This window comes from Xanthomonas sp. NCPPB 3200, from assembly GCF_056393585.1.
Window position 1 is genome coordinate 230,687 of record NZ_CM150785.1, and the last position, 113,961, is coordinate 344,647.

The following is a 113,961-nucleotide window of genomic DNA, read 5'->3' on the forward strand; positions in this document are numbered from 1 at the left end:
CCGATGACTGGGCCACCTGCGGCAGCGAACGTTGCTATTTCATCCCCGACATCCGCAACTGGGATGGCGATATTTCCGAAGTGACCTATGCGCGCAACGGCCGTCGCAACGAAGCGCGCACCACGCAGCGTGGTGTTTACGCCTCCACCCGGTTGCGTCTGGCCGACCCGCTGTCGCTGATCGCCGGTGCACGCCTGAGCTCCTGGGAAACCCGTACCCAGGCCTTCAATGCCAGCGGCGCCTACACCGGCACCAGCGGCCGGTACGAGGTGAGCGACGAAGTCACCCCTTATGTGGGACTGGTCTACGACATCGTGCCGGATGTGTCGCTCTACGCCAGCTATACCGAGATCTTCAACCCGCAGAATTACCGCGACAAGGACAACAACCTGCTCGCCCCGGTGGAAGGTTCCAACCTGGAAGCCGGCATCAAGGCGCAGTTGTTCGACGGCCGTGCGATGGCCACCGCCGCCGTGTTCGAGGCCAAGCAGGACAACTTCGCCGTGCGCGACATGACCCAGCCGGAATCCTCGCTGCCGGACGGCAATTCGGCCTACATCGGTATCAACGGCACCAAGAGCCGGGGCTGGGAAATGGATTTCAACGGCGAACTCCTGCCCGGCTGGACCGTCAATGCCGGCTTTACCCACGTCAAGGTGACGCGCCCGCCCACCGATGCGATCTACGCCAACCTGCCCGAGGATTACCTGCAGCTGTCCACGCAGCTGCGCCTGCCCGGCGCCTGGGAGCGCCTGAGCATCGGCGGCGGCGTCAGCTGGCAGAGCGCGGTGCGCGGCTTCAATATCCAGCGCCCCACCGGCGACGGCACCGGCGCCACCACGCCGGTGACCGTGGTGCAGAACCCGTATGCACTGGTGCATTTCAACGCCAACTACCGCATCAGCGAGCAATGGACCGCCACGCTGGCGGTACGCAACGCCTTCGACAAGACCTACTGGGCCAACCTGGATTACCAGAACTACGGCGAGCCGCGGTTTGTCAGCGTGTCGTTGCGTTGGCGCTATTGAGGCGTTGCCGATGAAGCGGATGCGTTACCGGTAAGGCATCGCGGCCAGGGCCGCTCCTACAGGAGCGGTGTTGGCCGCGCCGACATAGCCGATACACCCGCCCCTGGTAGGAGCGGACCCGGCCGCGACCCGATCCCGCCTCAGCGCACCTGAAAAAAATGCCCCGCCGTCGTAGGAGCGGCCCAGGCCGCGCCCCCCTCCGCGACACATCTCAGCGCAGCCGAAAAGAACGCCGCCCAGGCCGCGACCTTGTCCGGCACACCCTCGGTGCATCAACACAAGGCATCAACTACGCAGTCGCCCTACGCATCGGCTCTAACAGCGCGCGTCTTGAAACGGGCGCCCCACGCCTGCTCAGCTCCGCATGACCTCGCGCGGCACCCGCATCAGCTGCGCGCCGCCTCGCACCGCCTCCACCTCACGGCGCCACGCAGGCCTCGTCCTTGCCGCGCAATTTCTGCCAGCGCGAGCGCTCTTGCAGGCAGCGCCGATACGCTTCCGCCTTGGCGGCGGCAGCCTGCTCGGCGGCGGTGCGGGTGGCACTGCTGCGCTGCGCCTGCAACTGCGCGATCTTGGCGCGGATCTGCGGCATCGCCGCCATCGCGGCACGCTCGCCTTCCAGGATGGCCGCGCCACGCTGGTTGAAATCGGCCGAGCCGATGTCGTTGACCTTGGGGCGGATCACCACATCGGCACGCTTGAGTTCCGCCTCGCCCAGGCGCTGGCCCATGATCGAGATCGACTGGTTGACGGTGCCGAGCAGATCGCCGGGATTCTTGCCGCTGGCCTTGCTGGAGATATCCACTGCCACCACGAATTCCGCACCGAGCTGGCGCGCCGCATCCACCGGCACCGGGCTGACCACGCCGCCGTCCACATAGTGGTATTGGCCGATGGTCACCGGCTCGAACACGCCGGGAATGCTGCTGGATGCGCGCACCGCCTGGCCGGCATTGCCGCGCACGAACACGGTGCGTTCGCCGTCTTCCAGCCGCGTGGCGACCGCCGCGAACGGCTTGCGCAACTTGTCGATCGGCTTGCCGCCGAGCTGTTCGTTGACGTAGTCCTGCAGCTTCTGGCCCTGCACCAGGCCGCCGGAGAAGATCCGCACATCGCGGATGCTGGTCTGGTCGAGCGCGACGGCTTTTTCCTGCATCTGGAACGCATCCATGCCGCTGGCATACAGCGCCCCGACCACGCTGCCGGCGCTGGTGCCCGACACCACGACCGGCGCAAAGCCGTTGGCCTCGAGCATCTTGATCACGCCGATATGCGCAAAGCCCTTGGCCGCGCCGCCACCGAGCGCCACGCCGATCTTCACCGGTTTGACCGCGCCGGCAGACGGTGCCTGCACCACCGGCGCCGGTGCTGCCGGGCGCGGCTCGCCACCGCAGGCCGAGAGCAGACCGAGCATGGACAACAGGGCAAGCGAGCGTGGGCGGCGGAGCGCAGTCATGGCGAAAACGTCGATGGGAAAGGCGAGGGAGAATACACGCGTGCCGTCACGGTGGCGCTGATGGTTGGCGTGCGTGGAGATTGTTCAGAACGGCATCGTTTGCAGGCGTTGCACTGCCTTGTCCCGGCAAGAAGGGCGAGCCGTTCATTCGGGCGATGACCGCAGCCACCTGCACGGGCCGGGGGCGCGGAGCGGGGGGGTGAGGGTAAGGAGCGAGGCCACATGGGATCGCAGCAGGCTTCGCCGGTCCCCTCATCCGGCGCGACGCGCCACCGTCTCCCGGCAGGAGAAGGGTGCCCGCACACCTGCCTGCCGCGTCACCCCATCAAAATCGGTTGTCGCCATCCAGCAACCTTCCCAGGCCGCCCAGCACCGAGCCCTCGCCGCGTTGCTGTCCACCGGCCTGCGGGGCGGCCTGCAGCATGCGGCCGGCCATGCGCGAGAACGGCAGCGATTGCAGCCACACTTTGCCGGGGCCGGTGAGGGTGGCCAGGAAGACGCCTTCGCCGCCGAAGAACATGCTCTTCAGCCCGGCGACGCGGCGCACGTCCATGTCCACGCCGGCGTGGTAGGCGACCACGCAGCCGGTGTCCACATCGATGCGTTCGCCGGGGCCGAGTTCGCGTTCCACCACGGTGCCGCCGGCATGCACGAAGACCCAGCCGTCGCCTTCGAGCTTCTGCATGATGAAGCCCTCGCCGCCGAACAGGCCGGTGAGGATCTTGCGTTGAAACGCGATCCCCAGCGACACACCGCGCGCGCCGGCCAGGAAGCTGTCCTTCTGGCAGATCAGTTGCCCGCCATGCTCGGACAGGCGCAGCGCCAGCACCGTGCCCGGATAGGGCGCGGCGAATGCGACCCTGGCCTTGCCGCTGCCGGCATGGGTGAACACGGTGGTGAACATGCTCTCGCCGGTGACCACGCGTTTGCCGGCCGACAGCAGCTTGCCCATCAGCCCGCCGCCGCCGCTCTGGCCGGCATGCGAGCCGTCGCCGAACACGGTGTCCATCTGCACCGCGGCGTCTTTGTACATCAGCGCGCCGGCCTCGGCGATGGCGCTTTCGCCCGGGTCCAGCTCGACCTCGACGAACTGCATGTCGTTGCCGACGATGCGGTAGTCGATCTCGTCGGCGCGCCCGGCCGCGCCGGTCAGCGGCGGCGGCAGGCCGCTGCCGCCCTGCAGCTCGGCCAGCTGGCGGGCCGGCGTCCAGCCATCGAGTCCGTCGCGCCAGGCCAGCGCGTCGGGCTGGCGCTGGGCATGCGCGCGGGCGCTGGCATCGTCGAGCGGGCCAATGCGATCGGCCTGTCCGGGAACATGGAAATACCACTGGGCCATCGGGACGACTCCTGTCTATGCGTGCGCCGAGTCTAAGCGCAGCCGCGGTGACGGCGTCCCGTGTCCAAGGTCATGCCCGGAAGGTGCGGTTGGGCGCGGTTGTGGGCTGTAAGGAGCGCGTGGCTGCCGGCTGTCGTCGCGCAGCTTGCGCAAGACTCCGGGCTGCGTGCGCGGTCGGGCGGATGGCGCTTAATCGCCCACCGTCGCCCAATAGCGCTCGCCGTCGCGCTGCACCCGCACCGGGCCACCGAACACGTCCGACAGGCTGGCGTCGGTGAGCAGCGCATCGCGCGGACCATCGGCCACGACGGTGCCGGCACGCAGCAGGATCACCCGCGCGATCTCCGGCACGATTTCCTCGATGTGATGGGTCACCAGGATCAGCGTGATGCCTTGCCGGGCCAGGTGACGCATTGTGTCGAGCAGGTGCTGTCGCGCCACCAGGTCCAGGCCGGTGGACGGCTCATCCAGTAGCAGCGCCTGCGGGCGGTTGACCAGTGCGCGCGCGATCAGCACGCGGCGGGTCTCGCCGGCCGACAGTTCGGCAAATTGCCGGTCCAGCAACGGCAGCGCACGCGCCAGGGCCAAGGCCTCCCGTGCCCGCGCGCGCATGTCGTCGCTGATCTCGCGATGCGGTGGCACCACATAGCTGGCGAAGAAACCGGACAGCACCGCGCTTTCCACATCCAGCCCCGGCATGTCGGCCAGGTTGACGCTGAGGTCGCCGGTGACGATACCCAGCTGCGAGCGCAGGCGATCCACCTGCCAGCGCACCTGCCCGAGCACTTTCACCGCGGCCTGGCCGTCGGCGCGCACCAGCGGATACAGCTCGCGGGTGATCAGTTTGATGAAGGAGGATTTGCCGCAGCCATTGGGGCCGAGGATGGCGGTGTGCTGCCCCAGCGCGATGCGCAGGCTGAGCGCATGCAGTACGCGTACCTGGCCGCGCATCACGCTGGCCTGGTCGAGCTCGATCAACGGGATGGCGTTGGCAACAGCAGCAGGATCGGTGGACATTTCGGCAGTAACCGTCATACGGGAGACATCAGGCGCAGTGGGGAAGGGGAGCGTGTGAACCGCTTTAGAAATGTAGGGCGCACCCTACGCATCCGGAGGGTGAAGTTTGCCGCCATCGCCCCCATCATGTCTGCATCGACCCAACCCGATGGCGCCGCTGTGGAAATGCCGATGTTGTCCGACCCGATCATCGACCTTCTGACTTCCGGCGTGGCCGGGCTGGGCGTATGGGGCATGCTGGCGGTGCTGCTGGTGTTCACCCAGCTCACCATCTTCGCGGTGACCTTGTACCTGCATCGCAGCCAGGCCCATCGCGGTGTGGACTTCCATCCGGTGGTGGCGCACTTCTTCCGCTTCTGGACCTGGCTGACCACCTCGATGATCACCCGCGAATGGGTGGCAATCCATCGCAAGCATCACGCCAAGGTCGAGACCGAGGAAGACCCGCACAGCCCGCAGACCAAGGGCATCAGCCAGGTGTTCTGGCGTGGCGTGGAGCTGTACCGCGAAGCGCGTGCGCAGCGTGCCGACATCGAGCAATACGGCAAGGGCGCGCCCACCGACTGGATCGAGCGGCATCTGTACACCCCGCATGCCAATGCCGGCCCGATCGCGTTGCTGGTGATCAACGCGGTGCTGTTCGGTTTGCCCGGCATCGCGCTGTGGGCGATCCAGATGGCGTGGATTCCGTTCTGGGCCGCCGGCGTGGTCAACGGCCTGGGCCACTGGTGGGGCTATCGCAATTTCGAGTCGGCCGACACCTCCACCAACCTGACGCCGTGGGCGCTGTGGATCGGTGGCGAAGAACTGCACAACAACCACCATGCGTTCCCGAGCTCGGCGCGGTTTTCGATGCGGCGCTGGGAGCTGGATATCGGCTGGGTCGCCATCCGCGGGCTGCAGGCGATCGGCCTGGCCAAGGTGCTGCGGGTGGCACCGTCGCTGGACATCCGCCCCAACATCGCCGTGCCCGATGCCGACACGCTCAAGGCACTGCTCTCGCATCGCTTCCAGGCGATGACCGATTACCAGCGCAATGTGTTCACCCCGGCGCTACGCGAAGAGGCCGCGGCCACCGGCGCCAAGTTGCGGCAGCTGTTGCCGCGGCGGCTGCGCAAGGGCCTGGTCGATGACGGGCGGTGGCTCAAGCCCGATGCGCGCGCGCAACTGCAGCACTGGGTGGCCGAGCGCCCGCGCATGCGCACGCTGGTCGAGTACCGCGCACGCCTGACTGCGGTGCTGGAGGCGCGCAGCCACGATGCATCCGAACGGCTCAAGCACCTGCAGCAGTGGTGTCACGAGGCCGAAGCCAGCGGCAATGCCGCCTTGCAGGCCTATGCGGCGCGGCTCAAGGGTTATGCGCTGAGTGGGTCGTAATCGGCGGGGCACGCGTGCTGCTGTGCGTGTGCGTGGATCGTATGGCTTGATCGCGCGCGGCCTGCTGCTGGCGGGTGTTGTGTGCGCTCCGGCTTTTCTTGCGCAAGCGCAGGCCCAGGTGCAGGACAGCCAGCAGTATCTGCAACGCATGGATACCGATGGCGATGGCCGGGTCAGCCGCGACGAATATCTGGCCTGGATGAGCTATGCCTTCGAGCAGCGCGACCTGGACCATGACGGCGTGCTGCAGGGCGATGAGCTGCCTGGCCGGCGCGGCAAGCCGATCACCCGTGCCGCGCATCGTGCCACGCTGATCGAGCGCTTCGCGCGGCAGGATGCCGACGGCGACGGCTACCTGAGCGCGCGCGAGTTGCTGGCGCCGCCGCGCTGATGCCTACCTTCGCGCGCGTCTGACGCTGCGTTCGGCAAGCTCGAGCGCATGTTCACTCTCGACCAGGTCAGCCGGCGCTACGGCCAGGCCATTGCCCTCGACTCCGTCTCCCTGCAGTTCGCCAGCGGCGTCACCACCGCCTTGATCGGCCCCAGCGGCGCAGGCAAGTCCACCGTGCTGCGGATGCTGGTCGGGCTGGAGTGGCCGGACAGCGGCACGGTCGCCTTCGATGGTGCGCCGCTGCAACGCGCCGGCCTGCAGGCGCAGCGCCAGCGCATCGGCTATGTGATTCAAGAGGGCGGGCTGTTCCCGCATCTGGATGCACGCAGCAACGTGGTGTTGCTGGCGCAGACGCTGGGCTGGACGCGGCAGCGTATCGACCAACGCCTGCAGACCCTGTGCGCGCTCTGCCAGCTGCCGCCGGAGTTGCTGGCACGTTATCCGGCCGAACTGTCTGGCGGTCAACGCCAGCGCGTGGGCTTGATCCGTGCGCTGATGCTGGATCCACCGGCCCTGCTGCTGGACGAGCCACTGGGCGCGCTCGACCCGATCGTGCGTTACGACCTGCAGGCGCAGATGCGCGCGCTGTTCGCCCAGCTCGGCAAGACCGTGGTGCTGGTGACCCACGACGTAGCCGAAGCCGCCTACCTGGCCGATACCCTGGTGCTGATGCGGGCCGGCCAGGTGGTGCAGCAGGGCAGTGCGCGCAGCCTGCTGGAACAGCCGGCCGATCCGTTCGTGCAGCGCTTTCTCACTGCGCAGCGCAGCATTGGCGACGCCGCATGATCGCGCGCGTGCTGCTGGCCGTTGCCCTGCTGATCGCAAGCGTCGGTGCGCAGGCTGCGCAGGTGACGATCGGCTCGAAGAACTTCACCGAGGCCGTGCTGTTGGGCGAGATCGCCACCGCCGCCGGGCAGCGCGACGGCGTGGACGTGCAACACCGCGCGCAGCTCGGTGGCACGCGCATCCTGTGGCGCGCGCTGGAGACCGGGCAGATCGATGCGTACGCCGAATACACCGGCACGCTGGCGCAGGAACTGCTGCAGCTGCCCAAGGCCAGCCAGGCCGAACTGCGCGCCGCACTGGATGCGCGCGGGCTGGCGATGACCGACTCGCTCGGCTTCCAGAACACCTATGCCTTCGGCATGCGCGTCGAGCGCGCGCAGGCGCTTGGCATCGCATCGATGTCGGATCTGGCACGGCATCCATCGCTCAAGATCGGGCTGAGCAACGAATTCATGCAGCGCGCCGATGGCTGGCCGGGCGTGCGCGCCGCCTATTCGTTGCCGCAGACCGCGACCGGGCTGGACCACGATCTGGCCTATCGCGCGCTGCAGAGCGGGGCGATCGAGGTCACCGATCTGTACAGCACCGATGCGGAAATTCCGTATTACCGGCTGCAGGCGCTGCGCGACGACCGCCATTACTTTCCCGATTACCAGGCGGTGTTCCTGTATCGCAAGGACCTGGCGCAGCGCTCACCGGCGATGCTCAAGGCATTGCAGGGGCTGCAGGGGCGCATCGACGAGGCGACCATGCAGCGGCTCAACGCACAGGTGAAGCTGGAGCGTCAGTCCGAGGCGGCGGTGGCTGCGCAGTGGCTGGGCGTTACGCCGGCATCGGCAGCCGACTCGCGGGTGGCGCGTCTGCTGCGGCATACGCGCGAGCATCTGGCCCTGGTCGGCATCTCGTTGGGCTTTGCCTTGCTGATCGCGTTGCCGCTGGGCGTGCTGGCGGCCCGGCGGCCGCGGCTCGGGCAGGTGGTGCTGTCGTTGACCGGCGTGCTGCAGACCTTGCCGTCGCTGGCAGTGTTCGTCTTCATGATTCCCTTGTTCGGCATCGGCGCCAAACCGGCGATTGCCGCGTTGTTTCTCTACAGCCTGCTGCCGATCGTGCGCAATACGCATGCCGGGCTGACCTCGATCCCGCGCGAGTTGCGCCAGACCGCCGAGGCGATCGGACTGCCGGCATGGACGCGCCTGTGGCGGGTGGAACTGCCGCTGGCGCGTCGCACCATCGTGGCCGGCATCCAGACCGCGGCGGTGATCAACGTGGGCACCGCCACGCTGGGCGCCTTGATCGGCGCAGGCGGCTACGGTCAACCGATCCTCACCGGCATCCGCCTGGACGACATCGACTTGATCCTGGAAGGCGCGATTCCTGCGGCGGTGCTCGCGCTGATCGTGCAGGCGCTGTTCGAAGGCCTGGAGCGCTGGGTCACCCCGCGTGGGCTGCGCATCCGCCAGCGCGGCTGAGCCAGTAGAAGCGGACCCGGCCGCGACCGGGCTTAGCCGGTAACGCCACGTCGCGGCCTGGTCCGCTCCTACGGTTACGCGGCTGGCAGCGCTGCGATCAGGGCTGAGAGCGCATCCTCGGTGACAGTGAGGTGCGGTGCGATACGTAGACGTCCGTGTCGGCGTGTGCAGATCGCCCTGCGCGCGCCGAACGCCGTCGCCACCGCATCCAGCTGATTGGCTGGCGGCTGCAACGCGGTCAGATGCGCCGCGTGGGCGGGCGTGCACCAGCTGCGCAGGCCGCGTGCCTGCAGCGCCGCGTCCCAGCGCGCGGTAAGCGCGCCCAGCGCCTGCGCGATGCGTGCCGGTTGCCAGGCAGCGACCTGCTGCAAGGCCACCGTCGCCATCGCAATCCGCAATGGATCGGCAACGCCGCCGGCATCGAACCGGCGCGCACCGCTGCGATAGGACGGCGCCTGGGCCACCGGAAATTCCCAGCTGCTGCCGGCATCGCGGCCGATCCAGTGTTCTTCGATCGGCACGCCGTGCGCCCGCCATTGCGGGGCCACCCACAGCCAGGCCAGCCCCATCGGCCCCAGCAGCCATTTGTGGCCGACGCTGACCACGAAGTCCGGCCGCCAGCGCGGCAGGTCGGTCGGCAGCACGCCCAGGCTCTGGCTCAGATCCAGCACCAGCGCTGCGCCGCGTGCGTGCACCGCGGCGCTGATGCGGTCCAGATCGAGCTGTCGTCCATCCAGCCAGTACGCATGCGGCAACGTCACGATGCGCAAGGCCGGTGTCTGGGCGATGGCCTGCAGCACCGCCGCGGTCAAGGCATCGCCACCGGCCGTGGACACCGCCACGATGTGCGCGCCCACCTCGGCACAGCGGCGTTGCCAGATCAGCAGGTTCGAGGGGAACTGGCCTTCCAGCAGCAGCACCGCCTCGCCGCGTTGCAGTGGCAGGTTGCGTGCGGCAGTCGCCAGGCCGTGCGCGGCCGAGGGCAGCATTGCCACGCCGTCGGCATCGTCGTCGAACAGGCCTGCAGCGAGCGTGCGCAAACGCTCGATGTCCTGCAGCCAGGCATCGAACGGCAGCTGCCACGGGGTGGCCAGCGCATCCACCGCCTGATGCGCGACCGCTTGCACCGCGCGCAGCAGCGGGCCGCGCGAGGCGGCATCCAGATAGGTGATGTCGGCAGGTAACGCAAATGCCTGCTGGCGGCGTTCCCATTCGACGGGCGCGGGGAGCAGGCTGGACAGAGAAAAAGAAGACATGGCGACAGCTTACCGCTGGCTGCCACGCTGCCGACACGGCGCGTTCACAGGCGCTCCTCAAGCATATGGCGATGTCTGCACTCTCATCTCTGCTGGGCCACCACCAGCAACAGCAGCTGACGCTGCTGGAACGCTACGCGCAGACCCGCGCGCTGAGCGATCGCCTCGCCGCACCCCTGAGCGCTGAAGACGCGATGGTGCAGAGCATGCCCGACGCCAGCCCCAGCAAATGGCATCTGGCGCACACCACCTGGTTTTTCGAACGCTTCGTGCTGCAGGCCGATCCGGCCTACCGTGTGTTCGACCCGGCCTGGGATTTCCTGTTCAACAGCTACTACCAGAGCGTGGGCCCGATGCACGCGCGCGCGCGTCGCGGGGTGTTGTCGCGGCCATCGTTGCAGCAGGTGCGCGACTACCGGGCCGCAGTCGATGCGCAGATGCAGCAGCGCCTGCGTGACGGGGTGTTGGACGCGCAGGCTTGCACCATCGTGCAGCTCGGCATCCAGCACGAGCAGCAGCACCAGGAATTGCTGTTGACCGATATCAAGCACGCGCTGTGGAGCAACCCGCTGCAGCCGGCGTACCGCGATGCGCCGGCACCGCCTGCGGCCGTCGCCAGCACGCTGCGCTGGCAGGCACGCGACGAACAGATCGTGGAGATCGGCGCAGCGGCATGGCCGCAGGCCGACGCCTTCGCCTACGACAACGAGTCGCCGCGCCACCGCGTGCTGGTCGGTGCGCATGCGTTGGCGCATCGGGTGGTCAGCAACGCCGAGTTCCAGCAGTTCATCGACGCCGGTGGCTACCGCAGTGCCGGTGCCTGGCTCAGCGATGGCTGGGCGATGGTGCAGGCGCAAGGCTGGCAGCACCCGCTGTATTGGGACGCGGACGGACGCGAATTCACCCTGGATGGCTGGCGCCCGCGCGACGCGCATGCGCCGGTATGCCATCTGAGCCTGTTCGAAGCCGATGCGTTCGCGCGCTGGGCCGGCGCACGCCTGCCCACCGAAGCCGAGTGGGAACAGGCCGCCACCGGTGTGCCGGTGCAGGGCAATTTCGTCGATAGCGACGCCTTGCATCCGCGCGGCGCCGACGCGGTGGATACCGGCCTGCAGCAGTTGTTCGGCGATGTCTGGGAATGGACCGGCAGCGCCTACCTGCCGCATCCCGGCTTTGCGCCGTGGCCCGGGTCGCTGGGCGAATACAACGGCAAATTCATGAATGCGCAATGGGTGCTGCGCGGTGGCAGCTGTGCCACGCCGGCTAGCCACGTCCGCGCCAGTTACCGCAACTTTTTTCCCTCCGATGCGCGTTGGCAGTTTGCCGGCGTGCGCCTTGCCAAGGATCTGCCTTGAACGCTGCCGCCCATGCCATGCAACGCGCGCACGCCGCGCTGACCGACCTGCGCCCGCAACCGGACGACATCACCGCCGACGCGCTGGCCGGGCTGTCGCAAACGCCCAAGACGCTGCCGTCGAAGTATTTCTACGATGCGCACGGCTCGCAGTTGTTCGAGGCGATCACCCGGCAGCCGGAGTACTACCTCACCGGCACCGAACTGGCCTTGCTGGAGGCCAGTATGGCCTCGATCGCGCAGGCGATCGGCGCTGGCGTGCACGTGGTCGAATACGGCAGCGGCAGCGGGCGCAAGACCGAATTGCTGCTGCAGGGCCTGCGCGATGTGGTGGCCTACACGCCGCTGGAAATCTCGCGCACCGCCTTGCTTGAGAGCACCGCGCGGCTGGCGCAGCAGTTCCCGCAGATCCAGATGCTGCCGGTATGCACCGACTTCACCAAGCCGCTGCAGCTGCCGCAGGCGCAGCGCCCGGCGCGCCGGCATCTGGTGTTCTTCCCCGGTTCGACGTTGGGCAATTTCACCGATGATGCCGCCGTCGAGTTGCTCGATGCGATGCGCCAGACCATGGGCAGCGACGGGTGCGCCCTGATCGGCATCGATCTGGACAAGGATGCCGGACTGATCGAGGCCGCCTACAACGATGCGGCCGGCGTCACTGCCGAGTTCACCCTGAATCTGCTGGCGCGGCTCAACCGCGAGATCGGTAGCGACTTCGATCTGGACGGCTTCCGCCACCACGCGGTGTATGCGCGCGAGCGCGGCCGCATCGAGACCTTCCTGATCAGCCAGCGCGCCCAGCGCGTGCAGGTGGGCGGCAAGGCATTCGAATTTGCCGAAGGCGAGGCGATGCAGGTCGAATACAGCTACAAGTACACCGACGCGCGCTTTGCCGAACTTGCCGCCGCTGCGGGGCTGAAGGTCACCCACGGCTGGAACGATGCCAAGGACTGGTTCGGCCTGCGCGTGTTGCGCCCGCTCTGAGTTCTGGCCTCTGGCGTGCAACGGATCGACGATGCGCAGATCGTCGCGACCATCCGCGCGCTGCTGGCGCGCCGGCGGCCGGAGCAATCGATTTGCCCGTCCGAGGTCGCGCGCGCACTCAGCGGCGACGAAGCGCGCTGGCGCGCGCTGATGCCGCAGATCCGCAGCGTTGCCGCAGATCTGGCCGGCAGCGACGTGGTGCAGATCACCCAACGTGGCGACGTGGTCGATGTGCGAGCTGTACGTGGGCCGGTCCGCCTGAGGCGCGGCCGGCATTTCGAATGACGGGTGGGGCGCTGCATGCGCAACACCGCTCGCGTGCGCGGCGGTGACACCTTGCCGAATCGATGACGGCGCCGGCAGCCCATCGCCCCAGCCGGCACTGACCGCCGTCTTGCGGCAAACGTGATCAGTCGACGCAGCAGCGGCCGTTGCGCGGCGTCTGTGCCACGACCCACCAGCCTGTCACTGCCGCACTACCGGCAACACTTCATTGGGTCGGCGCGCAACGCGTTGATCCTGCAACGCCGATCCGCATACCTACGCCGCCTGCACCACATGCAAGGCCTTGGGATTGCGCCACTGCACCAGCAGCGCCGCTTCGCGTGCCTTGGCTTCTTCCAGATGCGCGTGCTTGATATGCCCGTAGCCGCGGATATGTTCGGGAATACTGGCGATCTGCGCGGCGAGGCCGACGTTGTCGGCATCCAGCCGTTGCAGCAGCGTGTCCACTGTTGTCACGTAGTCGGCAATCAGCTGACGTTCGCCGCGCCGTTCGGCGCTGTAGCCGAACACATCCAGCTTGCCGCCACGCAGGAACTTCAGCCGCGCCAGCAGCTTGAAGGCAGTGAACATCCACGGCCCGTATTCGCGCTTGATCGCGTGGCCGTGCGCATCCTTCCTGGCCAGCAGCGGTGGTGCCAGATGGAAGTGCAAGGTGTAGTCGCCGTCGAACTGCTGCTGCAGCCGGCGCTGGAAGTCGCCACGCGTATACAGCCGCGCCACCTCGTATTCGTCCTTGTAGGCCATCAGCTTGAAGAAATAACGCGCCACTGCCTCGCTCAACGCGCTGCTGCCGGGCGCCTGTTGCGCTTCGCGCGTGCGCACGCGCTCGACTAGGCTGCGATAGCGCTGCGCGTAGGCGGCATCCTGGTAGTCGGTCAGAAACGCCGCGCGCCGCGCGATGGCTTCGTCCAGCGACTGCGCCAGCTGCTCGTCGTCGAGCGGATGCGTGGGCGCATCGACATCGCCATGCAGCGTGTTGCCTTCGCCTTGCGCCAGCGCGTGCGGTGCGGTCTGTCCGCCAAGATCGTGTTCTTCCCAGCTGCCCGGTGCGCGCGCTGGCGGCGTATCGCCCTGTGCATGCGCATGCTCGCCACCCTTGCGCAGTCCTGCGGCCTGCTGCACCGCCGGCAGGTCGATCGCGGCCAGGCGCCCCCACGCAAACGCCTGCTGGTTCATCGCCACCGCCGCGCCATTGAGCTCGATGGCGCGCATCAGCGCCGCATGCGACAACGGCACCAGCCCGTGTTGCCAGGCATAGCCGAGCACGAACAGGTTGCTGGCGATCGCATCGCCCAGCAGCGCGGTGGCCAGTTGCGTGGCATCCAGCAACAGCGGCTCCTGGCCGCCCAATGCGGTGCGCACGCCGGCAATGATCTCGGCGGCGGGGAACTGCAGATCCGGCTGGCTGGTGAAGTTGCCCGGCATCGCTTCGTAGGTGTTGAGCACCACCTGGGTGCGGCCGTCGCGCACCTTGGACAAGGCCCAGTAATCGTTGACCACCACCATGTCGCAGCCCAGCACCAGATCCGCTTCGCCGGCCGCGATGCGCACCGCGTGGATATCGGCCGGCCGGCGCGCGATGCGGATATGCGTGGTCACCGCGCCACCCTTCTGCGCCAGGCCGGTCTGGTCCAGCACCGTGGCGCCCTTGCCTTCCAGGTGCCCGGCCATGCCGAGCAATGCGCCGATGGTCACCACGCCGGTACCGCCGACGCCGGTGATGAGGATGTTCCAGGGCTGTTGCAGCGTAGTGCGTTGCGGCGGCGCGGGCAGGTTGCCCAGCAGGGCGCTGGCATCGCGCTGTTTGCCCTTGCGCGGCGCACCGCCGTGCACGGTGACAAAGCTCGGGCAAAACCCCGACACGCAGGAATAATCCTTGTTGCAATTGGATTGGTCGATCTGCCGCTTGCGGCCGAATTCGGTCTCCTTGGGCAGCACCGACACGCAGAAACTCTTTTCGCCGCAATCGCCGCAGCCTTCGCACACCAGCGAATTGATCATGACGCGCTTGGGCGGGTCGACCAGCTTGCCGCGCTTGCGGCGGCGGCGCTTTTCGGTGGCGCAGGTCTGGTCGTAGATCAGGATCGACACGCCCTTGACCGTGCGCAACTGCTGCTGCACCGCATCCAGTTCGCTGCGATCGTGGAACGTCACCTCGCTGGGGAAGCGCTCGCGCCGGCGCGTCCATTTGCCAATGTCGTCGCTGACCACCGCGATGGTGTGGATGCCTTCGGCGCGCAGCTGCTGCGCGATGTCCGGCACGGTGAGCGTGCCGTCCACCGGCTGGCCGCCGGTCATCGCCACCGCATCGTTGTAGAGGATCTTGTAGGTGATGTTGACGCCGCTGGCGACCGACTGCCGGATCGCCAGCGAGCCGCTGTGGAAATAGGTGCCGTCGCCCAGGTTCTGGAACACGTGCGGCGTTTCGGTGAACGGCGCCTGCCCCGACCAGGTCACGCCTTCGCCGCCCATATGGGTGAAGGTGTCGGTGGAGCGGTTCATCCAGGTCACCATGTAATGGCAACCGATGCCGCCCAGCGCACGCGAGCCTTCCGGCACCGCGGTGGAGGTGTTGTGCGGGCAGCCGGAGCAGTAATGCGGCACGCGCGGGAACAGCGCGCGCGGCAAGGCCATTTCGGCCTCCTTGCTGTCCATCCAGCGCAGCCGCTGTTCGATCGACTCGGTCATCGCGCTGGACGGCAGTGCAAAGCGCTGGATGCGCTTGCCGATCACCGCCGCGATCGTGGCCGGAGTCAATTCACCGGTGGACGGCAGGATCCATTCGCCCTGCTCGTCGTACTTGCCGACGATGCTGGGCCGCGCACCGGCGCTGGCCGGCCAGTTGTAGAACAGCTCCTTCATCTGGCGCTCGATGAAGGCCTTTTTCTCTTCCACCACCACGATGTCGTCGAGCCCGCGCGCGAACGCGCTGATGCCCACCGGCTCCAGCGGCCAGGTCATGCCGACCTTGTACACGCGGATGCCGATCTGCGCGCAAGCCTGCGCATCCAGGCCCAGGTATTCCAGCGCCTGCAGCACGTCCAGATAGCTCTTGCCGGTGGTGACGATGCCCAGCCGCGCATGTGGCGAATCCAGCACCACCTTGTCGATCTGGTTGGCGCGTGCGAAGGCCTGTGCGGCGGCGATCGCATAGCGGTGCAGGCGCATTTCCTGGTCCACCGGCGGATCCGGCCAGCGGATGCTCAGGCCGCCCGGCGGCAGCGCAAAGTCCTCCGGCAGCACGATGCTGCGGGCGAACGGATCCACATCCACCGAGGCAGACGACTCCACCGTCTCGGCAATGGTCTTGAAGCCGACCCAGCGCCCGGTATAGCGGCTCATCGCCCAGCCGAGCAGGCCCATGTCCAGGATGTCCTGCACCCCGGCCGGGTTGAGGATCGGCATCATCGCGCTGACGAATTCCTCTTCCGAGCCGTGCGGCAGGGTGGAGCTGCGGCAGGCATGGTCGTCGGCGGCCAGTGCCAGCACGCCGCCATACGGCGAGGTGCCGGCGGCGTTGCCGTGCTTGAACACATCGCCGCTGCGGTCCACGCCCGGGCCCTTGCCGTACCACATGCCGTAGACGCCCTGCACCTTGGCACCGGGGAACAGTTTGGTCTGTTGGGTACCCCAGACCATGGTGGCGGCCAGGTCTTCGTTGAGGCCGGGGGTGAAGGTCACCCTGGCCGCGTCCAGATGCTTGCGCGCACGCCACAGCTCCAGGTCGAAACCGCCCAGCGGGCTGCCGCGATAGCCGCTGATGAAGCCGGCAGTCGCAAGGCCGGCGGCGTCATCGCGCAGGCGCTGCATCAACGGCAGCCGCACCAGCGCCTGCACGCCGGACAGGTAGATGCGCCCGTCGGCACGCGTGTACTTGTGCTCCAGCGTGTAATCCGCATCCACCTGGCCGAGCTCCGGCGTGTTGGCAGAGTCGGGAGAAGAGAGTGCAGCAGTACTGGTCATGGCGTGCCCGGAAAGGGTGGCTGGGACCCGGTGCGTGTCATCTGAAACCAATGACTCGCCCGACGGATTCCAAAACGGCGGTGCAAAGTGTAACAGTCGCCCTTCACGCGCCCGTTGCATGCGGATGCACAGCCGTCGCGCTGCGGTTACGATGGGGACGGGAAGGGTCGTTTGCTGTCAGGGGATAAAGCCAGTGAAAAGGAAATACGCATGGGCCGCGATGTTGGCCTTGCTCGGGGGCGTGTGGTCGATGGCGCAGGCGCAGAACCTGCCCAAGCCCAAGGAGTTCTATTTCGACGAAGATCGCGGCACCACCAAGGCCGTGGTCGCGGTACAGGGGCAGGGCGATGCGGTGGTCGACCGCCTGGCGGCGATGGTGCAGCGTGACGCCCGCGCGGCCGAGCCGCGCGCGCAACTGGCCTCGCTGGCCTATGCCGGGGGACGCACGCAGTTGGGCGACGAGCTCTACCAGGGTGCCCTGGGGCTGGTCTCCAACGGCAGCCAGCAATACCGTGCCATCACCTGGAACTACGGCTGGGATCTGTTGCGCGCCGACCAGCCCGACAAGGCCTTGCAGCAATGGGCCGGCCTGGCCAACGGCCGCCCGGCCGCGCCGGCCTGGTTGCCGACGACTGCGGCGCTGGCGCTATGGCGCAGCGGGCGTAAGCAGGAAGCGGTCGAGTGGTATGCCGCCGCAGTGCGCACCTGGCCGGATCGCTGGAGCAGCACCGCCAGCTACGCCACCTTGCTGCCGGATTGGCGCGAGGCCGAACGCGCCAGCCTGGCCGAGGTCTTTGCGGCATGGCAGGCGAACCCGCCGGCGTTTCCGTAACTCGGCGGCGGGCGCGCTGCAGAAAGTCCCGTAGCGCGCTGCTGTACATCACGTCGCACGGCGTTTTTGCGGCCGGCACCAGCAGGGCAACGCAGCCACCGCTCCAAGTCATTGCTTTGGGTGTCGTGCTTGGAAGGATTGGTCAGCGCTGATGGACCAGTTGCAGAGCGGATGATCTGCAGCTTGGTTGCAGGGCCCTCGCCCGCCCACCATCGCGGGACACGCCGCGAGTACGTCCCTGTAGGCTCTTACGCGGCATCCATGCCGCGTAAGGTCCCGCGACGGTGAGCGGGCAAGGACTGGTCGAGATGGTCGGTCTTTTGAGGCAGTCGTCCGTGCGATAGCTCAATCGTAGAGCGGTTGATCTGCGGTTTGGCTGCAGGGCCCTTGCCCGCCCACCCTCGCAGGACACGCCGCAAGTACGTCCATGTAGGCTCTTACGCGGCATCCATGCCGCGTAAGGTCCCGCGACGGTGAGCGGGCAAGGACCCGTCGAGATGGTCGGTGTGCACGGTCAAGAGCGGTGCGCGATGTGCATCGTTGGAGAATGATGGGCCGGCTCAATGGCTCAATGGCTCAATGGTCGATGCATCGAGCAAGCAGTTTTTCATTCGGCCACCGACCAACTTCCTAGTGCGGTGAGGGCGCCGAGCCCTCGACTGACTAGCTTTGGCAACATCCCGGAAGCGGCAAGCCTCGACATGCCTGTCGCCAGGCGTTGAGCGACCGATCTGCGCCACGCGTAGGCGTGCTCGCCGATTTAGCCCGTCGTCGATCCAGCCCGTCACTGATCCAGGCACGACACGCTCACTATGCGATGCTGATTGCTGCTTTCCCACGGACCTGACCACACCATGGCGGTGGATGCATTTGCGTTGATTCTGGCGATGTTGGGGCTCGGCCTGCTGTTCGCGCGCTTGCGGGTGCTGCCGGACAACAGCGCCGATGTACTCAATCGCATCGTGTTGTACATCTGCCTGCCAGCCTCGGTGCTGACCTATGTGCCGCGGTTGCACCTGGATGCCTCGCTGGGTGGGGTGATCGCCACCCCGTGGCTGCTGACCGCAATCATCGTGCCGCTGCTGTGGGGCTGCAGCCGCCTGTTCCGGTTCAAGCGCGAGGAATACGCCGCGCTGCTGATGTGCGTGGTGTTCACCAACTCCAGCTTCATCGGCTTTCCGATGGTGCGCGCGTTGATCGGCGATCACGCCCTGCCGTATGCGGTGGTCTACGACCAGTTCGGCACCTTTGTGCTGTTATCGACGTTCGGGCTGTATGTGCTGGCCCGCTTCAGCGGCGACACTCCGCCGACCGCGAAGCTGATCCTGTTGCGCGTGCTGCGCTTCCCGCCGCTATGGGCATTGCTGTTTGCATTGACCGTGATGCCGGAACAGCCGCCGACCTGGATTGGCGCGGGCTTGAAGAGCCTGGCCGACGCGATGCTGCCGCTGGTGATGCTGGCGGTGGGCTTTTCGCTGCAGTTGCGCCTGCCTGCGGACGAACTCAAACCCTTGGCCGTGGGCTTGGCCTTCAAGTTGGCAGTGATGCCGATCCTGGCGTTGCCGCTGTCGTTGGCGCTCGGCCTGCATGGCGCGATGCTGCAGACCAACGTGCTCGAATCGGCCATGCCCACCATGATCACCGCCGCCGCGCTGGCCATCACGCATCGGCTGGCGCCGCGCCTGGCCGCAGCGATGGTCGGCTACAGCATCCTGCTGTCGCTGCTGACCCTGCCTGCATGGGCCTGGCTGTTGGCGCGCCTGGTGGCTTGATAGGGCCTGGTCCGTATGAAATGCTGGCCCGCAACACTGCGCGCCCATATGGACAGGAGCAACACATGCACGGATATCGCTTGATCACCACGGCGCTGCTATGGCTTGGCAGCGTCTGCGCGGCACATTCGGCAATGGCGGCAGCGCCTGCGAGCACAGCGGCTGCGGCCAACGATCCGCTGGTGGATCAATGGGCACGCCAGGTCGGCCAGACCATGCAGGCACGCCTGCGCAGCATGGCGTCCAGCGGCGAGCCCAGGCAGCTGTATCTGGCCGGTCTGTTGTGGGTCGATGCCGAGGACGACGCGGCGTCGGCCGCAGACGGAGGCTATGCCCCCATCCAGCGCGTCTGGCTGCAGCGTGCCCTGGACGCGCGGCCGCGCGACCCGTTGGTGGCGCGCATGGAATCCGCCGGTTGCGCACCTGCGTTGCGCTGTGACCCAGGCGCTGCGCTGGCGTTCCTGGAGCAGGCCGATGCCGGCAACGCCAGTGTGCATCTGCGTGCCTATACGGCTGCGCAGCGCCGCGGCGACCAGGCGGCTGCCGAGCGCGCCTGGCAGGCGGCCGTGCAGTCCGATCATTTCGACAGCGGTGCGCTGGCATTCGGCAAGGCCCTGCATGCCAGCTACGACAGCGTGCAATGGCCATCGCTGGCCTCGGTCAGCCTGCGCGCGCAACTCGACGCGCAAGGCATGCCTTCCACGGGCGCGGACATGGCGGCGATGTTCGTGATGGGTGCCTGGTCTGCACATGCACTTCCCGCGCTGGGCGATCTGATGCGGCGCTGCAGCCCCGCCGGTGTCACGGCCGCGTTACGCGACGAGTGCATGGCCGTGCTGAACAACGTGGCCAATGACGAGTCCACCTTGGCCACCGCCATGATCGGCAGCAGAGGCATGGCGGCACTGAGCAGCGGCGCCGATGCCACGCGCTGGCAGGCGCGGGTGCGGGAACTGCAGTGGCTACAGCAGCAGGAGCAGCTCCGCGCGTCCACCGTCGATGGCATGTCCGACAAGCTGGAGGCCATCCTGACGCAGGGCGAAGTGCCGGCGTTGCGTGCACGGTTACAGCGTCAAGGCCTTGCAGTGCAGCCGCCAGCGGGTTGGCAGCCGGGCGCACCGGGCCGCCAGGCCCGCTAATCCGCTTGGCCGGCGCATGTCACGGCGGCCATCCGCCAGCGGACGATGCTGCAGTGCGAGAGCGATCGCCGGTGGACGTTTAACGCCTTTCGACTACTTCCTCACTTCGTCGCGGTGTACGCTGCCGGCTTGCTCCCGGAAGCGAGGCGTGCATGAAGACAGTCCTGGTGGCCGGCTCCAAAGGCGGCGTCGGCAAGACCACGATCGCCACCAATCTGGCCGCCCATGCGGCCTTGCAGGGCCAGCGCACCGTGCTGGCGGACGCCGATCCGCAAGGCTCGTCCACGCGCTGGGCGCAGCGTCGCGCCAGCCTGGAAAGTGCGGTATTGCCCATCGACGTCACCCGCCGGCGCAACTGGCAGGCCGCGGTGCCCGACGGCACCGACCAACTGGTCATCGATGCCCCAGCCGGTGCGATGGCCGATGACCTGAGCGGCTTCCTCGACCACGTCGATGCCATCGTGGTGCCGGTATTGTCCTCGGCGCTGGATATCGAAGCGGTGGTCGGATTCCTCAACACGCTGGCCAAGGTGCCGCGCGTGCATCAGCGCAAATTGCCGGTGGGCCTGGTGCTCAACCGCGCCCGTCCCTGGACCCAGACCTCGCAGCAAGCTGCCGAGATGATCGGCGCCTGGCCCTATCCCCTGGTAACCCAGCTGCGCGACACCCAGGCCTATGTGGTGATGGCCGGGTTGGGGCGCAGCCTGTTCGATTACCGCTCGGCGCAGGTGCGCGACCATCAACAGGACTGGGAGCCGCTGTTCAAGTGGCTCAAGAAGTCCTAGACCGGAGTGTTTTCATGCGCGAACTGATACTGCTGCGACACGCCCACGCCGAGCCGGCCGATACCGGCCAGGCCGATCTGGATCGCCCGCTGTCTCCGCACGGCATCGCCGAGGCCGAATCTGCCGGCCGCTGGCTGCGCGAGCAGCGCCTGGTGCCCGACCGCGTGCTGTGCTCGCCGGCGCGACGTGCGCGCGAGACGCTGGAAGCGGTGCTGGAACTCACCGGCTACATCGAACAACGCCTGGACGAGCGGATCTACGACGCCACGCCGGGCACCCTGGCCAGCCTGGTGGACGAACACCGCGATGCCGAGCGCCTGCTGCTGGTCGGCCACAACCCGGGCCTGGAACGGCTGGCCGCCTTGATGCACAGCGGCCAGACCGGCGACTACCGCGGCATGCCGACCGCCGCGATCGCCCTGCTGGCACTGCCGCTGGATGCGGCCATCGAACCGGGCATCGCCCGCCTGACCGCCTTCTGGTGGCCTTGATCCGTGTCATCGTCGCTGCGCTGGTTTGCCTGGCTCGCGCTCTGGGTCGCTCTTCCCTGCATGGCGCAGCAGAAGCTGCATTCCATCGATCCGGTGCAATCGCGCTTCGGGTTCGAGATCAGGACGCGCTTCGGCATGAAGATCGAGGGGTTCTTCCCGCGTTTTCGGGGTGAATTGGCGGAATTGCCTGACGGGCGCCAGCAGGTGCGTTTCCGTCTGGACGCCACGCAGGTGGAAATTCCCGGCAAGGACCGCTACACGGCGTGGATGCGCGGCGAGGATTTTTTCGACGTCGCGCAGTATCCGGTGGTGGAATTCGAGTCGTTTCCCTATACCGCGGAGGTGGTGAAGAAGGGCGGCGACATCACCGGCAACCTGACCATTCGCGGAATCACCCACATCGAGACCCTGCATGTGGTGCCGGCTGAATGCGCGCGGCCGGGCTATGATTGCGATGTAATCAGTCGAGGTACGGTCCTGCGTGGACGTTACGGAATGAATGCGTGGCAGATGGCCCTGGGCGACAGGGTGACGTTCATTCTGCGTGGGCGGTTGCAGGAGGCGCGGCGCCCGTGAGGTTCCTGTTGAGGGTGCTTGTGCTGGCAACGCTGTTGCTCGGCACCGGATGCGCCGGCCTGTCGCAAATCGAACGCAACCGTGCCGCCGGGGTGGCGGCCGCTGCCCGCAGCACCGTGGTCAGCTGCACGCAGGCCAATCGTTGCGCCCAGCTCTCGCCATTGCGCGCGCTGGGTGGCGAGGCGATCACCGCCTCCACGCCGGCCGCGCCGCGGCATTACGCCACCATCGTCGATCACGGCGAAGAATCGCTGGTGGCCCGGCTCAACCTGATCCGCAGCGCTACCCGCAGCATCGACCTGCAGACCTACATCTTCGACAAGGACGACAGCGCGCGGATGGTGCTGGATGCGTTGACCGATGCGGCGCAACGCGGGGTCAAGGTGCGCATCCTGATCGATCAGCTTTCGGCGATCGCCGATCTGCAGATTCTCGGTGCGCTGGCCAGCACTCACGAAAACCTGCAGCTGCGCATCTACAACCCGACCTTCGGCAAGGTCAAGCTCAATTACTTCGACTATGCCGGCAGCGTGGTGTGCTGTTTCCGTCGCTTCAACCAGCGCATGCACAACAAGCTGCTGGTGGTGGACGACGTGCTCGGCGTGGTCGGCGGCCGCAATTACCAGGACGACTATTACGACTGGGACAGCGAGTACAACTTCCGCGACCGCGACGTGATCCTGGCCGGGCCGGAAGTACGCGCGATGGCCGCCAATTTCGATGCGTTCTGGCGCGCGCGCCGCAGCGTGCCGGCCGAGCGTCTGAACGATGTCGGGCGCCTGCTGCTGGAGCAGGGCGCGCCCAAGATGCCGCCGGCCACGTTCCGCCGCCCCGATCGGGTGGAGCGGGTCGATCAGGAGGCGCGCGATCCGCAGTTCGTGCGCGATGCATTCGTGACCCCGGCCATGCCGGTGCAGCGCGTGCTGTATGTGGCCGACCTGCCGCAGAAGCACCGCAAGGAGCACGCCGCCAAGGCGGTGTCCACCGCGCCCGAGCTGGACGGCCTGATTGCCGGCGCGCAGCAGGAAGTGCTGCTGCAGACGCCATATCTGGTGCTGTCCGACGAGGCGCAGGCGATCTTCCGCGCATTGCGCCAGCGCCCGCAGCCGCCGCGGATCGTGGTGTCGACCAATAGCCTGGCCGCCACCGACAACCCGATCGTGTATGCGCTGTCGTACAAGTTCAAACGCCGCAACATGCGCGAGCTGGGCTTCAACGTCTACGAATTCAAGCCGTTCCCGCTGAACGCGCCGGTGGAGTACGCCAACCTGGTGCCCGATCCGCTCAACCCTGCGGCGGCCGAGCCGGCTGAAGACGATGGTCGGGTCAACCGCGTGATCGGCGGCAGTGCGGCCGGCAATGCCATGCGTGGCAGTGGTGGCGGTGGTGGTGGCGGTGGTACGGCCGGCACTGCGATCCGCGGCAGCGGGGGTGGCGCAGGCCGTGCGCCCGGCGGCAGCGAGGTCGATCGGCGCGTGCTGCGCACCGAGACACGGCCCTCGTTCCTTGGCACGCGCGCGGTCAACAAGCCGCTGCCGGTGACCCGTGCCGGTGCGCGCATGGGCCTGCATGCCAAGTCGTTGGTGGTGGACCGCCGCATCGGCGTGATCGGCACGCACAACTTCGATCCGCGCAGCGAGAACTACAACACCGAAGCGGCGGTGGTGATCGACGATGCGCGCTTTGCGCAGGCGCTTGCGGCCAGCATCGAGCGCGACATGGCGCCGGAAAATGCCTGGACCGTGGCCCCGCGCGAAAAGCCGCCGGTGCTGAGCGGATTGAACTACAGCGTGGGCAAGGTGTCCGAAGCCTTGCCGGTGCTGGATTTCTGGCCCTGGCGCTACGCCACCAATTACGAGTTCCAGCCGGGGCCGGGTTGCCCGTTCCCGCTCAAGCGCCAGGACCCGCAGTTCCGGCAGTGCTATGTGGCGGTAGGCGATTTCCCCGAGGTCAACGTTGGCCCGAAATGGCTGCTGGTGCGGATGCTGACCGCCTTCGGTGCAGGATTGGTGCCGATCCTCTGATCGCAGCGGTGCCGGCCCGGGGCCGGCATCGAGATGGCGCGTGGCAAGCGGTGCATCGTGGAGTGACGCACCGCTGCAATGGCGCGGTGCGCTGCGGTAGGTAAATGGGCGGCGCGCCACACACCGCCATCCGCCGAAGTCACCATCGCGGCCTGGCTCGTAGCGCCAGCCAAAGGCAGTTGCATCAGATCCCAGCGCCGCAGATGCTGTCCCGATTCCCGATTCCCGATTCCCGATTCCCGATTCCCGATTCCCGATTCCCCCAATCCCCAATCCCCAATCCCCAATCCCCAATCCCCAGCCTATGACCTTCCGCGAACCCGTCGACCTGGCCGCCCTCAACGCCTCCAGCCGTGACACCTTGATCGAACATCTGGGCATCGTGTTCACCGCCGCCGGCGACGACTGGTTGAGCGCCACCATGCCGGTGGATGCGCGCACCAAGCAGCCATACGGCCTGCTGCACGGCGGTGCGTCGGTGGTGCTGGCCGAAACCCTGGGCAGCAGCGCCGGCAACCTGTGCGTGGACATGACCGCGCAGATCTGCGTCGGGCTGGAGATCAATGCCAATCACCTGCGCGCCGCCACCGATGGCCTGGTCACCGGCACCGCGCGTGCGGTGCATGTGGGGCGCAGCACCCAGGTCTGGGACATCAGCATCGAAAATCCAGCCGGCAAGCGCGTCTGCGTCTCGCGGCTGACCCTGGCCGTGGTCCCGCGCAGCAATGGCTGAGCACGCCGTGCAAGTGCATGGGTGGAACAGCGCCACCCGCGGCGGGCACTGCGCGCAGGCCACGCTGCTGTCACAATAGTTGCGCTTCCTTCCCCTGGTACCGGTCCGGTTCCGTCAATGAGCGAGTCATCCCTGGACGCCACGCGCGACGCTGGCAGCGTGCTGCGTTGGTTCCGGTACCTGTATCGGGTGCCGTTGTTGCTGGTGCATCTGAGCATCTGCCTGCCGATCACCATGCTGTGCGTGGTGGCGCCGCCGCTGGCGCGCATCCGCACCGGGCGCGACGACACCCTGGACGAGCTGATGATCCGTTGGTGGCAGGGCAACCTGATGCGCATCTTCGGCTTCCGCCTGCGGCGCTTCGGCACCCCGCTGCCGGGCGCGACCCTGTTCGTGGCCAACCACGTCAGCTGGGTCGACATCTCGATGCTGCACAGCCAGCGCGTGATGGGCTTTGTGGCCAAGCGCGAGATCGCCGGCTGGCCGCTGGTCGGCTGGCTGGCGACCAAGGGCCAGACCATCTTCCATCAGCGCGGCAATACCGAATCGCTGGGCGGGGTGCTGCAGGAAATGCTGCTGCGCCTGCGCAGCGGCAAGCCGGTGGGCGTGTTCCCCGAAGGCCGCACCCGTGGCGGTACCGAAGTCGGCCCGTTCCACGCACGCATCTTCCAGGCCGCGGTCGAGGCCGGTGTGCCGGTGCAGCCGGTGGCGCTGCGTTACGGCGAGCGCGGCAATGCGCAGGCGGTGGTGGCGTTCGGCGAGCGCGAGAGTTTCTTCGCCAATATCGTGCGTCTGCTCGGTGAGCCGTCGCGACTGGCCGAGGTGCATTTTCTCGAGCCGATCCGCGCGCTGGATATCGAAGGACGGCGCCGCCTGGCCGATACCTCGCGGCAACGCATCATTGCGGCAATGGAGTCCTGAGCCGACGATGCAAGCGCTCATTACCCCTGCGGCTGGCACCCCCTTGTCTGGCCCGATGAGCGCATGAACGCCTCCGACTATCTGCCGCCGCGCTGGCTGCGCAATCCGCATGTGCAATCGGTGCTGGGCAGCAGTGCCTTGCGCCGGCTCCGCAGCCGCCAGTTGCTGGCCGCCAGCGGCGCGGTCACCAGCGAACACATTCTCGACGGCGGCGACGGCGTGCGCCTGCAGGGCTGGATGAGCATCCCGCCCGGCGATGCCCCAGTGCGCGGCACGGTGCTGCTGCTGCACGGCTGGGAAGGCAGCGCTGACTCCAATTACATGCGGCTGACCGCCGCGCGCCTGCTCGGCCTGGGCTATCAGGTGTTCCGGCTGAATTTCCGCGACCACGGCGGCACGCACCACCTCAACGTGGACCTGTTCCACTCCGATCGTATCGAGGAAGTGGTCAATGCGGCGGGCGATCTGTGGCGGCGGTTTCCCGCGCCGCAGCTGCTGGCGGCGGGCTATTCGCTGGGCGGCAATTTCGCATTGCGGCTGGCGCTGCGGGCACCGGCGGCCGGGCTGCCGCTGGCGCGCGTGGCGGCGGTGTGCCCGTTGCTGGATCCGGCGGCGACGATGCTGCAGCTGGAGAAGGGCCCGCAGTTCTACGATTGGTATTTCCGCCGCAAGTGGCGCGAGTCGTTGCTGCGCAAGCGCAAGCTGTTCCCCGATCAGCACGGCTACGACGACGCCACGCTGGCGCTGGACATGCGCGGGCTGATGGCCTGGCTGGCCGAGCAGCACACCGGGCATGGCTCGCTGGAAGCGTACTTCGACAGTTATTCGATCGCCGGCGAGCGCCTGGCCGGCCTGCAGGTGCCGGTGGACATCCTGATGGCCGAAGACGACCCGGTCATTCCGTTCGAGGATTTCGCCGCCTGGCAGCTGCCGGCGCATGCGCAGCTGGAAATCGCGCGCTGGGGCGGCCACTGCGGCTTTCTGGAAAATGCCCGCGGCGATGGTTTCGCCGAACGCTGGGTGGCCGAGCGGCTGGCGGCGCAGGCGTAGGTCGGCGGCACCCCGCGCATCGTTACAATAGGCGTTTGTCCTGGACACGCCCTCCGCCATGCAAGACGCCATTCTTCAAGCCCTGCGCCGCAATGCGGCCGACGATGCGGTGGCGCTGGCCCGCGAGTGGGTCCTCAGCGCGCCCGAAAACGCCGCCACGCATCGCTGGCTGGGCCTGGCCCTGCAGCAGCAGGGTCAACCGGCGCTGGCGCTGGCCAGCATCGAAACCGCGCTGACGCTGACGCCGGAAGATGCCGACCTGCATCTGCTGCGCGCCGGCCTGCTGTTGGCGATGCGCGAGCTGTCGGCGGCGGACGACGCGTTGTCGCGCACCACCGCGCTCGACCCCAACCAGTTCAACGCCTACGTGATGCAGGCGCATCTGGCGGTGGCGCGCGGCGACCTGGACGAGGCGCAGCGGCTGAGCCGCACCGCCGCGCGTCTGGCGCCCGAGCACCCGCAGCTGCTGGCTGTCGATGGCGTGGTGGAACTGCGCCGCGGCCAGGGCGAGCGCGCGCTGTCGCTGCTGACCCGCGCCGCCGAGCAACTGCCCGACGACCCGCGGGTGATGTTCGCGCTGGGCTTTGCGTATCTGCAGAAGGAGCATTTCGCGTTTGCCGAGCGCGCCTTCGAGCGCGTGGTCGAGCTCAATCCACCGGGTACGGCGCTGCGCGCCTTCATCGCCCAGTTGGCCCAGCGCCAGGGCCGCCTGGACGATGCGCTGGCCGCGATGCAGGGTGTGTTCGCCCAGCCCGGCGGCGATCTCCCGGCCATGCGCCGGCTCGCCGGCGAGATGGAGTTGCAGGCCGGCCGCCCCGACCAGGCCGCCGCGCACCTGCGCCTGGCGCTGGCCCACTGGCCGGCCGACCGCCGCACCTTGCATGCCTTGCTGACCGCCTGGGAGCGGCTGGGCGCGGTGGACGATGCGCGCGACACCCTGGACGCGGCGCTGGCCACCTCGGCCAATGCGCACGACCTGTGGCTGGCGCGGCTGGCGGTGGAGCCGGTCGGCGGGCCGCAGGCGCAGGCGGTGATCGAGCGCTGGCTGCTGGCCATGCCCGAGCATCTGCCGGCACTGGAAGCGCTGATGCGCGTGCACGACATGCAGGGCCATGCCGAACAGGCGGAAATGGTGGCGCGCCAGATCGTGGCGGTGGAGCCGGGCCGCCTCAGCGGCGAGCAGCGCATCGTCGAGGCGCTGCTGGAGCGCGACCCGCCGGCGGCGATCGCCTGCGTGCAATCGCTGATCGACTCGCTGCCCGAGCCACAGCAGACCGTGCTGCGGCCGTGGCTGGGCAATGTGCAGGACCGCGCCGGCCAGCCCGAGGCGGCCGTGGCGACCTGGATGCAGTTCCAGCGCGAACAGGCCCAGCACCGCCTGCCGTTGCCGCCGCTGGCCGCCAAGCAGCCGATGCAATGGCCGGAGCTGGGGACCATTCCCGAGAGCGTGACGGCACGGCCGCTGTTCGTGTGGGGCACGCCCGGCTCGCATGTCGAACGCCTGGTCGCGGTGATGGGGGCGGCCACCCCGCTGGTGCGCGACGACCGTTATGGCAGCACGCCGCCGTCCGATGCGCTGCAGAGCTACCGCACTGTCGAGCAGCTGGCGTCCGGCGAGCTGGCACCGATGGCGCTGGTGGAGGGCTGGAAGGCGCAGCTGCCGCGGCGCGGTATCGACGACGGCAACGTCATCGACTGGCTGCTGTGGTGGGACAACACCCTGCTGACCGCGCTGCGCCCGCACCTGCCCGAAGGCCGGCTGGCGATCGCGCTGCGCGACCCGCGCGACATGCTGCTGGACTGGCTGTCGGCCGGCGCGCCGGCACCGCTGGCCGTGCAATCGCCACAGCAGGCCGCCGACTGGCTGTTGACGGCGCTGGAACAGCTCGCCGTGCTGCACGAGCGCGATCTGTATCCGCACCGGATCATCCGCCTGGACGGCATCGAGAGCGACCCGCAAGGCATTTCCACCGCGCTGGAACAGGCGTTCGGCCTGCGCTTTCCGTTGATCGAACCGCGCGGCCCGGCCCGCTTGGCCGCGGGTCGCTGGCGCAACTACCGCAATGTACTGGGCGCGCAATTCGATCTGCTCACGCTGATCGCGGTGCGCTTCGGTTACCCGCAGGACTGAGCACCGCTCAGCACGGCCGCGCTCACTGTCGGTGGGCGCGGCCGGCGCCTGGGGCGGCATGCCATCGGCAGCGCAGCCCGCACCACCCCGTAGGAGCGGCCCCGGCCGCGAAGAGGCGTTACCGATGACGCGGCCACCGACGATGCAGCGTCACCGGTATGTCCCGTCGCGGCCAGGTCCGCTCCTACAATCGGTGCAGATTGGTCAGCAACCGAATGTGGCGCTCACTGCCCAGTTGGCGCGGCCGGCGGTTGACGCGGCATGCACCACCAACCGCCGCATTCGGCTGCGCAGCTCGCAACGCCCTGTAGGAGCGGCCTTGGCCGCGATGAGGCGTTACCGACGATGCGTCGCCGACGATGATGAGGCGTTACCGATAAAGCCCCATCGCGGCCAGGGCCGCTCCTACGGTCAATGCACATTTGTCAGCGCCAGCACTGACTGAATACTGCGCTCCCTGCCATGGCGCACGTGGACGGCGCGGGACGTGGCACGCGCACATCGCAGCGGCCACGCTGCCGACGCACGATCACCCGGCCGCGGTGTGCGCTGGCGTGCTGAACCGGCCGCGATAAACCCGGTCGGGCGCACCAGAGGGTTCCATGGCGATGGCTTCCTCTGCGGCGCGGACCCAGGCACCCTGGTCGGCCTCATTGCCTCGGAGACTCCTGCATGCGCCTGACCAGCAACAGCATCGAAAACGGCAAGCCCATCGCGGTGGAATTTGCCGCCGGAACGCCCGAGGGCTTTGCGCCCAACCGCAACCCGCATCTGGCCTGGAGCGAAGTGCCTGGCGGCACACGCTCGTTCGCGCTGCTGTGCCTGGACCCGGATGTGCCGACCGTGCCGGAAACCGTGGGCCGCGACGATGTGCAGATTCCGGTCGATCAGCCACGCACCGATTTTGTGCATTGGGCGATGGCCGATATCCCCGCCGACGTGCATGAGATCGCCGCAGGCAGCTGCAGCGACGGTTTCGTGCCCAAGGGCAAGCAGCAGCCGGCCGGCCCGGCCGGTGCGCGCCAGGGCCTGAACTCGTATACCGAATGGTTTGCCGGCAATGCCGACATGGCCGGCAATTATCTGGGCTACGACGGTCCGTACCCGCCGTTCAACGACCTGCGTGTGCACCGCTATTTCTTCCGCGTGTTTGCGCTGGACGTGGCGCAGCTCAGCCTGCCCGAGACCTTCACCGCGGCCGATGTGCTGGCGGCGATCCAGGGCCACGTGCTGGCCGAGGCGGCGTTGCACGGCACCTACACGCTGAATCCAGCGCTGCGCTGACGGCAACGAACGGTCCTGCGCCACCGGTCAGGTCGGCGTGGGGCCGGTTGCGGCCCATGGTGACCTGGTGCGTGCGGCGTCAATCGCCGATCGCCGCCACACCGGGTCAACCGTTGGCTTCGATCATCTGCTCGAGCACGTATACCGGCGCGCCGTCCGTGCCTACGGCGGCCGGGTAGCGGGTGACCCGCAGCAGGGTGCGGATGCCGGCTTCGTGCTCGAAGCCTTCGATCTTGCCCTCGAAGACTTGCCAGGTCTGGGTGACAGGCTGCCCTGCCGCATCCTGCTCGCGCAGTTGCAGGCATTGGCGCGCCGGGTCGGACCCGCATGCCACGGTGTCGGCCGCCACTTCGATCAGCAGCGTCTGGCCGGGGCCACCGTAGCGGGTGTCGGCCGTGGCGACACCGCCGAACACCAGCCGGGTGCCGTCGCTGCGGGTCAGGGTCAGCTGCGGCGAGGTCTGCAGAGTGTTCAGCGCCACCGCGAAGCGGCCGGACAGCAACTCGCTGGCGGCGCGTTCCTGGGCCATCCGCTGCGGTTGCGCGCACAGGCGTTTACTCGACACCACCCGGCCGATCTGCAAATGCGCCTGCGCCACGCTGTAGTCGGCGCCCAATGCGTTGCAGGTCTGGCTGACCTGGATGCGGTGATCGCTGAAATCCAGCTGCAAGGGCGGTGTGCCAGCGACGAACAGGCTACCCAAGGCGGTGCCGTGCGCATCGCTGGCCTGCTGCAGCTGCCAATGTTGCGCCCGCAACGCGGCCTGCAGTGGCGCGTTGTCGGCGGCGATTGGGCTGGTCGCGGCCGGCTCGGCGGCAGCGGCATCGGCGCTGGATCCGGGCGCTTGCGGCGGCGTGCTCGACCCGCAGGCCGTCACGCCCGCTGCCAGCAGTGCAGGGGCAAACAACACGGCACGCATGCGGCGGCTCCCGGTGATCGATATGTCAGTGATACCGCCACCGCGCGGTTAGGGCAATGACGCAAGTCACTGCCCGGCCATGTGCCTCGCATGCCGCGCCGGCTCAGTCGGCACGACACGCGACCGCGTGGCCGTCTCAGGCCAGCGCCGGCAGCCACAGCAGCAGGGCGGCGCCCAGCAGGATGCGGTAGACCGCAAACACGGTGAAGCGGTGCTTCTTGATGTAGCCCAGCAACCACTTCACCACCACAAAGCCGGTGATGGTCGCCGCCACGAAGGCCACCGCCACATCGGCCCAGTTCTCGCTGCCGAAGCCACCTTCCTTGTACATCTCCAGCAGGGCATACCCGCTGGCCGCGAACATGGTCGGGATGCCCACCATGAACACGAAATCCGCCGCCGCCGAGCGCTTGCTCAGGCCCAGCAGCATGGCCAGGAAGATCGCCGAGGCCGAGCGCGAGGTGCCGGGGAACACACCGGCCACCACCTGCGCCAGACCGACCGCGATGGCCACTTTCCAGGTCACCACATCGCGCTCGGGCAATTTGCCGGCAAAGTGCTCGGCCACCAGCATCCACAGCCCGCCGATCAGCAACGCCCAGGCCACCGGCTGCACGGTTTCCGGCAGCTGCCAGCCGGCCTTGCGCACGATCAGCCCGACCACTGCGGTAACCAGGAAGGCCACGCCGATCTTGAGCACGTAGTCGCGGTTGTCGCGCTGGCCCAGGCCGGTGGCCAGGGTCCACAGCTTCTGCCGCAGCGCCAGGCAGATCGCCAGGATCGCGCCAGCCTGGATGACGATATTGAAGAAGTCAGAACGGCGTCCGAGCCATTGTTCGGCGATCAGCAGGTGGCCGGTGCTGGAGATCGGCAGGAATTCGGTGAGGCCTTCGAGAATGCCCAACAGCAGGGCGGAAATCAGATCGGACATCGGACTGGAGAGGGGATGGGGGAGGCGTCAGGATAGTGCATTGCGGCATGCACCATATCGGTGCACCATGCGATTGCTTAGCACCTAAAAGGTGCTATCTAGACGTGAGCGGCCTCAAGCGATGCAAGCAAAATCAAGGACTTGTGAAGATCCGGCGCTTGGCATGGTCCCTGCTGTAGTTCCGCTCACGAGCCACTTAACTCCTGCAGAGGTTTCTTCCGATGTCCGTGGAAAATGTTGAAAAGCTGATCAAGGACAACAAGGTCGAGTTTGTCGACCTGCGCTTCGTCGATATGCGTGGTGTACAGCAGCACATCACCTTCCCGGCCAACATCATCGAGCCGGCGCTGTTCGAAGAAGGCAAGATGTTCGACGGCAGCTCGATCGCGGGTTGGAAGGGCATCAACGAGTCGGACATGGTCCTGCTCCCGGACGCCGGCACTGCGTACCTGGATCCGTTCTTCGCCGATCCGACCATCGTGCTGACCTGCGACATCCTCGATCCGGCCACCATGCAGAGCTATGAGCGCGACCCGCGCGGCATCGCCAAGCGTGCCGAGGCCTACCTGAAGTCCTCCGGCACCGCCGACCAGGCGTTCTTCGGCCCGGAGCCGGAATTCTTCATCTTCGATTCGGTGCGCTTTGCCAACGACATGGGCCACACCTTCTTCCAGGTCGGCTCGGAAGAGGCTGCCTGGAACACCGGCGCCAAGTACGACGGCGGCAACAGCGGCTACCGTCCGGGCGTGAAGGGCGGCTACTTCCCGGTCCCGCCGACCGACACGCTGCACGACCTGCGCGCGGAAATGATCAAGACGCTGGAACAGGTCGGCATCGAGACCGAGGTGCACCACCACGAAGTGGCCACCGCCGGCCAGTGCGAGATCGGCACCAAGTTCAGCTCGCTGGTGCAGAAGGCCGACGAACTGCTGACGATGAAGTACATCATCAAGAACGTCGCCTACCGCAACGGCAAGACCGCGACCTTCATGCCCAAGCCCATCGTGGGCGACAACGGCTCGGGCATGCACGTGCACCAGTCGCTGACCAAGGGCGGCGTCAACCTGTTCTCCGGCGACGGCTACGGCGGCCTGTCGCAGATGGCGCTGTGGTACATCGGCGGCATCTTCAAGCACGCACGTGCGATCAACGCCTTCTCCAACTCCGGCACCAACAGCTACAAGCGTCTGGTCCCGGGCTTCGAGGCGCCGGTGATGCTGGCCTATTCGGCCCGCAACCGCTCGGCCTCGTGCCGCATTCCGTGGGTCACCAACCCGAAGGCGCGCCGCATCGAAATGCGCTTCCCCGATCCGTTGCAGTCCGGCTACCTGACCTTCACCGCGCTGATGATGGCCGGCCTGGACGGCATCAAGAACCAGATCGACCCGGGCGCGCCGAGCGACAAGGACCTGTACGACCTGCCGCCGGAAGAAGAGAAGCTGATCCCGCAGGTCTGCTCCAGCCTGGATCAGGCGCTGGAAGCGCTGGACAAGGACCGTGAGTTCCTCAAGGCCGGCGGCGTGATGAGCGACGACTTCATCGACGGTTACATCGCGCTGAAGATGCAGGAAGTCACCAAGTTCCGTGCTGCGACCCACCCGTTGGAGTACCAGCTGTACTACGGCAACTGAGTTCCACCGCGGTGATGGCGGAGGCCCCCCCTCCCACCTCCGCCATCGCCGCACATGTTTCATCGCTCCACGGCACCGGCCGGGGAGCGAAGGGGTATTGAGAGAGCACACAGTTCGCGACGCGCGGGCCTGACCTCTCCCACGGGGCGGATGCATCTGCATCGGCCGAGGTCTGCGTAATCGCGAACGCGCGGATGCCGGGGTTGGCATCCAGGTGAATGACACCGCCGGGCGGCGCAATGCCGGCCGGTCTTTTCCACCATTCGGGGTATGCGCATGAAATTGATCACCGCCATCATCCGGCCGTTCAAGCTCGACGAGGTCCGCGAGGCCCTGTCCGCAGCAGGCGTGTCGGGCATCACCGTGACCGAGGTCAAGGGTTTCGGGCGCCAGAAAGGCCACACCGAGCTGTACCGCGGCGCCGAGTACGTCGTCGATTTCCTGCCCAAGATCAAGATCGAGACGGTGGTGACCGACGACCGGCTGGACGCAGTGGTCGAGGCGATCCAGAACGCCGCCGGCACCGGCAAGATCGGCGATGGCAAGATCTTCGTGACCGCGATCGAGCAAGTCGTGCGCATCCGCACCGGCGAGATCGGCGCCGATGCGCTCTGAGTCCCCCACCCCCGGAGTTCTTATGAAGACAGCCCTTTTTGCCGGGTGGAAAGCCCGGTTCTACAGTGTCTGCATGCTGATGCTGTTCAGCGCGCTGGTGGTGGGCGGCATGGGCAGCGCGCACGCGCAGTCCACTCCGCAGGTCACCCCGCTGCCGACCGAACCGGTCACCACCGAACCGCTGCCGTCGGCGCAGCCGCCCGCCGCACCGGTGGCCGCCGCCGAAGCCGCGCCGGTGGTGGAGAAGGGCGATGTCGCCTGGATGCTGACCTCCACGCTGCTGGTGCTGCTGATGGTGGTGCCGGGCCTGGCGTTGTTCTACGGCGGCATGGTGCGCGCCAAGAACGTGCTGTCGGTGCTGATCCAGGTCGCGGTGGTGTTCTCGCTGCTGACCATCCTGTGGGTGGTGTACGGCTACAGCCTGGCGTTTTCCGGCGAAGGCCCGTGGATCGGCAATCTGGACAAGGCGCTGCTCAAGGGCGTGACCATCGAGACGCTGGCAGCCACCTTCACCAAGGGCGTGAGCCTGCCGGAATACGTGTTCGTGGCGTTCCAGGCGACCTTTGCCGGCATCACCGGCGCGCTGATCGTCGGCGCCTTTGCCGAACGCGCCAAGTTCGCCGCGGTGCTGCTGTTCTCGGTGATCTGGTTCACCTTCGGCTACCTGCCGCTGGCGCACATGGTCTGGGCCACCGGCGGATACCTGTTCGGCCTGGGCGCGCTGGATTTTGCCGGCGGCACCGTGGTGCACATCAACGCCGGTATCGCCGGCCTGGTCGGCGCCTACTTCGTCGGCAAGCGCGCCGGCCTGGGCCGCGAGGCGATCAAGCCGCACAACGTGACCCTGACCTTCGTCGGTGCCTCGCTGCTGTGGGTGGGCTGGTTCGGCTTCAACGCCGGCTCCAACCTGGAAGCCAATGCCGGTGCGGCGCTGGCCTTCCTCAACACCTTGCTGGCCACCGCGGCCGCCATCCTGGGCTGGTCGCTGACCGAGAAGATCATCAAGGGCAAGTCGTCGGCGCTGGGCGTGGCTTCGGGCATGGTCGCCGGCCTGGTCGGCATCACCCCGGCCTGCGGCACGGTGGGTCCGTTCGGTGCGATCGTCATCGGCCTGGCCGCCGGCGTGCTGTGTGTGTGGGGCGTCACCGGCCTGAAGCGTCTGCTGGGCGCCGACGACAGCCTGGACGTGTTCGGCGTGCATGGCCTGGGCGGCATCATCGGCGCCATCCTGACCGGCGTGTTCTCGGCGGCCTCGCTGGGCGGCCAGAAGGGCGGCGATTACGACATCGTGCATCAGGTCGGCATCCAGGCGCTGGGCGTGGGCATCACCCTGGTGTGGATCGGCGTGGTGTCGGTGGTGGGCTTCCTGGTCGCCAAGCTGGTGTTCGGCCTGCGCGTCACCGAAGAAGCCGAGCGCGAGGGCCTGGATATCACCTCGCACGGCGAAGCGGCATACGAGTCCTGAGCATGCACACCCGCGGCCACGCTGCCGCGGGTGGCGCAACGACCCGGCCGGGACAGCCGTGCCGGGTCCGTTTTCCCCGTTGCCCCACTGGGCGCGGACCAACTGCCGAGGTGCCTGCATGACCAGCCCCACGCCTGTGACTGTCGGCGCGGATGTCCGCTGGATCGGTGCGACCTGCTGCCGTCCGGCCCCGATGCCTTGCCTGCATGCTTCGTTTTGCGCGCCATATGCGCAGGCCGATCGTGCTTGCACTAAATTGGTGCAATGCTGATGTCGTCCATTCTCCCGTCGCTGGACAGCCTGGGCACACCGGTGGCCTGGGCCGACCGCGAGGGCCGCGTGCTGGGCGTCAATCCGGCCTTCGCGCGCTGGCTCGGGGTCAGTGCGCGGCGTCTGGTCGATCAACCGCTGGCCGCGCTGGAAGTGCAGGGCGATGCGCTGGCCCGTTTCCTGCTCAACGACGAGCGCGACGTGCTGCGCCTGCATCGGCTGGCATTGGGCCTGCCCAATGACGCGCCGCGCTTTGCCGAAGGCTGGCTGTCGCGGCTGGACGACGGCGGCTGGCTGCTGGAAACCCATCCGGTCGACGAATTCCCCGCGCTGGATCCCACCCATGCGCTGCCCAATGCCCTGAGCGCCGCGCTCAAGGGGCTGGCGCACGAACTGCGCAATCCGCTGGCCGGGCTCAAGGGCGCGGCGCAGTTGCTGGCGCGGCGCTCGGCCGGGCGCGACGAGGACGAGCGCGAGCTGATCGAGCTGATCGGCACCGAGATCGAACGCCTCAATACCTTGCTCGAACGCCTGCTCTCGCCCACGCCGGCGCGCCCGCACGACCGCCTCAACATCCACGTCGTGCTCGAGCGCGTGCTGCGCCTGGCCGAGGCCGAGGGCGGCTGGTCGGTGCAGGTGCAGCGCGATTACGACCCCAGCATTCCCGACATCCTCGGCGATGGCGACCGCCTGACCCAGGCGGTGTGGAATCTGGTGCGCAATGCGTTCCAGGCCGGCGCCACGCGGGTGACCCTGCGCACCCGCGTCGAGCACGGCCAGCGCATCCGCGACCGCGTGCATGCGATGTCGCTGCGGCTGGAGATCATCGACGACGGCGGCGGCGTGCCGGAGGAACTGGCCGAGCACCTGTTCCTGCCGCTGGTCAGCGGCCGCGCCGAGGGCAGCGGCCTGGGCCTGGCGCTGGCCCAGCAGGTCTCGCGCGAACACCACGGCACGCTGACCTACCGCTCGCGGCCGGGACATACCGTTTTCACCCTGCTGTTGCCCGAGCTGGCCGGCGATCACGACAAGGAGCATCTGCATGGCTGAGGCCGCCGCCGCATCCCACCACATCTGGGTGGTCGACGACGACCGTTCGGTCCGCTTCGTGCTGTCCACCGCCTTGCGCGATGCCGGCTACGCCGTGGATGGCTTCGAGAGCGCCGCCGCCGCACTGCAGGCACTGGCCATGCGGCCCACCCCGGATCTGCTGTTCACCGACGTGCGCATGCCCGGCGAAGACGGCCTGAGCCTGCTCGACAAGCTCAAGTCCAGGCACCCGCAACTGCCGGTGATCGTGATGTCGGCCTACACCGACGTGGCCAGTACCGCCGGCGCCTTCCGCGGCGGCGCGCACGAGTTCCTGTCCAAGCCCTTCGATCTGGACGATGCGGTGGCCTTGGCCGCACGCGCGCTGCCGGATGCCGATGCCGGTGTCGAGGAGATCATCGGAACACCGTTGGCAGAAGGCTCGGCCTCGCTGATCGGCGACACCCCGGCGATGCAGGCGCTGTTCCGCGCGATCGGCCGGCTGGCGCAGGCACCGCTGTCGGTGCTGATCAACGGCGAGACCGGCACCGGCAAGGAACTGGTGGCGCGCGCGCTGCATAACGAATCGCCGCGCGCGCGCAAGCCCTTCGTCGCGCTCAACACCGCAGCCATCCCGGCGGAACTGCTGGAAAGCGAGTTGTTCGGCCACGAAACCGGCGCCTTCACCGGCGCCACCAAACGCCACATCGGCCGCTTCGAACAGGCCGACGGCGGCACGCTGTTCCTGGACGAAATCGGCGACATGCCGCTGCCGCTGCAGACCCGTTTGCTGCGCGTGCTGGCCGAGAACGAATTCTTCCGTGTCGGCGGGCGCGAGTTGATCCGCGTCGATGTGCGCGTGATCGCCGCCACCCACCAGGACCTGGAGGCGCTGGTCGAACAAGGCCGCTTCCGTGCCGACCTGTTGCATCGCCTGGACGTGGTGCGCCTGCAATTGCCGCCGCTGCGCGAGCGCCGCGGCGACATCGCGCAGCTGGCCGAGAATTTCCTGGCCATGGCCGGGCGCAAGCTCGACATGCTGCCCAAGCGGCTGTCCTCGGCCGCGCTGGAACAACTCCGCCAATACGATTGGCCCGGCAACGTGCGCGAGCTGGAAAACGTCTGCTGGCGCCTGGCCGCCCTGGCCACTGCCGACATCATCGACGTGGTGGACGTGGAATCGGCACTGGCGCGCGGCGGCCGCCGCCAGCGTGCCGGCCGCGGCGACGGGCAATGGGACGAGATGCTCTCCAGCTGGGCTGCGCAACGCCTGAGCGAAGGCGCCCAGGGCCTGCATGCCGAAGCCCGCGAACGCCTGGACAAGACCCTGCTCGAAGCCGCCCTGCAACTCACCCAGGGCCGCCGTGCCGAAGCCGCCGCCCGATTGGGTCTGGGCCGCAACACCGTCACCCGCAAACTCGGCCCAGGCCGCAAACGCCGCTGATCTGGCGCTAAAGCCCCTCTCCCATGGGAGAGGGGGTGAGGGTCGCTGTGCCGATGGAAGCGCTACTGCACGCGCATCTATCCCAACGATGCCTCGATCGAGCTGAGGCTGCCCGACATTGCCTGCGGCAAGCGTTGCTGAGTGGAACGCCGCCGCATCCTTGCGCTCGCTGACGCCATCGCAGTTCTAACGTGCCGACGCCATCGTCCAAGCAGCTCACGACACGTGTACTCGGCGCCCCGCACACCATCCCAACAACCCGCATCCCATCGACCCGCACCTCCAACAGCCCGACCATCCACACCAACCCCGTAAACTCCTGTGCTGCCAGCGGCGCATTTCATGACATGTGAACATGCGCCCGCATAGGTTTTCAGCCTGATCAGGAGAACAGCTCGATGCGTTACCGGTCGTCCACGATCGTTGCCCTCACCGCGCTGGCGCTTGCCGCCTGCAGCAGCACGCCACCGCCTCCGCCACCACCGCCCCCGGCGGCGCGCGTGGTGCCCGTGCGTCCGGTCCAGCAGGCCGAAGCGGCGCTGGCATCGGCGTCGGGCAGCCTGGTCAGCGGTCGGGTGGTGCTGGTCCCTGCGCTGCAAGGCATCCGTATCACCGGCACGGTCGGTGGCCTGCGCCCGGGCGGCGTGGCCGGCTTCCATGTGCACGAACGCGGCGATTGCAGCGCCGCCGACGCCAGCAGTGCCGGTGCGCATTTCAATCCGAGTGGCATGGCGCACGGACGTGCCGGCAACACTCCCCACCACGCCGGCGACATGGACAACCTGCGTGCCGATGCCGAAGGTGTCGCGCATCTGGACATGATCGTTGCCGGCATCACCCTGGGCGATGCCGCGCCCACCGACGTGGTCGGCAAGTCGCTGGTGGTGCATGCCGACGCCGACGACTATCGCAGCCAACCCAGCGGCAATGCCGGCGCACGTCTGGCCTGCGGCGTCATCCGCGTCACCCAGTGGCGCACACCCCCCTCGCAGCCCTGAGTCGGGGCACCCCTGGCTGCAGCTGCGGCCTTTCCACAGGAGTTTTCTCATGCGTATTCTTCCAACGACGTTGTTCCTGGCCACCGCGCTGGTGCTGACCGCGTGCAAGCGCGACGAACCCGCACCGGCCGATCCTGCACCCGCACCGCAGGCCGGCGTAGCGGCCGAGGCGGCGCATGGCGGTGAGCACGCCGCGTCCATGGTCACCGAAGCGGCGGCCACCACCACCGCCACCGCCGAGCTCAAGCCGACCAAGGGCAGCGACGTCAAAGGCACGGTGAGCTTCAAGATCGTCGACGGCGCGCTGCGCGTCACCGGCCAGCTCAGTGGCCTCAAGCCCGACAGCGAACACGGCTTCCATATCCACGAAAAGGGCGATTGCAGCGCACCGGACGGCAGCAGCGCCGGCGGCCACTTCAACCCGGCCCAGTCCGATCACGGCGCCGTCAGTGCCGATCCGCACCACGGCGGCGACATGCCCAACATCAAGGCCGATGCGCAGGGCAATGCCAGCATCGATGGCCCGGTGTCGAGCAACGTCAATCTGGGCAAGGCCGACCAGTTCGATATCGCCGGCCACGCGGTGATCGTGCATGCCGATGCAGACGACTACAAAACCCAGCCCACCGGCAACGCCGGCGGCCGTCTGGCCTGCGGCGTGATCACCACCGACAACGCCCCAGCTGCAGCCAAGTAAGCAGGACAGGCCAGCAGTCAGGCAAAACGCCGCGGTGATCGATCACCGCGGCGTTGTTGTTTCTGGGTTGTGGTGAGAGAGCGATCCGGTCATGCGTGGCGCGGGCGCGCAGCGCATCTGGCACGCCGCATGTCGCGTGCTGCATGCTTCCTGTCGGTACGCATGAACTGTCGGTACATCTCGAACGGTCGATATACCTCACACCGGGCGCACCGCACAGGCGACCACGTCGTTCGCTTGCGCAAGACCCGCGTCATCAACGACTCAATAATTCGGCCACAGCCCCGGCGTCGCCAGCTCCAGCAGATGCGCATCCGGATCGCGGAAGTAGAGGCTGTGCCCACCGCCCGGCCACTGCGTGCGGCCCTCGATGGGCACGTCGCAGGCCTGCAGATGTGCCTCCCATCCAGCCAGCGCATCGGTGGCGATGGCGAATGCGAAATGCGCGCGCCCGCTGCCATCGTGCGGCGGAATCGTGCCGCCCGGCAGCGTGACCGTGGCGGCGGTGCTGCCCTGCAGGAACAGCAGCAACACCTGCCCGGGTGCGATTGCGTACGCGGCCATGCGCGTGTCGCGATACATGGCTGCCAGTCCCAGTACGCGGGCATAGAACGCGCAAGCGCGCTCCAGGTCGGCCACATACACGCCGGTTTCCAGTACGCCCTGCAACGCCGGCGCTGTGGAAGCCGGCGTCTGGCTCACGCGGCCAATGCCTGGCGCGGATCCTGGCCCGGTTCCACATGCACATACAGTACCGGCAGGCCATGCGCTTCCAGCACTGCGGCCATCTGTCGCTGACGCGAGAGGAATTGTTCGTAGACGCCGCGCAGGCGTTCGCAATTCTCGCGGTCGTGCGCGTAGTAATCGCACCAGCCGGCCGGGTCGAACAGCGCAATGCGCACTTCGCCCTCGACATAGCGCAGCACCGGCTCGGGCGGCTGTTCCAGCCACTCTTCGGTATGCGGCGCCAGCAGGGCGGCTTCGATCAGCGGCCACAACGGGGCTAGGCCCTGGTTGTCGTACTGCATCGAAATCATCGCCGCCAGATCGTTCGCGGTGAGATACCGCGCGTGTTCGATGCGTGCGCCGAAGCTTTCCTGCGCCAGCAGCGCGGTATCGGCCTGCGCCATGCCCTGGGCCAGCAGCACTTCTTCCATCGCATCGGCCACCGTCGCCACAATCTGCGGATCGCCGGACAGCAGGAACGGCAGCACGCGCAGGCCGCCGCCGGTCAGCTGTGCGTCGGCCTGGAAGGGCAGGGGGATCTCGCCCTGCGCATCGGCGCCGAACGCCAGCACGCGCGGGCCCTGATCGCGCCCGGGCGCGCGCGCATGCAGCTCGTCCAGCCGGCGATGCAACGGCCAGCCCGGCCGCAGCACTTCGGCCGGGTCGAAGTGCGCCATTGCCACGCTGAGCTCGAGCTCGCGGACTTCGGGGATCCACTGCGCCAGGTCGCGGCCGATGCGTTCGGCCAGCATGCCGGCCTGCTCGGGCGCCAGGGCGCCGCGCTCGGGGGCGGTGCCGCCCGTCAATTCCAGCGCCATCACACCCATGGCGGTCACGCCGTGTTCGGTCTTGCTCATGATTCGCGGTTGGCCCATCACGGGGTCGAAGCTACACTGCGGCCATTATGCCTGCCGGCCCTGTGCAGGCCATGTCCCCGAGTCCTCCATGCCAGGTCAACCGATGCCCGCAGCCCGTCCCGTCGCCATTCTGGGCGGCGTTCGTATCCCGTTCTGTCGTCAGAACACCGCTTACGCGGACGTGGGCAACCTGGGCATGTCGGTGCGCACGCTGGGCGCGCTGGTCGAGCGCTTCGGGCTGCACGGGCAGCAACTGGGCGAAGTGGCGATGGGGGCGGTGATCAAGCACTCCTCGGACTGGAACCTGGCGCGCGAGGCGGCGCTGTCGTCCGGGCTGTCGCCGCTGACGCCGGGCATCACCCTGCAGCGCGCCTGCGGCACCAGCCTGGATTCGGTGATCACCATCGCCAACAAGATCGCGCTGGGCCAGATCGATTCGGGCATCGGCGGCGGCTCGGACACCACCTCCGAAGTGCCGATCGTCTACGGTAAGAAGCTGCGCGCGCGGCTGATGGCCGCCAACCGCGCCAAGGCCACCGGCGACAAGCTCAAGGCGCTGCTGCGCGGCTTCAAGCTGAGCGAGCTCAAGCCCGAATTCCCCGGCGTGGCCGAGCCGCGCACCGGCAAGAGCATGGGCGACCACTGCGAGGACATGGCCAAGGAATGGAACATCTCGCGCGACTCGCAGGACGACTGGGCGGTGTCCTCGCACCACAAGCTGGCCGCCGCCTATGAGCGCGGCTTCTTCGACACGCTGATCGCGCCGTTCCGCGGCGTCTCGCGCGACAACATCCTGCGCGCCGACACTTCGCTGGAAAAGCTGGCCACGCTGCGTCCGGCCTTCGACAAGACCTCCGGCCGCGGCACGTTGACCGCGGCCAATTCCACCCCGCTCACCGATGGTGCGGCCGCGGTGCTGCTGTCCAGCGAAGCCTGGGCGCTGGCGCATGGCCACACCCCGATGGCCTATCTGCGCGATGCGCAGGTGGCGGCGGTGGATTTCGTGCATGGCGAAGGCCTGTTGATGGCGCCGACCATTGCGGTGCCGCAGATGCTGGCGCGTCAGGGCCTGACCCTGCAGGACTTCGACATCTACGAAATCCACGAGGCCTTCGCCGCGCAGGTGCTGTGCACGTTGCGCGCCTGGGAAAGCGAGGATTACTGCCGCAATCGCCTGGGGCTGGAAGCGCCGCTGGGCCGTATCGACCCGGACAAGATCAACCCGCTGGGTTCGTCGCTGGCCACCGGCCACCCCTTCGCCGCCACCGGCGCACGCGTGGTGGCCACGGCCGCCAAGCAACTGGAAGAACGTGGCGGCGGCCGTGCATTGATTTCGATCTGCACCGCCGGCGGTATGGGCGTGGTGGCCATCGTCGAGCGCTGACGCTGCTGCGCAGCGTGGGATTGGGCATTCGGGATTGGGGATTCGCAAAAGCAGCTGCGGACTCCTAATTTTACGAATTTCCAATCCCGAATCCCGAATCCCCAACCTGCAAGGACGCATGGATGTCGAACGTTGATTCACGCGAGCCCCCTACGCTTTATCTGCCTCCGACGCACGGCGCCGTGTGGCGCGAGGGCGATGTACTGGTGTGCACGCCGGGCGCCGATCTGCCGCCGCGTTGCGTCAAGTGCAACGCGCCGGCGGACATCTCGCCGCGCCGCTACATCTTCCATTGGCATCACCCGGCGATCTATCTGGCCCTATTGATGGGGGGGCTGCCGTATCTGATCCTGGCCATCGTGCTGCGCAAGCGCAGTGCGCACGTGCTGAGCCTGTGCGCGTGGCATGAGCGCCGCCGCGTGCGGTGTGTCGCCATCGCGATGGCGTCGATCGTGCCGTTGCTGGTCGGGGTGCTGTGGATCGGTGGCGCGACCGGCTGGCTGACCGGTGCCGGTGTGATGGCGGTGATGCTGTTGATCGGCAGACGCGGTTCGCGCGTGTTGTCGGCGCAATCGGTCGATCACGAGCAGGCTCGTTATCTCGGTGCCTGTGACGCGTTTTTGCGCGCATTGCCAGCGCCGCCCCGGGAATCGCGCGATTGGTGATCTGCGCCGCTGCGTTTGCAGATAGCTTCGTCACGTGCGTGCGTTGCCATCCCTGCAGGTGTGATGACAGGCCGGCAAATGTTGCCGGTAGCGCTTTTGCCCGGATCTAGAAAAACAAAAGCCCCGGACATGCCGGGGCTCCTGGTGAATCCACACATCGCCGCAATAGCGGTCAGACCTCAGATCAAAGCACGCGATCGTCCGGTGCGAGCGGATCGGCCGGCGGCGTTGCATACGCCGATACGATCGGCCCGCGCAGCGACTGTTGTGGCAAGCCCTCGTGCACCGGCTCGCCGCGTGCGGCGCGCAGGGCGTTGGCGTAGCAATGCTGCGCCGACAGCAGATCCCCGGCGGCGGCGAAGCCATGGCCGAGTTCTTCCCAGGCCTCGCTGCCCGCGCCATTGGCCACCGCGCGATGCAGAAACTCTTCGGCCTGCGACCATTGCTGCTGGTGGCGTGCCAGACGCGCCAGGGTCAGCAACAGGCCCGGGCTATCCGGGTACTGGGTTAGCCAACGCTGCGCACTGGCGCGGCGCGAATCGTATTTTTCCAGCGGCAGCACGCCATACAGACGCACCAGCGATTCGTCCCACTGCGTATCCAGCGCCTGCTCCAGGCTATGCACCGCCGCATCGTCCCAGTGCAGCACTGCCGCGCGCTGTGCATAGGCACCCACCACCGCGGGATAGGTACGCAGCGGCTTGGGCAGCGCTTCCCAGCGTTCGGCCAGGGCATTGGCATCGCCGGCCTGCAACAGCGTCTGCTCGGCCAGCGTGGCTTCCAGTGCGCTGTAGGCCTCCGGTGCCAGCACCGCCTGCTGGCGCAATGCGCCGAGCTGACCATAGGCCTCGTCGGCGCGACCGATCTGCGCCAGGGCATGCGTGCGCAGCAGCAGGCCGCGCGCCGGCAGCGGTTGCGCGTTAGCACTATCGAGCGCATTGATCGCCTCGACCGGGCGTTGCCGCGCCAGATGCCGCTCGCCTTGCAGCAACGCATGCGCGGTGGGGTCGCACTCGGCCAATTGCTGAGCCAACGCGTTCGCCGCCACCTCATCGCCGCGTGCATCGGCAACCCGCACTGCGCTGGCCAGGGCGATGCCGCTGACCTCCGCATCCTCACTGGCGTTGACCAACAGGCGCTCGGCACGCTGCCACTGGCCGTGATCGGCTGCGCGCAAGCCTTCGATCAGGCGGGCGCGGCCCTTCCTGCGGCGGTACTTACCCCAGACCCGGAACGGCAGGCTGACCAGCGTCCACACCAGCCACAGCAACAGCAGCGCGATGACCAGGATCAACAGCGCCTGCGGCATGGCGGCGCGGTAGTCGTTGCCGCCGACGCTGACCACCACATTGCCCAGGTCGTAAGTGGTCTGATGCGACAGCCATTGCGCACCGAGCACGCCCAGCGCCACGGCAACCAACAGGATCAAGACGGTACGCAACACTTTCATTGGGTGGATCTCCCTTCACGCATGGCCTGCAGTTGCAGCAGGGTGGTGCCCAGTTCCGGCAGGCGCGGACGCAGTGGCGCTTGTTGCAGCGTGCGCAGGCGGGTACGTGCCTGGCGACGTTGTGGTGAATCCGGCCACAGCCGGGTGGTCCAGGTGTCCACCCGGCGCAGCGATTGCGCAAAGCCGGCGGCATCGCCGCGCTCGGCCGCAGCGCGGGCCAGGCTGACCTCGATCTGCAAGGCGTCGCGCGCCGCATGGCGGTTGCCGCCGGTCAGCAGTGCATCGCCACGGCTGGGACGGATATCCACCAGCGGCGTGAGTGCTTTCTGCCACCACGGCTGCGCTGCTTCGCTCTCTTGAGCGGTCTGTTCGGGCAGGCGCAGCAGGTCGCCGGCCAATTGATCCAGGGTGTGGCCGGCCTGCGCCTGCGGACCGGCGCCCAGGCGATCCAGTGCGTCGCGTTCCTGCACCAGCGCCTGACGCAGGTTGAGATAGCCGGGATCGTCGATGCCATTGAGTGCGGCATTGGCCAGTGCGTAGGCGCGGCGCGCCCCGTCGGCGTCGCCGGCGATGCTCAGCCGCTGCTCGCCCAGCCGGAGCAGCAGCTCCACTTCATCCAGCCGCAGCGCCTGCGCACCGTGGCGGTTGGGATCGGCAAGCTTTTGCACGGTTTCTTCGAGCAAGGCACTGCGCTGGCTCAGGCCCAGCATCTCGTCGCGCAGCACGCGGTTGGTGGCTGCCGCATCCGCCAGGCGTTCGTTGGCCAGGCGTTGGTCACGGCGCAAGGTCTCCAGCATCTGCTGCGTGCCATCCCAGCGCTGCTGCTGCGCCTCGGCGGCCTGCAGCTGCGCACTTTGATAGCCCTGCCATGCGCGCCAACCGAAGAACAGCGCCACGCCCACGGCGGCCAGCGCGACGACGAGCAGCAGCCATGCCAGGGGAAAGCGTCGCGTGGAAGCGGGCATTTCGGTCATTCGTCCATCCTCGCGCGGTCACGACGGGTGCAGGTGCCGCAGTCATCTGCCACAGCATGGCGTGCAGCGGCAGACAGCCGCAAGCCGTGCTTGAGTTCGAAGTTCAGCAAGATCGCGATGGTGTCACGATCGCGGCAGCGGCAGCGGCCAATTGCTCGGGCAAGGGACCTGCAGCGCGCAGCACCTGCTGGAAGCCGGCGGCGTGTGCGGCTTGAAGCATGCGCTCGCTGGAGGCCACCAGCGGGCGTTGCCGCAAGGCGTCGATCAGCGGTCCGGGCAGTTGCTGCAGCACCAGCGTCAGCGCTTCGGCGCTGCTCAGCGCCAGCACGCTAGCGGGCAGCGCGTCCGCCAGGGCACGCATTGCCGATGCGCGCAGGCGCAACGGCACGCGCTGATAGACATCGGCGCGCAGGATGCGGGCGCCACGTTGCTCCAGGGCTGGCGCCAGCATGCCGCGCCCGCCCGGGGCGGTGACCAGCCCGACTGCCTGCAGCGGTTGCCGGAACAGCGGCAATGCGAGCAGGCCCTCGCTGTCCATGCGCGCCGGGCGTATCACCGTGCCGATGCCGCAGGCCTGCAGCGCACGCGCGGTGCCGTCTCCCACGCTCACCCACTGCGCCTGCGCCGGCCGCTGCAGCGGCGCCAGGCGATGCGCCGCGTGCACTGCGGCCGGGCTGGTGAACACCGCGATCGGTGCGTGCAAGGCCTGCCGCAATGCAGCCCGTGCCTGCGGGGTGTCATTGGTCTGCAGCCGCCACGGCGACAGCGCCAGCAGCCGTCCGCCGTGCCGCGCGGCGGCCCGCCGCAGCGGCGCGTGTTCACCGCTGGGCCGCAGCGAAATCAGGGTCCAGGCGTCGGCAGCTGGGGCGGGAGGTGTCATCCAGTGATTATGCGAGAGCCGTGCGTTATCGGGGGCGGGTGTCGCGCGCTGCGATGGCGCTGGCGGCGATTCGATCCTCGCGCGCTGTCTGGCCTTTGCGTGTCTGCTCGACGCGATGCCTGCGTTTCTGCGGCCAGAACCTCGTCCCCGGGTCTGTGCCGGTGACCGCTTCCGCCCACGATCCGCCACGACAATCGAGCTGGAGTGGCGTCGTGATCAAGTCCTACCTCATCAACATGCAGCGCAGCGGCGAGCGCCTGCAGGCGATGTCGACGCAGTTCCAGGCACTGGGCCTGCCGTTCGAGCGGATTCCCGCAGTGGATGGCGCCACCCTGACGCCTGCGCAGATTGCCGACTTCGCATGCGAGCGGCCGCTGGAAGGCTCCGGGGATGCCTTCAGCACCGGCCCGCGCAAGTGGACCGCCTCCAACATCGGGTGCTTCCTGAGCCATCAGGCCGCGTGGCGCATCGCAGCCGACTCCGACGACGCCTACACCGCCATCTTCGAAGACGACATGCATCTGTCCGACGCGCTGCCGGCGCTGCTGCGCAGCAGCGAGTGGCTGCCGGGCGGCAACAGCATCGTGCGGCTGGAACCGTCCTACAACCGCATCAAGCTCGATGCCAAGGTCGCCGAGGTCAGTGGCCGGCAGCTGCGCCTGGTGCGTCCCTCGACCCACCAACACTGCTGGCCGGTCTGCGCCGGTGCGCTGATCCTCAGCCGCGATGCGGCGCGACTGCTGCTCGCGGCCGACGCACGCTGGCACACCATGGCCGACATTTTCCTGTTCGGCTGGAACGAATCGCCGGTCGCACAGCAGCTGTCCACCTATCAGCTGGCGCCGGCCGCCTGCATCCAGGACAAGTTCTTCCACGCCGCTCCGGAGCAGATCGTGTTCACCAGCACCATCGATGCGCCGTTGACGCACGCGCAGAGGCAGCGCAGCGCGCATTGGAAGGCCAAGGCCACCGCGTTGCTGCGGGTGGCGCAGGGCTATCGCAAGGTCGTGTTCGCGCCCTGAGCCGGGCAAGACCCAGGCGTGCGGCGACGCGATGCCGCACGCGTTCACCATGCGGTACCGCATGTCATTCCAGTGCACAAGACGCTCGCGGAACATTGCGGCATGATGCCGCCCTTCGCCGTCTTCCAGCCTTCGCCGATGACTCCTTCGTGCACGCTCGCATCCGCCCTGCAGTCGCTGCAGCAACAGTTCATCGCCATGCCGCCGGTCCTGTCGATGGGCATTGCCGTCGACGGCTTGCATGACGGCGCCTTGCGCTTGCGTGCGCCGCTGCAGGCCAACGTCAACGACAAGGCCAACGCGTTCGGCGGCAGCCTGGCCTCGTTGATGACGCTGGCCAGCTGGGGCTGGCTGACGCTGCAACTGCAACTGGCCGGGCACAGCGCCGATGTCTACGTGGCCGACAGCCAGCTGCGCTACGTCGCTCCGGTCTACGAAGACCTGGTAGCCAATGCCGAGCCGTCCGAACTCGGCAGCTGGGAGGCATTCCTGGCCACCTTTCGGCAGCGCGGCAAGGCGCGCATCGGCATGCGTGCGCAGATCGCGCTGGGATCCGGTGCGGCGGCGGCCACCCTGAGCGGGCGCTTCGTGGCGTTTCCAAAACGGTAGGATGCGCGCTGGACTTGGGGGGAATGCGCATGCGTGCAGTGATCGGGGCAATGCTGTTGCTCGGGCTGGCGATGGTCAGCGGGGGGGCGTCTGCCGGCAGCCGTGCCCAGGCACGCGCGCTGGAAACCACCCAGGCCGCCTACACCGCCGCAGTGCGCTGGAGCGATTTCGATGCCGCGCAGGGCTTTGTCGAGCCGACCTACGCCCAGGCGCATCCGCTCAGCGATCTGGAACGCTCGCGCTACGAACAGGTGCAGATCTCCGGCTACCGCGAGCTGCGGGTGGGCGAGGATGGCAACGGTGACCTGCGCCGCGAGGTCGAGCTGCGGGTGATCAACCGCAATACCCAGGCCGAGCGGCTGGTGCGCAGCATCGAGCTGTGGCGCTGGGATGCCGAGCGCAAACGCTGGTGGCTGGCCAGCGGCCTGCCCGATCTGTGGCAGGGCCAGTAGCCCGTGCCACCGGTGCCTGGCCGTCGCGCGCGCCAGCTGTGCGACAATTCCCGCCCGCTTGACTGACCCTGACCCCGTGAATTTCGAAGAGCTGCAGGCCTTTGTCGGCCGCAACCCCATGTTGTCACTGGCCCTGGTGGGCCTGACCATCGCCCTGATCGTCACCGAGGTCGCGCGCCTGTTCCGTGGGTATCGCGCACTCAAGCCGGCCGAGCTGACCCGTTTGATCAACAGCGAGAACGCGCTGGTGATCGACCTGTCGCCGACCGCCGATTTCGAAAAAGGCCACATCGCCGGCAGCCGCAACGTGGCGCTGGCCAAGTTCGACCCGGCCGGCAAGCTGCTCGCCAACGCCAAGTCCTCGCCCGTAGTGGTGGTGTGCCGTAACGGCAATGCCTCCGCAGGCGCGGCCAAGACGCTGAAGAAAGCCGGTTTCGAGCAGGTCTACTGGCTCGATGGCGGCGTGGCTGCCTGGCAGATGGCCGAGCTGCCGCTGGTCAAGGGCCGCGCCTGACCGCACCTTGTGAGGCGCCGGGCAAGTCCCCATTGCTGGCGTGAGAGACTCGCGCTTTCACGTCTGCATCATTCAACGCTGCATCCACCGAACCGTTTCTGGAGTTAGGAATGTCCGACGAAATCATCAACGGCGCGGTTGCGCCGGCCGACGCCGCTGCTGGCCCCGCTTTCACCATCGAGAAGATTTACGTCAAGGACGTTTCCTTCGAATCGCCGAACGCGCCGTCCGTCTTCAATGACGCCAACCAGCCCGAGCTGCAGCTGAACCTCAACCAGAAGGTGCAGCGCCTCAACGACAACGCCTTCGAAGTGGTGCTGGCCGTGACCCTGACCTGCACCGCCGGTGGCAAGACCGCCTACGTGGCCGAAGTGCAGCAGGCCGGCGTGTTCGGCCTGGTCGGCCTGGAGCCGCAGGCGATCGACGTGCTGCTCGGCACCCAGTGCCCGAACATCCTGTTCCCGTATGTGCGTACCCTGGTCAGCGACCTGATCCAGGCCGGCGGCTTCCCGCCGTTCTACTTGCAGCCGATCAACTTTGAAGCGCTGTATGCAGAAACCCTGCGCCAGCGTTCGCAGGGCGAAGGCACCTCGCTGGCCGATTCCGAGCCGGCTGGCAACGCCTAAGCCTTGCGTGCGCCGATGAGCGATTCGACGCAGAAGATCGCGGTTCTCGGCGCCGGCTCCTGGGGCACGGCCCTGGCTGCGCTGCTCGCCAGGCACGGTCACCCGACCGTGCTCTGGGGACGCGATGCGGCGATGGTGGATACCATCGACCGCACCCACGAAAACGCGCGTTATCTGCCAGGGATTGCACTGCCCGAGAGCCTGCGTGCGACCACCGACCTGCAACTGGCCATTGCCGATGCCGGCTGGATTCTGGTCGTGGTGCCCTCGCATGCATTCACCGAGACGATCCGGTTGATCGCACCGTTGCGTCCGGCCGGTGCCGGCGTTGCGTGGGCGACCAAGGGCTTCGAGCCCGGTTCCGGGCGGTTCCTGCACGAAGTGGCGCGCGACATCCTCGGCCCCGGCGTTCCGCTGGCCGTGGTGACCGGGCCGTCTTTCGCCAAGGAAGTCACGCTCGGCCTGCCGACCGCCATCACCGTGCACGGCGACGATGCGGCGTTTGCGCAGGTCGTGGCCGATGCCATGCATGGCCCCACCTTCCGCGCCTATACGGGCGATGACATGGTGGGCGCCGAGCTCGGTGGCGCGATGAAGAACGTGCTGGCGGTGGCCACCGGCGTGGCCGATGGCATGCAGCTGGGCCTCAACGCCCGTGCCGGCCTGATCACGCGCGGCTTGAACGAGATGCTGCGCCTGGCGGCGGCGATCGGTGCGCGGCCGGAGACCTTGATGGGCCTGGCGGGTCTGGGCGATCTGGTGCTGACCTGCACTGGCGACCTGTCGCGCAACCGACGGCTGGGGTTGGCCCTGGGACGCGGACAGAGCCTGAACGATGCGATCCGCGAGATCGGCCAGGTGGTGGAATCGGTGCAGACCGCCGACGAAGTCATGCGTCAGGCCGAGCATCACGGCATCGAACTGCCGATCTCCAACGCCGTGCGTGCGGTATTGCATGGCGAGATCACCCCGGAAGCAGGCCTGAAGGAGTTGCTGGCACGCGAGCGCAAGCCCGAGTACCCGCAGACCTTGTTCACCTGATCGCGGCATCGCGCGTGTACGCGCTGCGCAGAAACAACAAAAAGCCCGGCATTGCCGGGCTTTTTGTTGGTGTCGATCGCAAAGGTTGGCGGCAAGCTGTAGCCGCTTGAGCGCGCTGGATCGTGCTTCTACAGCAGCCGCATTGCGCACATGCCGCTATAGCGCGATGTGCGCATCGCCAGCCGATCGCCCAAAAGAAAGAAGCCCGGTCGGGGGACCGGGCTTCCAATGCAACGCGGGAGAGAGAGTCGCGTTGCAGTCAAACATGCGGCTTACCAGCTGAAGCGCGGGCCGACCGACCATTCCTTGTTGCCGTCGCCATCCATACGGATGTCGCCGTTGATGCCCCAGTTCTGGTTCAACTTGACCTGGGCGCCGAGGCGGCCGTAGAAGTTGTCGCCGATGTCGATGCCGCGCTTCTTGGAGAAGTCTTCGTAGCCAGCCAGGGCGTAGACTTCGAAGTGCTCGCCGAAGGCGTTACGCAGACCGGCTTCAACGCTGTAACCGTCGAAGCTGATGTTCGGGGTGTCCAGGTCCAGCTTGCGGTAGGCAACGCGAGCAACGAAGTCGGTGCTGGTGGCGATTTCCTGGTTGTAACCCACGCCGACGCCCCACTGCTGGAAGTCGGAGTTGGAGCTTTCGAACACGTTGTCGTTGTCGTCAGCGTTCTGCTTGCTGTAGTCGCCGAACACGTGGAAGTTCGGAGCGACGGCGTAGGACGCCTTCACGCCCCAACCATCAGCGTCGCGGCCTTCGGTCGGGGTGCGCACGTAGTCACCTTCGACGAAGTTGTAGGAGAGGTTTTCAGCAGCGGAGGCCGCAAACGGCAGGGCTGCGAGAAGGCCGAGGGCCAGCAGGGAATTCTTCATGATCGATACCTGTACTTATGGTTTGGGCCGGCGCTGAGGCGGATGCCGTTCGCTGCCGAGATGTAAATTCTCCGTTATTCGATGGAACGCGACATGAATTTTGGACTGACTGGTCCATGAATCATCGCGCCCAGTTCAGCTCCGCTTCCTTGTCATCAAATTGCAATGCGCGTAGCGCACGCGCAAAGCGTGATGCATTGGCGGTTACATCGCGTCGATGTGACGCGCATGTATAGAAGGGGCTGTTTTTCAGTGATTTCTACCGCGTCTGCAGTGTGCAAGCACATTGCGCTGACACTGTGACTGGGAGCATGCCAGGCTTGTCGAACAAGCGTGGAGCTGCATCGTGGCGAAGAAAAAGACGTTGGCGCGGTTTCTGGCCGAGACGCTGCAGAGCGCGGGGGTGGAGCGGATCTGGGGGTTGACCGGCGACAGCCTCAACGGCCTGACCGATGCCTTGCGCGAGATGCAGACAATCGAATGGATGCACGTGCGCCACGAAGAGGTGGCCGCGTTCGCTGCCGGCGCCGAGGCGGCGGTGACCGGCAAGCTGGCGGTGTGTGCGGGTAGCTGCGGGCCGGGCAACCTGCACCTGATCAACGGGCTGTTCGATTGCCATCGCAGCCGCCAGCCGGTGCTGGCGATCGCCGCGCATATTCCCTCGTCCGAGATCGGGCTGAACTATTTTCAGGAGACACATCCGCAGGAACTGTTCCGCGAGTGCAGTCACTTTGTGGAATTGGTGACCAATCCGGCGCAGCTGCCGGAAGTGCTGCACCGCGCGATGCGTGCGGCCATCCTGCAGCAAGGTGTGGCGGTGGTGGTGATCCCCGGCGATATCGCACTGCTGGAAGTGGATAAGAATATCCCCACGGCCTGGCCGCAACTGCGCCAACCGCGCGTACTGCCGGCCGCCGAAGATGTGCAGCAACTGGCCGCGCTGCTGCAGCAGAGCGAAGCGATCACGCTGCTGTGCGGCAGTGGTTGCGCGGGTGCGCACGATGCGGTGGTGGCATTGGCCGACACCCTGGGCGCGCCGATCGTGCATGCCTTGCGCGGCAAGGAACACGTGGAGTGGGAGAACCCGTTCGATGTTGGCATGACCGGCCTGATCGGTTTCAGCTCCGGCTACCACGCAATGCTCAACTGCGACACCTTGATCATGCTGGGCACGGATTTCCCGTATCGGCAGTTCTATCCGAAGGACGCGACCGTCGTGCAGGTGGACCGCGACCCGAGCGCGCTGGGGCGGCGTACGCCGTTGCAGCTGGGCATCGCAGCGGACGTAGGCGAAACCATTGCCGCCTTGTTGCCGCAGCTGCAGCGACGCGAGAAACGCGACTTCCTGGAAAAGTCGCTTGCGCACTATCGCAAGGCGCGCGAGGGGCTGGACGATCTGGCGGTGCCGGCCGATCCAGGCGAGCCGCTGCATCCGCAATTCGTGGCGCGCATGATCAGCCAGATCGCCGACCAGGATGCAGTATTCACCTGCGATGTCGGCACGCCGACGGTGTGGGCCGCGCGCTACCTGCGCATGAACGGACAACGCCGCTTGCTCGGTTCGTTCAACCACGGTTCGATGGCCAATGCGATGCCGCAGGCGCTGGGTGCGCAGTCGGCGTATCCGGGCCGCCAGGTGATTGCGCTGTCGGGTGATGGTGGTTTTGCGATGCTGATGGGCGATTTCATCTCGCTGGCGCAGCTGCGCCTGCCGGTGAAGATCGTGGTGTTCAACAATGCCTCGCTGGGATTCGTGGCGATGGAGATGAAGGCCGCCGGCTATCTGGATACCGGCACCGAGTTGCGCAATCCGGACTTCGCAGCGATGAGCAATGCGATGGGCATCCTGGGCATCCGGGTCGATGAGTCCGCGCAACTGGAGCGGGCGTTGCGGCAGGCCTTCGCGCACTCTGGTCCGGCACTGGTGGATGTGCGCATCGCCACGCAGGAACTGGCGGTGCCGCCGGCAATCAAGCTGGAACAGGCCAAGGGCATGGGCCTGTATCTGCTCAAGGCAGTGATGAGCGGGCGTGGCGACGAGGTGATCGATCTGGTCAAGACCAACATGCGCTGACACAGTTACCGCGTTCTGAAACTGCACGTCTTTACCGGACCCTCGCATGCCTCGTTCGTTGTTACGCCAGTTGCTGCTGATCTGGGTGGTGATCCTGGCTGCCTGCGTGGGCGTGGCCACGATGTTGTATGGCCTGTACCGACAGACCGAAGGCGTGCGACTGGACGATGCGCGCCAGCAATTGACCGCGCAATGCGCACGCATCGTGCAGCGCTACGCCGGCGCGAGCGAGGCGGCGCGCAGCGGCGACAACGGCGCCGGGTTGGCCGCGGTGGTGGTGCAACTGGTACTGGCCGATGCGCCCGGTGTGGAGGGCGGGGTGTGGAACCTCGACAAGGGATTCGTTGCCTACGCCTATCCCACCTACGACGGCAGCGATCACAAGACCGATATCCCGGCCGCCGAGTGGACCACGATCGTCAGTACCGCGCGGCAGAGTGCGGTGGGCGACAAGGCCGTGGATTTTCGTCGCGACGGCAGCCGCGAAGTGGTGTTGATCAGCGCCTGCCCGCTGGCCGCGGGCACCGCTGCATGGACCATGTCGCGGGTGCCGGCCAGCACCTCCGATGCCTGGCGGCCACTGGCGATCGGCATGCTGCTGATCTTCGCCATGGTGGCAATGTCGGCGATTGCCCTGGGCGTGGTGGTGCGGCGCTGGAGTCAGCGCCTGCAGCGCATCCAGCAGGCGCTGGCCGCCGATACCGAACTCCCGCAAATTCCGGTCACCGGCGCACCCGAGCTGGACCGGCTGGGCGCTGCGGTCAGCGATTACGCACAGCGCAATGCGCAGGCCTTGGCGCAGACGCGGCGGCTGGCCGACGAGCTGGCAAGGCACGAGCGGCTGGCCGCACTCGGGCGCCTGACCGCCACGGTGGCGCATGAGATTCGCAACCCCATCGCCACAATGCGCCTGGCGGTGGAGAACGAAATCGCCACGCGCCAGGGCACGCCGGACGATGCCGCGCACGGTGAGCTGATGTTGGGGCAGATCCGTCGCCTGGATGGGGTGGTCGAAAGTCTGCTCGGCATGGTGCAGCCGATCAGGCTGCAGCTGGAGACGGTGGTGGTGCAGGAATGGCTGGCGAGCTTGCTCGATCCTGCCATGCTGCCGCCGGGCGCGCCGGCCCCACAGCTGCGCGTCCCGGACGCGCCGCTGCAGTGGATGCTCGATCCGCAGCAGCTCGGCCGTGCCGTCCACAATCTGCTGCGCAACGCGCTCCAGCACGCCGATGCAGGCAGCGCGGTGACGCTGGAGGCCAGCGCCAGCGATGGGTTGCTGCAGCTACGGGTGAGCAATCGTGGCGCGGCCATCGCCGATGCCATCGCTTCGCAATTGTTCGAGCCGTTCGTCAGCGGTCGCGCCGACGGCAATGGCCTGGGGCTTGCGCTGGTGCGCGAGATCGCCCGTGCACATGGCGGGCAGGTGCGTTATGCACACGCCGACGGTATGACCCATTTCATTCTGGAGCTGCCATGGCGCGCATCCTGATCATCGACGACGATGCGGCGTTTCTGACCACCTTGCAGGCAACGCTGCGCTCGCTCGGCCATACGGTGATCGCGGTCGACAACGGCTCCGACGGTTTGCTGCGCCTGAACGAGGGCGGCATCGAACTGGCGTTCGTGGACTTCCGCATGCCCGGCATGGACGGAATCCAGGTGCTGCGTGCGCGTGCGGACGATCCCCGCGCGCGCCAGGTGCCGCTGGTGATGCTCACCGCGTACGCCTCCAGCGGCAACACCATCGAAGCGATGACGCTGGGTGCTTTCGATCACCTGGTCAAGCCGGTGGGGCGTGCGGATATCGTCGATGTGGTGGAGCGTGCATTGGCAAGTCGTGCCGATGCCAACGCAGATACCGCAGCGAGCGAACCTTCCGACGACGACGGCTTGGTCGGCCACAGTCCGGCGATGCGTACCGTGCATAAACGCATCGGGCTGGCGGCAGCTTCTGATCTGCCGGTGTTGATCACCGGCGAAACCGGTACCGGCAAGGAACTGGTCGCGCGCGCCCTGCATCGCGCCAGCGCGCGCGCGGCGGCGGCATTTGTCGCGGTCAATTGCGCGGCGATCCCGTTGGAGTTGATGGAAAGCGAATTGTTCGGTCATCGCAAGGGCGCCTTTTCCGGGGCAACCAGCGACCGCATCGGCCTGATTCGCGAAGCCGATGGCGGCTCGTTGTTCCTGGACGAGATCGGCGACATGCCGCTGCCGATGCAGGCCAAGTTGTTGCGCTTCCTGCAGGAAGGCGAAGTGACGCCGCTGGGCGGGCGCGGCGCGCAAAAGGTGGATGTGCGCGTGCTGGCGGCCACGCATCGCGATCTGGCGGCGTGGGTGGCGGCAGGACAGTTCCGCAGCGATCTGCGCTATCGCCTGAATGTGGTGCCGATCGAACTGCCGCCGCTGCGCGAACGCGGGCAGGACATCGTGCTGCTTGCGCAGTATTTTCTGCGCAGCGGCGAAGGCGCGGCGCGTACGCTGTCGGCGGACGCGCAATCGCGGCTGCTGGCCTACCCGTGGCCCGGTAACGTGCGCGAGCTGCGTAACGTCATGCAACGCAGCCAACTGCTGGTGCGCGGCCACAGCATCGTTGCCGCGGATCTGGACGACGCGCTCGAGTACGATGCCGAGCAGCCCACGACTGCAGCGCCACCGGAAGGCACCTTGCCCGAGGCGGTGGCGCGGCTGGAAAAGCAGATGATCCAGGACGCCTTGGCACACAGTGGCGGCAACCGCGCCGAAGCCGCGCGCCGGCTCGGCATTCATCGCCAGCTGCTGTACCGCAAGCTCGATGAGTACGGCCTGCAGTAGGCGCAGCGATCACCGGACGCGATGTCTGCAGGCTGCCGCTTCGGTCATGACGCAGTACGCGCACAGCAGCACGTGCACCTGTTGTCATGCGCACCTGTTGGTTGCATGCCGCCGCTGCCACTCGCAGCATTGGCCAATGGCCTTCCCCCAGCAGACGGTGCAGCCGGAAAGCGCAGCACCACGCGTTCGAAATCCAGCCCGGACCTCGGCACGCGCACGCTACCGTCGAGGGTGCCAGGCACGTTCTTGCTTTGCAGGGTCGACACACAACCCGAGCTGCAAAGTGTCTGCAAAGCGGACAGTGGTGGATGAAACGCAGACGATTGTTCGCGCGCGTGCAGACACAAAACCCTTGTAAAACAACGGATTCGCTGTTGGCACGATTGCTGCTTTATCTCCAGGGCGAGCGGCGCTCCTGCCGCGTTGGAGACATCGCATGATTCGTCAGACCGCACTTGCTTTCGCATTGGCCTGCAGCGTGGCAACCGCTGCAGCGCAGGCTCCCACACCGCCAGCAGCACCGCTGGCGCCGCGTGCGCCGGTCGGCACGCCACCGCCGGCCCCGCCCGCACCGCCCGCGCCGTTGGCCGCCACCCCGGTGCGCATCACCGGCACGGTCGAGCGCTTCATGCTCAATCCCAATGGCGAGGTCGACGGCCTGTGGTTACGCGATGGCACCCAGGTGGCATTTGCACCGCATCTGTCCGCACAGTTGCAGGCTGCGGTGCGCCGGGGCGACACGGTGAGCGTGCAGGGCTATCGCCTGGGCAGCCTGCCGGTGCTGCGCGCCAGCAGCATCCGCTCCAATCGTGGTGGGCGCGAAGTGGTCGACCAGCCGCCGGCGGGCGCCATGCCGCCGGCGCCGCCAGCGCCTGCTGCGTTGACGCCGTTGCAGGCGGAAGGACGCATCGAGCGCTTGGTCTACGGCCCGGGTGGCGAGACCAATGGCGCGTTGCTGAGCGATGGCACGCTGGTGCGGATGCCGCCGCATCTGGCGCTGCAGTTCGGTGATCTGCTGCGGGCCGGCGCGCCATTGAGCGTGAGCGGCTTCGGGGTTGCCACCGCCAACGGCCGCGCCATCGAAGCCACCCAACTGGGCCGTGATCGCGCCTCGCAGCGTGCGTTGTTCAGCCCGCCGCGCCCCGACGGCCCGGTGCCGCCCGCACCACCGGCCCCGCCTGTCCCGCCGGCCGCACCGCCAGCGCCGGCTCCGGCGCCGCGTTGATCCAGGGCGCCGCCGCCCACGCGGCGGCGCTTACCCGTCGCGTTCCCCTCTACGCGCCTGTTCACCACGCCGCATGCGTGGCGACGGGCGCGGCTTGCCGGCATCGGCCGGTTCTCACTTCTCTGGAGTTTTTCATGCATTGGGTCGACCCTGATTTCCTTCCCGAAACCCGCGGCACGCTGGCGCGCTTTCTGCTCAATCCCAAGGCCGATATCGACGGCCTGCTGCTGACCGACGGCACCGAGGTGCACACGCCGCCGCACCTGTCCGCCGCCTTGCTCAAGGCACTCAAGCCCGGCAGCACCTTGAGCGTGCGTGGCCTCAAGCCGCGCGATGTGGACATGCTGGTGGCCCTGGCGATCGATCCGGAAGGTGGCAAGCGCATCGCCGATGAAGGCCCGCACGGGCCGCATGCCAAGCCCAAGCCCAAGCCGCCCGCCGGCAAGCCGCCCAAGCCGCAGCTCACCCAGCACAGCGGCACCATCGCGCGCCTGCTGCACGGCCCGCACGGGCAGGTGCATGGCGTGTTGCTGGACGACGAGGTCACGGTGCGGTTCCCACCGCATGCCGGAGAGGACTTCGCCAAACAGCTGGTGGTCGGCAAGGCGCTGGTGGCCCAAGGCGATACCAGGACGACCCCGCACGGCGTGCTGGTCCACGCGCATGCCTTGGGCGCCAAGGCCGCGTCGCTGAAGCAGATCGAGCATCCGCATGGTCCGGGTGCGCATAAGCCGAAGCCGAAGCCGAAGCCGAAGCCGAAGCACTAGCAGCCTGCAATGCGACTGCCGTGCTGGCGCCGTGCGACTGCAATTGGGTCGCACATGCAGGCCGGCGCGCGCAGTCGCCTTTCATCGTTTCGTGGAGAGCGCCGATGCGCATGAGCACACCGCGTCCCCGTGGCAGCCGCGCACTGGAGGCGCTGCATTTCAGCGTGGCCGATGTGCAGGACGGGCTGGGGCCATTTCTCAGCGTGTTCCTGCAATCCAGGGGCTGGTCGGTGGCGGCGATCGGCACGGTGATGAGCGTGGGCGGCATCGCCGGCATGCTCGCCACCACCCCGGCCGGTGCACTGGTCGATAGCACCCGGCGCAAGCGCGCCGTGGTGGTGGTCGGTTGCCTGGCGATCCTGTTGGCCACGGCGCTGATCTGGCTGCATCCGACCTCCTCCGGTGTGGTCACCGCGCAGATCGTCTCGGCGTTGGCGGCAGCCGGCATCGGCCCGGCACTCACCGGCATCACCTTGGGGCTTGTGCACGCGCGCGGATTCGATCATCAACTGGCGCGCAATCAGGTCGCCAACCACGCCGGCAACATGCTGGCCGCGGTGCTGGCCGGCTGGCTGGGCTGGCGCTACGGGTTTGCGGCGGTGTTCGTGCTCACCGCCGCGTTCGGTGTGCTGGCGATCGCGGCGGTGCTGCTGATTCCGTCTGCGGCCATCGACCATCGTGCCGCGCGCGGCCTGGGCTACGCCGACGGCGCGGACACCCTCAGCGGCTGGCGGGTGTTGTTGACCTGCCGGCCACTGGCCTTGCTGGCCATCACCCTGGGGCTGTTCCACCTGGGCAATGCGGCGATGCTGCCGCTCTACGGCATGGCCATCGTGGCCGCGCATGCGGGCGATGCCAACGCGCTGACGGCGACCACCATCGTGGTCGCGCAGGCCACGATGGTGGTGGTGGCGTTGCTGGCGATGCGCTGGATCCGCGTGCACGGACACTGGTGGGTGCTGCTGGTGGCCTTCATGGCCTTGCCGTTGCGTGCATTGGTGGCGGCGTCGCTGATCCATGGCTGGGGCGTGTTTCCGGTGCAGATCCTCGACGGACTCGGCGCCGGCCTGCAGGCCGTGGTGGTGCCGGCACTGGTGGCGCGATTGCTGCAGGGTACCGGGCGCGTCAATGTCGGCCAGGGCGCGGTGATGACGGTGCAAGGTGTGGGCGCGGCGCTGAGCCCGGCGTTGGGCGGCTGGCTGGCGCACGCCTTCGGCTATCGCATCGCGTTTTTGGCGCTGGGTGCCATCGCCTTGCTGGCGGTGGCGCTTTGGGCAGGCTGTCGCGGCATGTTGCAGGCAGCGACCGATGCCCAGGTGATGCAATGAGGTCATCGCAGCGGCGCGGAGCAGCACGCAAACGGCAACGCCCGCGACTGGCATACGCGCGGAGCACGCTTTGAGTGACAGATCGATACGGGAACCATGCAGCGCGCCGGGATCGGGGCGGACGATGCCGCAGTTAGCCAGCCGTCTGCATCACCACGGTTATCGGCCGCCGTTGAAGTCCCACTGACGCCAGGCTTCGAACACCATCACCGCAACGGTGTTGGACAGATTGAGGCTGCGGTTGTCCGGGCGCATCGGCAGGCGCAGCCGGTGCTGTGGCGGGATCGACTCCAGCACGTCGGCGGGCAAGCCGCGTGTTTCCGGACCAAACAGAAAGGCATCGCCATCGGCAAATTGCGGTGTGTCGTAACGCACGGTGCTGCGCGTACTCAGTGCAAACACGCGCTTGGGCGCGATCGCGGCCAGGGCGCTGGGCAGGTCGGCATGCACCTGCAGGCTTGCGTATTCGTGATAGTCCAGGCCGGCGCGTTTGAGTTGCTTGTCGCTGAGGTCGAAGCCGAGCGGCTCGATCAGGTGCAGGCGCGCGCCGGTGTTGGCGCACAGGCGAATCACATTGCCCGTATTGGGCGGAATTTCCGGCTGAAACAGGATGACATCGAGGACGGGGGCTGACATGCGCGCAGTGTAGCTGCGCGCGTGCTCAAAGGCTGATGGCGGCGTTGACCAGCGCTTCCAGTTCGACCGGCGACGGCTGCAGCTGCGGCACCGGCAGGTTGACGATGACCTGGCCCATCAGTGCGCCGATGGCAGCAGCAGCCTGGCCGGAGGTGCTCTGCGCGCTGGCAGCGGCGTTGCGGGTCACCAGGTCGGCGCGCTGGTCGGCGGACGGACGCACCTGCACCGCGGCGAGGGTCAGGATGCGCGGGCCGGCCTGTTCGGCGGCGAGGGCGGCCAGCTGCTCGGCCGACGGACGTACCTGCACGGTGGCCAGGGTAGGGACGTCGCTGCTGCGCTCCAGCGCCTGCTGGGCGATCTGGTCGGCCGACGGGCGGACCTGCACGGTGTCCAGCGTGGTCACGCTGGCGGCCTGGGCGAAACCGGCCAGGGCGGTACCGGCAAACAGGGCGGCGGAGAGGGCGATGCGCAGGGTCTGGGTCTTCATGGCGAGGTCTCTTGGTGTGGTTGATCAGTGGTGTGGTAGTAAGGTAGTACACCATTTCGGTAAGTGCAATAACTTTCGTGGCGCAATTTTATTTATTCAGCTGGCAGTCATTTTTTGCCGATCGAGGTCGCTGCCCGCTGCTTGCCTATGCCATGCAGCAAACCGCGTGCCAATCGCAGTTGATTGTTTTTAAAGAGATTTGTGCGCCGTGGCGGTGTCCGCGTCCGGACACCCGGACGCGGTTGCGGGCGCCGGACACCGGCCGAAGCGAGAGAACATGACGATCTGCGTGGTGTTCAGCGCGCTGAATGCGCGGCGTGCGGGCATGCAGCGCACGCCGATCGCCACCCGGCAACTGCGGCACAATCCGGCTTCGTCCTCAGGTGTCTAAGACTTATGCGCGTGCTGATGCTGTCTGTTCTGGTTGCCACCACTGCCACGGCCTGCACCTGGGTGCCGATCGAGCAAAGCGGCAAAGGCGTGCAGGTGCTGCCCGCAGGCCCTGTGCCAGCTGGCTGTCAGCAGCAGGGCGAGGTGGTGGTATCGGTCAAGAGCAAGGTCGGCTTCTACAACCGCAACCCATTGCGGGTGCAGGAAGAACTGGAAACGCTGGCACGCAACGAGGCGCCGGGCGCCAATGCCAATACGGTCCAGGCGCAGGGCCAGCCGGCCGATGGCAGCCAGCGCTTCAACGCCTTCCGCTGCCCGCCGCGCTGAACCGTTGGGCTGGGGCGCGGCCGCTGCAATTGTAAAGATGCGGTAAAACCAGCCAGCGGCTAGACTAGCGCCCCCTCGCCTGACGCCATGGCGCTACTTCGATGCTCTTCCAGAATGTCTCCATCGCGGGACTGGCGCATATTGATGCGCCGCACACGCTGACTTCCAAGGAAATCAACGAGCGCCTGCAACCGACCTACGACCGCCTCGGGATCAGAACCGACGTGTTGGGCGACGTTGCCGGCATCCATGCACGGCGCTTGTGGGACCAGGATGTCCAGGCCTCGGACGCCGCCACCCAGGCTGCGCGCAAGGCACTGCTCGACGCCGGCATCGGCATCGAGAAGATCGGCCTGCTGGTCAACACCTCGGTGAGCCGCGACTACCTGGAGCCGTCCACCGCCTCCATCGTGTCCGGCAACCTCGGGGTCGGCGACCATTGCGTCACCTTTGACGTCGCCAACGCCTGCCTTGCCTTCATCAACGGCATGGACATCGCCGCCCGCATGCTTGAGCGCGGCGAGATCGACTATGCGCTGGTCGTCGATGGCGAAACCGCCAACCTGGTGTACGAGAAGACCCTCGAGCGCATGACCTCGCCCGACGTCACTGAAGAAGAGTTCCGCAATGAACTCGCCGCGCTGACCCTGGGCTGCGGTGCCGCAGCGATGGTGATGGCGCGCACCGAGCTGGTGCCCGACGCCCCGCGTTACAAGGGTGGCGTGACCCGCTCGGCCACCGAGTGGAACAAGCTGTGCCGCGGCAACCTGGACCGCATGGTCACCGACACGCGCCTGCTGCTGATCGAAGGCATCAAGCTGGCGCAGAAGACCTTCCTGGCCGCCAAGCAGGCGATGGGCTGGGCAGTGGACGAGCTGGACCAGTTCGTCATCCACCAGGTCAGCCGCCCGCATACCGCTTCATTCGTGAAGTCGTTCGGCATCGACCCGGCCAAGGTCATGACCATTTTCGGCGAACACGGCAACATCGGCCCGGCTTCGGTACCGATCGTGCTGAGCAAGCTCAAGGAGCTCGGCCGCTTGAAGAAGGGCGACCGCATCGCGTTGATGGGAATTGGTTCTGGCCTGAACTGCTCGATGGCGGAAGTGGTCTGGTAAGTTGCAACATGTGACGTGTTAAGAAAAATGGATTTTTAGTACACGTCATTGCATCATGTTCGCTCTTGCAACATGACCGGTGTAAGCATGGACGACGCGCTGGTGTTCAATCCCGAGCAGCCCTACAACGCGCTCCCGCCGCTTCCTCCGGCGGGAGATATCGAAACGCGCGCCTTGCTCAAGGCCTGCATCGTGGCGCGCACTGCGTTGGCCGAGCTGAAGCAGGCCACCGCATTGCTGCCAAATCCGGCAGTGCTGATCAATACGATCCCGATCCTGGAAGCACAGGCGAGTTCGGAGATCGAAAACATCGTCACCACCACGGATGACTTGTTCCGTTATGCAGACGATCAGGAGCGCGCCCAGAATCCGGCAACCAAGGAAGCCCTGCGTTACCGTAGCGCGCTCTACGAAGGGTTCCAGTCGCTGCAGCAGCGACCGCTATGTACAGACACCGCCGTGGTGGTCTGCAGCCGCATTAAAGCTGTGCAAATGCAGATCCGTCGCGTGCCCGGGACTGCGCTGGCCAACGATCAGATCCAGCAGATCATCTATACCCCGCCCGTCGGCGAGACATTGCTGCGCGACAAGCTGGCCAATTGGGAGCGTTTTATTCATGAATGCACCGATATCGATCCATTGATCCGGATGGCGGTCGCGCACTATCAATTCGAAGCGATCCACCCGTTCACCGATGGCAACGGGCGTACCGGACGTGTATTGAATCTGCTGATGCTGATCGAGCAAGGCCTGCTCGATATCCCCGTCCTGTACTTGTCGCGCTACATCATTCGCCATCGCAGCGACTACTATCGACTGCTGCTGGATGTCACCCGGTACGGTCGCTGGGCCGAGTGGATTCAGTACATGCTTGCCGCCGTTGCAGAGACAGCTGCGTGGACGACGGCGAAGATCCAGGCGATCCGAGGATTGGAGACGCAGGCGCGTGATCATGTGCGCGAACACGCCCCCAAGGCCTACAGCCGCGAACTTGTCGAAGTGGTCTTCAATCAGCCCTATTGCCGCATCCAGAATGTCGTGGACGTGATGGGCGTGACTCGGCAGACCGCTGCACGCCATCTAAAGGAACTGGTGACCATCGGTGTGCTGCAAGAGCAGCGGCTGGGCAAGGAAAAACTGTTCCTGCACCCTGCATTCCTGAAACTTCTGTCCGGCGATGGTCATCAACTACCGCCTTATCCAATGCCTTCGACGGAAGCGCGATGAAGCCTGTAATTGATCCAGGTAGCCGTCTTGCGCGCAGTGGGTTGAGCATGTCGCAGCGTGGCGACCACTATGATGTCCAATCTCTACGCACGGCAGGCCAACGCTTGCGCCATGTGCGCTCTCTCGAATCGAATCGGATGCGTTTGGCATGAACTACCCCGGCTATCCCTTCACTCCCCAGCGCCTTGAGGTGCGTCCCGGCATTGCGATGTCGTATCTGGACGAAGGTCCGCGCGATGGCGAGGTGGTCGTGATGCTGCACGGCAATCCGTCGTGGAGTTATCTGTGGCGGCACCTGGTGAGCGGCCTGTCGGATCGTTACCGCTGCATCGTGCCGGACCACATCGGCATGGGGCTGTCCGACAAGCCGGACGATGCGCCCGACGCGCAGCCGCGTTACGACTACACGCTGCAGTCGCGCGTGGATGATCTGGACACGCTGTTGCGGCATCTGGGCATCACCGGCCCGGTCACGCTGGCGGTGCACGACTGGGGCGGCATGATCGGGTTCGGCTGGGCGTTGTCGCATCATGCGCAGGTCAAGCGGCTGGTGATCACCAACACCGCTGCATTCCCGTTGCCGCCGGAAAAACCGATGCCGTGGCAGATCGCAATGGGCCGGCATTGGGGGCCGGGCGAGTGGTTCATCCGCACGTTCAATGCGTTTTCCTCCGGCGCGTCCTGGTTCGGGGTGTCGCGGCGGATGTCGGCGGAAGTGCGTCGCGCCTATGTGGCGCCCTACAACAATTGGCGCAACCGCATCTCCACCATCCGCTTCATGCAGGATATTCCGCTGTCGCCCGCCGACCAGGCCTGGTCACTGCTGGAGCGCTCGGCGCAGGCATTGCCGTCGTTCGCCGATCGCCCGGCGTTCATCGCCTGGGGCCTGCGCGATATCTGCTTCGACAAGCACTTCCTGGCCGGCTTCCGCAAGGCGTTACCCAATGCCGAGGTCACCGCGTTCGACGATGCCAATCACTACGTGCTGGAAGACAAGCATGAAGTGCTGGTGCCGGCGATCCGTGCGTTTCTGGAGCGCAATCCGCTGTAAGCGCTGCTGGCATCGCCGCGCAGGCGCTCGTTAGGTGAGTGCCTGCGGTGTGCAGAACGCGGATGTACTAGTGGATGGGACCGGCAATGCCGTTGTTCTGTTGGACGTTGCGAGCGGATGGCGTAGTCACTCGCAGCGGTGGCCGTTACAACGGCGGCAGCGGATTGCGTTGGGCCTGGTCCACGCCCAGCCAGTCGGCGTCGGTCAGCGCGTGCAGGCCGTGCGCCAGCCGGGATTTGTCGCATTGCGCGCTGCGCTGGCCGAATTCCAGCGAGGCCGGCACGGCGGCGCAGGCGGAGGGCCGGCGATCGTGGATGCTGCAGCGGCTGTAGCGGCCGATGTCCGCGTCCAGCGCAATGCAGCGCGGCTGCGATTGCGAGGTGCCGCGCATGACGCGCTCGTGCGTGCGCAGCGCATCGGTCAGCTCGATCGGTACCCTGCCGCCCAATGCGGGATCGGCCTCGCTCCAGTGGAAACTGACGCGGAAGTAGGCGCAGCAGGCGCCGCAGGTGAGGCAGGGATGTGCCATGGAATGCCGGGCCTTGCGCGGCGAAACAACGTGGTGAGCGCGGCATTCTGACCGAACCACGCTGCGATACAAGTGGCACGGGAGTGCGCCGGTTGGCGGTTCATCTGCGTCGCTCGACGCAGCGCGTGTGTGCAAGGCGCTGCGCCTTGCGCGGGCAGGCACCTCGCGCGCGAGCACTGCGCGGTCTTGTTATGGCCCGACGACGCGCAATCGCCGCGTCAGCCATCGCTGCGTTGGGAGCACGCACCAGCGCAGCTGACCTGAGCGCGGTCAAGCGGCCTGCACCGTCGGCGCATGGGTGATAATGCGGCAATGACTACGACGACTCTCTGCAATATCGCCGCCACCCTGCCGGAACTCGCGCGCGAGCGCCCCGAGCAGATCGCCATCCGTTGCCCGGGCCGCCGCGCCGCCAACGGGTATGCCGCCTACGATGTGACCTTGAGCTATGCCGAGCTGGACGCGCGCAGCGATGCGATCGCTGCCGGACTGGCCCTGCACGGCATCGGACGCGGTGCGCGCGCGGTGGTGATGGTGCGCCCGTCGCCGGAATTCTTCCTGCTGATGTTTGCCTTATTCAAGGCCGGTGCGGTGCCGGTGCTGGTGGATCCGGGCATCGACAAGCGCGCGCTCAAGCAATGCCTGGACGAAGCGCAGCCGCAGGCATTTATCGGCATTCCGCTTGCGCAGCTGGCGCGTCGTCTGCTGCGGTGGGCACGCTCTGCAAAGCAGATCGTCAGCGTCGGTGGACGTTACGGCTGGGGCGGGGTGACATTGGCGCGCGTGGAGCACGATGGCGCCGGCGCCGGCAGTCAGCTGGCCAACACCGGGCCGGACGATGTGGCCGCCATCCTGTTCACCAGCGGCTCGACCGGCGTGCCCAAGGGCGTGGTGTACCGCCACCGGCATTTCGTCGGCCAGATCGAATTGCTGCGCAATGCCTTTGGCATGCAGCCCGGCGGTGTGGATCTGCCGACATTCCCGCCGTTTGCCCTGTTCGATCCGGCACTGGGGCTGACCTCGGTAATTCCGGACATGGATCCGACCCGCCCGGCCACTGCCGATCCGCGCAAGCTGCATGATGCGATCGACCGCTTCGGAGTCACGCAGTTGTTCGGCTCGCCGGCATTGATGCGCGTATTGGCCGACTACGGCCAGCCCTTGCCAAACGTGCGCCTGGCCACCTCGGCCGGTGCGCCGGTGCCGCCAGACGTGGTGGCCAAGATCCGCGCGCTGTTGCCGGAAGATGCGCAATTCTGGACGCCGTATGGCGCCACCGAATGCCTGCCGGTGGCAGCGATTGAAGGGCGTACGCTGGACGCCACCCGCGCGGCCACCGAGGCCGGTGCCGGCACCTGCGTCGGTCAGGTCGTCGCGCCGAACGAGGTGCGCATCATCGCCATCGACGATGCGGCCATTCCCGAGTGGAGCGGCGCGCGCGTGCTGGCGGTGGGCGAGGTCGGCGAAATCACCGTCGCCGGCCCCACCACCACCGACACCTACTTCAACCGCGACGCGGCCACGCGGATTGCCAAGATCCGCGAGCGCAACGCGGACGGCAGCGAACGCATCGTGCATCGCATGGGCGATGTGGGCTACTTCGATGCCGAAGGACGCTTGTGGTTCTGCGGGCGCAAGACCCACCGCGTGGAAACCGCCAGCGGCCCGCTCTACACCGAGCAGGTGGAGCCGGTCTTCAACGTGCATCCGCAAGTGCGGCGCACCGCTTTGGTCGGTGTCGGCGCACCCGGACAGCAGCAGCCGGTGCTGTGCGTGGAATTGCAGCCAGGCGTGGCGGCATCGGCATTTGCGCAAGTGGAAACCGCATTGCGCGCGCTGGGCGCTGCGCACCCGCACACGGCTGGAATCACGCGTTTCCTGCGCCATTCCGGATTTCCGGTGGACATTCGCCACAACGCCAAGATCGGCCGCGAAACGCTGGCGATCTGGGCGGCGCAGCAGCGTGGTTGACCTGTCGATGCGTATCGCGCACGCAGCTGGCCGCATCGCCAATTCCGGCCGCGCCCGTTATCGTGTGCGTCCTTGCGATGGAGGTGATGCGTGCGCATCCTGGTAACCGGTGGTGGTGGCTTTCTTGGCCAGGCGTTGTGCCGCGGCTTGATCGCGCGTGGGCACGAGGTGGTGAGTTTCCAGCGCGGCGATTATCCGGTGCTGCAGCGCTTGGGCGTGGGCCAGATCCGTGGCGACCTGGCCGATCCGCAGGCGGTGCGGCATGCCTTCGCCGGCATCGATGCGGTCTTCCACAACGCGGCCAAGGCCGGTGCGTGGGGCAGCTATGACAGCTATCACCAGGCCAATGTGGTGGGCACGCAGAACGTGCTCGACGCGTGTCGGGCCAATGGTGTGTCGCGCCTGATCTATACCTCCACGCCCAGCGTGACCCATCGCGCCACCAATCCGGTGGAAGGCCTGGGCGCCGACGAAGTGCCGTATGGCGAGGACCTGCGCGCGGCGTACGCGGCAACCAAGGCGATCGCCGAGCGCGCGGTGCTGGCGGCCAACGATGCGCAACTGGCGACGGTGGCCTTGCGTCCACGCCTGATCTGGGGCCCGGGCGACAATCATCTGTTGCCGCGTCTGTCCGCGCGCGCGCGCGCCGGCCGCTTGCGCATGGTCGGCGATGGCAGCAACCTGGTGGACAGCACCTACATCGATAACGCCGCGCAGGCGCATTTCGATGCGTTCGCACATCTGGCTGCAGGTGCTGCGTGTGCGGGCAAGGCGTACTTCATCTCCAACGGCGAGCCCTTGCCGATGCGCGAGTTGCTCAATCGCCTGCTGGCTGCGGTGGATGCACCCGCGGTGACGCGTTCGTTGTCGTTCAAGACCGCGTACAGAATCGGTGCAATCTGCGAGACCATGTGGCCACTGTTGCGTCTGCCTGGCGAAGTGCCGTTGACGCGTTTTCTGGTGGAACAGCTGTGCACGCCACACTGGTACAGCATGGAGCCGGCACGTCGCGACTTCGGCTATGTGCCGCAGGTCAGCATCGAAGAAGGGCTACAACGGCTGCGATCCTCATCTTCCAACGACATCGCCATCACTCGATAAAGACCGCCGCATCTTCAGGATACGTCTGCGCCGATTCGGCACGACAACTTCTGGAATCCTTGCCATGCTGCATTACGCCATCATCTTCTTCGTCATCGCCATCATCGCCGCCGTGCTGGGCTTCAGCGGTATCGCCGGTGCGGCGACCAACATCGCCTGGATCCTGTTCGTGGTGTTCCTGATCCTGGCTGTGATCTCGATGTTCCGTCGCGGCAAGGTATAACGCCTAGCTGCGATACGTCACGGCAGCGGCGCTGCCGGTCGACGCTCGCATGGCCCGCTTCCGCAAGGAGGCGGGCCATGTGCGTTATGGACGCTCCATCGTTGAATCGCTTCTGTTTCAAAGTAGTTTTTCAAGATATTGCACATGCTTGCCGTTGCCCAGCAGCGCATCGCCGACCGGCTGGAAACCCAGCTGTAGATGCAGCGCCAGCGATGCCGGATTGGGTGGGAGCAGGTTGACCTCACAGACCAGGCGCGGTTGCCCTGCTGCACGCGCGGCGTGGATGAGCTCGTCATACAACTGCCTGGCAAGCCCGCGCCGCTGCGCATGCGCGGCGATCACGATGCAGTCGATGTAGACAAAGCGCGCGAAGCGTTGCGCCATCCATGCAAAGTTCGGGTTGGCGTAGGCCGCGCCTTGATCCAGCGCGATCAGCAGGCCATCCGCCGGCGCGACGAGGCGTGCGTGCCACGCCAGTTGCAGCAATGCAGCCAGCCCTTCGGCATCCAGCAACGACAGCTCGGTGGCATGCGCGTTGTTGAGCGCAAGCAATGCGCTGTGGTCGTGCGGTTGCACGGCGCGCACACGGGCCTGGCTCACGCGCCTGGCTCGGCCGCGCTGCGCAGCAGCTGATCGTCAGCATGCCGTTGCAGTGCCAGCTCGATCAGTTGCGTGATCAAGCTGCGGTAGTCCAGCCCGCTTGCCTGCCAGAGCTTGGGATACATGCTGATCCGGGTGAAGCCCGGCAATGTGTTGACCTCATTGATCACGATGCGGCCATCGGCGCATAGGAACACGTCCACACGCGCCATGCCGGCGCAGTCCAGCGCCTGGTAGGCCTGCACCGCAATCTGCTGGATGCGCTGCTGCGTCTGCGCATCGATGTCGGCCGGGATCACGATGTCGGCGCCGTGTTCGCTTATGTACTTGGTCTGGTAGGAGTAGAACGCGTCGTGCACCACCACTTCGCCGCACACGCTGGCCTGCGGGGTGGCATTGCCCAGCACGGCGCATTCGATCTCGCGCCCGGCGATCGCCGCTTCCACCAGCACCTTGTGGTCGTATGCCAGCGCCAATGCGAGCGCGTCGGCAAACGCATCGGCACTGCGCACCTGGCTGACACCGACCGACGAACCCTGGTTGGCCGGTTTGACGAACAACGGCAAACCCAACTGCGCGATCAATGCATCCACGTCGGCGTGTGCGGCGGTGTGGCGGTTGAAGCAGGCGAACGGCGCCACCTCAAGCCCGGCATCGCGCAGCACGCGCTTGGCCAGGTCCTTATCCATCGCCAGCGCCGAGCCGAGCACGCCGGAGCCGACGAAGGGCAGATTGGCCATGCGCAGCAGCCCTTGCAGCGAGCCGTCTTCGCCGAGCGTGCCATGCACGATCGGAAACACCACATCGATCTGTGCCAGCGCCTGCTCCGGCTGGGTCGGGCGCAGCTGCTGTTGCTGCGCGCCCGGCAGCAGGGCCACGCCGCGACCGCTGCGATGCAGGGCGATGCGGGCCGGGTCGTCGGCATTGAGCAGGAAGCTGTCGGGGTCGTTGACGTGCCACTGGCCCTGCTTGTCGATGCCGATCAGCACCGGCTCGAAGCGCTGCGGATCCAGCGCATCGAGAATGTTGCGCGCCGATTGCAGCGAGACCTCGTGCTCGGCCGATTTGCCGCCGAAGATGAGACCGACCCGGATCTTGCGCATTGCCTGCTCCTGCCACCTACGTGATGAGGTCGCCAGCATGCCCGCGGCAGGCGTGCCGAAGGAAGTCCTGCATGATCGACGCACGCGGCCTGGCCGCAAGGCGCCTTGCCATGATCGCCACCCCGGCCTCCAGCTTGCACGTGCCACACCACCGTCAAGCAGTGGCGACATGCGGGGACGGTAGAATGCGCCCATGCCCGGATCCCTGTTCAACTCACTCAAGCCGCTCGCCGGCCAGGCCCTGCAAGCCGCGCTCAACCGCGCGCTGGCACTGGACCCCGATACCCGCGACGCCCTGCTGCCACTGGAAGGCCAACGCATCGCACTGACCCTGGAGGCGCCTGCGCTGGCCCTGCAGATCCGCGTGCACGAGCGCCGCTTGCTGGTCGGCCCGGTGGACCAGGCACAGGAGCCGGACCTGGCCGTGCGCAGTAGCCTGGCCGGCTTGCTCGGCCAACTGCCGTTCCTGGCCAACGCGCGCCGCAGCGGCGCACCGGCCGGGCGGCTCAAGGTCTCCGGCGATGCCGAGCTGGCGCGCCAGCTGCAGCAACTGGCCGGCCGCTTCGATCCGGATTGGCAACTGCCGTTCGTGGCGGTGTTCGGCGAGATCCTCGGCGTGCAGATCGCCAATGCGGTGCGTGCAGCGCTGCAGCAGGCACGCCGCAGCGCGGTTGATCTGGCGCATAGCGCGGCCGAATTCGTGACCGAGGAATCGCGCGACGTGGTGCCGCGTGCCGAACTGGACGCCTTTCACGACGATGTCGACGAACTGCGCGACGACGTCGAACGGCTGGCCGCACGCGTGGCGCGCCTGCGCGCGGCCGGAGGTGCGGCATGAAGGCGCTGCTGCGGGCCAGCCGCATCGGCCGGGTGATCCTGCGCTATCGCCTGGACGACCTGTTGCAGGACACGCCGGCCGAGCGCTGGCTGCGCCTGGCCAAGCCCTTCGTGCCACGCGCCAGTGCCGAAATCGCCGCGCAATCGCGCGGTGCGCGGCTGCGGCTGGCGTTGCAGGAACTGGGGCCGATCTTCGTCAAGTTCGGGCAGATCCTGTCGACCCGGCGTGACCTGATTCCGGCTGACGTGGCCGATGAACTGACCCTGCTGCAGGACCGCGTCAAGCCCTTCGACGGCGAAGCGGCGCGGCTGATCGTCGAGCGCGCGCTGGGCCTGCCGGTGAGCGTGGCGTTTGCCGCGTTCGACACCGTGCCGCTGGCCTCGGCCTCGATCGCACAGGTGCACGCGGCCACCTTGCCGCCGGATGCTAACGGCGTGCGCCGCGAGGTGGTGGTCAAGGTGCTGCGTCCGGATATCGAGCGCCAGATCGATGCCGATATCGCGTTGCTGCAGTCGCTGGCCACGCTGGTCGAACGCACCCACCCGCGCGCGGACAAGATCCGGCCGCGCGAAGTGGTGGCCGAGATCGAAGGCACCCTGTCGGCCGAACTCGACCTGCAGCGCGAAGGCGCCAACGCCAGCGTGCTGCGCCGGTTCTGGGAAGGCTCGGACGATCTATACGTGCCCGAGGTGATCTGGTCGCACACCGCCGAGCGTGCACTCACGCTGGAGCGCGTGTACGGCATTCCGTCCGACGACATCGCCAAGCTCGATGCGGCCGGTATCGACCGCAAGGCGCTGGCGGCCAAAGGCGTGCGGGTGTTTTACACGCAGGTGTTCCGCGACAACTTCTTCCATGCCGATGCGCACGCCGGCAACATCTGGGTCGACAGCGACCCGGAGCGCCGGCTCAATCCGCGTTTCATCGCGCTGGATTTCGGCATCATGGGCCAGCTCTCGCAGGAAGATCAGTACTACCTGGCCGAGAACTTCATGGCGATCTTCCACAAGGATTACCGCCGCATGGCCGAGCTGCACGTGGAGGCGGGCTGGATGCCCGACAACGTGCGCATCGACGAACTGGAAGCGGCCGCGCGCTCGGTGTGCGAGCCGTACTTCACCCGCCCGTTGTCGGAGATTTCGCTGGCCGAAGTGCTGATCAAGCTGTTCCGCGTCGCGCAGCGCTACGAACTGACGCTGCAGCCACAGCTGATCCTGTTGCAGAAGACCTTGCTCAACATCGAAGGCGTCGGCCGCCAGCTCGACCCCAGGCTGGATATCTGGGCAGTGGCGCGGCCGGTGCTGGAACGCATCCTGCGCGAGCGTTACAGCCCGCGCCGCGTGCTCGGCGAGTTGCGCAAGCGCCTGCCGGAAATCATGACCCATGCGCCGGACATGCCGCGCCTGGTGCACAGCTGGTTGAAGCAGCAGGTGGAAGGCCGCCACCAGCTCGACATCCGCTCGGCCGAGCTGCGCGCGCTGGACCTGAGCCTGCGCAAGCTGCAGACGCGCGTGGTCACTGCCATCACCGGCAGCGGCCTGCTGGTGGTGGCTGCCGTGCTGTATGGCCTGCACCCGAATGGCTGGTACCTGGGCACGGTGCCGGTGTGGAGCTGGGTCAGCGGCGGTGCCGGCTCGGTGGCCCTGCTGGTCGCCTGGCTGCGGCGCTGAAGCACTCAAGCACTGCAACAGGTGGCCTGCCGCATCCGGCTGGTAGCGGCAGCGCCTGCAGCGGCACGATGACGAAGCCGTCCCCGGCGAGGTAGTGATGATCGATCTGCAGGCCTTGAAGGACGAACTGGCACGGTTCGGTAGCGACAACGATGCGCACCAGCCGGAGCGTGGCCGGCGCATGCTCAACATCACGCCCGACACCGGGCAATTGCTGGCCGTGCTGGTACGCGCCACCGCTGCGCGGCGCGTGCTGGAAATCGGCACTTCCAACGGTTATTCGACGCTGTGGCTGGCCGAAGCGGCCGCCGCAATCGGTGGGCACGTCACCACGGTGGAGCTTGCGGCCGACAAGGTGGCCCTGGCGCAGGCCACGCTTGCACGCAGCGGCCTGGCCGCGTCGGTGGATGTGGTGCACGGCGACGGCGGCACGTGGCTGACCCAGGCGGCCAGCGCCAGCATCGATCTGGTCTTCCTGGATTCGGCGCGCGGCGAGTACGTGCGCTGGTGGCCGGCACTGCGCCGCGTGCTGCGCGGCGGCGGCCTGCTGGTGGTCGACAATGCGCTGTCGCATGCCGACGAACTGGCGCCGTTCACCGCGCTGCTGGCTGACGATCCGGCAGTCACCTGCAGCGTGGTGCCGGTGGGCAAGGGCGAACTGCTGGCGGTGTGCGGCGCGGCCTGAGCGTGCGCGGCCGAGCTGCCACGCCCTCAGGCCTCAAGGCGCGTGATCGGCATGCGCCATACGGCGCGGCGGCGCAGTGGCATGCGGTGTCGACGATGCGGATAATCCGCCGGTGAGCACATCCCCCAAGCACTTGCAGATTCTCTTCCAGGACGAGCTCCTGGCCGTCGTCGACAAACCCGCCGGGCTGATGGTCCACGACAGCAAGCTGGCGCGCGGGGAGGACGACTTCCTGGCCGACCGCCTGCGCGAACAGCTGGGCCGGCCGATCTTTCTGGTGCACCGGCTCGACCGCGCGACCAGCGGCTGCCTGCTGCTGGCGTTCGACCGCGAGGCCGCCAGCGCGCTGGGCAAGGCCTTGATGGCCGGCGAGTTGGAGAAGGACTATCTGACCGTCTGCCGCGGCTGGCCGGCCGAGGAGCGCTTCATCGTCGACCACGATCTGGACGGCGGCCCCGGCAAGCCGGTCAAGAAGCCGGCGGTGACGCACTTCCAGCGCCTGGCCACCGGCGAGCTGGAGATCCCGTCCACCGGCTTTGCCACCTCGCGCTATGCGCTGCTGCGCTGCCAGCCGCAGACCGGGCGGTTCCGGCAGATCCGCCGGCATATGAAACACCTGTCGCACCACATGATCGGCGACACCAGCCACGGCGATGGCCGGCACAACCGCAGCTTCCGCATGCTCGGCATCCACCGCATGCTGCTGCACGCCGAGCGGCTGGGGTTTCCGCATCCAGCCGATGGGCGGCGCATCAGCGTCACCGCGCCGCTGGATGTGGAATTTTCCAAGGCCTGCGCGTTGTTCGGGTGGGAGACGGCCGCGCTGGGAGCGGTGCAGACGGCTTGATGCGGTGCGCGCGGCTAACGGTCAACAAGCCCACACGATCTGCTGGAAATCCGCACAACCGTACCTCACCTCAACCCCTCTCCCGCAGGAGAGGAGCCAAGCGCTCCCTCGCCGAGTGGGACAAGCGGGTTGGCGCAATCGTCGTCAGTGCCACCACCGCCACCGTCGCAAGCAGCAACCGCCGCAGCAGGCACGCTGTTCCGATTCCCCAATCCCGATTCCCCAATCTCCGCCCTTCAGGGCTTCTGCGGTGCCGCCGCCGGCGTATTGACGATCTTCTCCAGATCCTTCTGCAGGTCGGCAAACAGCGGCAGCATCTTCTGCTGGATCGCGCCCATCAGGTTCTGGGTCAGTGCCGGGGTCTTGTCCAGCAGGCTCTGGCCGGCCGAGCTCTCGTAGAACTCGGCCATGGCCAGCACGTCCTCGCGCGAGAACGAGCGCTTGTAGATGTCCACATACATCGGGCGCAGCTCCGACCACGACAGCGCCTTGCGCACGGTCTGGCGGGTGCGCTCCTGGATGCGCTGCAGCTGGGCCTGCTGGTCGGCGTCGAGCTGGCGCTGGGCGGTGAGCTGGGCGAACTGTTGCTGCTGCATCGCTTCGATCTGCGGCAGCATCGTGTCCAGCATGGTCTGCGCGCGTGAGGCGGCCAGCAGACGGTTGATGTCGGCATCGCTGGGCGCCTGCGCAAACGCGGCGGGCGTGGCCAGTGGCAGTGCGGCCAGCACGATCAGGCGGCGCGCCAAGGCGCGGGCGGCGGCAACGGAACGGGGCGGTGTCATCGGAGCATCCTGCACAGTCGGGGGAACCGGCCGCAGCATACGGGAAGCCGGCGTTCGCGCGCGCGTCCATGCCGGTGCCGATACAATCGGGTTGAATGGCCAGCGACCCGATCCAGATCATCCCCAGCCTGACGATCCCGCCCAGCGAGATCGTCGAGCGCTTCGTGCGCGCCAGCGGCGCGGGCGGGCAGAACGTCAACAAGGTCTCCACCGCGGTGGAACTGCGTTTCGACGTGGCCGGGTCGCCGTCGCTGCCCGAACCCCTGCGCGCGCGGCTGCTGTCGCGGCGCGACCGGCGCATGACCGCCGATGGGGTGCTGGTGATCGACGCGCAGCGCTTCCGCACCCAGGACCGCAACCGCGAGGATGCGCGCGAGCGGCTGGTCGAGATCATCAGTGCCTGCCTGTCGGTGCCCAAACGCCGGGTCGCCACCAAACCGAGTCATGGTGCCAAGCTGCGGCGGCTGGATGCCAAGCGTGAGCGCAGCCATATCAAGCGTGGACGCTCTGCGTCCCACTGGGAGTAAGCGTGAGTCACACCGACCCGTCGTTGCCACCGGTAACACAGGCCAACATCCTGCTGCAGCCCTCTCCACCCAGAATGCCACGCGCCCATGGCCGCTTCGGCCGCTGGCTGGGGCGCACGGCACTGCGTCTGACCGGCTGGCGCCTGCTCGGGCGGCTGCCCGACGAACCCAAGCTGGTGATGATCGTCGCCCCGCATTCGTCCAACTGGGACGGCTTCCTGGGCTTTGCGGCCAAGTTCGCGCTGGGCTTCGACGTGCGCGTGCTGGGCAAGGCGCAGCTGTTCTGGTGGCCGCTGGGTCCGCTGCTGCGCAAGCTCGGCGCCATCCCGCTGGATCGCAGCTCGCCGCAGGGCACCATCGGCCAGGCGGTACGGCTGATCCGCAATTCCGAACAGATGTGGTACGTGATCACCCCCGAGGGCACCCGCAAGCGGGTAGAGCACTGGAAGGCCGGCTTCTGGAAGATCGCCTCCGATTCCAAGGTGCCGATCCTGCCGGTGTATTTCGACTACCCCAGCAAGACCGTGGGCATCGGCGAGCCGTTCTGGACCGGCACCGACATGGCCGCCGATATCGCCGCCATCCGCACCTGGTACCGGCCGTGGCGCGGCAAGCATCGCGATACGCTGTGAGAATGCGGCCGCGCGCTTGAAAGGTTTTGTCGCTGCCGGTCGCCTGCATTCATGACCGGCGCCGCCGGGCACCTCGCTGCCTCCACCGAGGAAACACCATGATGGGCTTGTCCGCACGCGCACTGTGTTTGTCGCTCTCGCTCCTGCTTGCTGCCGGCCCGCTGCTGGCGGCCACGCCGATGCTGGTGATCCACGGCGGCGCCGGAGTGGAGAAATCCAGCCTTTCCAGCGAGGAACAGGCGCAGGCGCGCGAGGCGATGCAACGCGCGCTGCGTGCCGGGCACGCAGTGCTGCAACGTGGCGGCAGTGCGGTGGATGCGGTGGCGGCCACCATCACCGTGCTGGAGGATGCGCCGCAGTTCAACGCCGGGCGCGGCGCGGTGTTCACCCATGACGGCAAGAACGAACTGGATGCCGCAATCATGGACGGCGCCACCGGCAAGGCCGGCGCGATTGCCGGCGTGCACACGGTCAGGAACCCGATCCAGCTGGCGCGCAGCGTCATGGACCATTCCAAGCACGTGATGCTGGTCGGTGACGGCGCCGAACAATTCGCGCGCGAGCAGGGCGTCACGTTGGTCGACCCGGGTTATTTCCGCACCGACAAGCGTTGGCAACAGCTGCAGAAAGCGCGCAAGGCCGAAGCCGGCGACCGCCAGGCGCAGGCCGAACTGGACCTGGAAACCGCCAAGCATTTCGGCACGGTGGGCGCGCTGGCGCTGGATCGCGCGGGACACCTGGCCGCCGGCACCTCCACCGGCGGCATGACCAACAAGCGCTATGGCCGCGTCGGCGATGCGCCGATCATCGGCGCCGGCACCTATGCCAACAGCCAGTGCGCGGTGTCCGGTACCGGCTGGGGCGAGTTCTACATCCGCGCGGTGGCGGCCTACGACATCTGCGCACGCATGAAGTACGCCGGGCAGTCGTTGCAACAGGCCGCCGACACGGTGATCGACCAGGAGATTCCCAAGGCCGGCGGCGACGGCGGTGCCATCGCGCTGGATGCGCAGGGCAACGCCGCATTCCCGTTCAATACCGAAGGCATGTACCGCGGCTGGATCGGCGCCGACGGCGGCCCGCACGTGGCGATCTTCAAGGACGAGACGCTGTAGCGCGCGCATCCTCAACCGCACCCATCTTCCCAATCCAACGGCACATGCCGACGCTGCGCAAACCCGCTAGCGTGACCGGCTGCGCTACCCACTCAGGAATCACACGCCATGTCGCGTACCGTCGTTCTGGCCGCTGCCATCACCCTGGCACTGGCTGCTTGTTCTGGAAAAGATTCGTCCGGTAAGGAGTCCACCACCGTGCCCGAAAAGACCGCCACCACCCCGGCCGCGGATGCTGCGCCGAACCCGCTGCTGACCGCCAGCACGCTGCCGTTCCAGGCGCCGCCGTTCGACAAGATCAAGGACGCCGATTACCTGCCGGCCTTCGAAGAAGGCATGCGCCTGCACCTGGCCGACATCCGCAAGATCGCCGACAACCCCGAGCCTGCCAGCTTCGACAACACCATCGAGGCGATGGAGCGCAGCGGCGAGACGCTCACGCGCGTGTCGCGCATCTTCTTCGGGTTGGTGCAGGCCGATACCAGCGATGCACGCCAGAAGATCCAGGAAGAGATCGCGCCCAAGCTGGCTGCGCATCAGGACGAGATCAATCTCGACCCGAAGCTGTTCGCACGCGTCAAGACGATCTATGACCAACGCGACACGCTGAACCTGGAGCCGGAGCAGAAGCGTCTGGTCGAGCGCGACTACGAAGAGCTGGTGCGCGCCGGTGCGCAGCTGTCGGAGGCCGACAAGGCCAGCCTGCGCAAGCTCAATATCGAAGAAACCACGCTCTCCACCCAGTTCCATACCCGTCTGGTGGCCGCCTCGGCCGCCGGTGCGGTGGTGGTGGACGACAAGGCCAGGCTCGACGGCCTGAGCGAGGGCGACATCGCCGCCGCCGCCGATGCGGCCAAGGCGCGCAAGCTCGACGGCAAGTATCTGCTGACCCTGCAGAACACCACCCAGCAGCCGGTGCTGGCCTCGCTGAAGGACCGCCAGCTGCGCGCCGACGTGCTCAAGGCCTCGGAAACACGCGCGGAAAAGGGCGATGCCAACGACACCCGCCAGACCATCCAGCGCCTGGCGCAGCTGCGCGCACAAAAGGCCAAGCTGCTCGGCTTCGACAATTACGCCGCCTACAGCCTGGGCGACCAGATGGCCAAGACCCCGGACGCCGCGCTCAAGCTGCTGACCGACACCGTGCAGGCGGCCACTGCCAAGGCGCGCCGCGAAGTGGCCGAGATGCAGAAGGTGATCGACGCGCAGAAGGGAGACTTCAAGCTCGCCGCCTCCGATTGGGACTTCTACGCCGAGCAGGTGCGCAAGGCCAAGTACGACCTTGACGAGGCGCAGATCAAGCCGTATTTCGAGCTGGACAACGTGCTGCAGAACGGCGTCTTCTACGCGGCCACGCAGTTGTACGGCATCACCTTCAAGCAGCGCACCGACATCCCGACCTATCACGCGGACATGAAGGTGTATGAAGTGTTCGACGCGGACGGCACCTCGATGGCGCTGTTCTACACCGACTACTTCAAGCGCGACAGCAAGTCCGGCGGCGCCTGGATGGACGTGTTCGTCGAGCAGGACGGTCTCACCGGCGCCAAGCCGGTGGTCTACAACGTCTGCAACTTCACCAAGCCGGCCGCCGGCCAGCCGGCGCTGCTGAGCTTCGACGACGTCACCACGCTGTTCCATGAGTTCGGCCACGCGCTGCACGGCATGTTCTCCAAGGTGAAGTACCCCTCAATCGCCGGCACCAGCACCTCGCGCGACTTCGTCGAGTTCCCCTCGCAGTTCAACGAGCACTGGGCGTCCGATCCCAAGGTCTTCGCCAATTACGCCAAGCACTACCAGACTGGCGCGGCGATGCCGGCCGAGCTGGTGGAGAAGATCAAGAAGGCCAAGACCTTCAACAGCGGCTACGCCACCACCGAGTACCTATCGGCCGCGTTGCTCGATCTGGCCTGGCACACCCAGCCGGCCGATGCGCCGCTGCAGGACGTGAGCAAGTTCGAAGCCGACGCCCTGAAGCGCTTCAAGGTGGACCTGGCCGAAGTGCCGCCGCGTTATCGCAGCAGCTATTTCGACCACATCTGGGGCGGCGGTTATTCGGCCGGGTACTACGCGTATTTCTGGTCGGAAGTGCTCGACGACGACGCGTTCGAATGGTTCAAGGAAAACGGCGGCCTGACCCGCAAGAACGGCGACATCTTCCGCGCCAAGATCCTTTCGCGCGGCAATACCGTCGACCTGGCCACGTTGTATCGCGATTTCCGTGGCAAGGATCCCAGCGTCAAGGCGCTGCTGGAAAATCGCGGTCTGACGGAGTGAGCGACTGGATGACGCGCCTGCGTCGTTGGCGCATGCGTGTGCAGTAGCTGCAACAGCAATCGAAACGGGATGGCCACGCGCCATCCCGTTTTTGTTTGTGGATGCGTGCACCGCACTGGCTAGCGCGGCGCCACCAGGCCATCCGATGCCTGAGTCGCAGCATCCTGTCGCCACCAGCGCAGGCGATTGCCGGGCGCGTTCAGATCCACCCGCTCGCCCATGCGCGGCGTCGCCAGCGCAACGCCGGCGCTGTCGGCCAGGGCCACGATCCGGTCCAGCGGTTCCTGCCACGCGTGCATGGCCAGGTCGAAGGTGCCGTTGTGGATCGGCAGCAGGGTCTGCCCGCCGACGTCCAGGTAGGCCTGCAGGCTCTGCTCCGGCTGCATGTGCACATGCGGCCACTGCTGGTCGTAGGCGCCGTTTTCGATCAGCGCCACGTCGAACGGACCGAGCTGTTGGCCGATGGTCTTGAAGTGCGGGCCATAGCCGCCGTCGCCGCTGAAGAACACGCGCAGCTCGCGTTCCTGGATCGCCCAGGAGCACCACAGCGAACGACCACTATCGAACAGCCCGCGCCCGGAAAAATGCTGCGACGGGGTGGCGGTGAGTTGCAGGCCATCGATGTTGATCGTGTCCCACCAGTCCAGCTGGCGCACCTTGGCCGGGTCCACGCCCCAGCGCACCAGCAGATCGCCCACGCCCAGGGGCGCGACGAACACGCCGACGCGGTCGGCCAGGGCACGGATGCTGGCGCGGTCGAGGTGGTCGTAATGGTTGTGCGACAGGATCACCCCGGCCAGCGGCGGCAGCTCGTCCAGCGCGATCGGGGGCGCATGGAAGCGCTTGGGCCCGGCGAACGGCACCGGCGAGGCGCGCCTGGAGAATACCGGGTCGGTCAGCCACAGGCCACCGCCCAGCTTCATCAGCACGGTGGAATGGCCCAAGCGATACAGGCTGCGATCGGGCGCGGCAAGCAGTTGCGCGCGTGTCAGCGGCTGTACCGGCAGTGGCGCGGACGGCACCGTGGTGCTGGGTTTGTCGAAGAGGACGGTCCAGATCAGGCCGATCTGCTTGCGCAGGCTGAGCGCGGTGGTCGGCAGCGGCAACGCATTGCGGAACCGGCCGCCGCGAAACTGCGGCGAATCGGCATACGGGGAGGGGCGAGAGGAAGCCATGGAGAGTCCGATCAGGAGCAAGGAACGACAGCAGGAGGAAATTACACCGAGCAGTGTAGTTTCATTCCGCTGAAAGTAAACTGCCGGGTGTAAAATGATCCGATGTCGAGCGCATCTTCCCCCCGGCCCGCGCCGCAGCGGCTGACCGACCGCAAGCGCCACGCCATCGTCGAGGCGGCCATTGTCGAGTTCCGCCAGCATGGCTTCGAGGCCACCAGCATGGACCGCGTGGCGGCCACTGCGGGCGTGTCCAAGCGTACCGTCTACAACCATTTCCCCAGCAAGGACGCGCTGTTCGGCGAGATCCTGCGCGGGCTGTGGCAACGCAGCGCCGACGCGGTGAATCTTGTCTACCGGCCCGACCAGCCGCTGCGCGCGCAGCTGATCCAGCTGCTGCAGCAGAAACTGCACCTGCTCGACGACCCGGCGTTTATCGACCTGTCGCGTGTCGCCATTGCCGAAGGCATCCATTCGCCCGAGCGCGCGCGTGCGCTGATCGCGCAATTGGGCAGCAAGGAAGAAGGCACCACCACCTGGGTGCGCGCCGCACTGGCCGACGGCCGGCTGGCGGGCGTGGAGCCGGAGGTCGGCGCGCAGCAACTGCAGGCGTTGATCAAGGGCTTCGCGTTCTGGCCGCAGATCGCCATGGGCCAGCCGCCGCTATCGCCGCAGCAACGCGCCCAGGTGGCCGAATCGGCGGTGGCGATGTTCCTGGGTTTGTACGGGCGCGAGTGATGGTCTGCGATGCGCGTGCCGGCGCAGCGCCGCCCCGCATCGCAGGCCGGATCTTCCTCGCATTGCAGGTCGACCGCAGCGCTGCAGGGCAACGCCTGCGTCTTGCGCCACGCTGTCTATGCAACCCTTGCCGCTGCAGCCTGCGCATGTTGCGCGCTCAGTCCTTCGACCACACCGCCAGCGCATAGCCATGCGGATCGGTGAAATGAAAACGTCGCCCGCCGGGAAACGCAAAGACCGGCCTGGTGATCTGCCCGCCCGCCGCTTCGATGCGTGCCTGGCTGTAGGCGAGGTTGTCGGAGGCCAGGACCACCAGCGCACCACCGGGCTGGGCGGGGCAGTGGAAGAAGCCACCGCTCAGCCGGCCGTCGCGGAATTCGCAGTAATCCGGGCCGTAATCCTGAAACGTCCAGTCGAAGGCCTGCCCGTAAAAAGCCTTGGCGACGGCGATCGAGTCGACGGCGAATTCGAGGTAGTCGATGCGGTGCTGCGGCGTGTTGTCGATCATGGCGTGGCGTCCTCCGCGAGTGGAGGTACAGCATGCAGTCGGCGCGTATGACTGGCTTGGCGAAAACGGCCAATTCAGCGTGCGTGGCGCCGTACCAACACGCGCGGGCTCAGGCCGGTGAGCTGGCGCGCATCGCGCACCAGGTGCGGCGCATCGCCGTAACCGGCATCCAGCGCCGCGTCAGTCAGACTGCGGTGCTGGCCGGCGATACGCAAAAAGCGCTGCAGACGCAGCACCCGCTCCAGCGTCTTGCTGCCATAGCCGAACGCATCCTGGCAGCGGCGGCGCAACGAGCGCTCGCTGAGACCCAGCGCCTGGGTCAATTCGCTCAGCCGGGCGGGGGTGCCGGCACGCAATCGATCGAACAGCCACGCCATCTGGCGGTCTTGCGATGTGCCGTGCTGTCGGCACAGCGCCTGCAAGGTGTGTAGCGGGTCGGCGCCGTCTTCCAGGCGGTGTTGCCAGGTGCGCCCTTGCACGCCCCACAGCGATTCCAGTGCAACGCGTTGGTCGGCAATGGCATGCAGCGGGAGCTTCAACAGGCCGGCTGCCGCACCCGCTGCCAGGCGCACCCCGCTCAGCGCACTGCCCGGTGCCAACGCTGCCATGGCGGCGGTGCGATCGGGCCCGGCAACCAACAGCAGCGTGCCATCCCAGATCAGATCGACGCTGCCATCGGGCAAGACCAGCACGGGGTCCGTTGCGGCCGTGCCCTGGCGAAACCGCCAACTGCACTGCAGCTGCGCGTGTAACGCCGGCGGTGCCGGGCTTTCGGCATAACAGGACTCGGAGAGTTCGGACATCGGTGCGTTGTGCGAAGAGGTGGATGCCGTGCGGCTCGGTGGCCGCAGCGATGAGAGTGCATGGCGTCGACCGCATTCGGTCGACATCGCAGGCCCGCGCCGACGCAACCATCGTGGCCGCATCCGGCAGGCTGGCGCTGCATCGTCAATGCGGGCGGTTACCCGCGCCCAGCACGTTGGCGGTGACGGTGTGCCGGCCGCGTTGCAACCAGGCCACCATCGGCGAGGCCATCACCGTGGTCACCAGCGTCATGCCGAACAGCAGGGTGAACAGGTCCGGCCCGATCACGCCGCTATCCAGGCCGATCTTGATCACCACCAGTTCCATCAGGCCGCGTGCGTTCATCAGCGAACCCACGCTCAGGCTATCGCGCCAATCGTGGCCGCTCAGGCGCGCGCCCAGGGTGCAGCCGATCAGCTTGCCGGTGACCGCCACGCCGACCACCAGCGTAAAGCCGCCCACACCTGCGCCGACGAACACGCCGGAGCTGGTGGCCTGGCCGGCGACCGCAAACAGCACCGGCATCAGCAGGGTGATCGCCAGGGGTTCGATGCGCCCGGCCAGGTGTTCCAGCAGGCGGTCATCGCGCGGTACGCAGATGCCGAACAGGAATGCGCCGAAGATCGCATGCAGGCCGATCCATTCGGCCGCTGCGGCGCAGGCCAGCACACCGATCAGCACCCACACCAGCGCAGTCGGCGCATAGCCTCCATCGCTTGCGCGCGGGGTGAGTACGCGCGCATACACCGGCTTCAACACGCCGAACGCCACCGCAAGCAGCACCACCGCACCGGCCGCAGTGAACGCAACGCCGCCATGGCTGTTGCCGCCGGTCAGGGTGAGCACGATCGCCAGGAACATCCACACCGTGGCATCGTCGATCACCGCCGCGCCCAGGGCCAGGCGGCCGGCCGGCGTGCGGGTCATGTTGCGGTCCTTGAGGATGCGCGCCAGCACCGGAAACGCAGTCACCGACATCGCTGCGGCAATGAACAAGGCGAAGGGCCAGAAGCCGATGCCTTGCGGAGCAAAGCGCGCAAACAACCACGGTGCGGCGGCCAGCCCCAGCAGCAACGGCAGCACGATACCGGACAGCCCCACCAGTACTGACGCGCGCACTTGCGCAGTGGTGCCTTCCGGCGCACGCAATTCCACGCCGACGATGAACATGAAAAGCACCACGCCGATGTTGGCCAGGCCCGACAGTGGCGGCAAGCTGCTGGCGGCGAACAACACGCCATGCAACTCCGGCAGCCACGCGCCGAATGCGATCGGCCCCAGCAGCAGGCCGGCGGCCATTTCGCCGATCACCGACGGCTGCCCGAAGCGTTGCAGCAGCGCACCGCATGCACGCGCCGCGCCCAGGATCAGCGCCAACTGCACCAGCAACAGCATGGTCGGATTCATTGCGTCAGCCTTGGTTGGTTGAGTCGGCTCGCCCCTGCAGTGCGGGACAGCTGCGCATCTGGTCAGTTGTTTCCCCGGACTGATCAGCGGTGACATGCCGTCCCCACAGCATCGGCCTAGTCTATGACGACAACCGCCGTGCGGTTGCATCGAACCGACATGACGCGGCGCAGTGCGGAGTGATTCGTACTGCAGCAGGAACCAATCGTCGGTGCTGCTTGTGTGCGCTTGCACGGCTTGATCGAACGATGCATTCAATGGCAACCCGCATGTCGCACACGGGATCGCAGATGGAGAGCGCGTAAAGGCTCATGCGCTGTGCCTGGCGAGCAAGCTCAGGCGCGATGCGAGCTCATGCCTGCACAGCAGGCAGCAGACTCACCGCTCCGAATCGCCGCTCTCGTCATACCCGCGCGGGGTAAACAGATCCGGCTGGATCAGCTCGATAAAGGCACGCGCCTGCGGCGACAGATACTTGCCCTTGCGCACCACCACGCCATAACTGCGGGTGGGGAAGTAGTCCTTCAGCGAGCGGGTGGCGAGTTTGTCGCGGTCTGCATCGGTGACGCAGATTGCGGTGACGATGGAGATGCCCATGTCCATCGCCACGTATTGCTTGATCACTTCCCAGCCGCCCACCTCCAGCGCCACGGTGTAGGGCACGCGTGCCTGCTGGAAGATCAGATCGACCAACCGATACGTCACCTGCCGGCGCGGCGGCAGGATCAGCGGATACGGCGACAGATCCTGCAGTGTGACCGTGGACTTGCTGGCCAAGGGGTGGTCGGGCGGGGTGATCAGCAGCTGTTCGAAGCGGTACACCGGCGCGTAGTTGAGGTCGGCCGGCACGTCCAGCATCGAGCCGATCGCCAGGTCCACTGCGTCTTCGCGCAGCAGGTCGGTGCCGTCGGCGCTGATGGCGTTGTGCAGGGTCAGCCGCACGTCCGGGTGGCGCGCGCGGAAGTTCGCCACGATGCGCGGCAGCAGGTACAGGATGGTGGAGCTGTTGGCGGCTATATTGAGCTCGCCCGCGTCCAGCCCGCGCACCTTCTCGCGAAAGCTCGCCTCCAGCCCATCCAGGCTTTCCACCAGCGGCAGCGCCATGTCGTAGAGCAGCTGGCCCTCGCGGCTGGGCGCCATGCGGCGCCCCGAGCGCTCGAACAGGGCTACGCCCAGGTCGCGTTCCAGCGCCTGCAGTTGCAGCGTCACCGCCGGCTGGCTCACGTACAGCGCCTCAGCCGCCCGTGAGACAGAACCCAGACGCACTGTCTGGCAGAACGCGCGCAGCGGCTTGAGCCGGTCGGATTTGTAGGAAAATCGCGGGGTTGGAGACATCTGGGTGAGTTCTGAAACCCAATATAAGTCAGGCTTATTTACAGCATTGATAAAACTGCTTTGTCAAATAATTTCCGCCGGCGCACGGTACAGGTCCGGATGCACAAGGACTCCCCGACATGTCTGCCACCGCTTTTGCCCCACGTCCCACCGAACGCGCCACGCCCGGGCTGTCGCTGACCACGCAGATCGCAGGCCAGGCAGAACTGCTGCCGGCCGCCGCGCTGGCCTTGCTGGTGTCGTTGCACCGCGCGATCGAACCCGGCCGCCAGCAGCGCCTGGCCCGCCGGCGCGCCCGCCAGGCCGAGTTCGATGCCGGCCAGCTGCCGGATTTCCGCCCCGATACCCGCGCCATCCGCGATGGCGACTGGCGCGTCGCCGCACTGCCGTCGGCGCTGCAGGACCGCCGGGTGGAGATCACCGGCCCCACCGATCCGAAGATGGTCATCAACGCGCTGAACTCCGGCGCCAAGGTGTTCATGGCCGACTTCGAGGATTCCACCGCGCCGACCTGGCGCAACCTGCTGGCCGGCCAGCGCACGCTGGCCGCTGCGGTGCGCGGCGATCTCAGCTTCGATGCGCCCAACGGCAAGCATTACGCGTTGCGCCCGGAAGCCGAGCGCGCCGTGTTGATCGTGCGCCCGCGCGGCTGGCATCTGGATGAGAAGCACGTGCTCATCGATGGGCAGCCGCTGGCTGGCGGCCTGTTCGATGCGGCGGTGTTCGCCTTCCATAACGGTCGCGCGCTACTGGCCAAGGACCGTGGCCCGTATCTGTACCTGCCCAAGTTGCAGAGCATGGAAGAAGCCGCGCTGTGGGAGACCGCGCTGGCGCATATCGAAGCGATGCTTGGCCTGCCGCACGGGCAGATCAAGGTGACCGTGCTGATCGAAACGCTGCCGGCGGTGTTCGAGATGGACGAGATCCTGCACGCGCTGCGCGAGCGCATCGTCGGGCTCAATTGCGGCCGTTGGGATTACATCTTTTCGTATCTGAAAACTTTCCGCGCGCATCGCGACCGCGTGTTGCCCGAACGTGGCCAGGTCACCATGACCCAGCCCTTCCTCAAGGCGTATTCGGAACTGTTGATCAAGACCTGCCATCGCCGCGGCGCCCATGCGATGGGCGGCATGGCGGCGCAGATTCCGATCAATCACGACGAGGCCGCCAACGAGCAGGCGATGGCGCGCGTGCGTGCCGACAAGCTGCGCGAAGTCAGCGCCGGGCACGATGGCACCTGGGTGGCGCATCCGGCGTTGATTCCGGTAGCGATGAAGATCTTCGACGAGCACATGCCCACTGCGCATCAGCAGCATGTCTTGCGCAACGACGTGCAGGTGACGCGCGACATGCTGATCGCGCCTTCGCCGGGCACCGTCACCCGCGCCGGGTTCGAAGGCAATGTCGAAGTCTGCGTGCGTTATCTGGCGGCCTGGCTGGACGGTAATGGATGCGTGCCCATCCACAACCTGATGGAAGACGCCGCCACTGCCGAAATCAGCCGCGCGCAGCTGTGGCAGTGGTTGCATCACGGCCAGCACCTGGACGACGGCACTGCGATCGATCAGCCCCTGTTGCAGGCCACGTTGCGTGCGTTGCCGGCACGCCTGGGCGCGACCGATGCACTGCCCGGCGCCGCACGCATCGACGACGCCATTGCACTGCTGGACACACTCAGCCGTGCCGATGCGCTGGCCGACTTCCTCACCGTGCCGGCGTATCGCCTGATCGATTGAGCCAACGCTGCAGCGACACGCCGGCGCACGCGCGCTGTCGCTGCAATCCATTCACGTCATGCATCAAACCGCCGGTTGCGCCCACGCGCGCAACGACGGCCTTGCCATGCCCGGCGCGTATCAATGCGCCCCTTTCTTCCTCGTTGCACCCGTCGTATCCCTGCCAGGAGAACGCACCATGAGCAGCACACTGCAGACCGCCGAACAGATCCAGCAAGACTGGGCCAGCAACCCGCGCTGGGCCGGCATCACCCGCAACTACACCGCCGCCGACGTGGTGCGCTTGCGTGGCACCGTGCATGTCGAGCATTCGCTGGCGCGGCTGGGCGCGGACAAGTTGTGGAATGCATTGCACGCCACGCCGTTCATCAATGCGCTGGGCGCGTTGACCGGCAACCAGGCGATGCAGCAGGTCAAGGCCGGGTTGAAGGCGATCTACCTGTCCGGCTGGCAGGTCGCCGCCGATGCGAACCTGGCCGGGCAGATGTATCCGGACCAGTCGCTGTATCCGGCCGACTCGGTGCCGGCGGTGGTCAAGCGCATCAACAACACCTTGTTGCGCGCCGATCAACTGCATCACGCCGAAGGCAATGACGACATCGACTTCCTGCAGCCGATCGTGGCCGATGCCGAGGCAGGCTTTGGCGGCGCGCTCAACGCCTTCGAGTTGATGAAGGCGATGATCGAAGCCGGCGCGGCCGGGGTGCACTTCGAGGATCAACTGGCATCGGTGAAGAAATGCGGCCACATGGGCGGCAAGGTGCTGGTGCCTACCCGCGAGGCAATCGAAAAGTTGAATGCCGCGCGTCTGGCAGCCGATGTGCTGGGTGTGCCCACGCTGCTGATCGCGCGCACCGATGCCGAGGCGGCCGATCTGATCACCAGCGACGTGGATGCAAACGACCAGCCGTTCACCACCGGGCAGCGCACCGTCGAAGGCTTCTTCAAGACCCGCAACGGGCTGGATCAGGCGATCAGCCGCGGGCTGGCCTACGCGCCGTACGCCGATCTGATCTGGTGCGAGACCGGCAAGCCGGATCTGGAATTTGCGCGCGCCTTTGCGCAAGCCATCCATGCCAGATTCCCCGGCAAATTGCTGGCCTACAACTGCTCGCCGAGCTTCAACTGGAAGAAGAACCTGGATGACGCCACCATCGCCAAATTCCAGACCGAGTTGGCGAGCTACGGCTATAAATTCCAGTTCATCACCCTGGCCGGCTTCCACGCCCTGAACTACGGCATGTTCAACCTGGCGCATGGCTACGCACGCCGCCAGATGAGCGCCTTCGTCGAGTTGCAGCAGGCCGAGTTCGCGGCGGCCGAGATGGGCTTTACCGCAGTCAAGCATCAGCGCGAGGTGGGCACCGGCTATTTCGACGCGGTGACGCAGGCGATCCAGCAGGGCCAGTCGTCCACCACCGCGCTGCGTGGCTCGACCGAGGAAGAACAGTTTCACGGCGAAAAGGCCGCATAACCCAGCGCGCAGGCGCCGCGACCGCGTGCCGGCCGGCCGACGGGTGAAACGGAGCAGCGGGCTTCGCCCACCGCCAAGCCCCGCTAGCACCGCTGGGGGTGGTGGTGGCCTGTCGGAGAGGATGGCGGGCTCTGCCGGGAGCAGGGGAGAGGGGCTCGGGAAACCGAGCCCGATTTTTTTTGCCAATACCCGTCATTTCGTCTCAAGCTCAATGAGAGGGAGTGTGACCTGGTGCTGAACAAAACGCTCCTGTACGATGCTTAGGCAGGCCGGCGCTGCAGGTCGGTCTAAGGGATTTTGGGATGACGTGCCATAACACTGCCGGCGCAGTGGAGCCGACGGGGAGCGTTGCAAAGACGCTGTCGGACGGGCTGCATGCGCTCATGACTGCCGAAGAGCTGGGGTTTTTCGCCCGCTTTGGCCGCGCCCGCGAATTGGCCGCCGGCCAGGCGCTGTTCGAGCGCGGTGCAGTGGGCACGCAGATGTTCATTGTGGTCAGTGGCCAGATCGATCTGGATTTCGGCGAAGACCTGATGCTCAAGCACCTTGGCCCGGGCGAATTCTTCGGCGAACTTGGCCTGTTGATCGGCGACCATGCGCGCAGTGCCGGCGCCAGCGCATCCACCGACACCCGTTTGATCGAACTGGCGCACGAGGACTTCCAGCGCCTGGTCGATCACGACCCGTCGATGGTGGCGCATTTCCTGCGCCGCTCCATTGTGCGAGTGGTCAACAACGAGCAGCTGCTGATCCGCCAGTTGCGCCGGCGCAACCACGATCTGGAAGCGGCGCTGGACAACCTCTACGTCACCTCGCACCAGCTCAACCACACCGAAGAACTCAGCCGCACCGACGAACTCACCGGCCTGCACAACCGCCGCGGGCTCGCCCTGCATCTGCAGGAATGCCGGCGCGCCGGTCGCGTGCCCGGGGTGGGTCTGATCCTGATCGATTGCGACCGTTTCAAGCGCATCAACGACGAATTCGGCCATCTCGCTGGCGACCGCGTGCTGCAGAACGTCGCCCACGCGCTGCGTTCGGTGATCGCCGACGGTGACCTGGCCTGCCGGCTCGGCGGCGACGAATTCTGCGTGCTGGTCGCGCAGGGCACCCGGGAGCTGCTGCACCACATCGGCGAATGCATCGTGCGCGCAGTGGAAGCGCGGCTGTGCAATGGCCAGAGCGAGCAGGGCTGCTCGGTCAGCCTGGGCCTGTGCATGATCGATGCCGACGCGGCATGGAACGATTGGTACACGCTGGCCGACAGCGCGCTGTACGAAGCAAAGCGGCAAGGCGGCAATGTGCTGTGCATGCATGAAGCGCTGGGGTCGGGCAGCACGCAGCCACCCGGCAACGCAGCCACGTCGGACAATCGCTGAGCAATGAGCGCCCGCACCCACGCACGCAAGGATGCGTCGTCGGAAGCGATCCAGGCGCCGCGCTTGCGCACCTTGCTGCTGACCGACCTGTGCGACTCGACCGCGCTGGTCGAGCGCATCGGTGACAACGCCGCCGCCGCGCTGTTTCGCGAGCACGACCGGCTGGTGGTCAAACTGCAGCAGCAATGGCGTGGCCGGCTGATCGACCGCTCGGACGGATTGCTGCTGTTGTTCGATCGCCCCATCGACGGCCTGGGCTTTGCGCTGGATTACGCCCGTGGCCTCAAGGCGATGGGCGATGCCCGCGCGCTGACGCTATGCGCGCGGCAGGGCCTGCACGTCGGCGAAGTGCTGACCTGGCGCAATAGCGACGAAGCGGTCAGCATCGGTGCCAAACCGCTGGAAGTCGAAGGCCTGGCCAAGCCCACCGCCGCGCGCCTGATGTCGATGGCGCGGCCCGGGCAGATCCTGTTGTCGGCAGTGGCCGAGTCGTTGACCCACCGCGCCGCACGCGAACTGGGCGACCGCGGCGAACGCATCCTGTGGAAATCCCACGGCCGCTGGCGCTTCAAGGGCGTGCCCACGCCGATGGAGATCTATGAGGTCGGCGAAGTCGGCCTGACGCCGCTGCGCACGCCGAAGAATTCGGCAAAGGCCTGGCGCGATGTTCCGCTATGGCGACGGCCGGCGGCATTAGTTGCAGAGTTGGGAGTCGTTCTCGGCATCAGTCTTGCTGTCTGGCTGTTTGCGCGCCCGCAGCCGGCGCTTGCGTTCGCCGAGCGGGATTGGGTAGTTGTGGGAGCAGTACGCAACCTTACCGACGACGTCATGCTGGAAAGTTCGCTGGATCAGGCTTTCCGAATCAGTCTGGAGCAGTCGCGCTACGTCAATGTGCTGAGTGAGGACAGAACGCTCAAGCTGCTGGCGCTGATGCGTAAGGACCCTTACAAGGAGCCTTTGGATCGCAAGAACGCCTCAGATGTTGCACTTCGAAGTGGCGCACGTGCGGTGTTGCTTCCTTCGGTTGGCTACGTTGGTGGACGCACGCGGTTTGTTGTGGAAGTCGTTGACCCGAAGACACAGCAGACAGTAGCAGTAAGCACTGCTTTCGGTTCCAACCCTTCTATTTTTGCTGCTGTCGACAAGGTCACTGGCGAATTAAGAAATCAACTTGGCGAAAACCGCGAGAGCATCCGCAACAATAGCCCTGCTTTGCCGGATGTAACGACTTCCAGTCTGGACGCCCTACGTGCGTACGCGCTTGGGCAAAAACGTTATGCGGAGGGGAAATATACCGCTGCATTGGATTTCTTCCAGAAAGCAGTAGAGATAGATCCTCACTTCGCATTGGCTTGGCTGGGACAAGTGCGTGCTTACTTTGCCAATGTCGATTACAGAAAGGCGACCGAAACACTCAGGGTCGCTGAAAAATTCAGATCCAGGCTTCCACCGCGTGAGGCGCTTTACGTTAAGAGCTGGGGTGTGCAGATTCTTGACCCGGCGCAGGCAGCCGATTCCTGGGTTCAGATGGCAGAGCTGTATCCAGACTATGCTCCTGCTCAAGCCAATGCAGCAATGGATCTATTTGTTGCAAACCGGTTTGCTGAGGCGTTGCTTCATGCGCGTATGTCGACGCAGAGCAAATACGATCTCTCCAGCATATCGCTCGATATGCATGGGCGTATCCTGCTTGCTCTGGGGCAATACGATCAAGCCGATCATGCAGTGGCACAAGCAGTGACTGCGGGTTGGAATGGCGCGCTGCTCCGCCAGGCCGCCGTAGCCGCCGCCAAGCGTGATTTCTCCCGTGCGCGCAGTGCGCTTGCAAAAGTGGAGACAACCAATTTTCATGCCGGCATCACCCGGGCGTCTGTCGCTCTGGACGAGGGTGATCTGCGTGGCGCGATCACGCACGCCCAAGCCGGCTTGAACGCAGGCCTGGCCAAGCGAGGGACTGATCGCATCAATTACTACGTTCCCCTGGCGACTGCATTGTTGGCGTCGGGGCAGCGCCTTAAAGCTGTAGAGGTAGCAAAAGAAGGTGCACAGCTAGCGCTGCACGACGTAAGCAAGGACGTGCCAATCGATACCATCGACAATCTTTCCACTGCCCTGGCAGCAGCATTGGTGATGGTGCGTGCGGGAGATGTATCGAGTGCGGCAAAGGTACGGGAACAGGTTAGAGCAGCGCCGCTGGTCTATGCCAACCGCCTGATCGTCGAACTGGGCGCTGTAGTGGATGCCGAAATCCTGTTGGCAAATCGGAAGCCGGACGATGCATTCCGCTCGCTCACTCCCTATCTGGATTCAGCATCCCGCTTTCAGACACGGGCCACCGCAATGCGTGCGGCACGACTAGCGCAACGCAATGAAGATGCACGCATCCAAAATGACTGGATGCGGCAGCGCCGGGGTCTGGCCTACGCAGAAATCGAGTGTGGATACTGCTTGCAGCCACTCAACATAGTGGATCTGAAAGCCGCAGAAGCCTCCTGGATTGCGGAGGCGCAAGGCTGACCCTGCCACCGGTGTCGCGAATCAATCGAATTATTTGAGAGTCCTGTCGCCGTCATAACCAGCATCCAGTTGTGGAACGATGTGGGATGTTCCTGACGTGAGCATGGTGTTGATTTGTGCACGGGCGCTCGCGATCACATCCTTGTCGGCAAGTTGGATGCTGCTTGCGCAATCGCGCACAAAGGCCTCAAGGTCGTCTTCAGGTGCGGCGGTGTGTCCGACCTGCTGTAACGCTGTCATGGTGTTTGAGACGAATAACGCGCGAAAGGTGTCGTCTGTGGAGAGCAGGTCGATCAATTTGCTTGCAACCGCAGGATCAAGCTTCAGCGTCGGCATCTTTGAATTCTTAAAGTGGGTGAAGTATCACTTAGCGGCGCTAGCGTTGTCGGCTTGAGGGCTATCATGCAACAGACTCAAGTTTGGGCTGCTGGGAGACGCTATAGCTACCTCAGGTACACCTGCGTGAGGTGCACTTCATTTCGCTGGAGAAGCTGATGCGGATCAGACGTTGTGCAGTTGTCCTGCTGGAGCCACGGGAAACCGTGTTCTACACGTTGGACAGTCTTTTGCAGGGTGGCAATGGGCTACAGCATGTCATGGAGTGGTTTGCGCTAGCGCCCCATCTCGATGCACCAGTAGCAGTGACGGAAGATCAGCGCCGGTTATTGGGTGAACTCAGTCCTTCGCATTGGACGGACCGATCGCATTTTGACCAGGAAACACTGGAGGGGTTGATTGACCAAGGCCTGGTGCTGGATGATCGAGCACCAGATGCGTCCTTTGCCCAAAACGATGAACGCCTCAGGGAATCGCATTGGCATCCGCTCGCGGCAGTGCTGCATGCTTTTACGCGCTGGGATGGTGTGGATGCGGTCAAGAACACACGGGACTCTGGAACCGAAACGGCTGTGGCGATGCGTCGTGTCCTTGGCCCCGCACCTCCGGAGGTTCAGCGGACCGTTGATAACGATGCATTGATCGGCTTGCCATCCATGCCCCGAAACGATTTCGACGACTTGCTGGGTCGCCGGGTCACATGCCGTAATTTTGACCGGAACAAAGCAGTTCCCTTTCAGATGTTCTCCCACATGCTGCAGCGGGTTTTTGCCGCACAGGCTCAGGTGAAGGTCGGCGACGATCTGGTCTTTTTGAAAAAAAACGTCCCATCCGGCGGCGGTTTGCATCCGATCGAGGCGTATATCCTGGTCAGGTGTGTGGAAGGGTTGCCGGCAGGCGTTTATCACTATCGTGCAGATGTTCACGCACTCGAGCTTGTAGCAGGGGTCGAATGCTCGGATGATTTCGTCATGCAGGCTGTCGGGCAGCAGCACTGGTTTTCAGATGCACACGTACTGATTGCGCTGGTTCCGCGTTTCGATAGGACCTTCTGGAAATACCGGCAACATGCCAAAGGTTATCGTGTGGTCGCATTGGAGGCCGGTCACCTCTCGCAGACCCTCTATCTTGCGGCTACCGATCTTGGCCTGGGTGCATTCATCACCGGCGCTGTCAACGAGAAACATCTTGAACGTGCGTTGGGACTGGATCCGGTATCGCAAGGTGTTTTAGCTGTCTGTGGCTTTGGTTGGCGCGCACAGACCATGGTCACTACAGAGCTCGATCCAGCTGGCGCGATCTGGAATGGAGCAAGCGATTCCGATCAACTCAATCAGCAATAGCTCCGTGTAGGAACACGCACGCTATTGAACCAGCTAACTTCTTTGATCGAAGAGCCTCCAAGTCAAAGACCGGCGGTTAGGCCGCCGGTCCCGACAACACGTGCAGATGCAGTGCGACGCCAACGCATCCTTGGCGGATGGCGCCACGACTGCCCACCTACCGCCGAATCGCCTGCGTATGCGTTTTCAATGCATCGCTCAGACCGCTCACCTTGTCGGCGCCTTCCGGCACGGTGATGCTGGAGCCGGTCAGGTCGTCGCCGATCGGTTGCACGCGGCCGCCCAGGCACTGGCCCAGGAACCCTTCGGTCACCGCGTTGAAGGCCTTGCTGTTTTCCGGGCGGCGGAAGCCGTGGCCTTCGTCGGGGAACAGCACGTAGGTGACCGGAATGTTCTTGGCCTTCATCGCGTTGACGATCTGGTCGCTCTCGGCCTGCTTGACGCGCGGGTCGTTGGCACCCTGGCCGATCAGCAGCGGCTTGCTGATCTTGTCGACATGGCTGAGCGGGGAGCGCTCGGTCAGCCACTGCTTGCCGGCCTCGGTGGCCGGGTCGCCCATGCGTTTGGTCAGCTGCTTGTAGAAGCTGGCCCAGTACGGCGGCACGGTGCCGAGCAAGGTGTTGAGGTTGGCCGGACCGACGATGTCCACGCCGCACTTGAAGGCGTCCGGGGTGAAGGTCAGGCCGACCAGCGTGGCGTAGCCGCCATAGCTGCCGCCCATGATCGCCACGTCCTCGGGCCTGGTCACACCTTGCTTGACCGCCCACTGCACGGCGTCGAGCAGGTCGTCGTGCATCTTGCCGGCCCACTCGCCGTTGCCGGCATTGGTGAAGGCCTTGCCGAAGCCGGTGGAGCCACGGAAGTTCACCGCCAGCACCGCATAGCCGCGATTGGCCAGCCACTGCTCATACGGCCCGTAGCCGTAGCTGTCGCGCGCCCACGGGCCACCATGCACGAACAGCACCAGCGGCACCGGCTTGTCGGCCTTGCCATCGTGATTGGCGTCAGCCTCAGAGGGCAGGGTGAGATAGCTGACCAGCTTGAGGCCGTCGCGCGCGGTCAGTTCCTGCGGCCACATCGGGACCAGCGGTTTGCCGTCGAGCGCGGGGCGGGCGGAGAACAGTTTGGTCAGCTTGCCGCCGTCTGCACGGTCGTAGCGGTAGTAGCTCAGCGGTGTCTCTGCCGCCGAATACCCCACGATCCAGATGCGATCGTCGAGCGTGCGTGCGGCAACGCTGGCATCACCGCTGCCGAGTGACTTGAGCTTTTGCAGGTCGGCGGCAATGCCGTTGTCCAGCGCCTTCCATTCCTCGCGCAGATAGTCGGTGGACACGGCCTGCACCACGCCGGTCCTGGGGTCGTTCAAGGTGGCGCCGACATCGGTGCGCGGGTTTTCGAACAGCAGCGTGCGCGCATTGCTGGCGGTGTCGATGGCATACAGTGCCGCGGTGTCGCGATTGCGCGAATCCTGCATGTATAGCGTCTTGCCGTCGTCGGTCAGTCCGTCGGGCGAGGTGTTGCTGACATCCTCGAACGGGATGCGGTCCACGCGCTTCCAGCGCTTGCCATCCGGTACCAGCAGCTCTCTGCCGGCATCGTCGGTGGCGCGCGTGGCGTAGCGCAGCTGGTAGTTGCCGTCGAGCAGATAGGAATCCAGGCTGTCGGTGTTCTGCTGCACCAGGCTGCGCTTGCCCGAGGCCAGGTCCACCCGATACAGGTCATGCCATTTGGGATCGCGGTCGTTCATGCCGACCATGATCGACTCGGGGTGCTGCGCGCTGACGCGATACACCTCGGCGTTGGTCTTCTTGAACGGGGTGAGGTCCTTGCTGCTGCCATCGCTCAGATTCACCGAGAACAGATGGAAGTCTTCGTCGCCGCCATTGTCGCGCAGGTACAGCAACGTGTTGGGTTGATAGGTCCAGAAATAATTGCGGATGCCGCGTGCGGTGTCCTTGGTGATCGCGCGCGCCTGATCCGGTGCATCCACCGGGGCGACCCAGACATTGAGCACGCTCTCCAGCGGCGCGACCCAGCTGAGGTATTTGCCGTCCGGGCTGATGCTCACGTTCGCCCGTTCCGGGTTGCCGAACAGCGCATCACGGGTGATCAGTTCGGGTGGCGCCGCGGGTGCTTGCGCAGCGGCCGGGGCTGGCGTGGCAGCCTTGTCGGTGGTGGGCGCGGCGTTGTCGCTGCAGGCGGTCAGCGCGAGCAGCATGCTGGAAACAAGAAGCAGGCGTTGCATGGACGTCTCCGGTCTGGGGCGCGGCCACTCCGGCCGCTTTCCCCCACGCTAGGGCGAGGGCCGGCCCCTGCGGACGTGCCGTTGGTCACGCCACCAGGCGCCGCTACGCAGACGCGGACACAAATTCCACCAACGCGACACCCTCGGCGACCAGCTCGCCCTCGGCCACCAGGTACGCCGCCACGGTGCCGTCGCCGGGCGCGTGCAAGGTGTGCTCCATCTTCATCGCTTCCAGCACCACCAGGGCCTGGCCGCGGGTGACCGACTGTCCAACTGGGGCGACCAGCGACACGATGCGGCCCGGCATCGGTGCGGTCAGGCCACCGGTGTCGTGCGCGGGCTGATCGGCTTCGGCCAGCGTGTCATGGTGGCGGAAGGTCGCCCGCTGCGTGGCATCGCGCAATGTCAGGGTGTCGCCGTCGCGCAGGACCTGCATGCGCCATTGTCGGCCATCCATTTCCACGCGCAGTGCATCGCCCTGCAGGTGGTAGCGCAGCGTGTGGGTATCGCCTGCAGTCGTGACCTGCCAGCCATCGCCAAGCGGGCGCACGCCGAACTGGCGGCGCTCGCCTGCGGCCTCCAGCGTCATGGCGTGCGCGGCATGCGCACCGATGCGCCAGCCATCGATGTGTTGCCATGGCGAAAACGGGTCGGCCGGATCGGCGGCGGCCTTCGGCAACGCGTCGGCAATCAACGCCGCTGCCAGGCACCACCAGGCATTGGCCGGACTGACCGCATCGGGAAACAACACGGCCTGCTCGCGTTCGATCAGCGCGGTATCCAGATCGGCAGATGCAAACGACGCGGTGCCGATCAGGCGCGCAAGGAACGCGCTGTTGGTGGTGACGCCCACCGCATGGAATTGCGCCAGCGCCTCGCGCATGCGTGCCAATGCGGCGGGGCGATCCACATCCCATACGATCAGCTTGGCGATCATCGGGTCGTAGTAAGGGCTGATGCTGTCGCCTTGCTCCACCCCGGCATCGATGCGTACATGCGCACCGGCTGCGGGAAACTGCAGTTGCCGCAGCGTGCCGGTCGACGGCAGAAAGCCGCGGTCGGCATCTTCGGCATACAGGCGCGCTTCCAGCGCGTGGCCATGGATGCGCAGGTCCTGCTGACGCAGCGGCAACGGCTCGCCCGCGGCGACATGCAATTGCCACTCGACCAGATCGGTGCCGGTGATCAACTCGGTCACCGGGTGCTCGACCTGCAGCCGGGTGTTCATTTCCATGAAATAGAAATCGCCATCCGGGCCGGCGATGAACTCCACCGTGCCGGCACCGACATAACCCACGGCGCGCGCGGCATCCACGGCAGCCTTGCCCATGGCGGCGCGGCGTTGTTCGCTCATGCCGGGAGCAGGCGCTTCTTCCAGCACTTTCTGATGCCGGCGCTGCACCGAACAATCGCGTTCGAACAGATAGACGACCTCGCCCCGGGTATCACCAAACACCTGGATCTCGATATGGCGCGGCCGCTCGACGTATTTTTCCACCAGCACCTGCGCATTGCCGAAAGCCGATTGCGCCTCGCGCTGGCAGCTGGCCAAGGCCTCTTCGAAGACCGCGCTGGTATCCACCCGGCGCATGCCCTTGCCGCCACCGCCGGCGCTGGCCTTGATCAGCACCGGATAGCCGATCGCATCGGCCTGCGCGCGCAGGAAGGCCGGTGCCTGTTCGTCGCCGTGATAGCCCGGCGTCAGCGGCACGCCGGCGCGTTGCATCAGCGCCTTGGCCGCACTCTTGTCGCCCATCGCGCGGATGGCTGCCGCCGGTGGGCCGATGAACACGATGCCAGCCTGCGCGCAGGCATCGGCAAACGCCGCGTTTTCCGACAGGAAGCCATAGCCCGGATGGATCGCCTGCGCACCGCTTGCGCGTGCCGCCTCCAGGATCGCATCGCCACGCAGATAACTCTGCTGCGCTGGTGCGGCGCCGAGATGGATCGCTTCATCGGCCAGCCGCACATGCCGCGCATCGCGGTCGGCATCCGAATACACCGCCACGGTCGCGATGCCGAGCTTGCGACAGGTGGCGATGACCCGGCACGCGATCTCGCCGCGATTGGCGATCAGGATCTTGTCGAAATAGGGCGGTCTTGCTGCGGTGGTGAGTTCGCGCTGGGTCATGACGAAGTTCTCTGCACGCCGCCATGCTGGCAGGCGCTGCGATGGAAAGAGGGTTGCATGGATTGCGCCACACGCCGTGCGATGGCAGCTGACGCCGCTGCGCCCCCGTGCGATGCGCTGCTCGACGCAGGCAACGCGCCCGGCCTCATGCACTGCTCCAGGCGACACGCAACGCCTTGCGTGCAGGTGTGTGTACACCGCAAGACAGCCAAGAGCAGCACCTGCAGACGGACATCACCACCTCACATCCGGAACACGCCAAAGCGTGTCGTCTCGATCGGTGCATTCAATGCGGCCGACAGTCCCAGCCCCAGCACGCGACGGGTATCGGCCGGGTCGATAATGCCGTCGTCCCACAGGCGTGCGCTGGCGTAATACGGATGCCCCTGCTGCTCGAACTGTGCACGGATCGGCGCCTTGAATGCAGCTTCCTCTTCGCCCGACCAGGCGCCACCCTTGGCTTCGATCCCGTCGCGGCGCACCGTGGCCAAGACGCTGGCAGCCTGCTCGCCGCCCATCACGCCGATGCGCGCATTCGGCCACATCCACAGGAAGTTCGGCGAGTAGGCGCGGCCGCACATGCCGTAATTGCCGGCACCGAACGAGCCGCCGATCACCACGGTGAACTTGGGCACCTTGGCGCAGGCTACCGCCATCACCAGCTTGGCGCCGTCCTTGGCGATGCCGCCATGTTCGTATTTGCGCCCGACCATGAAGCCGGTGATGTTCTGCAGGAACACCAGCGGAATGCCACGCTGCGTGCACAGCTCGATGAAGTGCGCGCCCTTGAGCGCGGACTCGGAAAACAGGATGCCGTTGTTGGCGATGATGCCCACCGGGTAGCCATGCAGATGCGCAAAGCCGGTGACCAGGGTGCTGCCGTAGCGCGGCTTGAATTCGTCCAGCTGCGAGTCGTCGACGATGCGGGCGATCACTTCGCGCACATCGAAGGGCTTGCGCGTGTCGGCAGGAATCACGCCATACAGCTCGTCGGCGGCGTAGCGCGGCGGCAGCGGTGCCTGCAGTGCCAGCGATGCAGCCGGCTTGCGCCAGTTGAGCCGCGCGATGATGGCGCGCACGCGTGCCAGGGCCTGCAGGTCGTTGTCGGCAAAGTGGTCGGCCACGCCGGAGATGCGCGTGTGCACATCCGCACCGCCGAGTTCTTCGGCACTGACTTCTTCGCCGGTGGCCGCCTTGACCAGGGGTGGACCGCCGAGAAAGATCGTGCCCTGCTCGCGCACGATCACCGTTTCATCGCTCATCGCCGGCACGTAGGCGCCGCCGGCGGTACACGAGCCCATGACGCAGGCGATCTGCGGGATGCCGTTGGCCGACAGGTTGGCCTGGTTGTAGAAGATGCGCCCGAAGTGATCGCGGTCGGGAAACACGTCATCCTGCAGCGGCAGGAACGCGCCGCCGGAATCGACCAGGTAGATGCATGGCAAGCGGTTCTGCTGCGCGATTTCCTGCGCGCGCAGATGCTTCTTCACCGTCATCGGGTAATAGGTGCCGCCCTTGACGGTGGCATCGTTGGCCACGATCACGCACTCCACCCCGGACACGCGCCCGATGCCGGCCACCACACCGGCGCACGGCACCTGATCGTCGTACATACCGTGCGCGGCCAATGGCGCGATCTCCAGCAAGGCGCTGCCCGGATCCAGCAAGGCATCGATACGCTCGCGTACCAGCAACTTGCCACGTGCGCTGTGCTTGGCACGCGCAGCCTCACTGCCGCCCAGCGCGGTCTGCGCCAGCGTGCGGCGCAGATCCTCGACCACGGTGCGCATCGCAGCAGCGTTTTGTTGGAAGCTCTCGCCGCTGACCTGCAGCTGGCTGGTGATCGCGCTCATGGTGGCTCCGTCAGGCGGTGCGTTCGAACAGCTCGCGGCCGATCAGCATGCGTCGGATCTCCGAGGTGCCCGCGCCGATTTCGTACAGCTTGGCATCGCGCCACAGGCGCCCGGTGGGGTAGTCGTTGATGTAGCCGTTGCCGCCCAGCACCTGGATCGCCTGGCCGGTGAGCCAGGTGGCTTTTTCGGCCGCGTAGAGAATCGCGCCGGCCGCATCCTGGCGCGTGGTCAGCCCGGCATCGCAGGCGCGCGCCACCGCATAGACGTACGCGCGGCAGGCGTTGAGCCCGACGTACATGTCGGCCAGCTTGGCCTGCATCAACTGGAAGGTGCCGATCGGCGCGCCGAACTGCTTGCGCTCGTGCACGTACGGCAGCACCACGTCCATCGCCGCGGCCATCAAGCCCAACGGGCCACCGGCCAGCACCACACGTTCGAAATCCAGCCCGGACATCAGCACGCGCACGCCGCCGTTGAGCGTGCCCAGCACGTTCTCGGCCGGCACTTCGCAATCGGTGAACACCAGCTCGCAGGTGTTGGAGCCGCGCATGCCCAGCTTGTCGAGCTTCTGCGCGGTGGAGAATCCCGGCATGCCCTTTTCGACGATGAAGGCGGTGATGCCGCGTGCGCCGGCATCCGGGTCGGTCTTGGCGTACACCACCAGCACATCGGCGTCCGGGCCGTTGGTGATCCACATCTTGCTGCCGTTGAGCACATAGCGGTCGCCGCGCGCATCGGCGCGCAGCTTCATCGACACCACATCCGAGCCGGAGCCGGCCTCGCTCATCGCCAGCGCGCCGACATGCTCGCCGGTGCACAGCCTGGGCAGGTAACGCTGCTTCTGTTCCGGCGTGGCGTTCTTGCGCAGCTGGTTGAGGCACAGGTTGGAATGCGCGCCGTACGACAGGCCGATGGCCCCGCCGGCCCGCGAGATCTCTTCCATCGCCACCACATGCGCCAGGTAGCCCATGCCGCTGCCGCCGTACTCTTCTTCCACGGTCAGCCCGAGCAGGCCCTGCTCGCCGAACAGGCGCCACAGCTGGGCAGGGAAGACATTGTCCTGGTCGGCCGCGGCGGCGAGCGGGGCAATATGGTGGCTGGCGAAGGCCGCCACGCTTTCGCGCAGCAGATCGATGTCTTCGCCAAGCGCAAAATTCAGGGACGGCACGTGCATGGAGCGACTCCGCAGGGATCGGGATGTGCCGGGTGGGAGCGGGCAGGCCGCACGGCGTTTGTGCGCAGCCTAGCGGTCCCCAATGAAAAAGTGAACTAAAATTCAACTATTGAACCCAGAATCACACCATGGCTTATCGACGCTCCGCCCTGATGGAAGAACGCCTGGCCGGCAATCGCGAACGCATCCTGCACGCGGCCCGCGCCCTGATCGCCGAAGGCGGCTACCGCAATGCGCCGGTGACCGCCGTCGCCGCTGCCGCTGGCGTGTCCACCGGGCAGATTTACCGACACTTCCCGTCCAAGGCCGAGCTTTTTGTGGAAGTTCTCAATGCAGCGGTGCAGCGCGAGATGACCATCCTGCGCGCCATCACCACCACCCAGGCCAGCGCTGCCGAGCGCCTGCGCAATGCGATCGCCACCTTTGTGCGGCGCGCGCTGGCCGGCCCGGCGTTGGCGTACGCCTTCATCGCCGAGCCGGTGGAAAGCAAGGTGGATGCCGAGCGCATCCGTGGCCGGCACCTGTTCGGCGAGGTGTTCCGTCAGCTGCTTGCCGAAGGCGTGGCGGCTGGCGAGTTCCCGCCGCAATCGCTGGACGCAGCGGCGGCCTGCCTCGTCGGCGCCTTCACCGAGGCGCTGGTGGGACCGATCGCCCCCAGTCGCGGCGACCCGCAGCAGGGCGAGCAACTGGTCGAGGCGATCTGCGGGTTCTGCCTGCGCGCGGTCGGCGCGCCCCAGCCGACGGGCTGACAATGCACTGACTGAGCTCTGACTGGGCTGTATGAATGCTTCTGACTGTGCATATACTGTGCACTCGTCCTGCTGGAGTCGTGCGATGGTCGCCGTTCTCAATCCCCTGGCCCTGACCGAACGCCTGCGCGTACCGGATCGCACCATCCTGTCGCCCTCGGCCATGGCCGGCCTGCTGGATCTGTCGCAGCAGGAGCTGGCCGAGCTGGCCGGTGTGCATCGCAACAGCCTGCGCGTGCATCCGGAAAGCCCGCGCGTGCAGGACCTGCTACGCAACCTGTCGCGCCTGCTGGTGGCGATGACGCAGCTCCAGCCAGACGAACGCCAGGTGGTGTTCCACCTCAAGAACACCCCGATCCCCGCGTTCGAATTCGCCACCTTGCTGGAAGTGGTCAAACAGGGCCGTACCGACGATGCGCTGACCTATCTGCGCACCGTCGCCTCGGGGGCCGCCGGTTGAAGCTGAGCGCCCCGGCGCACTGCACGCTGTATCGCGCCTTCACCCCGCGCTGGGCCGCCGAACCGCTGAGCGGCGCCGGTGCGGCACGCTCGGGCGGGCGCTTCAATCGTTTCGGGCAGCCGGCGCTGTATCTGTCGCTGCAGCTGGAAACCGCTGCCGCCGAATACGCGCAGGCTGCGCTGTTCCTGCCGCCACTGACCCTGGTCAGTTACGCCGCCGAGCTGCCGGCGTTGGCCGATCTGCGCCTGCTCGATGCAAGCTGGGATCCGCTCTGGGCCGATTGGACCGAGGACTGGCGCAAGGCCCTGGTCAACAAGATCGAACCGGTGAGCTGGGTGCTCGGCGACATGCTGCGCGAGGCGGAGATACCGGGCGTAATCTTTCCCAGCATGGCGTTGCCGGAGGGCATCAACGTGGTGCTGTTTCTGGACATGCTGCAGCCCGAACAGGTGTTGCGCGTGCTCGACGATGGCCGCCTGCCGCGCGACGGGCGTAGCTGGGGCGATCCGCCGATCGAGGCGTAGCGAGGCCCTTCAACCCAGCAACAGCTGCAGCGCACCCGCCAGCACCGGCGCGGCCACAGCCGTGGGCAGAATCAACCCACGCCGATACGGCAGCAGCCACAGCGACAGCAACGCGGCTGCGCCGGTCAATGTGCCCAGCCACAACACCGGGCCGATGCCCCAGCCTTGCGCGTGTACCGCCAGGCCGAAGGTGAGCAGCAACAGCAGCCAACCCAGCACGCGCAGTTGCCGCGAACGTGCGGCGCCCAGCGTGCGGCCACGCACTTCCTGCTGATGCTTGTCCATCGCCAGGCACAGTGCGGCGAATCCGGAAAAATTCAGCGCCAGCAACAGCCACACGCTCATGCGCTCTCCTGCATGGGCACGCTGCCTTGCGCAGGCGCGGCCGCAGTGGCGCGCGCGCGTCGTGCCGATGCCGGTTGCGGCGCCTTCCAGTGTTGCAGGCGCCATCCCGCGATCCCAAGGGATACGCCAAGGAACAGGCAGACCAGATCGACCCCGGCCAGCGTCCATTGCCCGGCCGGCAACGTCACGCCCAGATGCACATCGGTGGTGATCGCATTGACCACCGGCACCAACGCGAACAAGGCCGCACCCAGATACAGCTGCCAGCTCCACATCGCGCGCCGTGGCCACACGAACGCGGCCAGCAATGCGGTGGCCCATGCGACGAAGAACAGATTGGCCTCCATCGCCGCGCGCCCCTCCAGGCCCACCGGCAACAAGCGGTTGGCCCAGAAGAAACTGGCAAAGGCGATCGGCAGGCCGGCGACCGTGCCGATGTTGAGCGCGTCCACCAACCGCAGCCCGAAGCCGATGCGCCCAGCCTTCAGGTGTTTGGGGCGTTCCTTCACTGCCCACATCACCACGCCGCTGGCCACCATCAGGCAACCGAGCAAGCCGGAGCCGAAGAACAGCGCGCGCATCCACGGCCCTGCGAAGTGGGCGATATGCAGGCCCACCATCACCCCGCGCGTCTGGCTGGCACCGCCCGGCGGCCCGCTGCGCTGCAGGCGCTGTCCACTGACCGCATCGAACAGGATGGATGGCGCATCGGTGGAGAGATTGCCAGCGCGCTGAGTGACGCCGACCGCCGCATGCGCGTCGTTGGGAAGCGAGACCGCCACGTTGCCAACCTCACCGCCGCGCCAGTCGCTGCGCGCACGCGCCACGAATTGTTCCAGCGGCAGCATGCGCGCCGGCGTGCCGGAGGCGCTTCGCGTATCGGCCACCCGGTTGGCGGACTCTTCGTAGAAACGCATTTCGTTGTCGGGGTACTGCGCCTTGATGCCCCACGGCAGGTACATGAACATCAAGGTCACGATGCCGGTGTAGGTGATCATCGCGTGGTACGGCAACGCGGTCACCGCGCTGACGTTGTGGAAATCCAGCCACGAGCGCAGGCCCTTGCCCGGGCGAAAGGTGAAGAAATCCTTGAAGATCTTCTTGTGCGTGATCACGCCGCTGATGATTGCCACCAGCATGAACATCGCGCAGAAACCGACGATATAGCGCGACCACATCACCGGCAGATAATGCAGGTCGAAATGCAGCCGGTAGAAGAATTCGCCGCCCAGGGTGTCGCGTGCGGCGATCTCCCTGCCGGTGGCCGGGTCGATGATGGCGGTGCCGTACATCTGCCGGCGGCTGGCCGGTTTGCCATCGGCTGGCACAGGGTTTTGCCAGTACATGCTGACTACCGGATTGCGCGTGTCCGGCAAGGTGATGTTCCAGCTCTGCGCATCGGCTGCATGCGTCTGCAGATACTGCTCGGCACTGCGCAGCGCGGTTGCGTTGCTCACCGTGGTGATGGGCAATTCCGGGCGCATCCAGCGGCTGATTTCGTCGCGGTAATAACTCGCCGTGCCGCCCATGAAGATCAACAGCAGCACCCAGCCGACCAGCAGCCCGGTCCAGGTGTGCAGCCACGCCATCGACTGGCGGAATCCCTGCTTCATGCCACGCCCCGTTGCAGCCATGCGGCCAGTGCGAACATCAGCGCCGCCGGCACCGCGATGCCGGCCCAGGCGCGCCACACGCTGGCGGTGGCGAAGGCCCATAGCGGCGCGCAGGCGCACACCACGATGCCGACCAGCATGCTGGTCAACACCGCCTCGCTGCGTGGCATCGGCAGGACCAGCGCCAGCAGCAGATTGGTGGCGCTGGCGAGTGCATAGCCGCCAAACATCGCCGCCAGCGTGCGCCCAAGCACGCCCAGCCAGGGACGCCTGAACCAGGGAAGCGGCAGGGACGGTGCGGTGGACATCGGATCAGCCAGGCGTGCGGCCGACTTACTCGGCCAGGAAGGTCAACGTGCTGATGTGATGGATCATCGACACCTGCTTGCCGGCGATCTCACGCTTCACCGGCTCCTTGTTGGTGGCGACCAGGATGTGCCGGCCGGCGCGCAGCTTGGGCAGGGTCACCTGGCCCTTGGCGTCGGAGGTCAGCGTCTTCTGCCACTTCTGCGGGTCGATCACCGTCACCTCGACCTTGGGCAGCGGCTTGTTGCGATAGAGCACGGTCAGCGTGTTGCTGTTGGCGGCGGTGGGCACCAGTTCGAAATCGAGCTTGGCCGAGGGCGTGGCGCGCCCGGCGCGTGCGTAGTAGCTCACGGTCTCGAAGCCGCCGGCCTCGCCCTTCCACGGCTCGAACACACTGTCATCGCTCAGCCAGGCATCGCCGGTGCCGGACAACGGCGCGGTGAGGAATTCGCTGCCGCGCTGCAGGGCGCCAGCCTTGCCGGCGCTGCCGAACACGGTCGGCTTGACCACACGCTTGATCTCGTCTTCGCCGTGATCCAGGGCCTCCTGCGCCGGCTCGCCGAAGTAGATGCGCACCGGACCGCTGCCGTCGCGCTCGATCCAGATCTCGTGGGCCTGGGCAGACAGACTGATGCTGGCCAAGGCCAGGCAGGACAGCAGGAAGGACTTCATCGCGGCGACTCCTCGTCAGCGGGACCGGGCGAGGCGAGGACCGCATCACCGTGGATTGATGGGAATGATACGCAATTCCCTCAGGCGCGACCAATGTCTCATGCGGCATTGCGGCAATTCATCGGGCTGCGCGGACCGGCGTGCCTGCAAGACCCATAGCGCGCCAGGGCGCAGCGCACACCGCTGCAATCACGGTCATGCACACTGGCCAGACGGGCGCGAACTGTGCTCTATACTCCGGCGCTAGCAGAGGTCTTCGACCAACAGCCAGGGGTGAGCGCGTGCGGAATTACGACCTCGAGTTCCTGAAGAAATTCTCGATGGTGATCGGACTACTGGTGGTGATCACCCTGGGCCTGATTGCCCTGGCAGCCTATTTGCAACGCGCCATTCCCGACGAAGTCTCGCCCACTGCGGCCAAGCGCGTGCAGCAACGCATCGCCCCGGCCGGCGCGGTCTATGCCGGCACCACCGGTGCGTCCGCACAGGCCGCAGCCCAGGCGGCAGCGCTGGCCAAGGCCGCCTCGCAGTCTGCCTACGGCGGCAGCACCGACGGCAAGACCATCTTCGACAACCTGTGCACCGCCTGCCACACCACCGGCGTGGGCAAGGCGCCGACGCTGGACCATGCGCACTGGGACGCGCGCATCGCCCAGGGCAAGGACACCTTGTACAAGCACGCGATCGAGGGCTACACCGGCCCGGATGGCGGCATCATGCCGCCCAAGGGCGGCAACCCGGCGTTGACCGAAGAACAGGTGCGGGCCACGGTCGACTGGATGCTGAGCAATCTGAAGTAAGCGCCTGCAGCGTAGTAGGCGGCTGACACGAGCGGTCGGTGTGCGGCCAGGTGGCAGCGCGCGCCGTGCGCGGGTGCGTCGACCGGTCAATCGCCAGGCTTGCACGCGCTGGAGCACGCTTTAGCTTTTGTAGGCCAGCACCCATTGCGCGAGCGTTTGCACTCGCTGCACGACGTGCTTGCACGATGACGTCAGCCTTGGACGCCCAGGCCGGCGCAAGTGCTTCGGGGAATGCCTGCAGTTACCGGCATCTGTAGATCGGCCACGCTACCCACGCAGCAGCTGGTCGCCACTCGCAACGTTTTGCTAGCCTGTCGCGGTTCTCACGCGCCGCCTTCGGGGCGGCGCTTGCATGTGGTCTACGTCTTTCTGGAGTGTGTCGATGTCGCGTTGCTCGCTGGTTGTGCTCGGTGTGATCGGTCTGTTGGCGCCACTGCTGGGCAGTGCCGCCGAGGGCGCGCCGCAACGTCTGTCGATCGCCGACGTGCAGGGCGAAGACACCCGTAGCCCCTACGACGGCCGTGTGGTCGACGTGGAGGGCATCGTCACCGCCGATACGCGTGCCGGTCTGGCCGGGCTGTTCGTGCAGCAGCCCGGCTTCGAGCCGCGGCGCTCGCATGGCTTGTTCGTTACCGGTGCCGGCAATGCCGAGGTGGCGGTGGGCGACCGCGTGCGCATCGTCGGCACCGTGCGCGAGGTGTCGGCAGGCGGCGAGGCGAGCCTGACCACGGTGGATGCCAGCAGTATCGAGCGACTGGCCAGCGGCCAGCCGGTGCCGGTGCGCATGCTCAGCGGGCCGCCGGTCAACTGGGAAGCGCTGGAAGGCGAGCACGTGCGCATCGCTGCGCTGACGCTCAACGGCAGCGATCGTCTGGACACCTATGGCGAGCTGGTCGTCGCGTTCGGCGGGCGCTTGTGGCAGCCCAGCGAAGTGGCCGCCGCCGGCACCCCGGCCTTCGCACAGGTGCAGGCCGACAACGCCCGTCGCCAGGTGTTGCTGGACGACGCGCGCAATGGCCGCAGCCCCAAGACGGTGGCCTATCTGCCGGCCGATCCGGTGCTGCGTAGTGGCAGCCTGCTCAAGTCGGTCGACGGCATCGTCGACCAGCGCTACGACGGCAACTACCGCATCCAGGTGCTGAGTCCGTTGACGCTGCCGGCCATGCCGGCCGCGGTGGCGCCACAGGTGGGCGGCGACCTGCGTATCGCCTCGTTCAATCTGGAGAACTTCTTCAACGGCAATGGCCGCGGCGGCGGCTTTCCGACCAAGCGCGGTGCGCGCACGCACGAGCAGTTCCAGGCGCAGCTGACCAAGCTGGTGTCCACCATCGTGCCGTTGCACGCCGATGTGGCTGCGTTGATGGAGCTGGAAAACGATGGCAATGACGCCGATGCGGCGGTGGCGCAACTGGTCGCCGCGCTCAACGCGGCTGACAAGGACAAGGACTGGCAGTTCGTCGACACCGGCAGCGGCCCGGGCGATGACGCGATCCGGGTCGGCATCGTGTACCGCAGTTCGCAGGTCACGCCGGTTGGCAAGCCGGCCACGTTGACCGGCGGGCCGTTCGACAGCCACAGCCGGGTGCCGCTGGCGCAGGCGTTTCGCAGCACCCGCGGGGCAACCTTCGTGGTGGTCGCCAATCACTTCAAGTCCAAGGGCTGCGGCAGTGCCAGCGGCGCCGATGCCGACCAGCGCGACGGCCAGGCCTGCTGGAACGCCACCCGCACCGAATCGGCCAAGCGCCTGCACCAGTGGTTGCAGACCGACCCCACCGGCGCGCAGACCAAGCTGGCTGTGTTGCTGGGCGATTTCAACGCCTACGCGATGGAAACGCCGATGCGCAGCCTGCGCGCCAGCGGCTGGCAGGACGCCTTTGCGGTGGCCGGCGTGAAGCAGCCCTACAGCTACGTCTACGATGGCATGAGCGGGCGGCTCGACCACGCCCTGCTCAGCCCGGCGATGGCCAAGCAACTGCGCGGCGCGGTGGAATGGCATATCAACGCCGATGTCATGGACGATGCCGGCTATGCCAAGCGCAATCTGCCCGGCCCGTGGCGCAGTTCCGACCACGACCCGGTGCTGCTGGGTTTTTCGCTATAGCGCGCTAGCTGGCGCATGTCCCGGCGCGGCGGCGTAGCCGCAGGTTGAGCAGGTGCGTGCTGGCCAGCAGCAGGCTGCCGATCACCGTGATCGGGGTTTCCCAACTGCCGCCGGCAACCCCGCTGGCGCCCAGCACCAGGCCGGCCAGGCCCAAGACCGCCAACGCCCACACCGGCGCGGGCAGCGCATGCCGGCGATGGCTGCTCCACAGCGCGTAGCCGCTCAGCGGCACGGCGGCCGTGGCGAACACCACATGCACCCATTCGGCCTGACTCCAGGCACCCAGCAGCGGCAGTGCAGCGGCAAGCAATGGCAGCGCCAGGCAGTGCAGCAGGCACAGGCTGGATAAGGCGATGGCCGAGTTGTCCAGTACGGAAGCGGTAACGCGCATCGGGAGTGTCCTGTCGAGCTAGTGTTATATAGTAACACTTCCATTCCAGCCAGGCCCTCAGGATGTCCCTGTCCCCCAAGCGCGATTCACGCCTGCCCGTCACCGTGTTGTCCGGCTTTCTCGGCGCCGGCAAGACCACCCTGCTCAACCGCATCCTGCATAACCGCGACGGCCTGCGCGTGGCGGTGATCGTCAACGACATGAGCGAGGTCAACATCGACGCGCAGCTGCTGCGCGAGGGCGGCGCGGCCTTGCGACGCACCGAAGAGACACTGGTGGAATTCAGCAACGGCTGCATCTGCTGCACGTTGCGCGACGATCTGCTGCAGGAGGTACGCAAGCTGGCCGAACAGAAGCGCTACGACTATCTGTTGATCGAATCGACCGGCATCGCCGAGCCGATGCCGGTGGCGGCCACCTTCGCGGTGCGCGATGCCGACGGCTTCAGCCTGGCCGACATCGCCCGGCTCGACACCATGGTGACGGTGGTGGACGGCAGCCGCTTCCTGCAGGACTTCGGCTCGGCCGCCACGCTGGCCGAACTCGGCCAGCAGGCCGGCCCGGACGATAGCCGCGGGCTGGTGCAGTTGCTGGGCGAACAGGTGGAATTTGCCGACGTGCTGGTGATCAGCAAGTGCGATCAGATCGATGCACAGCAGCTGCAACGCCTGCGCGCGGTGTTGCGTGCGCTCAATCGCGAGGCGGCGATCGTCGACGCGGTGCATGGCGAAGTGCCACTGCGCCAGGTGCTCGACACCGGCCGCTTCGATTTCACCCGTGCGCAGCTGGCGCCGGGCTGGATGCAGGAACTGCGCGGCCAGCACACGCCGGAGACCGAGGAATACGGCATCAGCAGCTTCGTCTATCGCGCCCGCCGGCCGTTTCACCCGCAGCGTTTTGCGCGCATGGTGCAAGGGGGGCTGCCGCAGGTGATACGTAGCAAGGGATTTTTCTGGCTGGCCAGCCGCATGGATTGGGTCGGCGAATTGTCCAGCGTGGGTGGCGCGACCCAGACCAATGCAGCGGGCTTCTGGTTTGCCGCACGCCATCGCGTGGATGCGCATGCCATCGGCGAGCCGCTGCAGACCAGCATCACGCCATTGCCGTATACCGATATCGGCTGGCAGCGTCAGCAGACGCAATGCTGGACCGCGCCGCTGCCGCAACCGCACGAGGTTGGCGATGCCAGCGAATACGCCGCGATGCAGCGGCTGTGGCACCCACTGTGGGGCGACCGTCGCCAGGAGCTGGCGGTGATCGGCGTGGACATGGACGCGCCTCGCATGCGCGCTGCGCTGGATGCCTGCCTGCTCAGCGATCACGAACTGCGCCAGGGCCCGGCGCAATGGCAACTGCTGGACGATCCGTTTCCGCACTGGCAGCGCTGATGGCGGCCTGGATCGCGCTGTCGACATCCGTTCGCGCCTGGTTCCGGATGCAATCTGCCGCAGGCTTGCATCTGCAGTGCGGCGTGCGGATGTGCCGCCACGTGGCGGTGTATCGCATGCCTCACCTGCGGCCTCCGGACAGCGCGCACAGGCAACGGCGCTGTCCGGATCTTCCGCGGTAGCCGTTGTCGCTTGCCTTGCGATGTGCTCTTGTTTTTTCGGCAGACTGGCAACGAGAGCCGTCGTCCAGGCCGGCGACGCGAGGAGGGCGGCGACGGATCTAGGCGCCGAAGTGAGCACACCGCGACGCGATGACGGCTGCCAAACAACTGACCCATGCGCATCACAGTCCCCCCTTGGGTCACTGCACGCATGATCTCCAGCGCTGCCCCTTCGAGGCGAGTGGCGAACCGGCGTCGCGCCGGCCGAATGCCGCCATCAGCCCAGCCGCATGCCCCAGGCGATCGCTGCGATTGCCGGCGCCACCAGCAACAGCCCCACCCAGCCGCGTCGGCCGATGCGTTCGCCGAACCCCAGCTTGCCGACGAGCGCTCCCAGGATGACCACCCCCAGGTTCATGCTGGCGAAGACGGTGGCCGGGCTGTGTGGCAGCAGCTGATGGGCGCGCACGTAGCACAGGATGTTGCCGAAATTGAGCGCGCCCAGGAGCACGCCGGCGAGCAGGTTGCGAAAGCTCAGGCGCGCGACACCGCCCCGGCGAACGACTTGCAGGCCAAGCATCAGCACACCTGCCAGGGCAAAGCACAGCGTCAATGACGTCAATGAAGGCGTACCGGCCTGTGCGATGTGCTTGAGCAACAGATCGATCAGGGCAAAGCCCATCCACACGCCTGCCAGCCACGGCCAGCCGATCGAGGTCGGGGCCGAATCCGCACCGGCGCCCTGCCGTGGCCGTTGCAGGATGCAGACGATGGCCAGCAGACCCAGAGCCAGTCCCGTCAGCTTCCAGGCATTGACCGGTTCACCGAAGAGCGTGAAAGCCGCCGCCAGCGAGAGCAGGAGCGACAGGCGTTGGGCAATGTCGGTACGGACGATGCCGGCGGTGGCGACCGCGCGTGCCAGCAGCATGAAGATCGAGGGCAGCGCCACCGCCAATGCAAACAGTGCCAGCCAGGGCGTGGTCGGCGCGCGCAGCGTGTCCAGTGACGGATGCAGGGTCAGCCACGCCAGCAGCGCAGCGGTGGCGTAGTTCCAGGTGATCGCCTGCGCAGCGTCCAGGCGATAGCGCGGCAGCAGCTTGAGAAGCACCGACACCAGGACACTGCAAACGACGGCAAACAGCAGAAAATGCATGGGCAACGCAACGAAGTGTGCAGGCAGGGCGATGAACGCGGCCGGCGGGGCGGCTATTATGACGGTATGTCCAATCCCTTATTCCCCACCGAATCGGCTGCGCTGACATTGGATGGGCCGGTCGGCCCGCTCGATGTCGCGGTCGATCTGCCCGAGCCGGACGTTGCCGTGCAACCGGTCACCGCCATCGTCTGCCACCCGCTCTCCACCGAGGGCGGCAGCATGCACAACAAGGTCGTCACCATGGCTGCGCGCGCGCTGCGCGAGTTGGGGATCACCGTGGTGCGCTTCAATTTC

At 66.6% G+C, this 113,961-nt stretch carries 105 protein-coding genes (2 of these 105 only partly in view); 70 read left to right on the forward strand and 35 right to left on the reverse strand.

Annotation, left to right across the window (positions count from 1 at the left end; genetic code table 11):
• A protein-coding gene (locus tag AC06DU_RS00915; RefSeq protein ID WP_478203276.1) for a TonB-dependent siderophore receptor crosses the window boundary here: on the forward strand, nt 1-1,028 show its 3' portion. Its footprint begins 1,174 nt before the window's first position; the window shows 1,028 of its 2,202 coding nt (coding positions 1,175-2,202); its start codon lies off the left edge, out of view; the stop codon is at nt 1,026-1,028.
• Between the two features lie 418 nt (nt 1,029-1,446).
• Here the strand turns inward: AC06DU_RS00915 and AC06DU_RS00920 are convergent, their stop codons facing one another.
• The 3 genes from AC06DU_RS00920 to AC06DU_RS00930 all read right to left on the reverse strand — a co-directional run bounded on the left by AC06DU_RS00920 (nt 1,447) and on the right by AC06DU_RS00930 (nt 4,855).
• Nucleotides 1,447-2,484: a patatin-like phospholipase family protein gene (locus tag AC06DU_RS00920; RefSeq protein WP_016901221.1), complete on the reverse strand. Its 1,038-nt coding sequence runs from the start codon at nt 2,482-2,484 to the stop codon at nt 1,447-1,449.
• A 325-nt stretch (nt 2,485-2,809) separates the two neighbouring features.
• Complete coding sequence (locus AC06DU_RS00925) at nt 2,810-3,820, reverse strand: TIGR00266 family protein (protein ID WP_016901220.1); 1,011 nt, start codon at nt 3,818-3,820, stop codon at nt 2,810-2,812.
• 189 nt (nt 3,821-4,009) lie between these two features.
• On the reverse strand, nt 4,010-4,855 hold the full coding sequence (locus AC06DU_RS00930; RefSeq protein WP_184609766.1) for an ABC transporter ATP-binding protein: 846 nt from the start codon (nt 4,853-4,855) through the stop codon (nt 4,010-4,012).
• 153 nt (nt 4,856-5,008) lie between these two features.
• Between AC06DU_RS00930 and AC06DU_RS00935 the strand changes: the two genes are divergently transcribed.
• From AC06DU_RS00935 to AC06DU_RS00950, 4 genes are read left to right on the forward strand one after another with little or no spacing between them, the layout of a single operon-like run.
• Nucleotides 5,009-6,214, forward strand: coding sequence for a DesA family fatty acid desaturase (locus tag AC06DU_RS00935; protein WP_016901218.1), 1,206 nt, complete (start codon nt 5,009-5,011; stop codon nt 6,212-6,214).
• Nucleotides 6,215-6,260: 46 nt separating this feature from the next.
• Nucleotides 6,261-6,605, forward strand: coding sequence for an EF-hand domain-containing protein (locus AC06DU_RS00940; protein ID WP_221202383.1), 345 nt, complete (start codon nt 6,261-6,263; stop codon nt 6,603-6,605).
• A 48-nt stretch (nt 6,606-6,653) separates the two neighbouring features.
• Nucleotides 6,654-7,391, forward strand: a complete 738-nt coding sequence (locus AC06DU_RS00945) for an ATP-binding cassette domain-containing protein (protein WP_478203278.1) — start codon at nt 6,654-6,656, stop codon at nt 7,389-7,391.
• Nucleotides 7,388-8,860 (forward strand): ABC transporter permease/substrate-binding protein, encoded by a 1,473-nt coding sequence (locus tag AC06DU_RS00950; RefSeq protein WP_478203280.1) that lies wholly within the window; start codon nt 7,388-7,390, stop codon nt 8,858-8,860. Before AC06DU_RS00945 ends, AC06DU_RS00950 begins: the two co-directional genes overlap by 4 nt.
• A gap of 74 nt (nt 8,861-8,934) precedes the next feature.
• Here the strand turns inward: AC06DU_RS00950 and AC06DU_RS00955 are convergent, their stop codons facing one another.
• Complete coding sequence (locus AC06DU_RS00955) at nt 8,935-10,116, reverse strand: aminotransferase class V-fold PLP-dependent enzyme (protein WP_478203282.1); 1,182 nt, start codon at nt 10,114-10,116, stop codon at nt 8,935-8,937.
• Nucleotides 10,117-10,181: 65 nt separating this feature from the next.
• On the opposite strand from AC06DU_RS00955, the gene egtB reads away from it, so the two are divergent.
• From egtB to AC06DU_RS00970, 3 genes are read left to right on the forward strand one after another with little or no spacing between them, the layout of a single operon-like run.
• Nucleotides 10,182-11,471, forward strand: a complete 1,290-nt coding sequence (gene egtB / locus AC06DU_RS00960; RefSeq protein WP_478203284.1) for an ergothioneine biosynthesis protein EgtB — start codon at nt 10,182-10,184, stop codon at nt 11,469-11,471.
• Nucleotides 11,468-12,454, forward strand: coding sequence for an L-histidine N(alpha)-methyltransferase (gene egtD, locus AC06DU_RS00965; protein ID WP_024939498.1), 987 nt, complete (start codon nt 11,468-11,470; stop codon nt 12,452-12,454). Before egtB ends, egtD begins: the two co-directional genes overlap by 4 nt.
• 15 nt (nt 12,455-12,469) lie before the next feature.
• Nucleotides 12,470-12,739 (forward strand): DUF3253 domain-containing protein, encoded by a 270-nt coding sequence (locus tag AC06DU_RS00970; protein WP_184515347.1) that lies wholly within the window; start codon nt 12,470-12,472, stop codon nt 12,737-12,739.
• Nucleotides 12,740-12,994: 255 nt separating this feature from the next.
• Here the strand turns inward: AC06DU_RS00970 and AC06DU_RS00975 are convergent, their stop codons facing one another.
• A complete protein-coding gene (locus AC06DU_RS00975; RefSeq protein ID WP_478203286.1) occupies nt 12,995-16,702 on the reverse strand; it encodes an indolepyruvate ferredoxin oxidoreductase family protein in 3,708 nt (1,235 codons plus the stop codon).
• A gap of 193 nt (nt 16,703-16,895) precedes the next feature.
• Between AC06DU_RS00975 and AC06DU_RS00980 the strand changes: the two genes are divergently transcribed.
• The 12 genes from AC06DU_RS00980 (at nt 16,896) to AC06DU_RS01035 (ending at nt 30,440) form a co-directional block, all read left to right on the forward strand.
• Nucleotides 16,896-17,534 (forward strand): hypothetical protein, encoded by a 639-nt coding sequence (locus AC06DU_RS00980; protein ID WP_046345310.1) that lies wholly within the window; start codon nt 16,896-16,898, stop codon nt 17,532-17,534.
• Between the two features lie 854 nt (nt 17,535-18,388).
• Nucleotides 18,389-19,306, forward strand: coding sequence for an AEC family transporter (locus tag AC06DU_RS00985; protein ID WP_046345311.1), 918 nt, complete (start codon nt 18,389-18,391; stop codon nt 19,304-19,306).
• Nucleotides 19,307-19,371: 65 nt separating this feature from the next.
• The gene (locus AC06DU_RS00990) at nt 19,372-20,445 is read left to right on the forward strand and encodes a hypothetical protein (RefSeq protein ID WP_478203288.1); all 1,074 of its coding nucleotides are present in this window, start codon (nt 19,372-19,374) and stop codon (nt 20,443-20,445) included.
• Between the two features lie 152 nt (nt 20,446-20,597).
• A complete protein-coding gene (locus AC06DU_RS00995; protein ID WP_478203289.1) occupies nt 20,598-21,230 on the forward strand; it encodes a ParA family protein in 633 nt (210 codons plus the stop codon).
• Between the two features lie 14 nt (nt 21,231-21,244).
• Entirely contained in the window at nt 21,245-21,721 is a 477-nt protein-coding gene (locus AC06DU_RS01000) for a SixA phosphatase family protein (RefSeq protein ID WP_016904234.1), read from the forward strand.
• Nucleotides 21,722-21,724: 3 nt separating this feature from the next.
• A complete protein-coding gene (locus AC06DU_RS01005; RefSeq protein WP_024939492.1) occupies nt 21,725-22,297 on the forward strand; it encodes a YceI family protein in 573 nt (190 codons plus the stop codon).
• Nucleotides 22,294-24,321, forward strand: a complete 2,028-nt coding sequence (locus tag AC06DU_RS01010; RefSeq protein ID WP_435012418.1) for a phospholipase D family protein — start codon at nt 22,294-22,296, stop codon at nt 24,319-24,321. Before AC06DU_RS01005 ends, AC06DU_RS01010 begins: the two co-directional genes overlap by 4 nt.
• A gap of 304 nt (nt 24,322-24,625) precedes the next feature.
• Nucleotides 24,626-25,054 carry a hotdog fold thioesterase gene (locus AC06DU_RS01015; protein WP_478203291.1) on the forward strand — a complete coding sequence of 143 codons (429 nt, stop codon included), beginning with the start codon at nt 24,626-24,628 and terminating at the stop codon, nt 25,052-25,054.
• 21 nt (nt 25,055-25,075) lie between these two features.
• The gene (locus tag AC06DU_RS01020) at nt 25,076-25,975 is read left to right on the forward strand and encodes a lysophospholipid acyltransferase family protein (protein ID WP_180969535.1); all 900 of its coding nucleotides are present in this window, start codon (nt 25,076-25,078) and stop codon (nt 25,973-25,975) included.
• A 63-nt stretch (nt 25,976-26,038) separates the two neighbouring features.
• Nucleotides 26,039-27,025, forward strand: coding sequence for a YheT family hydrolase (locus tag AC06DU_RS01025; protein WP_016904229.1), 987 nt, complete (start codon nt 26,039-26,041; stop codon nt 27,023-27,025).
• A 58-nt stretch (nt 27,026-27,083) separates the two neighbouring features.
• Complete coding sequence (locus AC06DU_RS01030; protein ID WP_478203293.1) at nt 27,084-29,156, forward strand: tetratricopeptide repeat protein; 2,073 nt, start codon at nt 27,084-27,086, stop codon at nt 29,154-29,156.
• Nucleotides 29,157-29,828: 672 nt separating this feature from the next.
• Nucleotides 29,829-30,440, forward strand: coding sequence for a YbhB/YbcL family Raf kinase inhibitor-like protein (locus AC06DU_RS01035; protein WP_478203295.1), 612 nt, complete (start codon nt 29,829-29,831; stop codon nt 30,438-30,440).
• Nucleotides 30,441-30,546: 106 nt separating this feature from the next.
• On the opposite strand, the gene AC06DU_RS01040 is transcribed toward AC06DU_RS01035, so the two are convergent.
• The gene (locus AC06DU_RS01040) at nt 30,547-31,359 is read right to left on the reverse strand and encodes an META domain-containing protein (RefSeq protein WP_478203297.1); all 813 of its coding nucleotides are present in this window, start codon (nt 31,357-31,359) and stop codon (nt 30,547-30,549) included.
• A 136-nt stretch (nt 31,360-31,495) separates the two neighbouring features.
• Nucleotides 31,496-32,290, reverse strand: a complete 795-nt coding sequence (locus AC06DU_RS01045) for an undecaprenyl-diphosphate phosphatase (RefSeq protein ID WP_478203299.1) — start codon at nt 32,288-32,290, stop codon at nt 31,496-31,498.
• A gap of 221 nt (nt 32,291-32,511) precedes the next feature.
• Here AC06DU_RS01045 and glnA point away from each other — a divergent pair, with 221 nt between their 5' ends.
• The 7 genes from glnA to AC06DU_RS01080 all read left to right on the forward strand — a co-directional run bounded on the left by glnA (nt 32,512) and on the right by AC06DU_RS01080 (nt 40,439).
• Entirely contained in the window at nt 32,512-33,921 is a 1,410-nt protein-coding gene (gene glnA / locus AC06DU_RS01050; protein ID WP_016903411.1) for a type I glutamate--ammonia ligase, read from the forward strand.
• Between the two features lie 276 nt (nt 33,922-34,197).
• Nucleotides 34,198-34,536 carry a P-II family nitrogen regulator gene (locus tag AC06DU_RS01055; RefSeq protein ID WP_002808480.1) on the forward strand — a complete coding sequence of 113 codons (339 nt, stop codon included), beginning with the start codon at nt 34,198-34,200 and terminating at the stop codon, nt 34,534-34,536.
• A gap of 22 nt (nt 34,537-34,558) precedes the next feature.
• Nucleotides 34,559-36,001 (forward strand): ammonium transporter, encoded by a 1,443-nt coding sequence (locus AC06DU_RS01060; protein WP_024940499.1) that lies wholly within the window; start codon nt 34,559-34,561, stop codon nt 35,999-36,001.
• A gap of 264 nt (nt 36,002-36,265) precedes the next feature.
• Nucleotides 36,266-37,321 carry a two-component system sensor histidine kinase NtrB gene (locus AC06DU_RS01065; protein ID WP_016903409.1) on the forward strand — a complete coding sequence of 352 codons (1,056 nt, stop codon included), beginning with the start codon at nt 36,266-36,268 and terminating at the stop codon, nt 37,319-37,321.
• A complete protein-coding gene (gene ntrC, locus AC06DU_RS01070; RefSeq protein ID WP_016903408.1) occupies nt 37,314-38,744 on the forward strand; it encodes a nitrogen regulation protein NR(I) in 1,431 nt (476 codons plus the stop codon). Before AC06DU_RS01065 ends, ntrC begins: the two co-directional genes overlap by 8 nt.
• A 398-nt stretch (nt 38,745-39,142) precedes the next feature.
• Entirely contained in the window at nt 39,143-39,742 is a 600-nt protein-coding gene (locus AC06DU_RS01075; RefSeq protein WP_054592037.1) for a superoxide dismutase family protein, read from the forward strand.
• Nucleotides 39,743-39,791: 49 nt separating this feature from the next.
• Nucleotides 39,792-40,439 (forward strand): superoxide dismutase family protein, encoded by a 648-nt coding sequence (locus tag AC06DU_RS01080; RefSeq protein ID WP_478203301.1) that lies wholly within the window; start codon nt 39,792-39,794, stop codon nt 40,437-40,439.
• Nucleotides 40,440-40,703: 264 nt separating this feature from the next.
• On the opposite strand, the gene AC06DU_RS01085 is transcribed toward AC06DU_RS01080, so the two are convergent.
• The gene (locus tag AC06DU_RS01085) at nt 40,704-41,141 is read right to left on the reverse strand and encodes a VOC family protein (RefSeq protein ID WP_102250754.1); all 438 of its coding nucleotides are present in this window, start codon (nt 41,139-41,141) and stop codon (nt 40,704-40,706) included.
• A complete protein-coding gene (locus tag AC06DU_RS01090; RefSeq protein WP_054592039.1) occupies nt 41,138-42,022 on the reverse strand; it encodes a hypothetical protein in 885 nt (294 codons plus the stop codon). Before AC06DU_RS01090 ends, AC06DU_RS01085 begins: the two co-directional genes overlap by 4 nt.
• Nucleotides 42,023-42,110: 88 nt before the next feature.
• On the opposite strand from AC06DU_RS01090, the gene AC06DU_RS01095 reads away from it, so the two are divergent.
• Both AC06DU_RS01095 and AC06DU_RS01100 read left to right on the forward strand, forming a co-directional pair.
• Nucleotides 42,111-43,406, forward strand: a complete 1,296-nt coding sequence (locus AC06DU_RS01095; RefSeq protein WP_478203303.1) for an acetyl-CoA C-acetyltransferase — start codon at nt 42,111-42,113, stop codon at nt 43,404-43,406.
• Nucleotides 43,407-43,528: 122 nt separating this feature from the next.
• On the forward strand, nt 43,529-44,071 hold the full coding sequence (locus AC06DU_RS01100) for a hypothetical protein (protein ID WP_478203304.1): 543 nt from the start codon (nt 43,529-43,531) through the stop codon (nt 44,069-44,071).
• A gap of 184 nt (nt 44,072-44,255) precedes the next feature.
• Here AC06DU_RS01100 and AC06DU_RS01105 read toward each other — a convergent pair whose 3' ends face one another.
• From AC06DU_RS01105 to AC06DU_RS01115, 3 genes are all read right to left on the reverse strand, one after another.
• Entirely contained in the window at nt 44,256-45,521 is a 1,266-nt protein-coding gene (locus tag AC06DU_RS01105) for a heme biosynthesis HemY N-terminal domain-containing protein (RefSeq protein WP_478203306.1), read from the reverse strand.
• Complete coding sequence (locus tag AC06DU_RS01110) at nt 45,518-46,495, reverse strand: uroporphyrinogen-III C-methyltransferase (RefSeq protein WP_478203307.1); 978 nt, start codon at nt 46,493-46,495, stop codon at nt 45,518-45,520. Before AC06DU_RS01110 ends, AC06DU_RS01105 begins: the two co-directional genes overlap by 4 nt.
• 103 nt (nt 46,496-46,598) lie before the next feature.
• Nucleotides 46,599-47,375, reverse strand: coding sequence for a uroporphyrinogen-III synthase (locus tag AC06DU_RS01115; RefSeq protein ID WP_478203309.1), 777 nt, complete (start codon nt 47,373-47,375; stop codon nt 46,599-46,601).
• A gap of 212 nt (nt 47,376-47,587) precedes the next feature.
• On the opposite strand from AC06DU_RS01115, the gene AC06DU_RS01120 reads away from it, so the two are divergent.
• From AC06DU_RS01120 to AC06DU_RS01145, 6 genes are all read left to right on the forward strand, one after another.
• Entirely contained in the window at nt 47,588-48,397 is an 810-nt protein-coding gene (locus AC06DU_RS01120; protein WP_478203311.1) for a glycosyltransferase family 25 protein, read from the forward strand.
• A gap of 138 nt (nt 48,398-48,535) precedes the next feature.
• Nucleotides 48,536-49,006 carry a YiiD C-terminal domain-containing protein gene (locus tag AC06DU_RS01125; protein WP_026064546.1) on the forward strand — a complete coding sequence of 157 codons (471 nt, stop codon included), beginning with the start codon at nt 48,536-48,538 and terminating at the stop codon, nt 49,004-49,006.
• Between the two features lie 29 nt (nt 49,007-49,035).
• Complete coding sequence (locus AC06DU_RS01130; protein WP_026064545.1) at nt 49,036-49,458, forward strand: hypothetical protein; 423 nt, start codon at nt 49,036-49,038, stop codon at nt 49,456-49,458.
• 76 nt (nt 49,459-49,534) lie between these two features.
• Nucleotides 49,535-49,972, forward strand: a complete 438-nt coding sequence (locus tag AC06DU_RS01135; RefSeq protein WP_016903395.1) for a rhodanese-like domain-containing protein — start codon at nt 49,535-49,537, stop codon at nt 49,970-49,972.
• A gap of 110 nt (nt 49,973-50,082) precedes the next feature.
• Nucleotides 50,083-50,598, forward strand: coding sequence for a protein-export chaperone SecB (gene secB / locus AC06DU_RS01140; protein ID WP_016903394.1), 516 nt, complete (start codon nt 50,083-50,085; stop codon nt 50,596-50,598).
• 15 nt (nt 50,599-50,613) lie between these two features.
• Nucleotides 50,614-51,639: an NAD(P)H-dependent glycerol-3-phosphate dehydrogenase gene (locus tag AC06DU_RS01145; RefSeq protein ID WP_026064544.1), complete on the forward strand. Its 1,026-nt coding sequence runs from the start codon at nt 50,614-50,616 to the stop codon at nt 51,637-51,639.
• 272 nt (nt 51,640-51,911) lie between these two features.
• On the opposite strand, the gene AC06DU_RS01150 is transcribed toward AC06DU_RS01145, so the two are convergent.
• The gene (locus AC06DU_RS01150; RefSeq protein WP_016904049.1) at nt 51,912-52,508 is read right to left on the reverse strand and encodes an OmpO family porin; all 597 of its coding nucleotides are present in this window, start codon (nt 52,506-52,508) and stop codon (nt 51,912-51,914) included.
• A gap of 364 nt (nt 52,509-52,872) precedes the next feature.
• On the opposite strand from AC06DU_RS01150, the gene poxB reads away from it, so the two are divergent.
• From poxB to AC06DU_RS01180, 6 genes are all read left to right on the forward strand, one after another.
• Nucleotides 52,873-54,582, forward strand: coding sequence for a ubiquinone-dependent pyruvate dehydrogenase (gene poxB / locus AC06DU_RS01155; RefSeq protein WP_478204339.1), 1,710 nt, complete (start codon nt 52,873-52,875; stop codon nt 54,580-54,582).
• A gap of 46 nt (nt 54,583-54,628) precedes the next feature.
• Nucleotides 54,629-56,071, forward strand: a complete 1,443-nt coding sequence (locus AC06DU_RS01160) for a sensor histidine kinase (protein ID WP_026064447.1) — start codon at nt 54,629-54,631, stop codon at nt 56,069-56,071.
• The gene (locus tag AC06DU_RS01165; RefSeq protein WP_478203313.1) at nt 56,056-57,393 is read left to right on the forward strand and encodes a sigma-54-dependent transcriptional regulator; all 1,338 of its coding nucleotides are present in this window, start codon (nt 56,056-56,058) and stop codon (nt 57,391-57,393) included. Before AC06DU_RS01160 ends, AC06DU_RS01165 begins: the two co-directional genes overlap by 16 nt.
• Before the next feature lie 436 nt (nt 57,394-57,829).
• Entirely contained in the window at nt 57,830-58,618 is a 789-nt protein-coding gene (locus AC06DU_RS01170) for a hypothetical protein (protein WP_478203314.1), read from the forward strand.
• A gap of 134 nt (nt 58,619-58,752) precedes the next feature.
• Nucleotides 58,753-59,385: a hypothetical protein gene (locus AC06DU_RS01175; protein WP_478203315.1), complete on the forward strand. Its 633-nt coding sequence runs from the start codon at nt 58,753-58,755 to the stop codon at nt 59,383-59,385.
• Between the two features lie 104 nt (nt 59,386-59,489).
• Nucleotides 59,490-60,713: an MFS transporter gene (locus AC06DU_RS01180; RefSeq protein WP_478203317.1), complete on the forward strand. Its 1,224-nt coding sequence runs from the start codon at nt 59,490-59,492 to the stop codon at nt 60,711-60,713.
• Nucleotides 60,714-60,872: 159 nt separating this feature from the next.
• Here AC06DU_RS01180 and AC06DU_RS01185 read toward each other — a convergent pair whose 3' ends face one another.
• Together AC06DU_RS01185 and AC06DU_RS01190 are read right to left on the reverse strand one after the other, a co-directional pair.
• Nucleotides 60,873-61,349 (reverse strand): tRNA (cytidine(34)-2'-O)-methyltransferase, encoded by a 477-nt coding sequence (locus tag AC06DU_RS01185; protein ID WP_104554633.1) that lies wholly within the window; start codon nt 61,347-61,349, stop codon nt 60,873-60,875.
• Between the two features lie 25 nt (nt 61,350-61,374).
• Nucleotides 61,375-61,836 carry an XAC0231 family protein gene (locus AC06DU_RS01190; protein ID WP_478203318.1) on the reverse strand — a complete coding sequence of 154 codons (462 nt, stop codon included), beginning with the start codon at nt 61,834-61,836 and terminating at the stop codon, nt 61,375-61,377.
• Nucleotides 61,837-62,044: 208 nt separating this feature from the next.
• On the opposite strand from AC06DU_RS01190, the gene AC06DU_RS01195 reads away from it, so the two are divergent.
• The 5 genes from AC06DU_RS01195 (at nt 62,045) to AC06DU_RS01215 (ending at nt 65,949) form a co-directional block, all read left to right on the forward strand.
• Entirely contained in the window at nt 62,045-62,227 is a 183-nt protein-coding gene (locus tag AC06DU_RS01195) for a hypothetical protein (RefSeq protein WP_478203320.1), read from the forward strand.
• Between the two features lie 5 nt (nt 62,228-62,232).
• Entirely contained in the window at nt 62,233-62,553 is a 321-nt protein-coding gene (locus AC06DU_RS01200; protein WP_016903993.1) for a DUF4156 domain-containing protein, read from the forward strand.
• 101 nt (nt 62,554-62,654) lie between these two features.
• Nucleotides 62,655-63,671 carry a 3-oxoacyl-ACP synthase III gene (locus AC06DU_RS01205; protein WP_016903994.1) on the forward strand — a complete coding sequence of 339 codons (1,017 nt, stop codon included), beginning with the start codon at nt 62,655-62,657 and terminating at the stop codon, nt 63,669-63,671.
• Between the two features lie 87 nt (nt 63,672-63,758).
• Nucleotides 63,759-64,898 carry a protein adenylyltransferase Fic gene (gene fic / locus AC06DU_RS01210; protein WP_167704989.1) on the forward strand — a complete coding sequence of 380 codons (1,140 nt, stop codon included), beginning with the start codon at nt 63,759-63,761 and terminating at the stop codon, nt 64,896-64,898.
• A 148-nt stretch (nt 64,899-65,046) separates the two neighbouring features.
• Complete coding sequence (locus AC06DU_RS01215; RefSeq protein WP_478203322.1) at nt 65,047-65,949, forward strand: alpha/beta fold hydrolase; 903 nt, start codon at nt 65,047-65,049, stop codon at nt 65,947-65,949.
• Nucleotides 65,950-66,094: 145 nt separating this feature from the next.
• On the opposite strand, the gene AC06DU_RS01220 is transcribed toward AC06DU_RS01215, so the two are convergent.
• Nucleotides 66,095-66,478 (reverse strand): YkgJ family cysteine cluster protein, encoded by a 384-nt coding sequence (locus AC06DU_RS01220; protein ID WP_039517698.1) that lies wholly within the window; start codon nt 66,476-66,478, stop codon nt 66,095-66,097.
• 312 nt (nt 66,479-66,790) lie between these two features.
• Between AC06DU_RS01220 and oleC the strand changes: the two genes are divergently transcribed.
• From oleC to AC06DU_RS01235, 3 genes are all read left to right on the forward strand, one after another.
• Nucleotides 66,791-68,449: an olefin beta-lactone synthetase gene (oleC, locus tag AC06DU_RS01225; RefSeq protein ID WP_478203324.1), complete on the forward strand. Its 1,659-nt coding sequence runs from the start codon at nt 66,791-66,793 to the stop codon at nt 68,447-68,449.
• A 90-nt stretch (nt 68,450-68,539) separates the two neighbouring features.
• A complete protein-coding gene (gene oleD, locus AC06DU_RS01230) occupies nt 68,540-69,550 on the forward strand; it encodes a 2-alkyl-3-oxoalkanoate reductase (RefSeq protein WP_478203326.1) in 1,011 nt (336 codons plus the stop codon).
• Between the two features lie 64 nt (nt 69,551-69,614).
• A complete protein-coding gene (locus tag AC06DU_RS01235) occupies nt 69,615-69,773 on the forward strand; it encodes a DUF1328 domain-containing protein (protein WP_003468167.1) in 159 nt (52 codons plus the stop codon).
• A gap of 117 nt (nt 69,774-69,890) precedes the next feature.
• Here AC06DU_RS01235 and AC06DU_RS01240 read toward each other — a convergent pair whose 3' ends face one another.
• Both AC06DU_RS01240 and ddlA read right to left on the reverse strand, forming a co-directional pair.
• Nucleotides 69,891-70,373, reverse strand: a complete 483-nt coding sequence (locus AC06DU_RS01240; protein ID WP_478203328.1) for a GNAT family N-acetyltransferase — start codon at nt 70,371-70,373, stop codon at nt 69,891-69,893.
• Entirely contained in the window at nt 70,370-71,476 is a 1,107-nt protein-coding gene (gene ddlA, locus AC06DU_RS01245) for a D-alanine--D-alanine ligase (protein WP_478203329.1), read from the reverse strand. Before ddlA ends, AC06DU_RS01240 begins: the two co-directional genes overlap by 4 nt.
• 193 nt (nt 71,477-71,669) lie before the next feature.
• Between ddlA and AC06DU_RS01250 the strand changes: the two genes are divergently transcribed.
• The 4 genes from AC06DU_RS01250 to AC06DU_RS01265 all read left to right on the forward strand — a co-directional run bounded on the left by AC06DU_RS01250 (nt 71,670) and on the right by AC06DU_RS01265 (nt 75,516).
• Complete coding sequence (locus AC06DU_RS01250) at nt 71,670-72,314, forward strand: ubiquinone biosynthesis accessory factor UbiJ (protein WP_046345336.1); 645 nt, start codon at nt 71,670-71,672, stop codon at nt 72,312-72,314.
• On the forward strand, nt 72,311-73,984 hold the full coding sequence (gene ubiB / locus AC06DU_RS01255; protein ID WP_039814160.1) for a ubiquinone biosynthesis regulatory protein kinase UbiB: 1,674 nt from the start codon (nt 72,311-72,313) through the stop codon (nt 73,982-73,984). Before AC06DU_RS01250 ends, ubiB begins: the two co-directional genes overlap by 4 nt.
• Before the next feature lie 97 nt (nt 73,985-74,081).
• A complete protein-coding gene (locus AC06DU_RS01260; RefSeq protein ID WP_102580146.1) occupies nt 74,082-74,669 on the forward strand; it encodes an O-methyltransferase in 588 nt (195 codons plus the stop codon).
• A 76-nt stretch (nt 74,670-74,745) separates the two neighbouring features.
• Nucleotides 74,746-75,516, forward strand: a complete 771-nt coding sequence (locus AC06DU_RS01265) for a pseudouridine synthase (RefSeq protein WP_478203331.1) — start codon at nt 74,746-74,748, stop codon at nt 75,514-75,516.
• Between the two features lie 236 nt (nt 75,517-75,752).
• On the opposite strand, the gene AC06DU_RS01270 is transcribed toward AC06DU_RS01265, so the two are convergent.
• Nucleotides 75,753-76,337, reverse strand: coding sequence for a DUF2059 domain-containing protein (locus AC06DU_RS01270; protein WP_478203333.1), 585 nt, complete (start codon nt 76,335-76,337; stop codon nt 75,753-75,755).
• A gap of 56 nt (nt 76,338-76,393) precedes the next feature.
• Here AC06DU_RS01270 and arfB point away from each other — a divergent pair, with 56 nt between their 5' ends.
• The 4 genes from arfB (at nt 76,394) to dcp (ending at nt 80,849) form a co-directional block, all read left to right on the forward strand.
• A complete protein-coding gene (arfB, locus tag AC06DU_RS01275) occupies nt 76,394-76,825 on the forward strand; it encodes an alternative ribosome rescue aminoacyl-tRNA hydrolase ArfB (RefSeq protein ID WP_478203335.1) in 432 nt (143 codons plus the stop codon).
• Between the two features lie 2 nt (nt 76,826-76,827).
• Nucleotides 76,828-77,457, forward strand: a complete 630-nt coding sequence (locus tag AC06DU_RS01280) for a lysophosphatidylcholine acyltransferase (protein ID WP_024939028.1) — start codon at nt 76,828-76,830, stop codon at nt 77,455-77,457.
• Between the two features lie 98 nt (nt 77,458-77,555).
• Nucleotides 77,556-78,572: an isoaspartyl peptidase/L-asparaginase family protein gene (locus AC06DU_RS01285; protein WP_478203337.1), complete on the forward strand. Its 1,017-nt coding sequence runs from the start codon at nt 77,556-77,558 to the stop codon at nt 78,570-78,572.
• Nucleotides 78,573-78,680: 108 nt separating this feature from the next.
• Nucleotides 78,681-80,849 (forward strand): peptidyl-dipeptidase Dcp, encoded by a 2,169-nt coding sequence (gene dcp, locus AC06DU_RS01290; RefSeq protein WP_478203339.1) that lies wholly within the window; start codon nt 78,681-78,683, stop codon nt 80,847-80,849.
• Nucleotides 80,850-80,968: 119 nt separating this feature from the next.
• On the opposite strand, the gene AC06DU_RS01295 is transcribed toward dcp, so the two are convergent.
• Complete coding sequence (locus AC06DU_RS01295) at nt 80,969-82,024, reverse strand: MBL fold metallo-hydrolase (protein WP_065033141.1); 1,056 nt, start codon at nt 82,022-82,024, stop codon at nt 80,969-80,971.
• A 102-nt stretch (nt 82,025-82,126) separates the two neighbouring features.
• Between AC06DU_RS01295 and AC06DU_RS01300 the strand changes: the two genes are divergently transcribed.
• The gene (locus AC06DU_RS01300; RefSeq protein ID WP_102255390.1) at nt 82,127-82,759 is read left to right on the forward strand and encodes a TetR/AcrR family transcriptional regulator; all 633 of its coding nucleotides are present in this window, start codon (nt 82,127-82,129) and stop codon (nt 82,757-82,759) included.
• Nucleotides 82,760-82,916: 157 nt separating this feature from the next.
• Here AC06DU_RS01300 and AC06DU_RS01305 read toward each other — a convergent pair whose 3' ends face one another.
• From AC06DU_RS01305 to AC06DU_RS01320, 4 genes are all read right to left on the reverse strand, one after another.
• Nucleotides 82,917-83,264 (reverse strand): VOC family protein, encoded by a 348-nt coding sequence (locus AC06DU_RS01305; protein WP_184632005.1) that lies wholly within the window; start codon nt 83,262-83,264, stop codon nt 82,917-82,919.
• 77 nt (nt 83,265-83,341) lie between these two features.
• Entirely contained in the window at nt 83,342-84,070 is a 729-nt protein-coding gene (locus AC06DU_RS01310) for a helix-turn-helix domain-containing protein (RefSeq protein ID WP_184230523.1), read from the reverse strand.
• A 145-nt stretch (nt 84,071-84,215) separates the two neighbouring features.
• Entirely contained in the window at nt 84,216-85,478 is a 1,263-nt protein-coding gene (locus tag AC06DU_RS01315; RefSeq protein WP_478203341.1) for a cation:proton antiporter, read from the reverse strand.
• Nucleotides 85,479-85,856: 378 nt separating this feature from the next.
• Complete coding sequence (locus AC06DU_RS01320) at nt 85,857-86,813, reverse strand: LysR family transcriptional regulator (protein WP_228959805.1); 957 nt, start codon at nt 86,811-86,813, stop codon at nt 85,857-85,859.
• Nucleotides 86,814-86,932: 119 nt separating this feature from the next.
• Here AC06DU_RS01320 and aceB point away from each other — a divergent pair, with 119 nt between their 5' ends.
• The 4 genes from aceB to AC06DU_RS01340 all read left to right on the forward strand — a co-directional run bounded on the left by aceB (nt 86,933) and on the right by AC06DU_RS01340 (nt 93,919).
• Nucleotides 86,933-88,549 carry a malate synthase A gene (gene aceB, locus AC06DU_RS01325; protein ID WP_228912479.1) on the forward strand — a complete coding sequence of 539 codons (1,617 nt, stop codon included), beginning with the start codon at nt 86,933-86,935 and terminating at the stop codon, nt 88,547-88,549.
• Nucleotides 88,550-88,727: 178 nt separating this feature from the next.
• Complete coding sequence (gene aceA, locus AC06DU_RS01330; RefSeq protein WP_478203342.1) at nt 88,728-90,023, forward strand: isocitrate lyase; 1,296 nt, start codon at nt 88,728-88,730, stop codon at nt 90,021-90,023.
• Between the two features lie 302 nt (nt 90,024-90,325).
• A complete protein-coding gene (locus AC06DU_RS01335; RefSeq protein ID WP_039517644.1) occupies nt 90,326-91,402 on the forward strand; it encodes a GGDEF domain-containing protein in 1,077 nt (358 codons plus the stop codon).
• A 3-nt stretch (nt 91,403-91,405) separates the two neighbouring features.
• Nucleotides 91,406-93,919, forward strand: coding sequence for a putative peptide modification system cyclase (locus AC06DU_RS01340; protein WP_478203343.1), 2,514 nt, complete (start codon nt 91,406-91,408; stop codon nt 93,917-93,919).
• Between the two features lie 30 nt (nt 93,920-93,949).
• Here AC06DU_RS01340 and AC06DU_RS01345 read toward each other — a convergent pair whose 3' ends face one another.
• Nucleotides 93,950-94,255 carry an NHLP-related RiPP peptide gene (locus AC06DU_RS01345; protein WP_102580155.1) on the reverse strand — a complete coding sequence of 102 codons (306 nt, stop codon included), beginning with the start codon at nt 94,253-94,255 and terminating at the stop codon, nt 93,950-93,952.
• Nucleotides 94,256-94,413: 158 nt separating this feature from the next.
• On the opposite strand from AC06DU_RS01345, the gene AC06DU_RS01350 reads away from it, so the two are divergent.
• Entirely contained in the window at nt 94,414-95,598 is a 1,185-nt protein-coding gene (locus tag AC06DU_RS01350) for a putative peptide maturation dehydrogenase (RefSeq protein WP_478203344.1), read from the forward strand.
• Nucleotides 95,599-95,755: 157 nt separating this feature from the next.
• Here the strand turns inward: AC06DU_RS01350 and AC06DU_RS01355 are convergent, their stop codons facing one another.
• The 4 genes from AC06DU_RS01355 to AC06DU_RS01370 form a co-directional block, all read right to left on the reverse strand.
• Nucleotides 95,756-97,843, reverse strand: a complete 2,088-nt coding sequence (locus AC06DU_RS01355) for a S9 family peptidase (RefSeq protein WP_478203346.1) — start codon at nt 97,841-97,843, stop codon at nt 95,756-95,758.
• Nucleotides 97,844-97,946: 103 nt separating this feature from the next.
• Entirely contained in the window at nt 97,947-99,974 is a 2,028-nt protein-coding gene (locus AC06DU_RS01360; protein ID WP_478203348.1) for an acetyl/propionyl/methylcrotonyl-CoA carboxylase subunit alpha, read from the reverse strand.
• 242 nt (nt 99,975-100,216) lie between these two features.
• On the reverse strand, nt 100,217-101,827 hold the full coding sequence (locus AC06DU_RS01365; protein ID WP_478203349.1) for a carboxyl transferase domain-containing protein: 1,611 nt from the start codon (nt 101,825-101,827) through the stop codon (nt 100,217-100,219).
• Between the two features lie 10 nt (nt 101,828-101,837).
• Entirely contained in the window at nt 101,838-103,001 is a 1,164-nt protein-coding gene (locus AC06DU_RS01370) for an isovaleryl-CoA dehydrogenase (RefSeq protein WP_054592067.1), read from the reverse strand.
• Between the two features lie 128 nt (nt 103,002-103,129).
• Here AC06DU_RS01370 and AC06DU_RS01375 point away from each other — a divergent pair, with 128 nt between their 5' ends.
• The 3 genes from AC06DU_RS01375 to AC06DU_RS01385 all read left to right on the forward strand — a co-directional run bounded on the left by AC06DU_RS01375 (nt 103,130) and on the right by AC06DU_RS01385 (nt 104,734).
• Nucleotides 103,130-103,750 carry a TetR/AcrR family transcriptional regulator gene (locus tag AC06DU_RS01375; protein WP_478203350.1) on the forward strand — a complete coding sequence of 207 codons (621 nt, stop codon included), beginning with the start codon at nt 103,130-103,132 and terminating at the stop codon, nt 103,748-103,750.
• 85 nt (nt 103,751-103,835) lie between these two features.
• Complete coding sequence (locus AC06DU_RS01380) at nt 103,836-104,210, forward strand: hypothetical protein (protein ID WP_016902050.1); 375 nt, start codon at nt 103,836-103,838, stop codon at nt 104,208-104,210.
• Nucleotides 104,207-104,734 (forward strand): RES family NAD+ phosphorylase, encoded by a 528-nt coding sequence (locus tag AC06DU_RS01385; protein ID WP_039517622.1) that lies wholly within the window; start codon nt 104,207-104,209, stop codon nt 104,732-104,734. Before AC06DU_RS01380 ends, AC06DU_RS01385 begins: the two co-directional genes overlap by 4 nt.
• 9 nt (nt 104,735-104,743) lie before the next feature.
• Here AC06DU_RS01385 and AC06DU_RS01390 read toward each other — a convergent pair whose 3' ends face one another.
• Genes AC06DU_RS01390 through AC06DU_RS01405 form a run of 4 tightly spaced genes read right to left on the reverse strand, consistent with a single transcriptional unit; the run spans nt 104,744 to nt 107,670 of the window.
• On the reverse strand, nt 104,744-105,079 hold the full coding sequence (locus AC06DU_RS01390; protein WP_016902052.1) for a DUF3325 domain-containing protein: 336 nt from the start codon (nt 105,077-105,079) through the stop codon (nt 104,744-104,746).
• Nucleotides 105,076-106,692 (reverse strand): PepSY-associated TM helix domain-containing protein, encoded by a 1,617-nt coding sequence (locus AC06DU_RS01395; RefSeq protein ID WP_478203351.1) that lies wholly within the window; start codon nt 106,690-106,692, stop codon nt 105,076-105,078. The genes AC06DU_RS01390 and AC06DU_RS01395 overlap by 4 nt, the downstream gene beginning before the upstream one ends.
• Complete coding sequence (locus tag AC06DU_RS01400) at nt 106,689-107,000, reverse strand: DUF3649 domain-containing protein (protein ID WP_024939006.1); 312 nt, start codon at nt 106,998-107,000, stop codon at nt 106,689-106,691. The genes AC06DU_RS01395 and AC06DU_RS01400 overlap by 4 nt, the downstream gene beginning before the upstream one ends.
• Nucleotides 107,001-107,025: 25 nt before the next feature.
• Nucleotides 107,026-107,670, reverse strand: a complete 645-nt coding sequence (locus AC06DU_RS01405) for a DUF4198 domain-containing protein (protein ID WP_039528992.1) — start codon at nt 107,668-107,670, stop codon at nt 107,026-107,028.
• Between the two features lie 281 nt (nt 107,671-107,951).
• On the opposite strand from AC06DU_RS01405, the gene AC06DU_RS01410 reads away from it, so the two are divergent.
• Nucleotides 107,952-108,470 (forward strand): c-type cytochrome, encoded by a 519-nt coding sequence (locus tag AC06DU_RS01410; RefSeq protein WP_016902056.1) that lies wholly within the window; start codon nt 107,952-107,954, stop codon nt 108,468-108,470.
• Nucleotides 108,471-108,852: 382 nt separating this feature from the next.
• Complete coding sequence (locus AC06DU_RS01415) at nt 108,853-110,571, forward strand: ExeM/NucH family extracellular endonuclease (protein ID WP_184457804.1); 1,719 nt, start codon at nt 108,853-108,855, stop codon at nt 110,569-110,571.
• A gap of 4 nt (nt 110,572-110,575) precedes the next feature.
• Here AC06DU_RS01415 and AC06DU_RS01420 read toward each other — a convergent pair whose 3' ends face one another.
• Complete coding sequence (locus AC06DU_RS01420; protein WP_184380899.1) at nt 110,576-110,962, reverse strand: MerC domain-containing protein; 387 nt, start codon at nt 110,960-110,962, stop codon at nt 110,576-110,578.
• Between the two features lie 62 nt (nt 110,963-111,024).
• On the opposite strand from AC06DU_RS01420, the gene AC06DU_RS01425 reads away from it, so the two are divergent.
• Complete coding sequence (locus AC06DU_RS01425; protein ID WP_478203352.1) at nt 111,025-112,350, forward strand: GTP-binding protein; 1,326 nt, start codon at nt 111,025-111,027, stop codon at nt 112,348-112,350.
• 438 nt (nt 112,351-112,788) lie between these two features.
• Here the strand turns inward: AC06DU_RS01425 and AC06DU_RS01430 are convergent, their stop codons facing one another.
• The gene (locus AC06DU_RS01430) at nt 112,789-113,664 is read right to left on the reverse strand and encodes an EamA family transporter (RefSeq protein WP_184380903.1); all 876 of its coding nucleotides are present in this window, start codon (nt 113,662-113,664) and stop codon (nt 112,789-112,791) included.
• 66 nt (nt 113,665-113,730) lie between these two features.
• On the opposite strand from AC06DU_RS01430, the gene AC06DU_RS01435 reads away from it, so the two are divergent.
• Nucleotides 113,731-113,961, forward strand: partial view of an alpha/beta hydrolase gene (locus AC06DU_RS01435; RefSeq protein ID WP_478203353.1) — the start only. 432 nt of this gene lie beyond the right edge of the window; the window shows 231 of its 663 coding nt (coding positions 1-231); the start codon lies at nt 113,731-113,733; the stop codon falls past the right edge of the window.

Bases quoted from the DNA above. Each gene is read 5' to 3' on its own strand.
- AC06DU_RS00920 (WP_016901221.1), bottom strand. From the start codon at position 2,484: ATGACTGCGCTCCGCCGCCCACGCTCGCTTGCCCTGTTGTCCATGCTC.
- AC06DU_RS00925 (WP_016901220.1), bottom strand. From the start codon at position 3,820: ATGGCCCAGTGGTATTTCCATGTTCCCGGACAGGCCGATCGCATTGGC.
- AC06DU_RS00930 (WP_184609766.1), bottom strand. From the start codon at position 4,855: ATGACGGTTACTGCCGAAATGTCCACCGATCCTGCTGCTGTTGCCAAC.
- AC06DU_RS00935 (WP_016901218.1), top strand. From the start codon at position 5,009: ATGTTGTCCGACCCGATCATCGACCTTCTGACTTCCGGCGTGGCCGGG.
- AC06DU_RS00945 (WP_478203278.1), top strand. From the start codon at position 6,654: ATGTTCACTCTCGACCAGGTCAGCCGGCGCTACGGCCAGGCCATTGCC.
- AC06DU_RS00950 (WP_478203280.1), top strand. From the start codon at position 7,388: ATGATCGCGCGCGTGCTGCTGGCCGTTGCCCTGCTGATCGCAAGCGTC.
- AC06DU_RS00955 (WP_478203282.1), bottom strand. From the start codon at position 10,116: ATGTCTTCTTTTTCTCTGTCCAGCCTGCTCCCCGCGCCCGTCGAATGG.
- egtB (WP_478203284.1), top strand. From the start codon at position 10,182: ATGGCGATGTCTGCACTCTCATCTCTGCTGGGCCACCACCAGCAACAG.
- AC06DU_RS00975 (WP_478203286.1), bottom strand. From the start codon at position 16,702: ATGACCAGTACTGCTGCACTCTCTTCTCCCGACTCTGCCAACACGCCG.
- AC06DU_RS00985 (WP_046345311.1), top strand. From the start codon at position 18,389: ATGGCGGTGGATGCATTTGCGTTGATTCTGGCGATGTTGGGGCTCGGC.
- AC06DU_RS00990 (WP_478203288.1), top strand. From the start codon at position 19,372: ATGCACGGATATCGCTTGATCACCACGGCGCTGCTATGGCTTGGCAGC.
- AC06DU_RS00995 (WP_478203289.1), top strand. From the start codon at position 20,598: ATGAAGACAGTCCTGGTGGCCGGCTCCAAAGGCGGCGTCGGCAAGACC.
- AC06DU_RS01000 (WP_016904234.1), top strand. From the start codon at position 21,245: ATGCGCGAACTGATACTGCTGCGACACGCCCACGCCGAGCCGGCCGAT.
- AC06DU_RS01015 (WP_478203291.1), top strand. From the start codon at position 24,626: ATGACCTTCCGCGAACCCGTCGACCTGGCCGCCCTCAACGCCTCCAGC.
- AC06DU_RS01025 (WP_016904229.1), top strand. From the start codon at position 26,039: ATGAACGCCTCCGACTATCTGCCGCCGCGCTGGCTGCGCAATCCGCAT.
- AC06DU_RS01030 (WP_478203293.1), top strand. From the start codon at position 27,084: ATGCAAGACGCCATTCTTCAAGCCCTGCGCCGCAATGCGGCCGACGAT.
- AC06DU_RS01035 (WP_478203295.1), top strand. From the start codon at position 29,829: ATGCGCCTGACCAGCAACAGCATCGAAAACGGCAAGCCCATCGCGGTG.
- AC06DU_RS01040 (WP_478203297.1), bottom strand. From the start codon at position 31,359: ATGCGTGCCGTGTTGTTTGCCCCTGCACTGCTGGCAGCGGGCGTGACG.
- AC06DU_RS01045 (WP_478203299.1), bottom strand. From the start codon at position 32,290: ATGTCCGATCTGATTTCCGCCCTGCTGTTGGGCATTCTCGAAGGCCTC.
- glnA (WP_016903411.1), top strand. From the start codon at position 32,512: ATGTCCGTGGAAAATGTTGAAAAGCTGATCAAGGACAACAAGGTCGAG.
- AC06DU_RS01055 (WP_002808480.1), top strand. From the start codon at position 34,198: ATGAAATTGATCACCGCCATCATCCGGCCGTTCAAGCTCGACGAGGTC.
- AC06DU_RS01060 (WP_024940499.1), top strand. From the start codon at position 34,559: ATGAAGACAGCCCTTTTTGCCGGGTGGAAAGCCCGGTTCTACAGTGTC.
- AC06DU_RS01065 (WP_016903409.1), top strand. From the start codon at position 36,266: ATGCTGATGTCGTCCATTCTCCCGTCGCTGGACAGCCTGGGCACACCG.
- ntrC (WP_016903408.1), top strand. From the start codon at position 37,314: ATGGCTGAGGCCGCCGCCGCATCCCACCACATCTGGGTGGTCGACGAC.
- AC06DU_RS01075 (WP_054592037.1), top strand. From the start codon at position 39,143: ATGCGTTACCGGTCGTCCACGATCGTTGCCCTCACCGCGCTGGCGCTT.
- AC06DU_RS01080 (WP_478203301.1), top strand. From the start codon at position 39,792: ATGCGTATTCTTCCAACGACGTTGTTCCTGGCCACCGCGCTGGTGCTG.
- AC06DU_RS01090 (WP_054592039.1), bottom strand. From the start codon at position 42,022: ATGAGCAAGACCGAACACGGCGTGACCGCCATGGGTGTGATGGCGCTG.
- AC06DU_RS01095 (WP_478203303.1), top strand. From the start codon at position 42,111: ATGCCAGGTCAACCGATGCCCGCAGCCCGTCCCGTCGCCATTCTGGGC.
- AC06DU_RS01100 (WP_478203304.1), top strand. From the start codon at position 43,529: ATGTCGAACGTTGATTCACGCGAGCCCCCTACGCTTTATCTGCCTCCG.
- AC06DU_RS01105 (WP_478203306.1), bottom strand. From the start codon at position 45,521: ATGAAAGTGTTGCGTACCGTCTTGATCCTGTTGGTTGCCGTGGCGCTG.
- AC06DU_RS01110 (WP_478203307.1), bottom strand. From the start codon at position 46,495: ATGACCGAAATGCCCGCTTCCACGCGACGCTTTCCCCTGGCATGGCTG.
- AC06DU_RS01115 (WP_478203309.1), bottom strand. From the start codon at position 47,375: ATGACACCTCCCGCCCCAGCTGCCGACGCCTGGACCCTGATTTCGCTG.
- AC06DU_RS01125 (WP_026064546.1), top strand. From the start codon at position 48,536: ATGACTCCTTCGTGCACGCTCGCATCCGCCCTGCAGTCGCTGCAGCAA.
- AC06DU_RS01130 (WP_026064545.1), top strand. From the start codon at position 49,036: ATGCGTGCAGTGATCGGGGCAATGCTGTTGCTCGGGCTGGCGATGGTC.
- secB (WP_016903394.1), top strand. From the start codon at position 50,083: ATGTCCGACGAAATCATCAACGGCGCGGTTGCGCCGGCCGACGCCGCT.
- AC06DU_RS01145 (WP_026064544.1), top strand. From the start codon at position 50,614: ATGAGCGATTCGACGCAGAAGATCGCGGTTCTCGGCGCCGGCTCCTGG.
- AC06DU_RS01150 (WP_016904049.1), bottom strand. From the start codon at position 52,508: ATGAAGAATTCCCTGCTGGCCCTCGGCCTTCTCGCAGCCCTGCCGTTT.
- AC06DU_RS01160 (WP_026064447.1), top strand. From the start codon at position 54,629: ATGCCTCGTTCGTTGTTACGCCAGTTGCTGCTGATCTGGGTGGTGATC.
- AC06DU_RS01165 (WP_478203313.1), top strand. From the start codon at position 56,056: ATGGCGCGCATCCTGATCATCGACGACGATGCGGCGTTTCTGACCACC.
- AC06DU_RS01170 (WP_478203314.1), top strand. From the start codon at position 57,830: ATGATTCGTCAGACCGCACTTGCTTTCGCATTGGCCTGCAGCGTGGCA.
- AC06DU_RS01175 (WP_478203315.1), top strand. From the start codon at position 58,753: ATGCATTGGGTCGACCCTGATTTCCTTCCCGAAACCCGCGGCACGCTG.
- AC06DU_RS01180 (WP_478203317.1), top strand. From the start codon at position 59,490: ATGCGCATGAGCACACCGCGTCCCCGTGGCAGCCGCGCACTGGAGGCG.
- AC06DU_RS01185 (WP_104554633.1), bottom strand. From the start codon at position 61,349: ATGTCAGCCCCCGTCCTCGATGTCATCCTGTTTCAGCCGGAAATTCCG.
- AC06DU_RS01190 (WP_478203318.1), bottom strand. From the start codon at position 61,836: ATGAAGACCCAGACCCTGCGCATCGCCCTCTCCGCCGCCCTGTTTGCC.
- AC06DU_RS01200 (WP_016903993.1), top strand. From the start codon at position 62,233: ATGCGCGTGCTGATGCTGTCTGTTCTGGTTGCCACCACTGCCACGGCC.
- AC06DU_RS01205 (WP_016903994.1), top strand. From the start codon at position 62,655: ATGCTCTTCCAGAATGTCTCCATCGCGGGACTGGCGCATATTGATGCG.
- fic (WP_167704989.1), top strand. From the start codon at position 63,759: ATGGACGACGCGCTGGTGTTCAATCCCGAGCAGCCCTACAACGCGCTC.
- AC06DU_RS01215 (WP_478203322.1), top strand. From the start codon at position 65,047: ATGAACTACCCCGGCTATCCCTTCACTCCCCAGCGCCTTGAGGTGCGT.
- AC06DU_RS01220 (WP_039517698.1), bottom strand. From the start codon at position 66,478: ATGGCACATCCCTGCCTCACCTGCGGCGCCTGCTGCGCCTACTTCCGC.
- oleC (WP_478203324.1), top strand. From the start codon at position 66,791: ATGACTACGACGACTCTCTGCAATATCGCCGCCACCCTGCCGGAACTC.
- AC06DU_RS01235 (WP_003468167.1), top strand. From the start codon at position 69,615: ATGCTGCATTACGCCATCATCTTCTTCGTCATCGCCATCATCGCCGCC.
- ddlA (WP_478203329.1), bottom strand. From the start codon at position 71,476: ATGCGCAAGATCCGGGTCGGTCTCATCTTCGGCGGCAAATCGGCCGAG.
- AC06DU_RS01250 (WP_046345336.1), top strand. From the start codon at position 71,670: ATGCCCGGATCCCTGTTCAACTCACTCAAGCCGCTCGCCGGCCAGGCC.
- ubiB (WP_039814160.1), top strand. From the start codon at position 72,311: ATGAAGGCGCTGCTGCGGGCCAGCCGCATCGGCCGGGTGATCCTGCGC.
- AC06DU_RS01260 (WP_102580146.1), top strand. From the start codon at position 74,082: ATGATCGATCTGCAGGCCTTGAAGGACGAACTGGCACGGTTCGGTAGC.
- AC06DU_RS01270 (WP_478203333.1), bottom strand. From the start codon at position 76,337: ATGCTGCGGCCGGTTCCCCCGACTGTGCAGGATGCTCCGATGACACCG.
- arfB (WP_478203335.1), top strand. From the start codon at position 76,394: ATGGCCAGCGACCCGATCCAGATCATCCCCAGCCTGACGATCCCGCCC.
- AC06DU_RS01285 (WP_478203337.1), top strand. From the start codon at position 77,556: ATGATGGGCTTGTCCGCACGCGCACTGTGTTTGTCGCTCTCGCTCCTG.
- dcp (WP_478203339.1), top strand. From the start codon at position 78,681: ATGTCGCGTACCGTCGTTCTGGCCGCTGCCATCACCCTGGCACTGGCT.
- AC06DU_RS01295 (WP_065033141.1), bottom strand. From the start codon at position 82,024: ATGGCTTCCTCTCGCCCCTCCCCGTATGCCGATTCGCCGCAGTTTCGC.
- AC06DU_RS01300 (WP_102255390.1), top strand. From the start codon at position 82,127: ATGTCGAGCGCATCTTCCCCCCGGCCCGCGCCGCAGCGGCTGACCGAC.
- AC06DU_RS01310 (WP_184230523.1), bottom strand. From the start codon at position 84,070: ATGTCCGAACTCTCCGAGTCCTGTTATGCCGAAAGCCCGGCACCGCCG.
- AC06DU_RS01315 (WP_478203341.1), bottom strand. From the start codon at position 85,478: ATGAATCCGACCATGCTGTTGCTGGTGCAGTTGGCGCTGATCCTGGGC.
- AC06DU_RS01320 (WP_228959805.1), bottom strand. From the start codon at position 86,813: ATGTCTCCAACCCCGCGATTTTCCTACAAATCCGACCGGCTCAAGCCG.
- aceB (WP_228912479.1), top strand. From the start codon at position 86,933: ATGTCTGCCACCGCTTTTGCCCCACGTCCCACCGAACGCGCCACGCCC.
- aceA (WP_478203342.1), top strand. From the start codon at position 88,728: ATGAGCAGCACACTGCAGACCGCCGAACAGATCCAGCAAGACTGGGCC.
- AC06DU_RS01335 (WP_039517644.1), top strand. From the start codon at position 90,326: ATGACGTGCCATAACACTGCCGGCGCAGTGGAGCCGACGGGGAGCGTT.
- AC06DU_RS01340 (WP_478203343.1), top strand. From the start codon at position 91,406: ATGAGCGCCCGCACCCACGCACGCAAGGATGCGTCGTCGGAAGCGATC.
- AC06DU_RS01345 (WP_102580155.1), bottom strand. From the start codon at position 94,255: ATGCCGACGCTGAAGCTTGATCCTGCGGTTGCAAGCAAATTGATCGAC.
- AC06DU_RS01350 (WP_478203344.1), top strand. From the start codon at position 94,414: ATGCGGATCAGACGTTGTGCAGTTGTCCTGCTGGAGCCACGGGAAACC.
- AC06DU_RS01355 (WP_478203346.1), bottom strand. From the start codon at position 97,843: ATGCAACGCCTGCTTCTTGTTTCCAGCATGCTGCTCGCGCTGACCGCC.
- AC06DU_RS01360 (WP_478203348.1), bottom strand. From the start codon at position 99,974: ATGACCCAGCGCGAACTCACCACCGCAGCAAGACCGCCCTATTTCGAC.
- AC06DU_RS01365 (WP_478203349.1), bottom strand. From the start codon at position 101,827: ATGAGCGCGATCACCAGCCAGCTGCAGGTCAGCGGCGAGAGCTTCCAA.
- AC06DU_RS01370 (WP_054592067.1), bottom strand. From the start codon at position 103,001: ATGCACGTGCCGTCCCTGAATTTTGCGCTTGGCGAAGACATCGATCTG.
- AC06DU_RS01375 (WP_478203350.1), top strand. From the start codon at position 103,130: ATGGCTTATCGACGCTCCGCCCTGATGGAAGAACGCCTGGCCGGCAAT.
- AC06DU_RS01380 (WP_016902050.1), top strand. From the start codon at position 103,836: ATGGTCGCCGTTCTCAATCCCCTGGCCCTGACCGAACGCCTGCGCGTA.
- AC06DU_RS01390 (WP_016902052.1), bottom strand. From the start codon at position 105,079: ATGAGCGTGTGGCTGTTGCTGGCGCTGAATTTTTCCGGATTCGCCGCA.
- AC06DU_RS01395 (WP_478203351.1), bottom strand. From the start codon at position 106,692: ATGAAGCAGGGATTCCGCCAGTCGATGGCGTGGCTGCACACCTGGACC.
- AC06DU_RS01400 (WP_024939006.1), bottom strand. From the start codon at position 107,000: ATGTCCACCGCACCGTCCCTGCCGCTTCCCTGGTTCAGGCGTCCCTGG.
- AC06DU_RS01405 (WP_039528992.1), bottom strand. From the start codon at position 107,670: ATGAAGTCCTTCCTGCTGTCCTGCCTGGCCTTGGCCAGCATCAGTCTG.
- AC06DU_RS01415 (WP_184457804.1), top strand. From the start codon at position 108,853: ATGTCGCGTTGCTCGCTGGTTGTGCTCGGTGTGATCGGTCTGTTGGCG.
- AC06DU_RS01420 (WP_184380899.1), bottom strand. From the start codon at position 110,962: ATGCGCGTTACCGCTTCCGTACTGGACAACTCGGCCATCGCCTTATCC.
- AC06DU_RS01425 (WP_478203352.1), top strand. From the start codon at position 111,025: ATGTCCCTGTCCCCCAAGCGCGATTCACGCCTGCCCGTCACCGTGTTG.
- AC06DU_RS01430 (WP_184380903.1), bottom strand. From the start codon at position 113,664: ATGCATTTTCTGCTGTTTGCCGTCGTTTGCAGTGTCCTGGTGTCGGTG.